Raw genomic sequence first — 115343 nt, forward strand, 5'->3', positions numbered from 1 at the left:
CGGTAGTGCTTCAGCTTGCCGAACAGGCACTCGATCACGTGCCGCTCCTTGTAGAGATGCCAGTCGCAGGAGCGTTGCTCGATGCGGTTCCGCCTGGCGGGAATGACGGCCTGGATCTGGCGCTCCTTCAGCCAGGCCAGAAGCGGGTTGGCGTCATAGCCCTTGTCGGCCAGCAGTGCCGACGTGGCGATCCCCGCCATGAGTGGGATCGCCTGGCTGATATCGGCCGCTTGGCCTTCCGTCAGGATGAAGCGAATCGGTAACCCCAGCGCATCGGTCAACACATGGATTTTGCTGCTGAAGCCTCCTCGCGAACGCCCCAGTGCCTCCTGGGCCGCAGTACTGCTGGCCGCCCCGGCTGCACAGGCATGGGCACGCACGACGGAGCTGTCGATGCAGACGTGCTGAAGGTCGGCGTCCCGAGCCAGTACCGAGTGAAGCCGGTCCCAGATGCCGAGCCGGCACCAGCGGGTGAAGCGTTTGAAAACGCTGTTCCAGGAGCCGAGGCAACGAGGCAGCATCCGCCATTGAGCGCCGCTGCGTAGTATCCAGAGCACCGCCTCGACAAAGCGGCGACAGCCGAGAGTGCGGGTCAGCCGGATCCCCTTCGTGGCGCTCAGCAGACTTTGGATACGGGACCCGTCGGTATCGCTCAGACGGCTTCTGTCAGTCATGGCAAAAGCCCAGTTTTAGCACTGGGCTTGCGTCAACAGAACCTAGCCAAACCAGACCAAATCCAAGAAGATTTGGTCATGAAGCGATGCCCCTCTCATGTGAAGGTATCAGGCATTACCAGCCATCCGATAGCCGTCTGAAGTGTCGCGCCCGTGGCCAGCGTTTCAGTTAGACGTCGGCCAGGGATTCGGTGCGATTGCCATCGGCTACCAAGCGCCGCTTGCTGGAGTTGTTCGTACTTGGCGTGTTGTCGTATCGGCAGCGCTTTCGTAGGGATGCCAGCACCTCAGCTCGGGAGAGCTTTATCACCAGCAGAGAGCCTGCTGTGCGCAGGCCGAGCAGCTTCGCAAGCCATTCGCGGGGGCTATTGAATACGACGAAACCACCTTTGGCCGAGCCAGAAAGAGCAAGCAGGGCCAGGGCGCCGCCGGCAAGGTGATCGCGGCCGGACTGGTCAAACGTAACGCCAGGTCAAGGCCATGCCGATCCCGGCGCACGACCGGCTGTCGATCATACGCGCGATCGAAGCGCACACCCGCGAGGGCACTCTGTACTACACGGACGAATGGCAGGCCTATGCCACGCTGAAGCTGCGTGGCAAGCATGTGATGATCCGCAAGGAGAAGGGACGGCCGGTCGGGCGCGATCACATCAACGGTATTGAGAGCTCCTAGAGCCACACCAAGAACTGGCTGTATCCGCACCATGGTGTGCCCTGGCAATATTTTCATCTGTACTTGGCAGGGGTTTGCTACCGTTACAACCACCGGACTGAAGACCTTAACCCCTTGCTTTTCAAACTGTTAAAGCAGACTCCGAGCCAGGAGATCAGACCTACTTTGGTCCGAAAAGGCTAAAAATTACCCAAAGTTGTCGATAGCAAAGGGGCTCAACCTCGACGGACAGAATGTTGCCGATGGTCTCCAGGAGTCGGCGGTGGTTGAACCAGCCCACCCAAGCCAGCGTGGCCAGCTCCATTGCCTCGCGATTTTTCCACAACCGCCGGCAGATCACTCCGGCCTTGTACAGGCCATTGATGGTTTGGGCCAGGGCATTGTTATAGGAGTCGTCCAGGCTGCCTATCGCCCCCGCGATAGCTGTAATGAATGAGTCCGTTCTGACTGACGGAGCAGCGGGTGTACAACACTTACCCCAACGCACCGAGGACGAAGCCTGTCCGGGTCGGATACCCGCCAGCCGACGATCCACCGGACAAATACGGCGATAACGTAGGGCACGTAGATGAAGCCCCGCCAAGGGGAGAATAGGCGAGATACCGCCGGCGAATTGCCAAGAGCCGTTGCGCGAGAGACTCCAGCAGGCGCGCGGTGTCGAGCTTCGCTATTTGCCGCCGTATATCCGGACTACACCCCAATCAAGCAGGTGCTCGCGAAGCTGAAGGCACTGCCGCACAGAGCCGCCGCCCGCACGGTCGACTCCCCGTGGTCAGCCATCGGCACCTTGCTAGGGCGATTTCCACCCACCGAATGTGAACGTTATATCTGTCATTGCAGTTATGGTTGGTCCGGATAAAAAAGGCTTTAATAGCACTACAGTTGCATATTTAGAGCCGCTATCAAAACCTCGCTAATTGTCTGATGCAAATTACGCAACACCCCAGACATAACAAGGCCAGATGAATATCCAGCCGCCGTTCGAAGCGCGTTCGTAGCTTGCCCATGGCCGCCAGCCAGGCGTGGGTCCGCTCGACGACCCAGCGGTGCCGACCGAGCCGTTCCTTGCTCTCGATACCTTTGCGCGCAATGCGGGACTTGATGCCCCGTTGGCGCAGGTGCTCGCGACAGCGTCGGCAGTCGTAAGCCTTATCAGCATGCAGCTTGGTCGGCCGCGCTTGCCCCGGATGGCAGGCAGGGCATCGACCAGTGACTCGAACACGATGGAGTCATGGCGGTTGGCTCCGGTGACACACAGCGCCAGCGGAGTACCGCTCCTGTCAGGGATCAGGTGGCGTTTGCTGCCGAGTTTGCCTCGATCTGTCGGGTTAGGGCCTGTTTCCGACCCCCCGGGGGCTGGCGACGCAGGCACCATCAATACTGGCTCGGCTCAGGTCGAGCTTGTCCGCCTGTCGCAGCTCGTTCAGCAGCCATTGATGCAACTGCTGCCAGACGCCAGCCTCCTGCCAGTCCCGCAACCTGCGCCAGCAGGTCATGCCACTGCCACAGCCCATCTCCTGGGGCAGGTCTTCCCAGGGAATGCCCGTGCTCAGTACGAACACGATGCCGTTGAGAGCGCGCCGATCATCTAACCGTGGCCGCCCGCCCTTGGGAGATCGTTTCACTGCAGGCAGCAGTGGCTGGATGCGCGACCAGAGCTCTTCGCTGATTTGAATTCGATGCTTCATGCCCGGATTGTCTCACTCCGGGCCGGAGCTAAGGATGGTTTTGTTAGCCGCTCTTAGCTGGCGCCTGAGCCGATAGCATCCCTTTGCTTGAGAGAGACTGGATAACCGGTGCATCCATCGAGGCAGCACAGACGCTGTGGACCTCATTCCTGCAGGAGATCAAGGCCCGTATAAGTCCGCTCTTCCACCCGACAACGCGTTACCGCCCCCGACCTGAAAGGAAGCGTGACTCGGCAGGCGAAGGCGCTCACGCCCCACGCCTGTGCGAGCGGAGCAAGCCCCGCCCACAAGAGCTCGCTCACCTCTGGCCAACTCAGGTATTGCGCCCTTTGTTGGCAGCAATGCGCATACGCAACGCATTAAGCTTGATGAAACCCGCAGCGTCAGCCTGGTTGTAAGCACCACCATCTTCTTCAAAGGTCGCAATATTGGCGTCGAAAAGCGAGTCATCAGACTTGCGGCCAACCACAATAACATTACCTTTATATAGCTTCAGGCGAACTATGCCGTTCACATAAACCTGAGAAGCGTCGATCATCTGTTGCAACATCAGACGCTCCGGACTCCACCAATAGCCGTTGTAGATAAGACTGGCGTACTTGGGCATTAGCTCGTCTTTTAGATGAGCTACTTCGCGATCGAGAGTAATCGACTCGATGGCGCGATGAGCCTTAAGCATGATGGTGCCACCAGGAGTTTCGTAGCAGCCACGCGACTTCATGCCAACATAGCGATTCTCGACGATATCTAGACGACCAATACCATTTTCGCCACCAATCTGATTCAGCTTGGTTAGCACCGCAGCCGGAGCCATTTCTACATCATCGATAGCGACAATGTCTCCCTTATAGTAAGTCAACTCAATATAAGTTGGAATTTCTGGAGCAGCCTCAGGAGACCTGGTCCAACGCCACATGTCTTCTTCGTGCTCGGCCCAAGTATCCTCTAGCACACCACCTTCATAGGAAATGTGTAGCAGGTTGGCATCCATAGAATACGGCGACTTCTTCTTGCCGTGGCGCTCAATCGGAATCCCGTGCTTTTCGGCGTAATCCATCAACTTTTCACGGGACAACAGATCCCACTCACGCCAGGGGGCGATAACTTTTACGCCCGGCTTCAGCGCGTAAGCACCTAACTCAAAGCGCACCTGATCATTGCCCTTACCGGTAGCACCATGAGAGATAGCGTCAGCACCAGTGGCATTAGCGATCTCGATCAGACGCTTGGCAATCAGCGGACGAGCGATGGATGTTCCAAGCAGATACTCGCCTTCGTAGATAGTGTTAGCACGGAACATAGGAAAAACGAAGTCACGCACAAACTCCTCGCGCAGGTCGTCAATAAAAATTTCCTTGACGCCTAGCTTCTGTGCCTTGGCTCGCGCCGGTTCGACTTCTTCGCCTTGCCCCAGGTCAGCAGTAAAGGTTACCACTTCGCAATTGTAGGTATCCTGCAACCACTTAAGGATCACAGAGGTATCCAGGCCACCGGAATATGCCAGAACAACCTTTTTCACGTCCGCCATGCCATCAGCTCCACGGGGTTTACGAAAAGGTATTGATTGTAGCGGCGATACCCAACCTTTTACAGAGCCACGACCTCTTCAGCCGCAATCAGCAAGATGCTGCCTGGAGCCTTTTCCGGTAGGATGCACAACAGCCTCAACTCTTTGGAAGCTTCGATGCCCGATCGACTGACACTGCTGCGCCCCGACGACTGGCATATCCATCTTCGCGACGGTGCAGCCCTGATACGAACCGTGTCTGATGCAGCACGCGCTTTTGGTCGTGCCATCGTCATGCCCAATCTGATTCCACCCGTTCGCACTGCATCCGAAGCAGATAGCTATCGGCAGCGAATCCTGGCTGCGCGCCCTGCAACCAGTCGCTTCGAGCCATTGATGACCCTCTACCTCACGGACAAGACCACCGCGGAAGACATCCGAAAGGCCAAGGCGTGTGGCTTTGTGCATGCAGCCAAACTATACCCTGCAGGAGCTACGACTAACTCGGACGCTGGAGTCACCAGCATCGACAATATCTTTGCAGTGCTGGAAACAATGACCGAGGCAGGACTGCCGCTACTGGTGCACGGCGAGGTGACTCACAGCGAAATCGACGTATTTGACCGTGAAAAGCGTTTCATCGATGAAAATTTGATCCGCATAGTCGAGCGCTTTCCCAACCTTAAAGTGGTGTTCGAACACATTACCACTCTTGATGCCGTACAGTTTGTGGAGGCCAATAGCGATAATGTCGGCGCCACTATTACTGCTCATCACCTCTTGTATAACCGCAACCATATGCTGGCTGGCGGCATTCGTCCGCACTTTTATTGCTTGCCGATTCTCAAGCGCCGTACACACCAAGAGGCCCTGCTGAATGCAGCCACTAGCGGCAATCCGAAATTCTTCCTTGGCACCGACTCAGCGCCTCATGCCCGCCTCGCCAAGGAGACTTCCTGCGGTTGCGCTGGCTGTTATACAGCCTACGCAGCCATTGAGCTGTATGCTGAAGCCTTCGCACAGCAAAACGCTTTGGACCGTCTAGAAGCCTTTGCCAGTCACCATGGCGCTGACTTTTATGATATGCCCCGAAATACAGATCACATTACACTAATCCGCGAAGAGTGGACGGCACCGGCCAGCTTGACGCTTGGCGAACACACCTTGGTTCCGCTGCGCGCAGGAGAGAAATTGCGCTGGCGTCTGCTGGAGGAAAATACGTGACGGAAAAACGCTTCGACGAACTCCTCGAATCCTCTGGCACCATCATTGCGTCACGCCACCCTATGGCGTACCGCTTTCGCGGCTACCTGCCGGTCGTTGTGGATGTCGAAACAGGCGGCTTCAATAGCACTACTGATGCCTTGCTGGAAATCGCAGCCATTACTATTGGTATGGACGAGCAGGGTTTCCTATTTCCCGAACACAGCCACTTCTTTCGAATTGAGCCCTTTGAGGGCGCCAATATTGAAGCAGCCGCTTTGGAGTTCACTGGCATCAAACTGGACCATCCTTTGCGCATGGCAGTCAGCGAAGATCATGCACTGCAGGAAATCTTTCGCGGCGTACGCAAGGCGGTGAAATCTCACGGATGCAAGCGCGCCATTTTGGTAGGCCATAACAGCAGCTTCGATCTAGCCTTCCTTAATGCCGCTGTGGCCCGCTGTGATATCAAACGCAACCCTTTCCACCCCTTCTCCAGCTTTGATACGGCCACCCTGGCCGGTCTTGCCTACGGTCAGACTGTGCTTGCCAAGGCCTGCCAGAGTGCAGGTATAGAATTTGATGGCCGAGAGGCCCATTCAGCGCGCTACGATACAGAAAAAACCGCAGAGTTGTTCTGTGGAATCGTCAATCGCTGGAAAGAAATGGGCGGCTGGGTAGATTTAGCCTGAGCAAATAAAGCTATCGCCTCCGCGATTATAAGAACTTAATTCTTTTGCCCAGCAGCCAAGCTGATGACACTTCACCACGGAAGCTCGGATGAGACATAAGTACCCTGGAGGCAAGCAGCCCCCCCTTCCCGAGTTAGCTGAATAGAACGAGAAGTCCCCTATTGTCCACCCGAGCGCTGCCTCTGGTAGATCTCTCCATAAGCAGCGCCCGGATGCCCCCAACCACATCGAAGCCTTAGCTCCTAAGTGTTCGCTCGCCCAGTGGCCAAAGGCATATAAAATTCAAAGGGTGAGCCAATCGCGCAATGCCCCATGACCTGATTTCAACCGCGCACATCACAAGGCCTCAAGAGACAAAAGCCCCCCTGAAAGAAGGCTCCATTAGACCTAAAGAGCCTAGGCCGACCAGCGGCCAGCCAAACCTTTGACAATCATTCTCATTAAGATTAGGATCCAAATATCACGTCATTACTTGCCGAACAGAGGCGCCTATGTACGTATGTCTTTGCCAAGGTATAACCGATGGTCAAATCCGCAATGCCATCCAAGGCGGCTGCTGCTCTTATCGTGATGTGCGCATTGCTCTTGGCGTCGGCACTCAGTGTGGCAAGTGCGCCTGTGTAGCCAAGCAGATCGCGCGTGAAACTCTTGGTGAAGAAGCACAAAATACCCAGGATGCAACCTTCTGCCCGGCAGTACTGGCGGCCTCTTGATATCTGATGGAAACCGGCCATTACAGAATCCGGTTTCCTGTATTACACCTGCCTTAATCCTAGCCTGTCGACCTTTGAGCAAACAGTCGCACTAGAGACTTATTCTCTCTTAGACTTAATCACTTAGCTTTTGACATATCCAACTCAAAAGACCAAACTGCCTTATCAACATCCCAATTCAAAAGGAATGGATATGAAAGGCGATAAGATAGTCATCCAACACCTCAACAAGATCCTCGGCAATGAGTTGGTCGCGATCAATCAGTATTTTCTGCATGCTCGCATGTATGAGGACTGGGGATTAGAGAAGCTCGGCAAGCATGAATATCACGAGTCCATTGATGAGATGAAGCATGCCGATAAGCTGATCAAGCGAATTTTGTTTCTCGAAGGCCTGCCTAATCTGCAGGAGCTGGGCAAACTTCTGATCGGCGAACACACCAAGGAAATGCTCGAGTGCGATCTGAAACTCGAGCAAGCAGGATTACCCGACCTGAAAGCCGCCATTGCCTACTGCGAAAGCGTTGGAGACTATGCCAGCCGCGAACTACTGGAGGATATTCTCGAATCCGAAGAGGAACACATCGACTGGCTGGAAACCCAGCTAGATTTGATTGATAAAATTGGGCTGGAAAACTATCTGCAGTCCCAGATGGACGAGTGAACAAGGCTGTAACTGCTACACGACAGCTACCGTCGCTCTACCAATCAACACGCGCCCCGAGCCGCTCGGGGCGTCTACTTTTATAGACAAACCTTGTTAAAGGCCAGAAGAGAACAGTAAGAGCAAACCTCAAGCCCGCCCACATCTACTGCACGTCGACCGCACGGTGCAAATACGAAGGCTTAGTAAATTGCCATCTAAAATTAGGATAAGTAAACAAAACGTCCCACCTAATTTTGATTCGAATATTTACTAACAAAAAACGCCCCCATCTTTCGATAGAAGCGTTTTTCAAGTCTTCTTTGCAAGGATCCGACTTTCAATCCATTGACTGTACTAGAAAGCTTTAGCCCTCCGCTGCGTCAAACGTCCGCCTTATCGGCTGCTCCCTTTACGATCTGCTGCAACTCCCCTTTCTCGAACAACTCGAGAATAATGTCGCTACCACCGATCAACTCGCCTTTAACCCACAATTGCGGAAAGGTCGGCCAGTTAGCGTACTTGGGAAGATTGGCGCGAATTTCCGGATTCTGCAGGATGTCGACATAAGCAAAACGCTCGCCGCAGGCCATCAGTGCTTGTGCGGCCCGAGCGGAGAAGCCGCACTGCGGCGCATTCGGCGAGCCTTTCATATACAGCAATACATCGTTGCTGGCGATCTGCTCTTTGATGGTTTCGATGATATCCATTGGGGTCACCTCGGCTGGGCTTTCCGACGAAGTCGGCACGATTGGCGGCATTGTAACGGAAAACCGAGCTCTGCGCTCAGCCTTCCCGAAGCTTTCTTGGATCCAAGCCCTGCCTATCAAAACAAAGGCATGGACTTTGCTTTAATCTTTCGAGAGGGCCGTTTGCGCGATTTTACCTTTTCCCTATAAGATCGCCGTTTTCCCGTTTTCGCCACCCCTTGAGTGGCCGCTGCAGGCACAGTTATTTCTGGTGGATATCCACGCCTAACCTGCAGCTCGTACTGATATAAGAAAGGAACCGATGATGAGCGCAAGGCACTTTCTCTCACTGATGGACTGCACGCCCCAGGAGCTGGCTAACCTGATTCGTCGCGGCATTGAGCTGAAGGATCTGCGCAACAGTGGCGCTCTGTTCGAGCCCTTGAAAAACCGCGTGCTGGGCATGATTTTCGAAAAGGCTTCGACCCGCACTCGGCTGTCCTTTGAAGCAGGGATGATTCAGCTCGGTGGCCAGGCCATTTTCCTCTCGCCCCGGGACAGCCAGCTGAATCGCGGCGAGCCCATCAGCGACACAGCTATCGTCATGTCACGCATGCTCGATGCCGTGATGATCCGCACGTTTGCCCACAGTACGCTGACGACTTTCGCCGAGAATTCCCAGGTACCCATCATCAATGGCCTGTCCGACGACCTGCATCCCTGTCAGGTGCTGGCCGACATGCAGACCTTTTTCGAGCACAGAGGCTCGATCCAAGGCAAAACCGTCGCCTGGATCGGCGACGGTAACAATATGTGCAACACTTATATCGAAGCTGCCCGGCAATTCGATTTCCAGCTCAGGATCGCCTGTCCGCAGGGTTTCGAACCCAAACCAGAATTTATCGCCATTGCCCCAGAGCGCGTGCACATCGTCCGCGATCCGCACGAAGCGGTTGTCGGCGCCCATCTGGTCAGCACCGACGTGTGGACTTCTATGGGCCAGGAAACGGAAGCCGAAGACCGGCTGGCGCTCTTCAAGCCCTACCAAGTGAGCGGCGAGTTGCTTGACCTCGCAGCCGGCGATGTCCTGTTTATGCATTGCCTGCCAGCCCATCGCGGCGAGGAGATCAGCCTCGACCTGCTCGACGACCCGCGCTCGGTAGTCTGGGACCAAGCGGAAAACCGCCTACACGCGCAGAAAGCGCTGCTGGAGTTTCTCATCGAGCCGGCCTACCACCACGCATGACCCATGCCCTCCTGCTCAACCTGCGCAATCTCGTCTGTGGTTACCAAGGCCACAAGGTTGTCCAGCAAATCAACCTGCACCTCAATGCCGGCGATATCGGTTGCCTGCTCGGTCCCTCCGGTTGCGGCAAGACTACCACCCTACGCGCCATCGCCGGTTTTGAACCGGTGCAGGAAGGCGAGATCCAGCTCGCCGGCGAGGTGATCTCTCGCGCCGGTTTCACCCTGGCACCGGAAAGACGTCGCATCGGCATGGTATTTCAGGACTATGCGCTATTCCCGCACCTCACTGTGGCGGAGAATGTCGCTTTCGGCATCCGTAAGCATCCGCAACGTGAGCGCATCACCGCCGAGCTGCTGGGGCTGGTCAAGCTCGCCCCTCTGGCACAGCGCTACCCCCACGAGCTTTCCGGCGGACAGCAGCAGCGGGTGGCGCTTGCCCGCGCCCTGGCACCGGAGCCGCAACTACTGCTGCTCGACGAGCCCTTCTCCAACCTGGATGTGGAGCTGCGTCGCAAGCTCAGCCACGAGGTGCGCGATATCCTCAAAGCGCGCGGCACCAGTGCGGTACTGGTGACCCACGACCAAGAGGAAGCCTTCGCGGTCAGCGACCACGTCGGAGTATTCAGGAATGGCTACCTGGAACAGTGGGACACCCCTTACAACCTCTACCACGAACCACTTACCCCCTTCGTCGCCAGTTTCGTCGGCCAGGGCTATTTCATCCGCGGCCAGTTGCTGACCCCGGAGACGGTGCAGACCGAGCTCGGCCTGATCCAGGGCAACCGTGCCTACACCTGCCCGACCGGCAGCTCCGTGGAGGTTTTGCTGCGCCCGGATGACATCGTTTACACCCCCTACAGCGAGCTGAAGGCCACTATCACCGGCAAAACCTTCCTCGGCGCCTCGACCCTCTATCGCCTGCAGCTGCCCACCGGCAGCCCGCTGGAGGCCATCTTTCCCAGCCATATCGACCATCTACCCGGCGAGCAGGTGGGCATCAGCGTGGCAGCCGAGCATCTGGTGATCTTCCCCTCCCAAAGCGACGACACCCTTCAACCCGATCTGGCCAGCTCCGGGGTACGTCGCTACAGCGAGACGAACTGATCGCTAACCAAATGAATGGCAGCAGGTCAGCGTCCGATAGCCGCAAAACTCGCCCGGGAGTGCTCGGCCAACACCTCTGCTGCCAGCTCCACTTCCAGTCCGCGGCGGCCGGCACTGACGAAGACGCTCGGGAAAGCCCGGGCCGATTCGTCTATAAAGGTGCGCAGTCGTTTCTTCTGCCCCAACGGGCTGATCCCCCCACCAGATAGCCGGTGCTGCGCTGGGCGACCCCGGCATCGGCCATATCGACCTTCTTGACTCCAGCAGCGGCGGCCAGGGCCTTCAGATCCAGAGTGCCGGCAACCGGCACCACCGCCACCAGTAGCTCGCCCTTGTCGGTCGCGGCCAGCAGCGTCTTGTAGACTCGCTCAGGCGGCAAACCCAGCTTTTCAGCCGCCTCCAGGCCGTAGGAGGCAGATTTGGGGTCATGGACGTAACTGTGTATGCGGAACTCGGCACGGGCTTTTTTCAGCAGATCGATGGCGGGAGTCATGTTCAAAAGTGGAAAATGGGGGTCATTGAACCGTTACCTTAGCCGAAATGGACAATAACTCCCCAGCCTCTTCCACCACATCCGATGTCCCGCTCTACGATCTGGCCGTGGTCGGCGGCGGCATCAACGGCGTCGGCATCGCTGCCGATGCCGCCGGGCGCGGCCTGCGTGTCCTGCTGTGCGAGCAGCACGACCTGGCCGCACACACCTCCTCGGCCAGCAGCAAGCTGATTCACGGCGGCCTGCGCTATCTCGAACAGGGCGAGTTCCGCCTGGTGCGCGAGGCGCTAGCCGAACGTGAAGTACTGCTGGCCAAGGCACCGCATATCGTTCGACCGATGCGTTTCGTCCTTCCCCTCCGCCCTCAGTTGCGCCCGGCCTGGCTGATCCGTGCCGGCCTGTTCCTCTACGACCGCCTGAGCGGTCATGGGCAGTTGCCTGCCTCTCAGGCGGTCCGCTTCACGGCGGATAGTCCGCTCAAGCCGGAAATCCGCCGCGGCTTCGAATACGCCGACTGCCAGGTGGACGACGCCCGCTTGGTGATGCTCAACGCCATGGCCGCCCGGGAAAGAGGTGCAACCGTCTGCCCCCGGACCCGCTGCCTCTCCGCGCAACGCCGTCAAGGCCTCTGGCAGATCGAGCTGCAACGGGCCGATGGCCAGCGCTACAGTGTGCGCGCCCGAGCGCTGGTGAACGCCACCGGTCCCTGGGTGACCCGCTTCATCGAGGACGCCCTGCATCAGCATCCGCCTCATCGCATCCGCCTGGTCCAAGGCAGCCACCTGATCGCCCCCAAACTCTACGAGGGCGACGAAGCCTACATTCTGCAGAACGAGGATCGGCGCATCGTTTTCGTCATCCCTTATTTGCAGCGTTATAGCCTGATCGGCACCACCGACCGGGAATTCGCCGGCGACCCGACGCAGGCCACCATCAGCGAAACAGAGATCGACTACCTGCTGCGGGTGGTCAATGCCCACTTCAAGCGGCCACTGCAACGCAGCGACATCCGTCATACCTTCTCCGGCGTACGCCCCCTGCTCGACGACGAATCGCCCGACCCGGCCGCCATCACCCGCGACTACAGCCTCAGCCTCTCCACCGAGCAGGGGCAGGCTGCGCTGCTGTCGGTGTTCGGCGGCAAGCTGACGACCTACCGCCGGCTCGCCGAGGCGGCGCTGGAGAAGCTCGCACCGTTCCTGCCGCCGATGGGGCCGAGCTGGACCGCCGGCACGGCGCTGCCCGGCGGCGAAGAGCTGGACGATCCGGATGTTCTGGCCGGCAACCTGCTGCAGGAGTTCACCTGGCTTCCCGACGGACTTGCCCAGCGCTGGGCCCATACCTACGGCAGCCGCACCTATCGCCTCCTCGAAGGCGCCAGCCAGCCCGCCCATCTCGGCGAACACCTGGGCGGCGGACTGTACGGCCGGGAAGTGGACTACCTGTGCCGCGAGGAGTGGGCCGAGCAGGCCGACGACATCCTCTGGCGCCGCACCAAACTCGGTCTGCTGCTGCCACCGGCCGCACAGCGACGGCTCGCCGAGTATCTGAGCGAACGGCCGGCCATCAGGCAGTCCACGACTATAGCCGGGCCAGAGAGCTCTCCCGACGCAGGCTGCGCAGATACGGCAGCACCGCCGCCAGCAGCGGCTCCTTGAAGGACTCCTGGAAACGGTGGGCCAGCCCGGGGATCAGCCGCAACTCGCTGCCCCGGACATGCGCGGCGACATGCACGCCATGCATCGCCGGCAGCAGCGGATCGGCGGTCCCGTGTACCACTAGGGTCGGCAGGCGGAGGCGCTCGAGCAGCTCGACACGACTGGGCTCGGCGAGCAGAGCGAGGATCTGCCGCTTGGTGCCCTCCGGATTGAAGGCGCGGTCGTAAGCCGCTGCCGCCTGTCGCCGGAGCTGGTCGCGGTCTACATCGACCCGTGGGCTACCGAGCGCAGCGAGCAGCTCGACCTGATGCTCGATCGCCATTTCGCGGCTGTCCGCCCCACGTTGCGCCAGCAGTTTCAGCAGCGCCTCGCTGGGGCCCGGCAGGCCCAGCGCGCCGGAGCTGGTCATCACCAACGTCAGGCTTTGCACCCGCTCCGGAGCCAGATCGGCCATGTGCTGGGCAATCATGCCCCCCATGCTGACGCCCAGCACATGAAAACGCGACACCTGCAACCGGTCCATCAGCGCCAGCGTGTCGCGAGCCATATCACGCAGGGCATAAGGGGCGGATACCGGCAGCCCGAGCCGGTAACGCAGCAGTCCGTAGGTCAGGCTGGCCTGCGGCACCTCCCCTGCCCAGGTGGAAAGACCCACGTCGCGGTTGTCGAAACGAACCACCCGAAAGCCCTGCCGGCACAGGCGGAGCACTACCTCGTCGGGCCAGTCGATCAGTTGGCCGCCGAGGCCCATGATCAGCAGCAGCGTCGGGTCGGACTCGCGGCCGATGCTCTGGTAGGCCAGCCGCACCGCGCCGACATCGGCTATGGCCGCCGGCGCCTGCAGATCGCAGCGGGATGCCGCCAGACTTGGCAGGCCGCACAGCAGAACCGCCAGAAAGACGAATATACGCATCGCAAACACCCGAAAAACAGAACTCCATTCGAGCAGAAGTGTGCGGATGTTCGTTCAAGCGCGTTACCACAAAACCATGACAATTTGATGAAGCCTGCCAGACGGTAGGCTGCTGGATCGGCCCCCGGTCCGCTCAGACGCTGCGCTCGGATGCCTGGCCGCCAGACACGCGCAGCGCCTGCGCTGCCGCTACCATGTTGGCCAGTGCCGCCTCGGTTTCCTCCCAACCGCGCGTCTTCAAACCACAGTCCGGGTTCACCCACAGGCGCTCTGCGGGGATGCGCTCGGCAGCCTGGCGCAGCAGCGCGAGCATCTCCTCCGGGCTCGGCACCCGCGGCGAATGAATGTCGTAGACTCCCGGGCCGATCTCGCTGGGATAGGCGAACGCCTCGAAGGCGGCGAGCAGCTCCATCTGCGAGCGCGAAGCCTCGATGGAAAGGACGTCGGCATCCAGGGCCGCGATGGCTTCGATCAGGTCGTTGAACTCGCTGTAGCACATGTGGGTATGGATCTGCGTCTCGTCGCGCACCCCCGCGCTGCACAGGCGGAAAGCCCGTACCGCCCAGTCCAGGTAATGCCCGCGCTCGGCCTGGCGCAGCGGCAGGCCCTCGCGGAAGGCCGCTTCGTCGATTTGCACGATGCGAATGCCGGCGGCCTCCAGGTCATGTACCTCGTCGCGGATCGCCAGGGCCAGCTGCAATGCCTGCTGCTCGCCTGACAGATCCTCGCGCGGAAAGGACCACATCAGCATGGTCACGGGACCGGTGAGCATGCCCTTCATCGGCTTGTCGGTGAGGCCTTGGGCATAGTGGCTCCACTCCACCGTCATCGGCCGCAGCCGCTGGATGTCGCCGACGATCAGCGCCGGCTTGACGCAACGCGAGCCGTAGCTCTGCACCCAACCGAAACGGGTGAAGGCATAGCCGTCCAGCTGCTCGGCAAAGTATTCGACCATATCGTTGCGCTCAGCCTCGCCATGCACCAACACATCCAGCCCGAGGCGCTCCTGCACCTCGACCGCCCGACGGATCTGCTCGCGCATTGCCGTGCGATAGCCGGTCTCGTCCAGCTCTCCGCGCCGAAAGGCCTGGCGCGCCTGGCGGATGTCCGCGGTCTGCGGAAAGGAGCCGATGGTGGTGGTGGGGAACGGCGGCAGGCCGAGCCGCGCGCGCTGCTTGCCGATGCGCGCGCTGAACGCTGTCGGGCGCCGCCAGTCGCGCTCACCGATGCCCTGCAGACGGGCCTGCACGGCCGGCTTGTGGATGCGCGGCGACTGCCGGCGCGTCGCCAAGGCGTCCCGGCTCTCGGCCAGCGCCGCCTGCACCTCGAGCGCTCCGACCTCCTCGACGGCCCGCGCCAGGACGGCCACCTCCTCGCACTTCTGCACGGCGAAGGACAACCAGCCCTTCAGTTCCTCATCGAACTCGCTTTCCTGGGCCAGATCCATCGGGCTGTGCAGCAGCGAGCAGGACGGGGCCACCCACAGCCGCTCGGCGAAACGCCCGGCAGCCGACTGCAGCGGCTCCAGGGCCTGCTCCAGATCGCAACGCCAGACGTTGCGGCCGTTGACCACGCCGAGGGACAGCACCTTGTAAGGCGGCAGGCGGTCGAGAACCCCGGCCAGCTGCTGCGGGGCTCGGACCAGGTCGATGTGCAGGCCGTCGACCGGCAGGCTCGTCGCCAGAGCGAGGTTGTCGTCCAGCGCACCGAAATAGGTCGCCAGCAGTTTCCTCAGCGGTGCCTGCTGGAGCAGGTGATAGGCACGCTCGAAGGCACTCTTCCAGGCCTGCGGCAAATCCAGCACCAAGATCGGCTCGTCGATCTGCACCCATTCCACCCCCAGCGCGGCGAGTCGGCCGAGGATCTCCCCGTAGACCGGCAGGAGACGCTCGAGCAGCTCCAGCCGGTCGAATGAGCCATCCCGCACCTTGCCCAGCCAGAGATAGGTCAGCGGACCGATCAGCACCGGCTTGACCCGGCGGCCCCACTGCCGGGCCTCGGCCACTTCCTCGAACAGCTGCTCCCAGCTCAGGCGGAACTGCTGGTCGGCACTGAACTCGGGGACCAGATAGTGATAGTTGGTATCGAACCACTTGGTCATCTCCAGCGCCTGAGTGCCGCTGCCGCGCGCCATGGCGAACAGGGTATCCAGGCCGACCCGGCCGTCGGCCGGCCGAAAGCGCTTGGGTACGGCGCCGACCATCAGCGAATGGGCGAGCACCTGGTCGTACCAGGCGAAGTCGCCGACCGGCAACAGCTCGATGCCGGCATCCTGCTGCATCTGCCAGTGGGCGGCGCGCAGCGAGCGACCGACCGCCCGTAGGCCGTTTTCGTCCAGCCGGCCCTGCCAGTAGGCTTCGAGGGCCTGTTTCAATTCGCGATTGCGGCCGATGCGGGGGAATCCGAGGGTATGAGCCAGAGCCATGTGCCGTTCTCCATGTCAGTGAAGGCGGCATTGTCGACAAGGCGGCGAGCATGAGACAAACTCAGCTTATTCTTGATTAACTTTATAAAATTTCATGCGAGGTCCCTATGCTCGAACTGCGCCACCTGCGCACCTTGCACGCCCTGCGCGAAGCCGACAGCCTGGTGGAAGCCGCCGAGCGCCTGCACCTGACCCAGTCGGCACTGTCCCACCAATTCAAGGAGCTGGAGGATCGCCTAGGCCTGCAGCTCTTCGTGCGCAAGACCAAGCCGCTGCGTTTCACCAGCGCCGGGCTGCGCCTGCTGCAGCTGGCCGATGCCCTGCTGCCTCAACTGCGCAGCGCCGAGCGCGACCTCGCGCGCCTGGCCGGCGGCACCGCCGGCCGCCTGCACATGGCCATCGAGTGCCACAGCTGCTTCCAGTGGCTGATGCCGACCATCGATCAGTTCCGCGATGCCTGGCCGGAAGTCGAACTGGATCTTGCCTCCGGTTTCCCCTTTGCCCCCCTGCCGGCCCTGACCCGTGGCGATCTCGACCTGGTGGTGACCTCCGACCCACAGGAGATGCCCGGTATCGCCTACGTGCCGCTGTTCACCTACGAGGCGCTGCTCGCCGTGGCCAACCAGCACCCACTGGCCGCCAGGCCATACATCCGACCTGCTGATCTGGCCGGGGAAGTATTGATCCACTACCCTGTGGAGCGTGATCGTCTGGACATCTTCACGCGCTTTCTCGACCCGGCCGATGTCGAGCCGGCCGGCGTGCGCACCGCCGAACTGACGGTGATGATGCTGCAGCTGGTGGCCTCCGGACGCGGGGTCTGCTGCCTGCCGAACTGGGCGCTGCACGAATACAGCTCGCGCGGCTATGTCACCGCCCGGCGGCTCGGCGAGAAGGGCCTGTACGCCACGCTGCATGCGGCGATCCGCGCCGACATGCTGGATGCTCCTTTCATGCGCGACTTCCTGCTGACCGCCAAGGACACCTCCTTCGCTACCCTGGAGGGGGTCAGCGCGGCCCAGAAAGACCGCTGAACGACGGCCGTCCCCCGACAAAGCGAGACGAAGCACAAAAGGCCGGTAAAAGAGGCTCCCCGGGGCCTGCGGGCAACGGCTAAGCTAATCATCTGACGGACAAGCAGACAGGCGGGAACCGCCAGGTACAGGTCGATATGGGTGTAATTTGGCAGAGAGACGAACAACGATCCGCGCTTCCCGAGCACGACCTGCCGACCTCCGCTCCCCCTCCGCCACGCCGACTGCGCTGGCGCTTACTGTTCTGGCTGCTGGTGCTGGCCGCCGCCGCTGTGCTCGGCATGCTGCTCTATTCCGAAATGCAGACCTCGCGCCTGCAGGCCCGGGAGTTCAGCCGCTACGCCGCCACCCTCAGCTACTCGGTGGGTGATGGCCCGAGTCCGGCGATCCACTTTCCCGAAAACGGCCCCTACGACCGTCGCCTGGGCTACGCATCGCTGCCCGAATGGCTGCCGCGTCTCGAACAGCGGGGCTTCGAGATCACCCGCCAGGCGCGCTTCTCCCAGCCGCTGCTGGACTACAGCCGCCGCCGCCTGTTCCCGCCCTATGCGGAAAAACCCCAGGCCGGGCTGACCATCAGCGACTGCCGCGGCGTGCCGCTCTACAGCTACCGCCTGCCGAAGGAGTACTACGCCGCTTACGCCGGCATTCCGCCGCTGGTCGTGCACAGCCTGCTGTTCATCGAGAACCGCCATCTGCTCGACCCCACGCAGCCACTGGCCAACCCCGCGGTGGACTGGCCGCGCTTCGCCAAGGCCGCACTTTCGCAGGTCCGCGAGCTGTTCGGCTTCTCCGGCCAATCGGCTGGCGGCAGTACCCTGGCCACACAGATCGAGAAATACCGACACTCCCCCGACGGGCAGACCGACTCGGCCATGGAAAAACTGCGGCAGATGTTCTCCGCCAGCGTGCGCGCCTACCAGGACGGCCCGCAGACGATGGAGGCACGCAAGAACGTGGTGCGCGACTATCTGAACAGCGTGCCGCTCGCCGCCGCGCCCGGCTACGGCGAGGTGCACGGCCTGGCCGACGGCCTGCGGGTCTGGTACGGCGCCGACTTCGCCCAGGTCAACCGGCTGCTCGCCTCGGAGGACGCCAGCCCCGCCGAACGCGGCCTGGCGCTGCGCCAGGTGCTCTCGCTGTTGATCGCCCAGCGGCGGCCCTCCCACTACCTGATCGGCGGACGCGAAGAACTGGCTGCCCTCACCGACAGCCACATCCGCCTGCTGCGCAACGGCGGGCTGATCGATGCCAGCCTGGCCGAAGCCGCTCTGGGCCAGCGCCCCGTGTTCCGCGACTGGATGCAGGAGCCTGCGGTCCAGCCCATCGAGACCACCAAAGGCATCAGCGTCGCCCGCAGTCGTCTGGCCACTCTGCTGCAGCGCTCGCTGTACGACCTCGACCGCTTCGACCTGTCCGCCAGCACGCCCCTGCAGGGCGAACTGCAGGACGCCGTCACCCAGTATCTGAGCCAACTGGCCGATCCAGCCTTCGCCGAACGCGTCGGCCTGTTCGGCGAACGCCTGCTGTCGCCGGAGAAAACCGCCGAGGTGCGCTACAGCTTCACGCTGTTCGAGCGCAGCGGCGACAGCTTCCTGGTGCGGGTGCAGACCGACAGCACCGCGCAGCCCTTCGACATCAACGAGGGCAGCAAGCTGGAGCTGGGCTCGACCGCCAAGCTGCGGGTGCTGACCACCTACCTGGAGATCATCGCCGAGCTGCACGCACGCTTCGCCGGGCAGGACCGGGCGACGCTGCAGGCGGCGGCGAAACAGGTGGAGCCGCTGGACTTCCTGACCCAGTGGGCGCTCGAGTGGCTGACGATGAATCCGAGCGGCAGCCTGCCGGCCATGCTGGATGCCGCCCTCGAGCGGCGCTATTCGGCAAGCCCCGGCGAGAGCTTCTTCACCGGCGGCGGCCTGCACACCTTCGCCAACTTCCGCAAGGAGGACAACGGTCGCCGGCCGACCATGCGCGAAGCACTGCGCGAATCGATCAACCTGCCGTTCGTACGCCTGTTGCGCGACATCGTCCGCTACACCATCTACCAGTCGCCGAACAACAGCGTCGCCCTGCTCAAGGACGACCAGGATCCGCGCCGCCTGGAGTACCTGACCCGCTTCGCCGACCGCGAGGGCACGGTGTACCTGCGCCGCTTCTGGAACAAGTACCGCGGCAAGAGCAGCGACGAGCGCCTTGCCACCTTCCTGGAGGGCCTGCGCGTGACCCCGGTGCGGCTCGCCGCGGTGCACCGCTACCTGCTGCCGCAGAGCGACCGCGCCACCTTCGACGCCTTCCTGCGCGCTCAGCTACCGAACGACCGCACCCTCACCGAGAAGCGCCTCGACAGCCTCTACCGCACCTACGGTCCCGGTGCCTTCAGCCTGCCCGACCAAGGCTACATCGCCCGCGTCCACCCCTTGGATCTGTGGCTGCTGGGCTACCTGATCCAGCATCCGGCGGCCAGCTACCAGGAGGTGGTGGAGGCCAGCCGCGACGAGCGCCAGGAAGTCTACAGCTGGCTGTTCAAGAGCCGGCACCGCAGCGCCCGGGACAGCCGCATCCGCACCATGGTGGAGGTGGAGGCCTTCCTCGACATCCATCAGCGCTGGCAGCGGCTCGGCTACCCCTTCCCCCATCTGGTGCCCTCGCTGGCCACCGCCTTGGGCAGCTCGGGCGATCGTCCGGCGGCGCTCGCCGAGTTGATCGGCATCATCCTCAACGATGGCGTGCGCCTGCCGGTGGTGCGCATCGACAGCATGGAGTTCGCCGTTGACACGCCCTACGAGACCCGCCTCGGCCTCGCCCCGGACCGCGCCCGCCGGGTACTTGCCCCGGAGATCGCCGCGGCCCTGCGCGGCGCCCTCGCCCAGGTGGTGGAGAACGGCACCGCACGGCGCCTGCACGGCAGCTTCCTGCAAGCCGACGGCACGACGCTGACCGTCGGCGGCAAGACCGGCACCGGCGACAACCGTATCCAGCGAGTCGCCCGTGGCGGCTACGTGGTCAGCTCGCAGGCGCTGAACCGCACCGCCACCTTCGTCTTCTACCTCGGCCCGAACCACTTCGGCACCCTCACCGCCTACGTCCCCGGTCGCGCTGCGGAGAAGTTCCGCTTCACCTCGGCGCTGCCGGTGCAGGTGCTCAAGGGCATGGCGCCAATCCTCCAGCCCTACCTGCAGGGGCAGAACAGCCTCTGCCAGGCGGCTCCGGCGACTGTGCGAAACTAGCGGAAAGCTGTCTCGCTCCCCAGCGCCGGCCGGGGAGCGCAGGCGATCACGGAAAGTGCACGCTCACTCCCCGTCGGTCAGCGACAGCAGCGAGGCATTGCCGCCCACCGCGGCGGTGTTCACCGCGGTGGAGCGTTCGTGGACGAAACGCAGCAGGTAGTTCGGCCCACCGGCCTTCGGCCCGGTGCCTGACAGGCCGCAGCCGCCGAAGGGCTGCACGCCGACCACCGCGCCGATCTGGTTGCGGTTGATGTAAAGATTGCCGACCCGGGTCAGCGCCTCGATGCGTCGGGCAGTCGCCTCGTTGCGGCTGTGCACGCCGAGGGTCAGGCCGTAGCCACTGGCATTGATCGCCGCGACCACCTGATCGAGCTCCTCCGCGGCATAACGCACCACATGCAGGATGGGGCCGAAATGCTCCTTCTTGAGTTCGCCGATACCGCCGATCTCGAATGCCACCGGGGCGAGGAAATGACCGTTCAGACCGGTGGGCAGGCTTGCCTCGGCAAGCAGGCGTCCCTCCTCCTTGAGCGTATCGACGTGCTCCAGTAGCGCCTGGCGGGCCTGCGCATCGATCAACGGCCCGACATCGCTGTCGCGGCGCTGCGGCAGGCCGACCCGCAGCTCGGCCATCGCGCCCCGGAGCAGGCCGAGCACCGGCCCGGCGATCTCGTTTTGCAGGTACAGCACGCGCAGTGCCGAGCAGCGCTGCCCGGCGCTGGTGAAGGCCGAATGCAGAGCGTCCTTGACCACCTGCTCGGGCAGCGCGGTGGAGTCGACGATCATCACGTTCTGCCCGCCGGTCTCGGCGATCAGCGTGACCAGCGGCCCATCGCGCCAGGCCAGGCGGCGGTTGATCAGCCGTGCGGTCTCGGTGGAGCCGGTGAAGCAGACGCCGGCCAGGTGCGGATCGGCGCAGCAGGCGGCACCCAAGGCGGGGCCGTCGCCGGGCAGGAAGGCGATCGCTTCCTTGGGCAGGCCGGCGGCGAACAGCAGCTCCAGAGCACGCGCGGCGATCAGGCTGGTCTGCTCGGCCGGCTTGGCCAGCACGCAGTTGCCGGCGACCAGCGCGGCGGCGATCTGTCCCAGGTAGATCGCCAGGGGAAATTCCACGGACTGATGCAGACGAACAGGCCGCGTCCCTCGTAGAAGAGTTCGTTGCGCTCGCCGGTCGGCCCGCGCAGCTCCGTGCGCCCCAGGCTCAGGCGTGCCTGGCGGGCGTAGTAGCGGCAGAAATCCACCGCCTCGCGCACCTCGTCGAGACTGTCCTGGAGGGTCTTGCCGGCTTCCAGAATACACAGCGCCACCAACTCGGTGCGGTGCTCCTCAAGCAGCTCGGCGAGCCGCTCGAGAATCGTGGCACGCTGCTCCACCAGCGTGGCGTTCCAGCGCGGCCAGGCGGCGGCGAGCCGCTCCATGGCCGTGCCGACCAGCTCGGCGCCGGCGAACCATACGGTGCCGACCACCCGGTCGAGATCCTGGGGGCAACGCACCTCGCTCACCTCGCCGGCGAGGACCTGACCGTCGACCAGCGGCGCCGCCTGCCAGCGATGCTCCAGCTGCACCCGCAGGGCCCGCTCGAACGGCTCCCACTGGCTGCGCACGTTCAGGTTGATGCCTCGCGAATTCTTCCGCTCCGCGCCATGGATATCCGCCGGCAGCGGAATGCGCGGATTGGCCAGGCTGCTGCAGCGGCGCAGCAGCTCCACCGGATGCTCGATCAGCGTCTCCACCGGAATCCGCGGGTCGACCAGCCGGTGCACGAACGAGGAGTTGGCGCCGTTCTCCAGCAGGCGGCGGACCAGATAGGGCAGCAGTTCGCGGTACTCCCCCACCGGCGCGTAGATGCGCACCTTGGCCTGTTGCCGCTCGAGGAGGCAGTCGTACAGCGCATCGCCCATGCCGTGCAGGCGCTGGAACTCGAAGTCGCGCGGCGGGCGCGCCTCGCCGGCCATGGCCAGGATGCTGGCGACGGTATGCGCATTATGGGTGGCGAACTGCGGATAGAGCACTCCGCGGGTCTGGTCGCTGAGCAGATAGCGGGCGCAGGCCAGGTACGAGGTGTCGGTGCCCTCCTTGCGGGTGAATACCGGGTAGCCGTCCAGTCCCTGCATCTGGCACTGCTTGATCTCGCTGTCCCAGTAGGCGCCCTTGACCAGGCGCACCGGGATGCGTGTGTCCAGCTCGCGGCCGAGCAGGGTCAGCCAGACCAGCACCGGCAGTGCCCGCTTGGAGTAAGCCTGCACGACCAGGCCGAACTCGCCCCAGCCGCGGATCGTCGGGTCGCAAAGCAGCTTCTCGAACAACTCGAGGGACAATTCCAGACGGTCGGCCTCTTCGGCATCGATGGTGATGCCGACATTCACCGAACGGGCCAGCTCGGCCAGTTCGCGCACGTTGGCGAACAGCTCGACGAGCACCCGCTGGCGCTGGGCCGCCTCGTAGCGCGGGTGCAGCGCCGAGAGCTTGATGGAGATCGACGGCCGTGGCCCGCTCCCGACCTGCGGTTCGCGCCCGAGGGCCTCGATGGCCAGGCGGTAGTCGGTCAGGAAGCGCTCGGCGGCCCCCTCGGTCAGGGCTGCCTCGCCGAGCATGTCGAAGGAGTGGCCGTAGCCCCGCTCGCGGGCCCGGCGCGCGTTGCGCAACGCCTCGGCGATGTTGCGACCGAGGACGAACTGGTTGCCCATCAGCTTCATCGCATGGCTCAGCGCAGCGCGGATCACCGGCTCGCCGGAGCGCTGCAGCAGCCGGCCGATCACCTTCTTCGGCCGCCCGTCGGCGCTTTCCGGACTGACCAGCCGGCCGGTCATCAGCAAACCCCAGGCGGCGAAATTGACCAGCAGGTTGTCGCTGTGGCCGAGGTGCTGCGCCCACTGCGCCGCGCTCAGCTTGTCGCGGATCAGCGCCTCGGCGGTAGCCGGGTCGGGTACCCGCAGCAGCGCCTCGGCCAGGCACATGAGCATCAGTCCCTCTTGGGTGTCCAGGCTGTACTCGCGCAGCAGGGCATCCAGGGTGTCTTCGGCATTGCCGCGGCGGCGCACCGCCTCGATCAAGGTACGGGCGCTCTCGCGGATGGCGGCGATGCCGGCCTCGCCGGGATCGGCCAGCGGCAGCAGCTCATTCAGCCAGGCCGCCTCGTCGACACAGTAGTTGGCGCTGATGAGCGGAAAGAACTCCCCGGCGCTGGTGTCGAGCACATTAGCCTGCAGAACCCGACTGGCTTTGAACATCACCCACCTCCTTTTGCCTGAGTCGGATTAGACGATAGCAATTGGCAGGCTGGCCAGTCGCCTGGAGTCAGAATGTCATTCGCAGCCCCAGGGTCAGGTTGCGTCCCGGCTGCACCACGTCGTCCTTGATGAAGGAGCTGTGGTCGCGGATCTTCTGGTCCAGCAGGTTGTCGCCCTTGAGGTAGAGCTGATAGTCGGCGCGCCGGAGCGCGCCGTGGTAGGTGAGGCCGGCCCCCAGCATGCTGTAGCCGGAGGTTTCGGTCTCGAAATCGGCCAGCCGCCGCTGATGGTTCACCCGGTAGAACTCCAGCTGGCCATCGAGGCTCGCCGTGAAACCGTGCTCCAGACGCACGCCGAGACGCCCGGCGGGAATCCGCGGCAGATCGCCGCCGCCATCGAGCAGCTTGCCGCGCACCCGGTCGCCGAACAGAGTCACGGCCGTGGCGTCGCTGGCCTGGAAGCGCACCTCGCCTTCGGCGCCGGTGAACAGTGCGTCCTCCTGGCGGTACTCGATCTCCCGGTAGCCGGTGCCGATGTCGCGACCGGTGTCGGCGGCGTAGATATAGTCATCCACCTGGTTGCGGTACAGGGTCAGGCTGAAGGTGGTGCGCCCGGCGAATTTGCGCAGGGTCAGCTCGGCGTTGTGCGAGGTTTCCTCGTCCAGGTCTGGATCGCCCAGCTCGACGGTACGCGTCGCCGCGTGCGGACCGTCGGCATACAGCTCCTCGGCGCTCGGCAGGCGCTGCGAGCGGCTCAGCGAGAAGCCGAGCGAGTACTCGGGGGCGAAGGTCCACACCGCCCCGGCGGAGAACGAGGTGCCGCGGTGGTCCGTGTCCGGGCGGCCTTCGGCCTCGATATCCTGCCACTCATGGCGCAGGCCCAGCTCGTAGCGCCAGGCGCCGGCGCTGTACTCCTCGAGCAGGAACAGCGCGTGGTTGCGGGTGATGGTCGGCGGCACGTAGGCCTCCTCGCCGGTAGCCTCGAAATCGCGGCGCAAGCTCTGCCCGCCGAGCACGCCGTGCCAGCCGAACAACGATTGATGGGTCAGCTCCAGGCGGGCGTCGCTGGCGTCGTTGTCGAAGCGGGTATCGACCTGGCCGCCCTCGATTTCTTCATGCCGGTAGTCGCTGTGGGCAACGCGCAGGCGCGCCAGCTCGAAGCCGGGCAGCGGCTCGCTCAGCTCGCCGCGCAGGTCCCAGCGGTACTGGCGCAGATCGACATAGGGCATGCCCTCCCCCGTGTGCTCCTCGCCCTCTTGCTCTTCGCCTTCGTGCTCCTCGTCCTCGTGCTCGTCGCCGCAATGCCAGGCCGCCCCGTCGAGGTGGCACTCGGCATGCTGGTGGCCGAGCAGTCCATAGCGGTTGTCCTGCTCGCTGTAGGCCGCGCCGAGGTAGCCGCGCTCGCCGATGTAGCTGGCGCCCAGGCTGAAGGTGTCGGTGTCGTTGTAGGAGCCGTCCTGCTTGCTCGGCGAGCCGTGGATCTCGTAGTCGTCGGCCTGACGCTTGACTCCCTCCACGCGCACCGCGAAATTGCCGCTGCCGGCGGTGATGCCGAACACCCCCGAGCCCTCGTTGGCCACGCTGTTGGCACGCAGCTCCAGCTCGCCCTCGTAGCCGTTCTCCGGAACGTAGGTGGGCACCCTCTTGTCGATCGTATTGACCACCCCGCCGATCGCACCACCGCCGTAGAGCAGAGTCGCCGGCCCCTTGAGCACCTCGATGCGCTCGGCCAACAGCGGCTCGCTGGTCACCGCGTGGTCCGGGCTGACGCTCGAGGCATCGAGCGTGTCCACCCCGTCATTCAGCATCTTGACCCGCGCGCCCTGCTGGCCGCGGATCAACGGCCGCCCGACGCCCGCGCCGAAGCTCGCCGAACGCACCCCGGGCAGGCCTTCCAGGGTCTCGCCGAGGGTCGCCTCGCGACGTCGGATCAGCTCGTCGCCTTCCAGCACTTCGGCCGGCGTGGTCATTTCGTGGGGCTTTTTGGCCAAGGCGCTGGCGCTGACCACGGTGGACTCCAGTTCCACCGTCTCGCTCGCCCAGGCGGTCGGGACCAGGCTCAGTCCGAGGGTCCAGGCGAGGGAATGGCGCTTCATGCAGGTCTCCAGAGGACAGATGGCAACAGCTCAGGCAGAAGGCCTAGCTGTATCGGGGCGGCGAATCTATCATGTTATATCATAACAATTAAGCCCCTCTCGATGACTCCCTGAGATTGAAAATGGCATGCCCGCGCCCCATCTAAGTGCACAAAGCTGCCAGACAAGGTGAGTCATGAACGACCAGGAAATCGCGCCCGAGATCGTCGAGGAAGAAACCGCGACCAACAGTCTCGTCCTGCCCGAACAGACCCTGCCCGACCAGGTGTACGTCATTCCGATCCACAACCGCCCGTTCTTCCCCGCCCAGGTGCTACCGGTGGTGGTCAATCCCGATCCCTGGGCGGAGACCCTCAAGCGCGTGGGCAAGACGCCGCACCGCAGCTTGGCGCTGTTCTATATGGACCCACCGCCGGAGAACGCCGAAGACTTCGATCCGGACAAGCTGCCCGAGCACGGCACCCTGGTACGCGTGCACCACGCCAGCCAGGAAGGCGGCAAGCTGCAGTTCGTGGCCCAAGGCCTGGCGAGGGTGCGCATCCGCGGCTGGCTGAGCCGCAAGCCGCCGTATCTGGTCGAGGTGGACTATCCGAAGAGCGCCCAGGACCCGCGCGACGAGGTCAAGGCCTACGGCATGGCGCTGATCAATGCGATCAAGGAGCTGCTGCCGCTCAACCCGCTGTACAGCGAGGAGCTGAAGAACTACCTGAACCGCTTCAGCCCCAACGATCCTTCGCCGCTGACCGACTTCGCCGCCGCGCTGACCACCGCACCGGGCGACGAGTTGCAGGAGGTGCTGGACACCGTGCCGGTGCTCAAGCGCATGGAGAAGGTCCTGCCGCTGCTACGCAAGGAGGTGGAGGTCGCGCGTCTGCAGAACGAGCTCTCCGCCGAGGTCAACCGCAAGATCGGCGAGCGCCAGCGCGAGTTCTTCCTCAAGGAACAGCTGAAGATCATCCAGCGCGAGCTGGGCATCACCAAGGACGACAAGAGCGCCGACGCCGACGAGTTCCGCGCCCGCCTGGAAGGCAAGACGGTGCCGGCGGCAGTGCAGAAACGCATCGACGAGGAACTCAACAAGCTGTCGATCCTCGAGACCGGCTCGCCGGAATATGCAGTCACCCGCAACTACCTGGACTGGGCGACCAGCATCCCGTGGGGCGTCTACGGCGAGGACCGACTCGATCTGGGCCGTGCCCGCAAGGTGCTCGACAAGCACCACGCCGGGATGGACGACATCAAGGCACGGATCCTCGAGTTTCTCGCCGTCGGTGCCTTCAAGGGCGAAATCGCCGGCTCCATCGTGCTGCTGGTCGGCCCGCCCGGCGTCGGCAAGACCAGCATCGGCAAGTCCATCGCCGAATCCCTCGGCCGGCCGTTCTACCGCTTTTCGGTCGGCGGCATGCGCGACGAGGCGGAGATCAAGGGCCACCGCCGCACCTACATCGGTGCCCTGCCGGGCAAGCTGGTGCAGGCGCTGAAGGAGGTCGAGGTGATGAACCCGGTGATCATGCTCGACGAAATCGACAAGCTCGGCGCCAGCCATCATGGCGATCCAGCCTCGGCACTGCTGGAAACCCTCGATCCCGAGCAGAACGTGGCCTTCCTCGACCACTATCTGGACCTGCGCCTGGACCTCTCCAAGGTGCTGTTCGTCTGTACGGCGAACACCCTGGATTCGATCCCCGGCCCCTGCTCGACCGCATGGAGGTGATCCGCCTGTCCGGCTACATCGCCGAGGAGAAGTTCGCCATCGCCAAGCGCCACCTGTGGCCGCGCCAGCTGGAGAGGGCCGGCGTACCGAAGAACCGCCTGTCGATCAGCGACACGGCACTGAAAACGGTGATCGAGGGCTATGCCCGCGAGGCCGGCGTGCGCCAGTTGGAGAAGCAGCTCGGCAAGATCGTGCGCAAGGCGGTGGTCAAGCTGCTGGAGGCCCCCGAGTCCAAGGTGAAGGTCGGCCCCAAGGACCTCGAGGACTACCTGGGCATGCCGCTGTTTCGCAAGGAACGCCACCTGGAAGGCGTCGGCATCGTCACCGGCCTGGCCTGGACCAGCTTAGGCGGCGCCACCCTGCCGATCGAGGCGACACGTATCCACACGCTGAATCGCGGCTTCAAGCTGACCGGCAAGCTTGGCGAGGTGATGAAGGAGTCGGCGGAGATCGCCTACAGCTATGTCAGCTCGCACCTCAAGCAGTACAAAGGCGACCCGACCTTCTTCGACCAGGCCTTCGTCCACCTGCACGTGCCGGAGGGCGCCACGCCCAAGGACGGCCCCAGCGCCGGCATCAGCATGGCCAGCGCTCTGCTATCGCTGGCCCGCAACCAGGCGCCGAAGCAGGACGTGGCGATGACCGGCGAGCTGACCCTCACCGGCCAGGTGCTGGCCATCGGCGGAGTCCGCGAGAAGGTGATCGCCGCCCGCCGGCAGAAGCTCTTCGAACTGATCCTGCCGGAAGCTAACCGCGGCGATTTCGAGGAGCTGCCGGACTACCTCAAGGAAGGTCTGACCGTGCACTTCGCCAAACGCTTCGCCGATGTCGCCAGGGTACTGTTCCCCGACAAGTCCTGATCCCTAGCGGGCGGCCGACCCGCCCGCCCCCTTCTCCCGAGCCGGACGACCGGCAGGCCGCCAGACCTCCAGCTATCCTCCCTCCATCATCCCCGCCAGGAGTCCCCGCATGCGCCTCGCCCTACCCTATCTGCTGCCCCTCGGCCTCGCCTGGCTGGCGGGCTGCGTGCATAACGACGGCCCCTCCACCGTCACACTCGAGGAGGGAGACGACTGCCCGCTGCAACTGGAAAGCCGCCAGTACCTGGTACTGACCCTGCCCAGCAACCCCTCCACGGGCTACCGCTGGCAGGTCCGCGAGTCCGCCTCGCGGGTGCTGCGCGGCCTGGGCCCGGAGGTCTACAGCGAAGCCAAGGACTCCGGAGTGGTCGGCAGCGCCGGGCAGTCGACCTGGCGTTTCCAGGCCGTACAAGCCGGTCAGGACAGCCTGCTGCTGGTCTACCAGCGCCCCTGGGAGGCCGGCCGGGCGCCGGAGAAGGTCTTCGACTGCGCCATCAGCGTCGACTGACCGCCCGACGCACGCTATGCGGCAGCGCTGTATGGAGCGATCGCTCTTGGCTAAAATGCCGCGCCCTATCCTCAGTTGCCGCGGAAACCACGTGAAACACGCCCCCGACCGCCTCTTCGCCCAGCCTCTCGCCGAAGTGCCGGACTTCACCTTCAACGAGGACGTGGCCCAGGTGTTTCCGGACATGATCAAGCGCTCGGTGCCGGGCTACCCGACCATCGTCGAGAACATCGGCGTGCTCGCCGCGCAGTTCGCCCAGCCCGGCACCCGCCTCTACGACCTCGGCTGTTCCCTCGGTGCCGTCAGCCAAGCGCTGCGCCGTCACGTGAGGAGCGAGGGCTGCCGGGTGATCGCGGTGGACAACTCACTGGCCATGCTCGAACGCTGCCGCGAATACCTGCACGCCCAGGACGCCATGTTCCAGGAACTGCTGCCGGTGGAAACCGTCGAGGCAGACATTCTCGCCCTGGAACTCGATCCCGCGTCCCTGGTGGCGATGAACTTCACCCTACAATTCATTCCGCCCGAACTACGCCAGGAACTGCTCGGCCGCATTCGCCAGGCCCTGCTGCCGGGCGGGGCGCTGATCCTCTCGGAGAAGTTGCGCTTTAACGATGTCGAAGAGCAGGCACTGCTCGGCGACTTGCACGTCGCCTTCAAGCGAGCCAACGGCTACAGCGAGCTGGAGATCGCCCAAAAACGCAGTGCCATTGAGAACGTGATGAAGCCGGACAGCCTCGAAGAGCACCGCGAGCGCCTGCAGGCTGCCGGCTTTCGCAAGGTGCTGCCCTGGTTCCAGTGCCTCAACTTCGCCTCGTTGATTGCCCTGCCATGATCGATTTGACACCCCTTGTTCGCCGCCTCGCCGGCACCCCCTGGCCACGTGGGCCGAGAGCCTTCCGGCGCAGCTGGATGAACGCCTGACCCGCAGCCATGGCGACCTGCAACGCTGGCAGAAGGCCCTGCAGGCCCTGCCCGCGCTGACCGCCGAACACATCGAGCTGGCCGCGCAGGTGCAGCTTGCCGGTGCCTGCGACGACGCCACCCGCACCGCCCTGCGCCAAGCCCTGCTCGGCCTGTCGCCCTGGCGCAAGGGCCCCTTCGACGTGTTCGGCGTGCATGTCGACACCGAATGGCGTTCGGACTGGAAATGGCAACGAATCGCCCCGCACCTGGAGCTGAAGGGTCGACGCATCCTCGACGTCGGTTGCGGCAACGGCTACTACATGTGGCGTATGCTCGGCGCCGGCGCCGACTGCGTGGTCGGCATCGATCCGAACTGGCTGTTCTTCTGCCAGTTCCTTGCGCTCCGGCACTATCTGCCGGAACTACCCGCCTGGCACCTTCCCCTCGCCCTTGAGGATCTGCCGGAGAAGTTAGAAGGCTTCGATACGGTGTTCTCCATGGGCGTGCTCTATCACCGCCGCTCGCCCATCGATCACCTGCTGGCGCTCAAGGATTGCCTGCGCCGGGGCGGCGAGCTGCTGCTGGAAACCCTGGTGGTCGACGGCGATGCCACGACCGTGCTGGTGCCGGAGGATCGCTATGCGCAGATGCGCAACGTCTGGTTCCTCCCCTCGGTGGCGGCCCTGGAGCTATGGCTGCGCCGCGCCGGCTTCGTCGAGGTGCGCTGCGTGGATGTCGCCGTCACCTCCGTCGAGGAGCAACGAGCCACCGAGTGGATGACCTTCCAGTCTCTACCGGATTTTCTCGATCCGAGCGACTACGGAAGAACCATCGAAGGCCTGCCCGTGCCGACCCGTGCGGCGCTGCTGGCCCGCAAGCCCTGAGCTCGGCTCTCGCACCACAGAAGGTGGCAGGATGGCCCGCTGGCTGATGATCCTCGGAGCGGCCTTGCTGCTGCTCGGCATCGCCCTGCACTACACGCCCTGGCTATTCGGCTGGTTCGGCCGCCTGCCGGGCGATATCCACATCGAGACGGCGCACGGCAAGCTCTTCATCCCCGTCACCTCGATGCTGCTGGTCAGCCTGGTGGCGAGTCTGCTGTTGAACCTGTTCCGTCGTTAGCGGCGCGACGCAGCGCCTACCATCAGCGCCTTCATCTCCCGTACCGCCTCCCTGAAACCGACGAACAAGGCATGCGCGACGATGGCATGGCCGATGTTCAACTCGTGCACGCCCGGAATGGCCGCCACCGGCTCGACGTTATGGTAGTGGAGTCCATGACCGGCATTGACGATCAGCCCATGGCTCAGTCCGTATTCTACGCCGTCGCGGATGCGTGCCAGTTCGCGGGCCGCTTCTGCCGGCGTATGGGCATCGGCGTAACGCCCGGTGTGCAGCTCGATGGTCGGCGCGCCAATGCGCGCGGCGGCCTCGATCTGCTGCGGCTCGGCGTCGATGAACAGCGATACCTCACACCCCAGCCGCGCCAGACGCTCCACTGCGGCGCGGATGCGCGCCTCCTGGCCGGCGACGTCCAGCCCCCCCTCGGTGGTCAGCTCTTGCCGGGTTTCCGGGACGAAGCAGGCGTGTGCCGGGCGGATCTGCTCGGCAAAGGCAAGCATTTCTTCGGTCACCCCCATCTCGAAGTTCATCCGCGTCTGCAGCACCTCCTTGAGCAGCTGCACATCGCGCTCCTGGATGTGCCGACGGTCCTCGCGCAGGTGCACGGTGATGCCGTCGGCGCCGGCCTCCTCGGCATCCAGCGCCGCCTTGACCGGGTCCGGATAGCGGGTGCCGCGAGCTTGGCGCAGGGTCGCCACATGGTCGATGTTCACACCGAGCAGAATGCGGTTGGCTTCAGTCACGGGAGGGCTCCTTGAGATTCATGAAGAGTTCGCGGCTGACTAGAGGCCGACCGCCAAGATGAGGCGCCAAGGCCTGACGCATCAGACGCTTGGCTGCAGCCAGGGCCCCTGGAAACTGCCAGTCGGCTTCAGCCATAGCCAACAGCTCCCCGCCTTGGAACAGACCCGGCTGCAGTTGCTCGATCAGCTCCAGGCCCGCATCGGGCAGCAGCCGATAGAGGCCGTCGGGGAGTATCGGCTGGCCGTGCAGATCGCGATCCAGAGAAAAACCATAGCCCAACTCCACCAGCAGGCACCATTCGAAGGCACGCAGCAACGGCTCAAGCGGGCGTCCGCCAGCCAGGGCATCGAGACTCCAAGCGTAATGGTCGAACAACTGCGGATGGGGGGCCTCGGCAGGTAGCAGACGGACCAGCAGCTCGTTCAGGTAAAGCGCTGCAAACAGGCTAGCACCGGTCAGCCAGTACGGAATACCGCAGCTTTCCAGACGGGCAACTGTCCTCAGCTCGCCACGCCCACGCATCTCCAACTCCAGCGGCACGAAGGGTCGCGCCGGACTGCCGGCCTTGCCGCGTGCCGCGCGTAGTACGGCGCGCAGCCGGCCCCCCGGGGTGAAAAAATCCACCAGCGCGCTGCGTTCCTTGTAGGGGCGGCTATGCAGGATGAAAGCAGCTTCACTGGTCATGACATGCATACGCTTGGCGATCTATCGCAGGATAAAGCCCGCCAGCCCCTGTGCAGCTCAGCTTTCCCGGTAACCGAGCGAATGCAGAGCTCGCTCGTCGTCGGACCAGCCACCCTTCACCTTGACCCATAGATTGAGCATGACCTTGGAGTCGAACAGCACCTCCATGTCCTGACGCGCCTCTTGGCCGATACGTTTGATACGCTCACCCTTCTCGCCGATGATGATCTTCTTCTGTCCCTCACGCTCGACCAGAATCAGCCCGTGAATGTGCAGAATGCGTCCTTCCTGCTTGAAGTCCTCGATCTCCACGGTGACCTGATAGGGTAGTTCAGCCCCCAACTGACGCATGATCTTTTCCCGCACCAGTTCGGCAGCAAGGAAGCGGCTGGAACGATCGGTGATCTGGTCTTCCGGGAAAAAATGCTCGCTCTCCGGCAGGTGCTCGGCGACCAGCCGCTCCAGGACATCCAAATTCTGTCCATGCAGGGCAGAGATAGGCACGATCTCGGCACTGGGCAGTTGCTGCGCCAGCCATTCCAGATGCGGCAGCAATTCGGCCTTGTCTTCGAGGCGGTCGGCTTTGTTCACTGCGACCAGCAGCGGCCCCTGCACGTACTGGAGGCGCTCGAGTACCAACTGATCCTCTTCGGTCCAGCGCGTGCGGTCGACTACAAAGACCACCACATCGACATCCTTCAGCGCTGCCGAGGCAGTCTTGTTCATGTAGCGGTTGAGCGCCTTGTCGTTCTGCTTATGCAGGCCGGGCGTATCGACATAGATCGCCTGCACATTACCTTCGGTTTTAATCCCCAACATATTGTGCCGGGTAGTCTGCGGCTTGCGCGAGGTGATCGCCAGCTTCTGCCCGAGAATGTGATTGAGCAGCGTGGACTTGCCCACATTAGGCCGGCCAACGATAGCCACATATCCACAACGCAACGGGCTTGCCTCAGTCATTGCCATTCTCCACCCCGAGGGCCACCAGTGCCGCCGCCGCTGCCACCTGCTCGGCAATCCGGCGACTGGCACCCTGGCCATAGGTCTTGTCATTCAAAAGGGCAACCCGGCACTCGACGAAAAACGTCCGGCAGTGGGGTTCGCCCTGGATGTCCACCACTTCGTAGCGGGGCAGCTCACAGGCCCGGGATTGGAGGAACTCCTGCAGACGCGTCTTGGGGTCTTTGTTAGTGTCAACTAGGGTCAGACTTTCCAGCTCACCGGCGAGCCAGTCGAGCACGCGCTCGCGCACCGTCTCCATGCCCGCATCGAGATAAATGGCGCCGATCAGCGCTTCGAGAGCATCGGCGAGTATGGACTCGCGACGGAAACCGCCACTCTTCAACTCGCCGGAACCCAGGCGCAGGTGATCGCCCAACTCGAAGCCACGCGCTAGCACGGCCAGAGTCTCACCCTTGACCAGTCGCGCCCGCAGGCGAGACAGTTGGCCTTCACGGGCTTGGGGAAAGCGCTCGAATAGTGCTTCACCGGCGACGAAGTTGAGAATGGCATCGCCGAGAAACTCCAGCCGCTCGTTATTGCGACTGGCAAAGCTTCGATGAGTCAACGCCAGGAGCATCAGGTCCTGGTTCTGGAAAGTATGACCGAGCTTGCGCTCGAGGCGATTCAGAGATGAGCTCACGGCATAGGTACACGGAATTCTTTGTCGAAATTCACCACCAGATCGAGGTTCTCGATTAGGGGCTCGCGCTTTTCATATTTTAGATGAGCGCGAAATTCGTTATTTTCCAAGGTCACTTTCAGCACCTCTTGCAGATCCAGATCCCTAAGGTTGTTGACCTGCATGCCCTTGCTGACATGAGCATAGAAATCTCCAATGCTTCGGATATCCGCAGCACGCTCCGTTTCGATGGAGGTAATAATCTTCTCCATGGACATATAGTCGAAATAATGCGGCATCACCTTGAATGCCGTACTGGCAAAAAATGCGACCACAGCCAATACAACCAGCCAACTCAGTATTGATAGGCCTTTTTGCGATTGCGAGAACTTCATGCTCAGTCTCTTTCATCCAGCCATTGACGGCGGACAAAGCCTATAGAGGGTTGCCCCACCGTGTTGGCAAGTACCGCACATTTGTCGAGGGCTCAATGGATCAGACCGACACGGGAGAAAGTCGGCAGATTCTGTAGCTTGGGTTCCGGCCAACTCATCCAGACGGCGAAGGCCTTCCCGACGATATTCTTGTCCGGAACCATACCTTGCATCGCGTCCGCAAGCTGGGGGTCATTCCAGTAGCGGCTGTCGTTGGAGTTGTCGCGATTGTCGCCCATCATGAAATAATGGCCTTCTGGCACAACCCATTCGCGTGAGGGCTCGGCATGGCGTCGTGTTTCCTTGCGGATCAGATGCTCGACCTCCCCCAACTGCTCCTTGTAAAGCGTAGCCCCCCCCAGAATTCCCGACGTTTGACCCAGCAAGTGCTCAGTAACCGGTACTCCATTGACCAATAGGCGCTTATCGCTGCCATAACGGATATGGTCACCTGGCAAGCCAATTACACGCTTGATGTAGTTGATGCTCGGATCGCTTGGGTAGCGAAATACCATGACGTCGCCACGCCGTGGCTCGCCCATCTCGATTATCTTGGTATCTAGCACAGGCAAGCGGATGCCATAAGCAAATTTGTTTACCAGAATGAAATCACCCACCTCCAAGGTGGGCTTCATCGAGCCCGAAGGAATCTGAAAAGGCTCTACCAAGAAGGAGCGCAGCACCAGCACTATGGCCAAGACAGGGAAAAACGACTTGCCATACTCGACCAGCAGCGGTTCCTTATTCAGGCGATCAACCACGCTCTGGTCAAGTTGACCAACATTGTTCTCATATGCAGCAATCGCCGCCCGTCGCCGCGGTGCCAGCACTAGAAGATCCAATAGGACCAATACACCGCTGATCAGTACCGCCAGCACCAGCAACAGGGGAAAATTGATCGACATAGGGCTAACTATCTACCTTGAGCACAGCGAGGAAGGCCTCTTGAGGGATCTCCACACTGCCAACCTGCTTCATCCGCTTCTTGCCAGCCTTTTGCTTTTCCAGCAACTTCCGCTTGCGAGTCACGTCACCACCATAGCACTTTGCCAATACGTTCTTTCTCAGCGCCTTCACCGTGGTTCGTGCCACGATCTGGCCACCGATAGCGGCTTGGATGGCCACATCAAACATCTGCCGAGGAATTAACTCCTTCATCTTCTCAGTAAGGGCTCGCCCCTTTTGATGAGCTTTGTCTCGATGCACAATGAGCGCCAAGGCATCTACCTTATCGCCATTGATCAATACATCCAGCTTGACTAGGTTGGCAGGCTGGAAGCGATCAAAACTGTAATCCAACGAAGCATAGCCCCGACTGACCGACTTCAGCCTATCGAAAAAGTCCAGTACCACCTCGTTCATCGGCAGGTCATAACTGATCTGAACCTGACTACTAAGGAACTGCATATCACGCTGGACGCCACGCTTTTCGATGCAAAGATTGATAACGTTGCCCAGATGCTCCTGCGGCACCAAGATATTGGCGCGTACAATGGGCTCGCGCATTTCAGCAATGGCAGACAAATCCGGCAGCTTTGATGGATTGTCTACATATACCGTATCGCCATTTTTGAGTATGACCTCATAAACTACCGTCGGTGCTGTGGTGATCAGATCGAGGTCATATTCGCGCTCCAAGCGCTCCTGAATGATCTCCATGTGCAGCATGCCGAGGAAGCCGATGCGGAACCCGAAACCGAGCGCATCCGAACTTTCTGGCTCGTATTGCAACGCAGCATCGTTTAGGGTCAGCTTCTGCAGTGCCTCGCGGAAATCCTCGAAATCATCCGAACTAACGGGGAATAAACCAGCATATACCTGAGGCTTGATCCGTTGGAAGCCAGGCAGCATATCCACGTCGGGAGTAGTAGAAAGCGTCAGGGTATCGCCTACCGGTGCGCCGTGGATGTCCTTGATACCGGCAATGATGAAGCCTACCTCGCCAGCCTTGAGATCAGGCATCTCGGTGTGCTTTGGGGTAAAAACTCCTACGCTATCCACTTGATGGATCTTGCCAGTGGACTTCACCAGGATTTTATCGCCTTTCTTCACCCGACCGTGCTTGACCCGCACAAGCGAGACCACGCCCAGATAATTGTCGAACCAGGAGTCGATGATCAGTGCCTGCAACGGCGCCTCAATTTCGCCCTCGGGAGCAGGGATAACCCGAACCAAATGCTCTAGGACATCGAGGACTCCCATGCCGCTTTTGGCACTGCACGGAACAGCATCAGTAGCATCAATGCCAATAATATGTTCGATTTCGTCCTTGACTCGCTCTGGCTCAGCCTGAGGCAGATCCATCTTGTTCAACACCGGCATCACTTCCAGGCCCTGTTCAATAGCGGTATAGCAATTGGCAACCGATTGAGCCTCTACACCCTGGCCAGCATCCACTACCAGCAAAGCACCTTCACAGGCGGCCAAGGAACGACTGACTTCATAGGTAAAGTCGACATGGCCGGGAGTATCAATGAAGTTCAGCTGGTAGATTTTACCATCCTGAGCGTTGTAGTGCAGGGTCACACTGTGCGCTTTGATCGTAATGCCACGCTCACGCTCAAGATCCATGGAGTCCAAAACCTGCGCTTCCATTTCACGCTCGGAAAGACCACCACAAATTTGGATGAATCGATCCGCCAGTGTCGACTTGCCGTGATCGATATGGGCGATGATGGAAAAATTGCGGATATGACTGAGGTCACTCACGATTTAGCACTCGAAAAGGCTCAGCCGGGCTGGCTGTCAAAAATAGCGGGGAAGTTTAACTGATCAACATTGCCAACGTCACGCGCTACCCTGCTTTGACAACCATGAAAAGGGCAGCTTCATCGCCCTTTTTATCTCCACAAGGCCTTATTCGGCTAGCTTGAAAGTAATGAAACTAGCCCGTCCCTGGCGCAGCACTCGCATGGACACCGAGCGCCGCTCCGGCAATGCGCCAGCCACCTCGGCAAAAGCTTTCACCGAGTCGATCGCCTGATTGTTCAAATGAGTAATCACATCGCCAGGCCGCAAACCGACCAAGGCCGCCGGACCGTTCAGCACCTCACGAATAACCACCCCCCCTTGATATCAAGGGACTTTTTCTGCTCGGGGGTCAGTTCAGTCACCGTCACTCCCAAGCGGTTGCTGCTCTGCTCTACCCCTGCGACACTCGGCTGAACTTCGCTTTCTTCCTCTGGCAATGCACCTACTGTGATAGCAATATTCTTCCGCTGGCCATCACGCACAATCTCAAGATTAGCTTTAGTGCCAGGCTTCAATCCACCAACCATGTGCGGAAGATCAGCCGACATCACAATCGGATGTCCATCCAAACTGAGAATGACATCGCCAACCTGCAAGCCACCTTTGGCTGCCGGCCCTTCTTCCAATATTTGAGCAACCAGTGCCCCAGCCGGCTTGTCCAGTCCGAAGGACTCGGCTAAGTCCTTGTTGACCTCTTGAATAACCACACCCAGCCAGCCTCGGGTGACCTTGCCACTCGCCTTAAGTTGATCTGCAACCCCCATGGCAACCTCGATGGGAATAGCAAACGACAACCCCATGAAGCCACCCGACCGAGTAAAGATCTGCGAATTGATGCCAATCACCCGACCATCCAAGTCAAAGAGAGGCCCACCGGAGTTGCCGGGATTAATAGCTACATCAGTTTGAATAAAGGGAACATAACTCTCGTTCGGCAGACTTCTTCCCGTGGCACTAATGATGCCAGCAGTCACCGAATGGTCGAAACCAAAAGGCGAACCGATGGCCAGAACCCACTCGCCCACCTTCAACTCATCGGTACGCCCCAGCTTGACACTGGGAAGGTTGTTGCCCTTGACTTTCAGCAGGGCTACATCGGTAAGCGGATCGGCCCCGACCAACTCGGCCTCGAGTTCGCTACGATCGGACAGTCGAACAATGATTTCGTCGGCGTCCGCAACCACATGATTGTTGGTCAATATGTAACCATCAGCCGAGATGATAAACCCTGACCCCAAGGAATGAGCTTCGCGCTGCTGCCCATTATTTGGCGTACGGGGAACCTGCGGGATACTACGCTCCAAGAACTCTCTGAAGAGCGGCGGAAGATCATCAAGATCTGGCATACCCTGTGTCAGGGTACGATCAGGAAGCTTCTGCCGAGTACTGATATTGACTACTGCCGGAGAGGCTGCCTCCACCAACGCAGTAAATTCCGGCAATTGCGCCTGTACGAACAACGACTGCCCAAACAACAAGGCGCCAGCCAAAAAAGGGGCGAAGGACTTAAAACCCAGCCTCAACATACTGCTCCTCCACTCAAAAAGCTACACACCTGACATACTCCTTAAGGAACGTCAAGCAAGACACGCACCACTACTGGTTGCAATGCCGGATCGCTCATCTGGCACCGACTTGCAATGCACACCACACTCCAAATAGAGATAAACCCAAGAAGGCAGAGGAAATTACTAATAGCTCTCTAAAAGCAAGCAATTGAGCGACAATGCCGAAACCAAGCAGGCCCAGCAAGGGAAATAAATAGACCGCAAGAGCGCTGCTCAACAGGAGGTTTTCTCGAATGCCAACTATTACCAAGTCGCCAACTTTAAGCGGCATGACCGACAAAGCACGAATGCGCCTGCGACGACCCGCCTCCCCCAAGCCCTCAAGCATCCGCTGGCCACAACCAAAATTTGTCTCACAACGAGAGCAGGGCGCTTTACCTTGAATCTCAACCCATACCCCTCTAGGCTCGACTGCCATCACCCGGCCCGATTCTTCAATCATCTCGATCAGCCGGCGCCTCACCTGGACGCATCGACAGCGCTATGCGCTCGGCTGTTCCCAGAGGAATCTCGCCAATCACCGTAACCATCATATCGCCATCTATCGTTGTCATACGCTTGGATACTGCAACAGTTGGCCCCAGCTGGCTGCGCGCATCTTCAACAAACTCATCATGCAAGGGCTCGATAAACACTGAAAAACGCGCCAAGCCATCACCGTACATCAAATAGGTAATAGTTTCACCCGAAACAGAGCTGGGCCGAATATGCATATCACGCACAATGAAGCCCGGAGGCAGCCACTCGGAACGCCATGCCGCCTGCTTAATTTCGGAGGCTTGTTGGATTTCAACCGGCCGGCAGGACGGCCCCGGCTCTAGCTTATCCTTGGCAAGTGCTGTGGACGTATCTAGTTGGGCAAACTGGAAACGCTCAAGTAACTGGCCTTTCTCATTCAGCAGGAGGGACTTGAGGGGAAGCGAGGTTTCGCGATCAAGATACAACTCGAAACCATAGCGATACTGATCACGCGGCAGGATAGTCAGCACTACTGCAGCGCGGCCAGCGACCCTAGACTCGCCAGCCATTCGAATATCATACCATTCGACCAATTTCTGTGGATCTAACGGCCGAGCTGGCCAAGATTCTCCTTCGAATAACTGATCGACCAATGCATTGCTGCTGCACTGCAGGCGCCCATTGACACGCATTATCTCGACAGGCGCCCCATCCAACTTCAAAAGGCGCTCTCTGGACTCTCCATTCTGACCGGCTTGGTGCCAGATCGCATGCGTGGAAAAAGTACCATTACGTTCATAGACAAAAATGCCTTGAAAACTTTGCTGCCTCTCTGCCTTTAGTAGACGGGTCAGCCAGTTTTGTGCGTCGGCAGCATGTACAGGCATCACCAAACTACTGCCAAGCACAAGCAGAGAAAAAAAACGCATGCGTCCTCTTAGCGATTATCTAAGCTGGCCGCACGGGCATAGGGCAACGCAGTCTCAGCGCCATTCACAGCCGACTGCTGCACATGCTGACGAAGATAGACCGGAAGCCTTTTCTCATGCCACTCTGAGGTCTTATCCGCTTCTTTCGACAAGGACTCTTGGGGCTGTGCAGCTCCCTCGATATATCCCGCCAAAACCGGCGCCCCCTGCACCTGCGGAACCGAGAGAGAGGGCTGCGAGGCCTGCAGAGCCACTTCGGCACTATTCATTTCGCCTTGGTTGTATAGGCGAACCCCGCCAACACTGCAACAGTCACTGAGGCCGCTACTGCTACACGGCCAACAATTCCCCAAGAGGAGAATCTAATCCTTGGAGCTGCCTCAGCATCCAGTGCGGCTGACACCCCTGCAGCAATATTCAAACGCGGCTCCAGCAATTCCCTATGCATAGCCGCCCGTGCCAGTTGATAACGAGACCACGCAGCCCGAAGTTCGGCATCATCCTTGCTAGCAGCAAGCACTCGATGCAACTCCACCTCGTCCGCCTCGTCATCCATCACTGCGGACAGCGACTCATACAGGGCTTCACGACTCATGACGATACCTCTCTCGGCTGACGGCCGCAGTCTCAGGTTTCCTGCAGTAATGGCTGCAGCGCTTTATCAATTGCTTCACGCGCCCGAAAGATGCGTGAACGCACAGTGCCAACCGGACATTGCATGACACTGGCAATATCTTCATAACTCAGTCCATCAAACTCACGCAGCGTCAACGCCGTACGCAAATCTTCTGGCAATTGTTGAATGGTACGATGCACAGTGGCCTCGATTTCATCTCGCAGCAACGAGCGCTCCGGCGACTCGATATCCTTGAGAGCATGGTCGCCCTCATAAAATTCGGCATCACCTGCACTCACATCGCTATCTGGAGGGCGTCGCCCTCTGGCCACCAGATGATTTTTCGCAGTATTGATAGCGATACGGTACAACCACGTATAGAAAGCGCTGTCGCCTCGAAAGTTGCCAAGCGCACGATAGGCCTTAATAAAAGCCTCCTGAGCCACATCCTGAGCCTCATGGGCATCATGCACAAAACGCACAATCAAACCGAGAATTTTGTGCTGATATTTCAGCACTAGCAGATCGAAGGCTCGTCTGTCACCACGCTGCACCCGCTCGACCAATTGCTGATCTTGCTCCTGGTTTAACATGAAAACTCCTCGTTAAACCCTCGGGGACGCAGCATCAGACACCGGATCACCTTATCTCTATTGACACGGGCATTAAGCAAAAGTTCTCCCCCCAAGCGAGGCTTCCCGTAAAAAGTGAAAAACTCCGAACGGATCAAGCAACCTGAACTACCCGCCATGGGAATAGTCACTCACTAGGCTAACCCAGCCCTTCTCTGAGCTTTCACTACCGCCAACCGGTGTGCCATCCTGTTGCAGCCGGTTTTTGACGTCTAAAAAGATACAGAGTTCCCCCACCGCTCTGCAGCCAAGTCGGCGCCTGCGCCAAGCCCGACCTCTCCTACTAGCCTTTGTTTTTTCCGGATTTTTCGACATGAGCCAACATTTTCAGCATGATATTCTGATCATTGGCAGCGGCGCGGCCGGCCTGACCCTGGCACTCAATCTACCGCCTCACCTGCGCATTGCAATTCTGAGCAAGGGAGAACTATCCAATGGCTCCACCTTCTGGGCTCAAGGAGGGGTTGCCGCCGTGCTAGATGATACTGATACCGTCGAGTCTCATGTCGAAGATACTTTAATCGCCGGTGCAGGTCTCTGCAGGCAGGAGGCGGTTCGCTTTACAGTGGAGCATAGCCGGGAAGCCATCCAATGGCTGATTGAACAAGGCGTACCCTTCACTCGCGAAGATCCGACGCTTCGTGATGATGGTGGCTTTGCATTCCACCTGACCCGCGAAGGTGGCCATAGCCATCGGCGCATCATCCATGCCGCCGACGCCACCGGTGCAGCCATCTTCAAAACCCTACTGGCCCAAGTACAGAAGCGGCCGAATATTGAACTGCTCGAACAGCACGTTGCCATCGACCTGATTACCGAAGGCAAGCTCGGCTTGCCGGGCAGGCGATGCCTGGGAGCCTACGTGCTCAATCGCCAGAGCGGCGAAGTCGATACTTATAGCGCGCGCTTTACCACCCTGGCCTGCGGCGGGGCAGCTAAGGTCTACCTCTACACCAGTAACCCCGATAGCGCCTGTGGCGATGGCATTGCCATGGCTTGGCGTGCCGGCTGCCGGGTGGGCAACCTGGAATTCAACCAGTTCCATCCCACCTGCCTATACCACCCGCAAGCCAAGAACTTCCTGATCACCGAAGCCCTACGCGGTGAAGGCGGGTTGCTCAAGCTACCGAGTGGCGAGCGCTTCATGCCACGCTTCGATTTCCGGGCCGAACTGGCTCCCCGGGATGTCGTGGCCCGAGCCATCGACCATGAAATGAAGCGCCTCGGAGTCGACTGCGTGTATCTGGACATCAGCCACAAACCAGCGGACTTCGTCCGCTCGCACTTCCCGACCGTTTATGAACGCTGCCTAGATTTCGGCATCGATATTACCCGCGAACCGATTCCCGTGGTGCCTGCTGCCCACTATACCTGCGGCGGCGTCGTCGTTGATAACCATGGCCGAACGGACATCCCCGGCCTTTATGCTGTCGGCGAAACCAGCTTTACCGGTCTGCACGGTGCCAACCGCATGGCCAGCAATTCTCTGCTCGAGTGCTTCGTTTATGCCCGCTCCGCAGCACTCGATATGGAGGAACAAATGGCTGACATCAAACTACCCCACAATCTACCGAGCTGGGATGCCAGCCAAGTTACCGACTCCGACGAAGATGTGATCATTGCACACAACTGGGACGAGCTGCGGCGCTTCATGTGGGACTATGTCGGCATCGTGCGCACCAGCAAACGCCTGCAGCGAGCCCAACACCGCGTCAGGCTGCTGCTCGGCGAAATCGACGAGTTCTATAGCAACTACAAAGTCAGCCGCGACCTGATCGAATTGCGCAACCTGGCCCAGGTTGCCGACCTGATGATTCGCTCGGCCATGCAACGCCATGAAAGCCGCGGACTGCACTACACCTTGGACTATCCGGATATGCTGCCCGAGGCCCGCGACACTATTCTGGTGCCATCCACCTACGCCGACTGAACTTAAGCCGTACCCGCAACTGACGATGAACATCCCGCGCCAGTGCATCACGCGGGATGCATACCTCCCTCACCCACCGACTCTCCGGCAGGCGGAAGCGCAAGATAACAGCCAACGGTAAAGCCAGACTGTCCGGCCGCAACTGCACTGATTGCCAGCCATCACGTACACTCCACAACTGCCAACCATCGGCAGTGCTGCGTACTCCACGGAAAGCCGCAACGTGGGACAGCAGGATCTGCCTGGGCAGACACCAGACCGCATGCGCCAGGCACCACGAGATACCAAGCAGGCGCCCCCAAGAAGGAATATCGGCTAGTGCAACGGATGTCACGGCAAGCGCCTGAATAATCAGATAGGCCGCCAACAACTGCCACGAAGGGTGCCAGCGGCACTCAAAGACATCACTTGGGTTGGACACGATCCAGAATCATGTTCACCATGCGGCGCAAGTCAGGATCTGTTGGATCTTCCCGACGCATAAACCAGCCAAACATGTCCTGATCCTCGCAGGTCAGCAGCTTGCGGAAACGGGCCTGATCCTCGGCATCCAGAGCAGAGTAGGCCTCCTTCACGAAAGGTACCAGCAGCACGTCCAGCTCCAGCATGCCGCGCCGGCTGTGCCAGAAAAGTCGGTTGAGTTCGATATCATCGGCCATGGAGTGGGCTCCTTGAAAGAGGACCGCATTATAGCGGTGTCGTAGCGCGACGACACCGCTGACAAGGCATGGACCGGTCTCTATGATGACAGCTACCCATTATCAACTGCAGTGATGCTCATGGCCGATTCCGCTTTCTTCTGTCCATTGACCCACGAAGGCGTGCTTGCCGTTCGCGGTCCAGATGCCGATAAATTTCTTCAGGGGCAACTGACCTGCAACCTCAACTACCTGAAGGACGGCAGTTCCAGCCTTGGCGCCCGCTGCACACCCAAGGGACGCATGGTGTCGAGCTTTCGTCTCCTCCCCGAACGGGACGGCTTTCTCTTGGCCATGGCCAGCGAATTGATCGAGCCACAACAGATAGAACTAAAGAAATTTGCGGCCTTCTCCAAATCTCAGCTCAGCAATGAAAGCGGTACCTGGGGCCGCTTCGGCCTCGTAAACGGCGATGTTGCTCTCGCCGACTTGGGGCTGGATCTCCCTCAGGAAACCGGCCAGGTCGTGCGCAATGGCGAAATCATCGCTATCCGCCTGGAGGACGGGCGCGCTGAGATCTGGGCACCAGCCAAGCAGACTGAGGCGCTGCATGCCCGGCTGGCCAGCCACTTGCCCGAGGCCCCGCTGGAGCGCTGGTTGCTGGCACAGATCCGCGCCGGAATCGGCCAGGTTTTCGGCGCAACCCGCGAGCTTTTCATCCCGCAAATGATCAACCTACAGGCGGTCGGCGGAGTGAGCTTCAAGAAGGGCTGTTATAGCGGTCAGGAAATCGTCGCGCGCATGCAGTATTTGGGCAAGCTCAAGCGCCGCCTCTATCGTCTGGCGCTGGAGGGCGGAGATACGCCGGCGCCAGCCACCGAGCTATTCTCTCCGGTACATCGCACCAGTGTCGGCGAAGTGGCTCTGGCCGCCCCAACAGAGAACGGAGTCGAACTACTCGCTGTACTGCAGGAAGATGCTGTCGAAGATGGCCGCATCACCCTGGGCACTCTCGAAGGTCCCGCCCTCCATCTACTCGATCTCCCCTATGAACTGAACCATGAGTTGGAAACCCAGCGCTAAGCAACTCTGCACTCAAGGTTCTTCAGGCAGGCGCCAATCAATCGGCGTCTCGCCATGCTGCTCGAGAAATTGGTTGGCACGGCTGAAATGGCCATTGCCAATGAAGCCGCGATGGGCTGACAGAGGCGAGGGATGCGCCGAACAGAGGATCAGGTGCTTGCTCGCATCAATTAGACGCCGCTTGCTCTGCGCATGAGAACCCCAGAGCATGAACACCACATGCTCCCGCCGCTGGCTGACTACCTCGATTACCCGATCAGTGAATTGCTGCCAGCCCCTGCCGGCATGCGACCCCGCAGTACCCCGCTCCACCGTCAGCGAGGTATTGAGCAACAGCACGCCCTGCTCGGCCCAGCGCTGCAGATAACCGTGCTTCGGTATGTCGACGTTCAGATCGCGCTTGAGCTCCTTGAAGATGTTCTGCAGCGACGGCGGTACTGGTACACCCGGCTGCACAGAGAAGCACAAGCCATGGGCCTGACCAGGGCCATGGTAAGGATCCTGGCCGATGATCACTACTTTGACCTGATTCAAGGGCGTCGAATCCAGTGCATTGAAGATGAGTGCCCCCGGCGGATAGATTTCCTTGCCAGCCGCCTTCTCCTGCCGCAGGAAATCACCCAACTCCTGCATATAAGGCTTTTCGAACTCGTCTTGGAGCACCTCCTTCCAAGAAGCCTCTAGCTTGATACGGCCCTCAGCACTACCCATATCTTTCCCTCTTGCAGATGACCGCGGCACGCTAGAGAAGCCCCGTAACCAAGTCAAGGCACAGCTTCTTGCCATGATCCCTCCAAATGTCGCCATAACAACATGAGACGCCCATTCATCTCTGCAGCGGAAGACCTGTTTGGCTGCCATGAATACGATGTTCAGCCTCGCGATAACGCTATATGACCACTCTCCATGAATGAGTACCAGTTAACTTGAACTCACCGAAGAACCCTACTGATTGATAATGCTTTGACCATTTCTAGGCGCGGACTACCAATCAAGGCGGCAAATATTGCTTTTAACCGACGGCACTCCATCCGACCGGCCGAAATAGCTACTTGGGCCTTGCATACCAACGCAACGGGCTGACGAACAACAGTCTTGGCCGCCGCCCAACAGCTGCTCTCACCTGCTGGCGATATCCATTGCTCTGCATGGTCAACAAATACCTCGTCTCTGCCACCGTCAGTACCGATGCACTGACTGTTATTGCCCATACCGGGAAAAATGGGCTAATGCGCCAAGAGTGCCCAATCATCGCTTTCGAAGAAGTGTGCAGCCCTGTGAATGAGAGCATCCTCCCGACGGGCCTGTTGGTTACAAATTGGCTGGACCACGACGATCCGCAGGCTAGCCTTTAGGATGAAATGGCCAAGCGCTTGGCCACTGACCAGCGCGCAGAGTTCTGCAACGAAGCCCTGCAACTCCACGGCAGTTATGGCTATCCGAACAACTAGCCGCTAGGTCACCGAGCGCATGACAACCATGTGCAACAGCCCCTCGGAGGCAACAGCGAAATCATGCGGGCAATCATCGCCCGCCATCTGTAAGAGAAGGGCGACACACAGGAGCGACTGTAGCACTGCAGCCGAAGCCGTCAGCTTGCCCCAAGGAAACCACCATGAGTCATGCTGTAGAAACCTATCATCCCGGCCTGTTCGATCTGACCCATAAGTTGACTGTGGAAAAACACGGACATACCGCGTTGATCACCATCAACCACCCGCCAGCCAATACCTGGGATCGCGATTCGCTGATCGGCCTGCGGCTGCTGCTTGAGCATCTCAACCGCGACAACGATATCTATGCCTTGGTGATGACCGGCCAAGGAGAAAAATTCTTCAGCGCCGGCGCCGATCTCAAGCTGTTTGCCGATGGCGACAAAGCACGCGCCCGTGAGATGGCTCGTCGCTTTGGCGAAGCCTTCGAGGCTCTGCGCGACTTTCGAGGCGTCTCTATCGCTGCGATCAACGGCTATGCCATGGGTGGCGGCTTGGAATGCGCACTGGCCTGTGACATTCGCATCGCCGAGCGCCAAGCCTTGCTGGCCCTGCCAGAGGCCACTGTGGGTCTGCTCCCTTGTGCAGGAGGCACCCAACTGCTGTCCTGGTTGGTCGGCGAAGGCTGGGCTAAACGCATGATCCTCTGCGGCGAACGGGTGAACGCTGAGACAGCCCGACATATCGGACTTATTGAGGAGGTCGTTGAACCTGGAGAATCCCGTGGCCACGCTCTACTGCTGGCAGCTAAGGTGGCGCAACAGAGCCCGGTCGCGATCCGTACCATCAAGCCACTGATCCAGGCTGCTCGCGAACGAGGACCAAACGCCTGGCTGGCGACAGAGCGCGAGCGCTTCGTCGATCTCTTCGAGGCCGAAGACACCCGCGAAGGCGTCAATGCCTTTCTCGAAAAGCGTACGCCACAATGGCGTAACAGATAGAGAGGCCTCCGCCAGGCTGCCGGATACGGGCAGCCCAAGCTTCAGTCACGCCAGTTGTCCCAGTCATCCTTCTCATGCTGGCGGCCCCGGTCGTGCCAGCGTTCCTGATCTGAGGAACGCCGGGAACGATCCTTGTCCCAATCATCGCCCCAGTGCCAGTCGGAATGCCTATCCTGCTTGCGGGGCGCACCGCGCCACTCTTGGCGCCGCTCATGACGATCCTCCCAACGTCCGTTGTAGCGCGGAGTCTCCTTTTGCTCCGTGCGCCAGTCGCGACTGGGAGAAGCAGATCGGTAGACCTTGTCCGAAAGATGCCGGTGATCATCGTGTTGGGAAGGGTATCGATAGGCATCGTTACGATAATGATAATGATAATGGTATGCTCCATCATCGCGAGAATCATAATGATGGTCATCATGGCCATAATCGTCGTAATCATAGTCGTATACGGCACATGCGCTTAGAAATAAACCTAGCAGGGCAACCAGCAGAGATCGATATAACATGGTGGATGCACTCCTAACACAACAAAGGCCAGCATAAGCTGGCCTTTACTAGACGACATCCTTTTGACATTGACTGGGCACGTCCGTTCAACAATTACCCTTCTTGGCTTGCCCCGGCGGACAGAAATTTCCGCCATGACCTCCATGATCACCACCGCCTAGATCAAGGTGAACACCATCTCCGAGTTCAGCACGAACCCCCGGCGCACTAAAACTGCAACCGCTCAATAGTAGAACTGCACCTAAAAGGCACATAGACAAGCCACGCATTGAACACTCCTCGCATCATCTATAATGCATAAAACCAAAGAAAAACAATAAATTAAAGCGAGTCAGCAGATAAAATCTGCAAATTTTATGAGGTCATTCTACGCATGGATGCTTATTCTTTGCCATTACCCTTCGGCGGACTTGTGCACTGGTTCGGTGAAGAAAAATATTTTTGCACCATATAAGTGCAATTTTGATATGAGCTTGCATACAAACTTCAAGCGCTGCCTCGGATTCGGCAACGGCAACACGTGTAGCTTGGGAAGCTCGCCACCGAGCCAAAATACATACTGCTGTTTTTCCAAACCGATCAGTCCCGACTTCATACGTCAGTCTGGAAACCTTCGCGACCAAGGCTGCCTCTGTTCCCGCTACCTGCAGCAACTGCACAACGAGGTCGCCGCCGATGCGCCTTGATCGCTTTCTTGGCAATCAGCCCCGCTTCAACCGTCGGGATGCCCGCCTGCTGCTGGCCAGCGGACGGGTGCGCATTGATGGCCAAGTGGTTCGCGATGGGCGCTTTGAAATTCGCGAATTCAACCGAATCGAACTGGACGACAAGCTTCTGCAGCCTGGAAGAGCAGCGCGCTATTTCATGCTGCATAAGCCAGCAGGAGTGGTCAGCGCCACCAGCCATGAGCGGCACCGCACCGTACTCGACTTGCTGAGTGCGTCGGACAGACAAGAACTACATCTGGCTGGACGACTCGACCTCGGCACCACCGGCTTGCTGCTGCTCACCAATGATGGGCACTGGTCCCGCCGCATTACCCATCCGCAGCACAAGTTGGCCAAGGTGTATTATGTGGAAACTGCCGAGCCGATAGGCGAGGAATATATCGAGACATTTGCCCGTGGCCTCTATTTCGCCTTCGAGGATCTAGTCACCCAGCCTGCTCGTCTGGAGATTCTCGGCAACTGCAGTGCACGACTGACACTGTTTGAAGGGCGATACCATCAGGTCAAGCGTATGTTTGGACACTTTCGCAACCGCGTGCTGCGCCTGCACCGAGAAAGCATGGGGCCATTGAAGTTGGATCCGTACTTGGAGCCCGGTCATTACCGTACTCTGACACAGGAAGAAATCGGCCTGGTTTGAAGAGAAATGCTCAAGGCTGAGTCGAGCCTGCGCCTCTTCTTCCAGCGCCACGGTGCCAGTTTCCTGCCTCGCTCGAGCAAGCCGGGCCAGGAGAAAAAGCCCTTCAAGCGTTAGCTATCTGCACATGGATATCCCTTAGACGCGGACCGCCGAGGGTAAGGCCTGTCGATCGACCGCACCACCCAGTTCGTCCAGGCCGAGCTGTACGCGCAGGCCACCCGAAAGACTGCCGTCGACCTCCTGCAATCCACCCTGAAGGCTTTGCCGTATCGCGTCCACACGATCCTGACCGACAACGGCATCCAGTTCGCCCAAAAAGACTGGAATCGAGGCTTACCGGACGCATCCGCTCGATGCGCTCTGCCAGCGCATGGTATTGAACATCGCCTGACTAAACCCTTCTATCCGTGGATCAAGGGTAAGCGGCCGGGCATCACACCTTGCAGGAAGGTTTCCAGTTGTGTGGCAGCAGCTGGGTGATCTCGCTGGCCTTCTGCGTCGGCAGCCGGGTCAGCACATCTTTCAGATAGGCATACGGATCATGCCCGTTCAGGCGTGCCGATTGAATCAGCGTCATCAGGGCGGCCGCACGCTTGCCGCTGCGCAGTGAGCCGGCGAACAGCCAATTTGCGCGGCCGATGGCCCACGGGCGTATCTGGTTTTCGCACCAGTTGTTATCTATCGCCACCATCCCGTCATCGAGATAGCGCACGAGGGCCGTCCAGCGCTTGAGGCAGTAGTCGAGTGCCTTGGCGATGGCCGTGCCTTCATGCACCAACCGGCGCTGGGTGAGCATCCAGCCGTGCAGGGCATCGGCGATGGGCTTGGCTTTTTCCTGGCGTATTCGCCATCGCTCGTCGGGCGGCAGGTCGCGCACCTCGCGCTCGATGTCGTACAGCTGACCGATGTAACGCAGAGCCTGCTCGGCCAGTTGACTCTGGTTGGCGACATGCAGGTCGTAGAACTTGCGCCGGGCATGGGCCAGGCAGCCGATCTCGGTCACGCCCCGCTCGAAGCAGGCCTTGTAACCGGCGAAGTCGTCGCAGACCAGCTTGCCTTTCCAGTCGCCCAGGAAGGTGCGGGCATGCTCGCCGGCACGGCTGGGGCTGAAGTCGTAGACCGTCGCACGCAGCCCGGCGAACGGGCTGGGAACGTAGGCCCAGACGTAGGCGCGCTGGGTCTTCTTCATGCCCGGCGCGAGCATCTGCACCGGGCTCTCGTCGGCATGGACGACGTTCTGCTCCAGGACTATGTCCCGCAGCGCATCGACCAGTGGTTGCAGTTGCACGCCGCAACGGCCGACCCACTGCGCCAGGGTCGAGCGCGGGAGGGCGAAACCGGCCCGGCCGAAGATCTTTTCCTGCCGGTACAGGGGCAGATGGTCGGCGAACTTGGCCACCATGACCTGGGCCAGCAGCCCGGCAGTCGGGATGCCCTTGTCGATCACCTGGGCCGGAACCGGCGCCTGGATCAGCGTTTCGCATCGTTCGCAGACCCATTTGCCGCGGATATGTTGCTCCACCGTGAAGACGCCCGGGGTGTAGTCGAGCTTTTCGCTGACATCTTCACCGATGCGTTTGAGCTGGCAGCCGCAGGAGCACTGCGTGGTGTCCGGCTCGTGATGGATCAGCGTGCGGGGGAACTGCGGCGGCAAGGCCGTGCGCTTGGGCTGCCGGCGTGGCTCGGTAGCGGCGGGAGCTGGAGCCAGTTCCTCGAGCTCGGCTTCGATGGCCGCGATATCGGTATCGAGCAGATCGTCCAGCAGGCTGAGCTGGGCAGCCTTGAGCTGCTCGCTGCGCCGGGCAAACCGATGCCGCTTGAGGACGGCAATTTCGTGAGCCAGCTGCTCGCCGCGGGTTTTGTAGTAATGGACCTGCTGCGTCAACTGCGCCGCCAGTTCGCGCAGTTGCTCGGGAGTCAGATGGTCGAAGCAAGCAGAAGTCATGGCGCCGAGTGTGCCTGCCTTGATCGCCATCGACGATAGACCGTTCGGTCAATTGCGCGGCATGGGGCACCTGACGGCCAACTATAAAAGGCGGATTTCGGCCCCCGATCCGACCCGCTGCCAAGGCAGCCCGACCACCAGTGCCTGAAGCTGCTCGGCGCTCAGTTCAAACTGGGCACCCTGCCAGCTGCCCGGCCAGACGAAGCGACCTCGGTTCAGCTGGCGCGAGGCCAGCCAGACACCGAAACCATCGTGAACCAGTACTTTCATGCGGTTGGCCCGCTTGTTGGCGAACAGGTAGGCGTTGTGTGGCTTCGCCGCACCGAAGACCTCCACCACCCTGGCCAGCGCCGTTTCCGTTCCGGCCCGCATATCCAGCGGTTCGGTGGCGAGCCAGATGGCATCGATACGGATCATTGCAGGATCTCGCGCACGAACCGGGCACAGCCCTGCGCATCGCCCGCAGGCCAGTGAACGGTCAAGGTCGTACGGCGATGAGGAATTTCGATACGGATGTCCGCGCTGGATGAGCACTCCGCTCGCGCCGGCGATTCAAGCGCAAGCGGGATGAACGCCGGCAGGGTTTCAACCGCCTGGCTGCGAGCCGTGCGTATCCATTTATGGACAACGTTGCTGTTGATGCCATGGCTCAGCGCCACGCTGGCGACGGAGGCGCCGGGCTGGCCACACTCCTGCACGATTTGAGCCTTGAAGGCCGTGGAATAGGAACGACGCTGCATGATTTCCCGCTTGAAAGCCTGGAGATGGTGTCCACGATAAATAGGTGGACACCATCTCTTAGCCTGGCGGGCTCAAACCAGATGACTTGGCCGGACGCTTACGATCAAGGGCCAGGTCGAGCGGATGAAACGAACGATCAAGGACACCACGACCAAGACGTTTCACTGCGCCTCGCTCAAGGATTTCCGATCGCCTCTTAGGGACTACCTCTGGGCGTATAACAGCGCTCGCCCACCTCATGGGACTACATTGTCAGGACGCTTCGCACCCCGCCGTTACCGGCGACGCACTGCCCCTAGGCTACTTTCTGGCTGAACAGAAGGTCTCGTGCCCCGACCACCTTGCGGTTTTCGGGTGAGACAATGACAGCTATGGCTTGCGCCCTACGGATAGGAGCAGCCAGCTTTTGGACACGATCTCCCATACCTCCCCTGTACTCAAAATACGAAATACAGGCTCAGTACGAATATCATTTTATGGTCCCCACGGTGGAAGACCGGATATTTAGGCAACGAATTGCCGAATCCTTAGCGCCTTGACGGCACCCTAGATCCGGGCTTTGTCGCCCGGATCTAGGGTTTTTAGAGCTGTTTTGCGGGAAAAGCGATCACCAACCATGTGGTGACCGCCTAGGATGTAGCCCGCTAGGTACTCCTACCTATACGACTCTCGTCGCACTACATCATACCGCCCATACCACCCATGCCACCCATATCCGGCATGGCCGGAGCAGGCTTGTCTTCGACGATGTCGGCGACCATGGCTTCGGTGGTGATCATCAGACCGCCGATGGAGGAGGCAGCCTGCAGGGCGGAACGGGTGACCTTGGCTGGGTCGAGAATACCCATCTCGATCATGTCGCCGTATACGCCGCTGGCCGCGTTGAAGCCAAAGTTGCCAGAGCCCTGCTTGACCTTGTCGACCACCACGCTCGGCTCGTCACCGGCGTTGGCGACGATCTGGCGCAGCGGCGCTTCGACAGCGCGACGCAACAGAGCGATACCGACGTTTTGATCTTCATTGTCGCCCTTCAGGCTTTCGATTGCCTGCAGTGCACGCACCAGCGCCACGCCGCCGCCGGGAACCACGCCCTCTTCCACCGCAGCACGGGTTGCGTGCAGGGCGTCTTCGACGCGGGCTTTCTTCTCTTTCATCTCGACTTCGGTAGCAGCACCGACCTTGATCACGGCCACGCCACCGGCCAGCTTGGCCAGACGCTCCTGCAGCTTCTCGCGATCATAATCGGAGGAAGTTTCCTCGATCTGCTTACGGATCTGAGCCACGCGAGCTTCGATGTCGACCTGTGCGCCGGCACCATCGATGATGGTGGTGTTTTCCTTGTTCAGCACGACACGCTTAGCGTTGCCCAGGTGCTCCAGGGTGGCGCCTTCAAGGCTCAGGCCGACTTCTTCGGAAATCACAGTGGCACCGGTCAGGATGGCGATGTCCTGCAGCATGGCCTTGCGGCGGTCGCCGAAGCCCGGAGCCTTGACCGCAGCGACTTTGACGATGCCGCGCATGTTATTGACCACCAGGGTGGCTAGGGCTTCGCCTTCCACGTCCTCGGCGACGATTAGCAGCGGGCGACCGGACTTGGCCACAGCCTCCAATACCGGCAGCAGTTCGCGGATGTTGGAGATTTTCTTGTCGACCAGCAGCAGCAGCGGGTTGTCCAGCTCCGCGACCATGGTGTCCGGCTTGTTGATGAAATACGGCGACAGGTAGCCACGATCGAACTGCATGCCTTCGACGACGGACAGCTCGTTCTCCAGACCCGAACCCTCTTCGACGGTGATCACGCCTTCTTTGCCGACCTTGTTCATGGCTTCAGCGATGATGTTGCCGATGGATTCGTCGGAGTTTGCGGAGATGGTCCCCACCTGGGCGATCGCCTTGGAGTCGGCACACGGCTTGGCCAGCGACTTCAGCTCGGCGACGATGGCCACGGTAGCCTTGTCGATACCGCGCTTCAGATCCATGGGGTTCATGCCGGCGGCAACGGCTTTCAGGCCTTCGTTGACGATGGCCTGGGCCAGCACGGTGGCAGTGGTGGTACCGTCGCCGGCTTCGTCGTTGGCTTTGGAGGCAACATCCTTCACCAACTGGGCGCCCATGTTCTCGAACTTGTCTTTGAGTTCGATTTCCTTGGCTACGGACACACCGTCCTTGGTAATGGTCGGTGCGCCGAAGCTCTTGTCGAGGACCACGTTGCGGCCTTTCGGGCCGAGAGTAGCCTTGACGGCATCAGCCAGAACATTCACGCCTACCAGCATTTTCTTGCGGGCGGAATCACCGAACTTGACTTCTTTTGCAGCCATTTTGATCGTTCCTCAATCTTGGATTTTCTACGGAGACTCGCGGGAATCAGGCTTCGATGACAGCGAGGATTTCGTTCTCGCCCATCACCAGCAGATCTTCGCCATCGACCTTGATGGTGTTGCTGCCGGAATAAGGTCCGAACACCACCTTGTCACCGACCTTCACGGCCAGCGGACGGACTTCGCCGTTGTCCAGCACGCGACCAGTGCCGACAGCGACGACTTCGCCACGGTTCGGTTTTTCGGCAGCGGAGCCCGGCAGCACGATACCGCCAGCAGTCTTGGTTTCTTCTTCGCTACGACGAATCACGACGCGGTCATGCAGAGGACGAAGCTTCATTGTCGATCTCTCCTAGTTTTTCTATCGTTTCGGCAACCGATGCCTTCATCGGCCCGTTAGTAAAAGCCGGCATTGCCGGTTGCGGCCCGCAGCGCGGGACCACGGAAGATAGCCCGCCTTCCGGCAGGAACCTTGCGGTGACCGCTAGATGTGGGCGTCCAAGAGCATTTCAAGAGTGGTCGAGAAAAAAATTCCATCCATCGATCGGCCGGACCGCTCAGGACAAAAAGAGGCGACCCCTGAAAAAACGGCGCCGTAGTGGAATAGATTCCGCATCCAGTCAAGCCGGAACCAGGAGACATGGAAGCAGCCTGTATGTTCAGGCCAGACCAGCGCGGTAGAGTCTGCGCGCCGTTGAGGCGGCCAGACCGGCTAGCGCAGTTTGTAGCAGCTGGGATGTGGAGCCCGTGAGTAGAGAGCGCACGGCTGTCGCGCTGATCCACGCTGACTGCCAGTCGCAGTCGCCGCAATTCGGTTACCAAGGCCTCTACGAATGACTTTCGGCTGCAGGCAAGCTACCAAAAGTCGCCTTGGCAACCTGCATGCGTAAGCTGCTGACCACGCTTAACGCCATGCTCAGGACTCAAAGCCTCGGGACCACCCGCTCCATGGCGCGTGACTTCGAAGACGATTACTCAGTCATCCCGACGCTCGTATTCACCCTCGATCACGTTGGGACGAGCAGCCTCGGGGCCGGATGGCCTGGAGCGGGCAGCCAGATCGTCGAAAAAGGCCCGCTGACGCAGCGCCTGCTCTTCGGCACGTCGACGCAGACGATCCAGCAATAGGCGACGCGTGAAAGGCAACAGGCAGGGCACAGCCAGCAAGTCGCTGAGGAAGCCCGGTAGCAGCAGCAAGCCGCCGCCAATGGCGACCAGCAGCCCCTCGAGCATTTCCTGCTCCGGCAATTCGCCGCGGGCCAAGCGCTCGCGAGCCCGCCACGCAGTTGCCACACCGGCCAGGCGCAGGACCGAGCCCCCTACCAAGACACCGAGAACGATCAACAGCAGGGTCGGCAACACACCGATCGCGGAGCCAACCTTGATCATCACCGCCAGCTCAAGCAGGGGGAAAAGCAGGAACAACAGTAGAAAAGCACGCATCAATGGTTTTCCTGGGCGGAAGGACACCTTCCTTTCTGAAACTAAATGGGGCCGGACACCGTCAATTCAAGCGTCATCTACCTCGGCGCTCGGCCAAGTCTCGGCGCGAGCCAGCTCTACCAAGGCCTGACGCACCATGACGGGATTGTTACAGGGTGTTGGAAAGGACAACCAGTACAGCGCCTGACCGATGCGCAGATGGAAGCCTTCGCTGTCGATACCGACCATTTCTGCCGGCTCATCGGCCGGCAGCCCCGCCAGTCTGAGGTAATGCGCGATGGCTTCGCCATGGTCGCGGTTCATATGCTCGATCATAGAGGCCTCAGCCTCTCCAGCGAAGGGGTTGGTCAGTTCCACACCATCCAACCAATGGATCGAGCCGAAACCACCGATAAAACGCCAGCGCACCGGCTCCAGCACCCAAAAATCGAAATCGTGGGCCCGATGATAATTTCGTGCGGCCGGGAAATAACGGTAGTAACGCGCAGCAGCAGCCTCGATCAGCGACTCGTCCAGCAACTGCCGGGCTTCGGCCATGAGCGTCAGGCGCCCGGAGGCCTGCACGTCGAGTGCGCCGCGCTCGCCGACCAGCAATGAACACCTGCCATCGGCCTGCAGGTTGCGGGTGTGCTGGGCGATCCGACTGATCAGGAGCAACGGTCGCCCCCCTGCATCCAGGCAATAAGGGACCGCCGATCCGAAAGGGAAGCCAGGCAGGCTCTGGGACAGGGTTGCTAGCGCTCCGCGGTACTCTTTAAGTAATAATAGTCGGGCATCCTTTAAGTCCTTTACCTTCACGCTCACCTTATGACTCCTCGTCGAAGATCCGCTGCAGCGGACAAGTGTCCAGCATAACGAGTAACGGCACCGGCAAGGCAACAGTGGATCCATCCCAATGAGGGATATCAGATGCAACTGAACGATAAGGTCATCATCATCACTGGAGGTTGCCAAGGGCTGGGGCGGTCCATGGCCGAGTATCTGGCAGCCAGGGGCGCAAGGCTCGCGCTGGTCGACCTCAACGCGGACAAGCTCAACGCAGCCGTCACGGCCTGTCGGGAGGCCGGCGGCGAGGCGCGTGCCTACCTGTGCAACGTCGCCGAGGAAGAAGAAGTCATACGGATGGTCGGCCAGGTGGCGAAGGACTTCGGGGCGATCAACGGTCTGGTGAACAACGCCGGCATCCTCCGCGACGGCCTCACCGTCAAGCTCAAAGATGGCGAATTGAGCACCCTGAGTCTGGCCCAGTGGCAGGCGGTGATCGACGTCAATCTGACTGGCGTGTTCCTCTGCACACGGGAAGTCGCGGCGAGAATGATCGAGTTGGGCAACCAGGGCGTGATCGTCAACATTTCTTCCATCTCGCGCGCCGGCAACATGGGTCAGGCCAACTATTCGGCGGCCAAGGCCGGGGTGGCAGCCGATACTGTGGTCTGGGCCAAGGAGTTAGCCCGCTACGGCATTCGCGTGGCAGCCATCGCGCCCGGATTTATCGAGACCGAGATGACCGCCAGCATGCGCGCCGAAGCGCTGGAAAAGATGACCGCCGGCATCCCGCTCAAACGCATGGGCAAACCTGCGGAAATCGCCCATGCCGCCGCCTTCATCTTCGAGAACGACTATTTCACCGGTCGCGTCATCGAAATGGATGGCGGTCTACGCTTATAGAAAAGGTGGGCTCCGGGCAAAGATCCGGAGCCGTTTCCCCCATGCCTTCTGCAGATATCCTCCCCCCTTACAAGCACACAGTGGAAGACGCCGCTAGCCGCCGGCAGGCCCTGTACCAGACCCTGGCGCAAGTGCCACCCGGCCAAGTGGTCAGCTACGGACGCCTTGCCGAGCTGGCCGGCCTCGGTCGAGCTGCCCGCTGGGTCGGTCGCATCCTGGCGCAACTGCCGGAAGACACCCACCTGCCCTGGCACCGTGTGATTGCCGCCGACGGCCGACTCAGCCTGGCGCCGGGCACCCTCGCCGGCGACGAGCAACGTGCCCGCCTGCGAGCGGAGGGGCTGGCCATACGCGACAATCGGGTGGATATTCGCCGGCACGGCTGGAATCCGGATGACGCTGCGGTTAGAGTGCGCCCTTTGCCCGTCACCATGAAGTCCCATGCCCCATAAATCCTGGCGCGATGCCCTCGCCGCCTATGCCAGCCCCGCCGCCTTGGCCTTGCTGCTGCTTGGCTTCGTCGCCGGCTTACCGTACATGCTGGTGTTTTCCACGCTGTCGGTCTGGCTGCGTGAGGCCGGGATCGCTCGCCAAACCATCGGCTATGCCAGCCTGATCGGCTTGGCCTATGCCTTCAAGTGGATATGGGCCCCCCTGCTGGATCAGTGGCGCCTGCCGCTACTCGGCCGTTTGGGCCGGCGGCGCTCCTGGCTGTTGCTGTCACAGACACTGATCGCCCTGGGGCTGGCCGGGATGGCGCTGTGCGACCCGCAGAATACCCTGCCATGGCTGATAGCCCTGGCCGTGTTGGTCGCCTTCGCCTCAGCCACCCAGGACATCGCGGTGGATGCCTATCGCCTGGAGATTGCCGAAGGCAGCCGCCAAGCCGCTCTGGCTGCTAGCTACATGGCCGGCTACCGGGTCTCGGCCCTGCTGGCCACTGCCGGCGCCCTGTATTTTGCCGACTGGTTCGGCTCCACTCACGAGATCTACAAGCTTTCCGCCTGGGGCTCCACCTACCTGGTGTTCGCCCTGCTGATGTTGCCCGGTCTGACCACCACCCTGCTGATGCGCGAGCCTGCGGTCCCCCTGCAGACCCAGCAGGAGGCAGCGCGCTACGGCTTCAACCACCAGATGCTGTCGATTCTGGTGCTGATCGTGCTGATGGTCTCGGTGCCGGCCACCTTCACCCAGCTCTACAACAGCGACATCCTGCTGGTGCTGCAGGGCCGTATGGGCGTGGTCGAACTGATCGGCGAGGACCGCGCCTTCCTGCGCTTCCTGCTCTACCTCATCCTCACCACCCTGTGTCTGTCGGCCATGGGGCGTCGCAGCCTGGCGCCGGTGCTAACCCCCATCAGCGACTTCATCCACCGCTATCGCTGGCAGGCCCTGCTGCTCCTCGGCCTGATCGCCACCTATCGTCTGTCGGATACGGTGCTCGGTGTGATGGCCAACGTGTTCTATATCGACCAGGGCTTCACCAAGGAGCAGATCGCCAGTGTCAGCAAGCTGTTCGGCCTGATCATGACCCTGCTCGGCGCCGGCTTCGGCGGCCTGCTGATCGTCCGCTTCGGCATCCTGCCGATCCTCTTCATCGGTGGTGCGGCCTCCGCCGCCACCAACCTGCTGTTCCTCATGCTCACCAGCATGGGCGCCAACCTGGAGATGCTGATAGTGACCATCTCCTGCGACAACTTCAGCTCCGGCCTGGCCACTTCGGCCTTCGTCGCTTATCTGTCGAGCCTGACCAGCCTGAAGTTCTCCGCCACCCAGTACGCCCTGCTGAGCTCGATCATGCTGCTGCTGCCGCGGCTGATCGGCGGCTATTCCGGTGTGCTGGTGGAAAAGCACGGCTACGCCCAGTTCTTCCTGTTCACCGCCCTGCTCGGCGTACCGACCCTGCTGCTGATCCTCTGGCAGTCGCGGCAACAACCTCTCGCTCCCGAATCCTCCGAAGACGGCAATCCCCTTACCGAAAGATCCTGAGCCACGGCTCGCCCCGTGTCGCAATCGTCCTGGCCTGACAGCGACGATTGCGTTTCCGGACACATAGGCGCCCGGCACTCGGAGTCTGAAGCAGGTCAGTCGCGAAAGTTATTGAACTGCAGCGGCATCCCCAACTCTTGGGTACGCAGCAAGGCGATGGCCTCTTGAAGGTCGTCGCGCTTCTTGCCGGTGACGCGCACCTGCTCGCCCTGGATCGCCGCCTGTACCTTGAGTTTGGCGTCCTTGATCAGGGCGACGATCTTCTTCGCCAGTTCCTTGTCGATGCCTTCGCGCAGAGTGATCTCCTGCTTGACCACCTTACCCGAGGCGTAGGGATCCTTGTATTCGAGACACTGGATATCGATCTTGCGCTTGATCAGCGCCAGCTTGAGGATCTCGATCATCTGCTCGAGCATGAAGTCGGCCTCGGCGGTCAGGGTGACCGTCTTCTCCTTGAACTCGAAGCTGCCTTTGCCACGCAGGTCATAGCGCCGGTCGAGCTCTTTGACCGCATTGTCGATGGCATTGGTGACTTCGTGCTTGTCCAGTTCGGACACCACGTCGAACGAGGGCATGGAATTCCTCCAGTTGGGGCGCGGCCGGAATCGCGGCAGGCGCCGGGCTTGACGGTTGAAATGACCCCTCATTATAACGGCTCGGCCAAGGGGCACTGCACACAGACTATTGCCCTTGCCCGCCCCAGAGCTTACCAGCGAGTCTAGCTATGCCCCTGTCCCCGTTCGATGCATCCCAGCCTCCTGCCAGCAAGACGATCTGGCACGTGCTCGGCGCCGGCAGCCTGGGCAGCCTCTGGGCCGTGCGCCTGGCCCGCGCCGGCCTACCGGTGCGGCTGATCCTGCGCAGCCCGCAGCGGCTAGCCGCCTACCGGGCAGCAGGCGGCCTGCGCCTGGTGGAGGACGGCACAGAGCATTTGTATCCGATTCCGGCCGAAAGCCTCGGCGCCGATATCCCCATCCACCGCCTGCTGCTGGCCTGCAAAGCCTATGACGCAGCACCGGCGGCCGAGAGCCTGGCGTCCCGCTTAGGGCCAGGCGCCGAGCTCGTCCTGCTGCAGAACGGCCTCGGCAGCCAGGAAGCGGTCGCCACCCGGTTGCCCGGACGCCGCTGCCTACCAGCCTCGACCACCGAGGGTGCTTTCCGCGATGGCGACTTCCGGGTGGTATTCGCCGGCCAGGGCCATACCTGGCTGGGCGACTCGAGACAAGCGCCGGCCTGGCTAGACGAACTGTCCGCAGCGGGTATTCCTCACACCTGGAGCGAGGAAATCCACACCCGGCTGTGGCGCAAGCTCGCCCTCAACTGCGCGATCAACCCGCTCACCGTCCTGCACGACTGCCGCAACGGCGGTCTGCAAGCGCATGCCGAGGAAGTCGCTGCGCTTTGTGCCGAGCTGACCGAACTGCTGCGCCGCTGCGATCAGCCGGTCGCCGCCGAGGGCCTGCAGGACGAGGTCGAACGGGTAATCCGGGCCACCGCGGCGAACTATTCGTCGATGCATCAGGACGTGGCCTGCGGCCGACGCAGCGAGATCGCCTACCTGCTCGGCCATGCCTGTCGCGAGGCCGGGCGCCGGGAGCTGCACCTGCCGAATCTGGAGGCACTACAACAACGGCTGCAGCGGCATCTGGCCGCACGCGGATTGCCGGTCGACTGAGGCCCGCGCTAACCTGCCCTCACATCCACCGCCACGTGATGCTCTATGGTTCTGCGCCAGCGCCTTGAAAATCTGCCAGTCGGCCAAAAACTCCTGGCGGCCTTGGTGGTTCTGCTCGCCACCGTGCTGCTGCTGGCCAACCTGGCCTTCATCAGCGCCGCCTACTGGATCTCCCAGCAGAGCATGACTCCTCAGGCGTTAAGCACGCTGGGTCAGTTGATCGCCAGTCCGCAGCTCGCCGAACAAGCCCTTGCCTCGCCGGAAGCGGCCCGGGAAGTGCTGCTGCGCCTGGAGGCCTATACGCCGCTGCGCAGCGCCGCCCTCTATGGCCGCGACGGACGGCTGCTCGCCCAACTGCAGCGGGGCGAGACGCTGCATCTGCCGGCGCAGGTCGACAAGTTGCCGGCCTGGCGGCTGCTCGAATTCCGGGTCACCCAACTGGTCGAGCTGCCACAGCCGGGACAGCCCCCCGGCCATCTGCTGCTGGTCGCCTCCAGCGAGCTGCCCGGGGCTTCTACACCGGAACCCTCAGCGCCAGCCTGCTGATCCTCGCCGTCAGCGTACTGCTGTGGATGCTGGTCGCCCGGCAGATTCGCCGGCTGATCACCCGGCCGATCCGCAGGCTGGAAGAGCTTTCACGCCGGGTCACCCTTGAAGAGAACTATTCGCTGCGCGCCAAACGCGGCAACGAGGACGAGATCGGCAGCCTGGCCGACGCCTTCAATACCATGCTGTCGCGCATCGAGGCTCGCGAACAGCAGCTCAAGCGCGCCCGCGACGAGGCACAAAGCGCCTTCGATCAGGCCCAGAACCTGACCGAGGAAACCCGCCGCTTCAATCGCAAGCTGGAGCTGGAAGTCCAAGTACGTAGCAAGATCGAGAAGAAGCTCACCGGCTTTCAGAACTATCTCAACAGCATCATCGACTCGATGCCTTCGGCCCTGATCGCCCTCGACGAACAGCTCTACGTCACCCAGTGGAACCAGGAAGCCAGCAGCCTGTCCGGAACCCCTCTGCAGGAGGCCTTGAACCAACCGATCTTCCTCGCCTTTCCGCCGTTGCAGCCGTTCCTCGACCAGCTCCGGCACACCGCCGAGCGGCACCGGGTAGAGAAGATCGAGCGTGTCACCTGGATGCGCAACGACGAGCCACGCCACTACGCGCTGACCTTCTATCCGCTGATGGGCGGAGGTGGACGCGGAGTGGTGATTCGCATCGACGACATCACCCAACGTCTGTCCATGGAGGAGCTGATGGTGCAGTCGGAGAAGATGCTGTCGGTCGGCGGTCTCGCCGCCGGCATGGCCCACGAGATCAATAACCCGCTGGGAGCCATCCTGCACAATGTGCAGAACATCCGCCGGCGCCTGTCGCCAGAGCTACCGAAGAACCTGGAGCAGGCGGAGGAATGCGGCGTCTCGCTGAGTGCGGTGAACGACTATCTGACCCTGCGCGAGATACCGCAACTGCTTGACGGTATCCAGCAGGCCGGAGCCCGTGCGGCAAAGATCGTCAGCCACATGCTCAGTTTCAGCCGACGCAGCGACCGGCAACTAAGCCCCACTCTGCTCCCGCCGCTGATCGACCAAGCCCTGGAAATCGCCGGCAACGACTTCGCCCCGGCGGATAGCTTCGACTTCAGGAACATTCGCATCCAGCGCAACTTCGACCCCAATCTCGGCCGGTACTGGTCATCGCCAACGAACTGGAACAGGTACTGCTCAACCTGCTGAAGAACGCCGCCCAGTCCATCCATCAGCGCCATAACGGCATGCCAGGGCTCATCACTTTACGTACCCGCCTCAACCCGCCATGGGCGGAACTCAGCGTCGAGGACAACGGTGTCGGTATTCCGGAGAATGTCCGCAAGCGCATCTTCGAGCCGTTCTTCACCACCAAGGAAGTCGGTCAGGGCACCGGCCTCGGCCTGTCGGTGTCCTATTTCATCATCACCAACAATCACAAGGGGCAGATGGAGGTGCAGTCACGGCCCGGCCAGGGCAGCAGCTTTACCCTGCGCCTGCAACTGGCCGAGACACCGGAAGGCGCCGAACTCTAACCCCGCCGGGCAAAGACAGCGATGGGCAACCGACTCTCGAAGATTTATACGCGCACTGGCGACGCTGGCGAAACCGGCCTGGGCGATGGCCGACGAGTATCCAAGGACCATCCCGGGTGGAGGCCATAGGCGAAGTCGACAGCCTGAACAGCCAGCTTGGCCTGCTGCTCGCCGGGCTGGACGAAGAACAGGCACTCTGGCCGGACCTCGGAGAGCTAAGCGAAATCCTAGCGCCTTGCCAGCATCGCCTGTTCGATCTCGGCGGCGAACTGGCAATGCCCGCCTACCAGGCGCTCGGAAAATATGAGATCGCTCGTCTGGAAGTAGCCATCGACCGCTGGAACGCCGAACTGGGTCCCCTGCGGGACTTCATCCTGCCCGGCGGCTCGCGACTGATCGCCCAGGCCCACGTCTGCCGCAGCCAGGCGCGCAGCGCCGAACGGCGCTGCCAGCAGTTGAATGCCGTCGAGGCGCTGCGCCCGGAACTCCTCGCCTACCTCAACCGGCTCTCCGACCTGCTGTTCGTCGCCGCGCGCCTGATCGCACGTCGCCAAGGCCGGACGGAAATCCTCTGGCGGGCAGCCACTCCACCCGCCTGATCACTCCGGCCAGAACCCACGGATACCAGCGACCCCCTGGGCACCGGCGTGCCAGGCACGCGTCAAATGCTGGCTGTCGAGTCCACCAAGCAGGAAAGCCGGCCGGTCGAAGCCCTGCAGCAGCTCGGCCGCCTGCTCCCAGCCTAGCGGATTGACTTCGGGATGGCTGCGGGTCGCCTCGACGGGTGACAGAGTAACGAAGTCCACGCCCATCTGCGCTGCGAGGGCCAGCTCCTCGGCATCGTGGCAGGAGGCAGCCAGCCAGCGCTCGGCCGGAAAAGGCCGGCCGTTGGCGGCATAGTCGCGCAATTGACGGGCGGTCAGGTGCCAACCGGCGGCCGGGAAGTCGCCGAGCCACTCTAGCGGCCCCTTGAGCATCAGCTGCGCTCGCCCGGCGCAGAGCCCCTGCACATCGACCGCCACGTCCCGGTATTCGGGATCGAACATATTCGGCGCACGCAGCTGGACCAAGCGAATACCACCCTTCAGAGCAGTCCGCAGCCCCTGCAGCAGCGCCTGTGAGGAGAGATTGTCCGGTGTGATCAGGTAGCGCTCGGGCAACCGCGCCGCAGCGACGATCGGATAGTTGGCGGCAGGAAACCGATACTCCGGCAGCTGCTGCGGGGCCACCCAGGCCAGCGCCTGCCCCTCGGCACCGTGGGGCTCGCCGGTGAAGGCGCCGACCTCCCAGACATCCAGCAGCACCCGCTGATCCGGGTAGTCGTGACGCACTTGAATCAATGGTCTGGCCGCCGTCACGCAAATGCCCAACTCCTCCTCCAACTCGCGGGCCAGGGCTGCCTCGATCGCCTCGCCTTCCTCGACCTTGCCGCCGGGAAATTCCCAGAGGCCGCCTTGATGCTTCTCCTCGGGACGCCTGGCGATCAGTACCCGGCCGTCGGTGCCGCGGATCACTGCCGCCGCGACATGTACTCGCTTCATTCGATTATCTCCGTTTCCTGCAAGGCTGCCTGATACCAGCGCTGGAAGGCCGGCCACTGGTAGATGGTTTCCACATAGGCCGCTGCCGGCTCGGGCAGGGATACCGCATAGCTGCGCAGGCGGGCCGCCACCGGTGCATAGAAGGCATCGGGAATGCCGGCATGACCGAACAGGAAAGCGCCATCTGCGCCAAAACGCTGCCGGCAATCGGCCCAGAGCGTGCAGATCCGGCCGATATCCTCCTGCACGGCAGTCGGCAACGGCTGTGCCAATGGTCTCGGCCGGCGCCGAAGATCCATCGGCAAATGGCTGCGCAGGGCAGCAAAACCGCTATGCATCTCGGCACATATCGAGCGCGCCACCGCCCGCGCGTACTCGCCACGCGGCCAGAGATGGCACTCCCCGTAGGTTTCGGCCAGGTACTCGGCGATCGCCAGTGAGTCCCAAACAGGGCCCTCTTCGGTCAGCAGAACCGGGACCTTGCCGGTAGGCGAATGGCTCAGCAGACGGGCGCGACTCGCCTGCTGATACAGGGGAATCCGAACTTCCGTATAGGGCTCCTCGGTCAACTCGAGCACCAGAGCGGCACGCATCGACCAGGAGGAGTAGTTCTTGTTGCCGATGATCAGAGTCAGGGACATGACAGTCTCCTTGGCTGCGGACAGTCCACGACACACGAGTACCGTTCCGTCTCGCAGCCTGCCGCTCGGGCAGCCTTTACGTCCGGTATTCGGCGTTGATCTTCACGTACTCGTGAGACAGGTCGGTGGTCCAGATGGTTTCGCTGCAGGCTCCCCGCCCCAGCTCGATGCGAATGCCGATTTCCGCTTCGGCCATCACCGCGGCCCCCTGCTCCTCGGTATAGGTCGGTGCACGGCCGCCCTGCCTGGCGATACAGACATCGCCGAGAAAGACGTCGATCCGGCTCACGTCAAGCTGCGGCACGCCGGCACGGCCGACGGCGGCGAGAATGCGCCCCCAGTTCGGGTCGGAGGCGAACAGCGCCGTCTTGATGAGCGGCGAATGGGCAACGGCATAACCGACGTCCAGACACTCTTGGTGGGTGGCGCCGCCGTTGACCTGCACGGTGACGAACTTGGTCGCGCCTTCGCCGTCGCGGACGATGGCTTGGGCCAGCTCCATGCTCACTTCGAACAGCGCCTGCCTGAACTTGGCGAACAACTCGCCCTCGGCAGTACGGATCTCCGGCACGTTGGCCTGACCGGTGGCAATCAGCATGCAACAGTCGTTGGTGGAAGTATCGCCGTCGATGGTGATGCGGTTGAATGACTTGTTCGCTGCATCGCGCAGCAGGTCCTGCAGCACCGGCTGGGCGATCCTGGCGTCGGTGGCGATGTAGCCGAGCATGGTGGCCATGTTCGGACGGATCATTCCGGCCCCCTTGGAAATGCCGGTGATCGTGACGGTCGCCCCATCATGCACGAATTGACGGCTGGCGCCCTTGGGCAGGGTATCCGTAGTCATGATGCCTGCGGCGGCAGCCGCCCAGTTGTCGACCTTGAGATCGGCCAGGGCAGCCGGAAGCGCGGCCTCGATCTTCTCCACCGGCAGTGGCTCGCCGATAACGCCGGTGGAGAACGGCAGTACCGCCGCTTCGTCGATCCCAGTCAACTCGGCCAGGCGGGCACAGGTACGCGCTGCGGCCTGCAGGCCCGACTCGCCGGTACCGGCATTGGCATTGCCGGTATTGGTCAGCAAATAGCGCACGGCGCCCTGCACACGCTGCCTGGCGAGAATCACCGGCGCCGCGCAGAAGGCGTTGAGGGTAAACACACCGGCGACCGTAGAGCCTTCGGCACAGCGCATCACCACCACATCTTTGCGCCCAAGGCGCTTGATGCCGGCAGAAGCGATGCCGAGTTCGAAACCGGGGACCGGGTGCAGGGTGGGCAGAGGGCCAAGACCGACAGCCATGAAGGGCTCCTTCGTATAGGTTCTATTGAGTGAGCGTACCGGAGGTACGGAGAGCGGGCGGAAAAACGCCGCGGCCGGTCGGACCGGGCGCGGCGTTGCGGATGATGCGGTTTTGCGCATCCATACCAGACCAGCTGCGCCGAAACGCAGCCCAGATGACTCTAGTTGAGCTGCCCGTGACAGTGCTTGTACTTCTTGCCAGAGCCACAGGGGCAAGGCTCGTTGCGTCCGATCTTCGGCTCGGGACGTGTCGGCACATCCGCTGGCTGAGGCTCCTCGATGACCTCGAGATCGCCAGCCTCGATCTGCGGCGCCAAAGCCGAAGCGGCGGCATGCTGGAACTGCATGCGGCGGGCCAGGGCCTCGGCCTCACGACGCAGACGCTCTTCCTCTTCGGCCGGATCCTCGCGACGGACCTGAACATGGGAAAGTACGCGGATGGCATCGCGCTTGATCGACTCGAGCAGGGTCTGGAACAGCTCGAAAGATTCGCGCTTGTATTCCTGCTTGGGATTCTTCTGTGCATAACCGCGCAGATGAATACCGTGACGCAGATGATCCATAGTCGACAGGTGGTCCTTCCACAAGTCATCCAGGACACGCAGCAGGATCTGCTTCTCGAAGGTGCGCAGGGCTTCGGCCCCGGCGATCTCTTCTTTCTCCCGATAAGCGGTCAGTAGCGCCTCGAGAATACGCTCGCGCAGCGCCTCCTCGTGCAGCCTGTCGTCTTCCTCAAGCCACTGTTGCAGAGGCAGAGTCCCCCGAAATCGCTCTGCAGCGTGGCCTCTAGGCCCGCGACATCCCACTGCTCGGGCAGCGACTGTGGCGGGATATGCTGGTCGATGGCCGAACCCAGCACATCTCGACGGAACTCGGCAATGGTTTCACCGATATCCTCGGCCATCAGCAGACTGTTGCGCATGTGATAGATCACCTTGCGCTGCTCATTCGCCACATCGTCGAATTCGAGCAATTGCTTGCGCATATCGAAGTTACGACCCTCGACTTTGCGCTGGGCCTTCTCGATGGCATTGGTCACCATGCGATGCTCAATGGCCTCGCCAGTCTGCATGCCGAGCGCCTTCATGAAGTTCTTCACCCGGTCGGAGGCGAAGATACGCATCAGGTTATCTTCCAGGGACAGGTAGAAGCGGCTGGAGCCCGGGTCACCCTGACGGCCGGCCCGACCGCGCAGCTGGTTGTCGATACGACGGGACTCATGGCGCTCCGAGGCAATCACGTGCAGACCGCCGGCCTCGATCACCTGCTGATGGCGCTTCTGCCAGTCGGCCTTGATCTGCGCGATCTGCTCTTCGGTCGGATTGTCGAGCGCGCTGATCTCGACCTCCCAGTTGCCGCCGAGGAGGATGTCAGTACCCCGGCCAGCCATATTGGTGGCAATGGTCACCGCACCGGGACGACCGGCCTGGGCGATGATCTCGGCCTCTTTTTCGTGGTACTTGGCATTCAGCACCTGATGCGCGATGCCTTCCCTCTTCAGCAGTTGGGAAACGTACTCGGAACTTTCGATCGAAGCAGTGCCCACCAGAACCGGACGCCCCAGGGCCTGGCACTCCTTGATGTCGGCGATGATCGCCGTGTATTTCTCTTCCTGGGTCAGGTAGACCAGATCGTTGAAGTCCTTGCGCGCGATCGGCCGGTGAGTCGGGATCACCACCACATCGAGACCGTAGATCTGGCGGAACTCGAAGGCCTCGGTGTCGGCGGTACCGGTCATGCCGGCCAGCTTGCGGTAGAGGCGGAAATAATTCTGGAAAGTGGTAGAGGCAAGGGTCTGGCTTTCCGCCTGGATTGGCATTCCCTCCTTGGCCTCGATGGCCTGGTGCAAGCCTTCGGAGAGACGGCGGCCGGGCATGGTCCGGCCGGTGTGCTCGTCGATCAGCAGCACCTGGTTACCCTGCACGATGTACTCGACGTTGCGATGGAACAGGACGTGCGCACGCAGCCCCGCATAGACATGGGTGAGCAGCGGCAGGTTGTGGGCGGAGTAGAGGTTTTCGCCCTCGGGCAGCAGGCCGGCGCGGGTCAGCAGCTCCTCGATGAACTGGTGACCCTGCTCGGTCAGCTCGATCTGCCGGGTCTTCTCGTCGACAGAGTAGTGCCCTTCCTGGGTCACCACGCCCTCCTCTTCCTCGATATGACGCTTCAATTGCGGAATCAAGGCATTGATCTGCAGGTACAGGTGTGAGCTGTCTTCGGCCTGGCCGGAAATGATCAGAGGAGTTCGTGCCTCATCGATCAGGATGGAGTCGACCTCGTCGATCACCGCATAGTTGAGTTCGCGCTGAAACTTATCCTCCAGACTGAAGGCCATGTTGTCGCGCAGGTAGTCGAAGCCGAACTCGTTGTTGGTGCCATAGGTGATATCGGCAGCATAGGCGGCACGCTTCTCCTCCGGTGGCTGGAAAGGCGTAACCACACCGACGGAGAGGCCGAGGGACTCATACAGCGGGCGCATCCAGTTGGCATCGCGACGGGCCAGATAGTCGTTCACCGTCACCACGTGCACGCCCTTGCCGGCCAAGGCATTGAGATAGACGGCGAGAGTCGCTACCAAGGTCTTGCCTTCACCAGTGCGCATCTCGGCGATCTTGCCCTCATGCAGGACCATGGCACCGATCAGCTGTACGTCGAAGTGGCGCATGCCCATCACCCGCTTGCCCGCCTCGCGGGCGGCAGCGAAGGCTTCCGGCAACAATTGATCGAGGGTTTCTCCCTTGCCGAGACGCCCCTTGAACTCCTCAGTCTTGGCGCGCAACTGCTCGTCCGTCAGCGCCACCATCTGCTCTTCGAGGGCATTGATCGCCCGCACGGCTCGACGCATGCGCTTGACTTCACGATCGTTCTTGCTTCCAAAGAGCACTCTTAACAAAGGCGCAAACATATCGACAGGTTCTTCCTCACATATGAATGGAGGGTGGGCACGAAGCCGACCCGGCAGCCGGGGACGGCCGCGATGGGAAAAAGGCATTCTACCCGCAAATCCGTCCGGCAAGAAAAGCGACATCGTGCGGCCGCGCCAAAAGTGCCAAAAGCCGCATGGTTGGCGCAGACACGGCTACCATCGGCCAACGCGTGAAGCCAGTTTAGGCGCAGGTTGGGTTCTGCTAGCATAAGCATCCTCCCCATCAGGCCCCCCCATAATGACCTTCCGCCCCCTGCCGGCCAAAGCCCCTGCCGCGCTGCTGCGTGAGGCCAAACCTCTCAAGTCGCTGTTCAGCCACACTCAACAGCTGATCCAATTGCAGGAACTGCTGGACAGCCAGTTGCAACCGGCGGCGCGCGGGCATTGCTATGTAGCCTCTTGGCGTGAAGGTTGCCTGCTGCTGATCGTCACGGACAGCCAATGGGCTACTCGACTGCGTTACCAGCAACGCCGCCTCCAGCGTCAGCTACTGGCCTTGGAGGCGTTCCGAGGGCTGACCAAGATCCTCTTCAAGGTACAGCCGCCTATACAGGCGGGTCCCTCATACAGCCGCACGACCAGGCTATCTCCGGCTGCCGCCGAAAGCATCCAGACGGCTGCCGAGGGCATTGATGATCCCAAGCTCCGAGCCGCTCTGGAACGGCTGGCACGGCATGCCCAATCCGACTAGCCAAAAGAAAGGCTGCCTACAGGCAGCCTTGAGGAAGGAAAAGGAAAAAGGGAAAACGTCTGGGTCAGACTGCTGCCACAGGGCGCATATAGGAGATGGGAGCACTCGAGGCATCCTCGAAGGTAACCACTTCCCAGGCATCCTTCTGTTCGAGCAGGGCGCGCAGAAGGCGATTGTTCAGGGCATGTCCCGATTTGTAGCCCCGGAATTCGCCGATCAGGCTGTTGCCCAACAGGTAGAGATCGCCAATCGCGTCGAGGATCTTATGCTTGACGAACTCGTCCTCGTACCGCAGGCCGTCCTCATTCAGCACACGATGCTCGTCGACCACAATGGCATTATCCACGCTGCCGCCGAGTGCCAGGTTGTGCGAGCGCAGGAACTCAATATCACGCATGAAGCCGAAGGTTCGTGCGCGACTGACCTCCTTAACGAATGAGGTGCTGGAAAAATCGATACTTGCCGTCTGGGTGCGCCCACGGAACACCGGATGATCGAAATCGATTTCGAAGCTCACCTTAAAACCATCGAATGGTAGGAAGACGGCACGCTTGTCGTCTTCCTCTACTGCCACTTCCTGCTTGATGCGAATGAACCTCTTGCAAGCCTCCTGCTCCTGCAAGCCCGCCGACTGAATCAGAAAGACGAAGGGACCAGCACTGCCATCCATGATCGGCACTTCGGGCGCGGAGAGTTCGACGTAGGCATTATCGATCCCCAGACCGGCCATGGCCGATAGCAGATGCTCCACGGTATCTACCTTGATCTCACCCTTGACCAACGTGGTGGACATAGTGGTTTCACCGACGTTTTCAGCCCTTGCAGGGATGTCTACCGCCGGATCGAGATCGATACGCCGGAACACGATCCCCGTGTCTACGGGAGCGGGCTTCAGGGTCAAGTAAACCTTTTCCCCCGAATGCAAACCCACTCCTGTGGCACGGATAATGTTCTTCAGGGTGCGTTGTTTGATCATGGTTTGGCCGCTAGCAGTTGCGAATCTTTTTCAATAAACGGCAAAGATAATAGCAGAACCGACCTTTGCTGGACACCAATCAAAACACCACAAAAGATAGACAAAATCAATCAGCCTGACGACGCAAGAAGGCCGGGATGTCCAGATAATCCAGATCGTCCTGCGGGTTGAGCTTGGCAGCCGTGGCGCTGGCAGCATGGCTTTGACGCTGCACGGTGGGACGCTCGTAGTCCTTGTAGTTGACCGCTTGGTCGCCGCGCGGTACGGCAGGAGTGGTAGTGGCGTTGGTCGGCTGCAAGGTGTTGTCCACTACCTTCATCGGCTTGTCAGTGCGCGCACCTAGGCCAGTGGCGACTACGGTCACATGCAGTTCGTCGCGCATCTCCGGATCGATCACGGTACCCACCTTCACCATGGCCTGGTCGGATGCGAACTGTTCGATGATATTGCCGACATCGGAGTACTCGCCCAGGGATAGATCAGGGCCCGCGGTGATGTTCACCAGAATGCCACGGGCTCCCTGCAGGTGGACGTCTTCCAGCAGCGGGTTGCGGATAGCTGCCTCGGTGGCCTCACGGGCACGGTTCGGACCGCTAGCACAACCGGTCCCCATCATGGCCATGCCCATCTCGCTCATCACGGTCTTCACGTCGGCGAAGTCGACGTTGATCATGCCGGGGCGCTTGATGATGTCGGAAATGCCGCGGACTGCGCCAGCCAACACGTCGTCGGCCTTGGCGAAGGCTGACAGCAGGCTGGCATCCTTACCAAGAATGGTCAGCAGCTTCTCATTGGGAATGGTGATCAGCGAGTCGACATGCTCGGCCAACAGGCGGATGCCCTCCTCGGCGACCTGCATGCGCTTGCGTCCTTCGAACGGGAACGGGCGGGTCACCACGGCCACGGTCAGGATACCCAACCCTTTCGCCACCTCGGCGATGACCGGCGCCGCACCAGTACCGGTACCGCCGCCCATGCCAGTGGTGATGAATACCATGTCGGTACCCTGCAGCACCTCGGCGATACGGTCGCGGTCCTCCATGGCGGCTTCGCGGCCGACCTCAGGATTGGCGCCAGCGCCCAAGCCCTTGGTCACCCCCGATCCCAGTTGCAGTACAGTCCGTGCAGTAATGTTCTTCAGTGCTTGGGCATCAGTGTTGGCACAGATGAACTCGACCCCTTCGATGTTGGTGGCTGCCATGTGATTCACCGCATTGCCACCACCACCGCCGACGCCGATCACCTTGATCACTGCGCTTTGCGGAACGTTATCTACGAGTTCGAACATAAACCCTCTCCTTTCCTTTTCTTTTTACTGCCTACTGCCGTTGTCAGAAGTTGCCCTGGAACCAGCGTTTGAGCCGCTCCAAGACAGATAGCTTGGTGTCTTCGCTGAAACTGCCAGAACTGGACGGGGATACGCCATCAGCCTGCTTCTGCAGCCCGTAGAGCAGGAGCCCCACCCCCGTGGAATAGATCGGATTGCTGATCACGTCATCCATTCCCTTGACGCTGTGCGGCACGCCTAGGCGGACCGGCATATGAAAGATCTCCTCGGCCAGCTCGACCGCCCCCTCCATCTTCGCCGAGCCCCCGGTGAGGACAACGCCGGCGGGGATCAAGTCCTCGTAGCCACTGCGCTGCAGTTCGGCATGGATCAGGCTGAACAGCTCGTCGTAGCGAGGCTCGACCACCTCGGCCAGCGCTTGGCGGGAGAGCTCCCGCGTGGGCCGCTCGCCAACGCTGGGAACATTGATGGTTTCGCCAGCGCCGGCCAGCTTTGCCAGAGCGCAGGCATAACGGATCTTGATTTCCTCGGCATATTGGGTCGGCGTGCGCAATGCCATAGCGATGTCATTGGTGACCTGATCGCCGGCGATCGGAATCACTGCGGTATGGCGAATCGCCCCCTCGGTAAAGATGGCGATATCGGTAGTACCGCCACCGATGTCCACCAGGCATACGCCCAACTCTTTCTCGTCCTCAGTGAGCACCGCATGGGCCGAAGCCAGCTGCTCGAGGATGATGTCGTCGACCTCCAGGTCGCAGCGGCGCACGCACTTCTCGACGTTCTGCGCCGCATTCACCGCGCAAGTCACCACATGCACCTTGGCCTCCAAGCGTACGCCGGACATGCCCAACGGTTCGCGCACACCCTCCTGGTTGTCGATCACATAGTCCTGCGGCAGGGTGTGCAGCACCCGCTGATCCGAAGGAATCGCCACTGCTTGGGCCGCATCCAGAACGCGCTCCAAGTCGGCCTGACTGACCTCTCGGTCACGAATGGCGACAATCCCGTGGGAGTTCAAGCTGCGGATATGGTTTCCAGCCAAACCGACGAAAGCCGAGTGGATCTGGCAGCCTGCCATCAACTGGGCCTCCTCCACCGCCCTCTGGATGGACTGCACGGTGGATTCGATATTTACCACCACACCCTTCTTCAAGCCCCGCGAAGGGTGGGAGCCGATGCCGACGATTTCCAACTGGCCATCGGCTGCCACCTCGCCCACCAGGGCCACTACCTTGGAGGTACCAATGTCAAGACCAACGATCATCTTGCCGCTCTGCGCGCTTGCCATATTGTCTACTTGCTCCTCAACTCAGTGCACAGCGGCGGGTTCGGCCGCCGTGGGCGCGACCGGCTCGCGCCAAGCCACGGCGAGGCCATTGGCATAACGCAGATCGATGCGCGCGATATTCGCGTTCTGTTCTTTCAAGGCCCGCTCATAAATGGCGCTGAAGCGACGCATCTTGGCGAGCAGATGGTCACGCCCGAGCAACAGCTCGATGCCCTGGGTGGTGGTGACATACCAACTGCCCCGCTCGCGCAACTCCAGGCGGGCAATGGAAAAACCCAGCGGCCTGAGCATCTGGTTGAGCACATGGTATTGCTGCATCACCTTTTCCTGGGCGTGCAAGGGGCCAGCCAGCTGCGGCAGATGCTCGTAGTGAGATACTTCGCTCGGAGCAAAGGCTTCGCCCTGGTTGTTCAGCAATGCTTCGTCTCCCCAGCGCGCGATCGGCAACTGCTCCTCCAGATGGACCACCAGTTGATCCGGCCATACACGCCTCACTTCGGCTTTGGCGATCCAGGTCATGCTCTCAAGGTCGTTGCGGATGCCGGCTAGGTCGACACTGAAAAAGCTGGCCTGACGGAAGGGCGCGATACGATCGAGGACCGCCTGGCTGCTGACGTAACTCAGATGCCCCTCGAGTTTGACATCGGCAATCGGCTGGTCGGCATAAGGCATCAGACGCAGCCCCAAGAAGTAGCTGCCAGCCCCAAGGGCTGCCAGCAGCAACAAACCGCCCAGCTTCTTCAGCAGGCTCATGCCTAGCTTCGACAGACGCGCCGACACGGGCGGCTTGGCCACCATGCGGCTGGCCCCCCGACGCGCCGACTTGCGCGCCGGAATGCGACCTGCTCCCGGCTGTCGATGACGAAGCATGGTGCCGTACATGGCTTACCCCCTTGCCTCGACGCTGTCGGCCAAGACCGCCAACACCAGTTGCTGAAAATCCAGCCCGGCGGCACGCGCCGCCATCGGCACCAGGCTATGATCGGTCATGCCCGGCACCGTATTGACCTCGAGCAGCCAGAAGCGACCCTCGGCATCCTGCATCACGTCAACCCGGGCCCATCCCTGTACCCCCACGGCCTCGCAGGCACGCGCGCACAACCCCTTCAGCTCCTCCTCCTTGCTGGCGTCGAGCCCGCAGGGAATCCGGTACTGGGTATCCGAAGCCAAGTACTTGGCGTCGTAATCGTAAAAGCTGTGCGGCGTACCCAAGCCGATCGGTGGCAATACCTGGCCACGCAGCAATGCCACAGTGAATTCCGGCCCCTGGATCCACTGTTCCACCAGCACCTGGGAATCGTAGGTGCGGGCGGCCTGCCAGGCGGCAATCAGCTCGTCGACGTCGTTTACCTTGGCCATCCCGATGCTGGACCCCTCGTGGGCCGGCTTGACGATCAGCGGAAAGCCGAGGGTCTGCGCGGCCGCCCGACAATCAGGCTCGCTGACCAACACCGCGTGACGCGGGGTCGGCAATCCCAGGCTCTGCCAGACCTGCTTGGTGCGCAACTTGTCCATCGCCAGTGCCGAGGCGAGAACGCCACTACCGGTGTAGGGAATGCCGGCGCACTCGAGCAATCCCTGCATGCTGCCATCCTCACCGCCGCGGCCATGCAGGACGATGAAGGCGCGATCGATCCGCTCGCGACTCAGCCGCTCGAGCAGAGCGTCGCCGACGTCGATGCCGAAAGCATCTACGCCAGCACTTTGCAACGCCTCCAGCACAGCCTGGCCGGACCGCAGGGAAACTGTGCGCTCGGAGCTCTTGCCGCCGAACAGTACGGCAACACGGCCGAAGGCTTGCGGAGCCAATGTGGATTGCAGGGCGTGAGTCATGACATGTCCCTCTGGGCGACCGCCTCGGGCTGGCCACCGAACAACGAATTCTGGAGCAGTTGCGGAGCGAGGCCGCCGATATCGCCAGCCCCTTGGCAGAGCAGGATGTCGCCGGGGCGCAGTAGCGGTTTGAGCAGCGGTGCAATATCCGTACTCCGCTCGACATAGATCGGGTCCAGCTGGCCACGCTGGCGGATGCTGCGGCACAGGGTGCGACTGTCGGCACCGGGGATCGGCTCCTCGCCAGCCGGATAGACCTCCATCAGCAGCAGCACATTGGCATCGGACAGAACTTGGACAAAATCCTCATAGAGATCGCGCGTCCGCGTGAAGCGATGCGGCTGATAGACCATCACCAAACGTCGCTCCGGCCAACCGCCACGAACCGCCTTTATGACCGCAGCAACCTCACGCGGATGATGGCCATAGTCGTCGACCAGCATCACACTGCCGCCTTCGACTTGCAGCTCGCCATACACCTGAAAACGCCGACCGACTCCCTGGAAGCCCGATAGTCCCTGGACGATAGCGGCATCCTCGATGCCTTCGTCACAAGCGATAGCGATAGTTGCCAGGGCATTCAGCACGTTGTGCACCCCCGGCATATTGACCGACACTTCGAGTGGAGCGCGCCCTTGGCGCAACACAGTGAAGTAAGTGCGCATGCCTGCCTGGCGAATGTCAATAGCGCGCACGTCGGCATCTTCGCTGAGGCCGTAGGTGATCGTCGGACGGGCGACCAGGGACAGGATTTCGCGCACCACCGGATCATCCACACAGAGCACCGCCAGGCCATAGAACGGCAGGTTGTGCAAGAAGTCCACAAAGGTCTTCTTCAACCGACTGAAGTCGCCCGCGTAGGTGTCCATGTGGTCGGCATCAATGTTGGTGACCACCGCCACCAGAGGCTGCAGATGCAGAAAGCTGGCATCGCTCTCGTCAGCCTCGGCGATCAGATAGCGGCTGCTGCCGAGCTGAGCATTGGTGCCGGCGGCATTCAGCCGGCCGCCGATGACGAAAGTCGGGTCAAGACCGCCAGCGGCGAACACCGAGGCGATCAGGCTAGTGGTGGTGGTCTTGCCATGGGTGCCGGCCACGGCGATGCCATGCCGGTAGCGCATCAACTCGGCGAGCATTTCCGCCCGCGGCACTACCGGAATGCGCCGCTCCAAGGCAGTCGCCACCTCCGGGTTGGCACTGCTCACCGCGCTGGAAACCACCAGTACGTCGGCGCTGGCGGCATTCTCGGCGCGATGACCGATATAGATTTTCGCGCCGAAGCTTTCTAGGCGCGCAGTCACTGGCGAAGCCTTTAGATCGGAGCCGGAAACCTCGTAACCAAGATTCAGCAGCACCTCGGCAATACCGCACATGCCGACCCCGCCGATGCCGACGAAATGAATACGTCCGATGCGGCGCATTCGACGGATTTCAGCCTGGATCGCCTCCTTGGACTTAACCACGCGCCACCTCCAGGCAGACGTCCACGACCGTGCGGGTCGCATCGGGTTTAGCCAGGCGGCGGGCACTGGCGGCCATGTTTTCGAGTTGCTCGGGGTACATCGTTATCTCGGTCAGACGTGCGGCTAGATTGGCAGCCGTCGTGGTCACTTGCGGCAACAAGAAAGCCGCGCCCTCCTGCGCCAAATAATCGGCGTTACGGGTCTGATGATCGTCGATGGCATGGGGTAGCGGCACCAACAGGGCTGGCAGCCCGGCGGCGGCCAACTCGCTCACGGTCAAGGCACCGGCACGACAGACCACCAGGTCGGCCCAGGCATAGATACGGGCCATGTCCTCGATGAAGGGCACAACCACTGCCTCGACTCCAGCCTCGCGATAACGCTCGGCAGTGATCTCATGGTGCTGGCGGCCGGCCTGGTGGAGAATCTCCGGCCGTTGACCAGCCGGCATCAGTGCCAGAGCCGCAGGCAACAGCTTATTTAAAGGTTCGGCGCCTAGACTGCCGCCCAAGATCAGCAGATGCGGCCGACGCCCTTCCAAAGGCTGACGCGCTGTGCTCAGAAACAGCTCTGTGCGCACCGGATTGCCGGTGGTACGCCGCTTGTCGGTGACACTGAAGGTATCCGGAAAGGCCTCACAGACCCGACTGGCGAGCGGCGCCAGTGCCCGGTTGGAGGTGCCGGCCACGGCATTCTGTTCGTGGATGATCAGAGGCACACCGGCCAGCTTTGCCGCCACACCACCGGGACCGGTGACAAAGCCCCCCATGCCCAGCACGCATACCGGGCGCAACTCGTGCATGATCCGACGAGCCTGGAACAGCGATCTGAGCAGCTGGAAAGGTGCCTTGAGCAGTGTTGTCAGCTCCTTACCACGCAACCCGCCGATCTGGATCCGATGCAACGGCAGTCCCGTCGGCGGCACCAGATCGTTCTCGATTCCGCGCGGCGTGCCCAGCCAGTGCACAGCGTAGCCGCGCGCCTGGAATTCGCGGGCACAGGCGAGCGCCGGGAACACATGCCCCCCGGTACCACCGGCCATGATCAGTACGTTAGCGCTCATCGGCTTGCTCCCCATAGTCTTCGGCAAAATCCTCCTCGCTGAACCGCGCATTCTCGTTGCCCAGTTGGGTACGGCGTTCCCAGTCAAGGCGCAGCAACAGGCCCAGGCTGACGCAACAAATCACCAGCGAACTGCCGCCATAGCTGAGAAAGGGCAAGGTCAGTCCCTTGGTTGGCAGCAGACCGACATTCACCCCAATATTGATGAGAACCTGACCGATCCACAAAAAGGCCAGTCCATAGGACACGTAAGCCGAGAAGTAGAGCTTCGCCTTCTCTGCCCACAGACCGAGATAAAGGGCCCGCACACAGACGAAGGTGAACAGGCCGAGCGTGGCTAGCGCGCCGAACATGCCCAGCTCCTCGGCCAGCACGGAGAAGACAAAGTCGGTGTGCGCTTCCGGCAGATAGAACTGTTTCTGAACACTATTGCCAAGCCCGACGCCCAGCCATTCGCCACGTCCGAAGGCAATCAGCGCCTGAGTCAGCTGGTAGCCGGCACCAAACTGATCGGCCCAGGGATCGGTGAAGGTGATCAGCCGCTGCAAGCGGTATTCCTGTGTCTGTACCAGAACGAACACCGCACCGATGGCGGCGGCGGCCAGCAGGGTAAAACGGAACAGGCCAACCCCACCGAGGAACAACATGGCCGCAGCGGAGCCCAGCATCACCACGGTGGCACCGAAGTCCGGCTCAAGCAGCAGCAGCCCGGCCAGTGGAATCAGCACGATGATCGGCTTGATGAAACCGATCCAGCGCTGGCGCACCTCGTCCTCGCGGCGCACCAGATAGCCCGCCAGGTAGATCACCACGAACAGCTTGGCAATCTCCGACGGCTGGACGTTGAAGGCACCGAAGCCGATCCAGCGCATCGAGCCATTCACCTCACGGCCGATGCCCGGGACCAGCACAAGAATCAGCACACCGAAGGCAGCCAACAGCAGCTTGCCACCCATGCTCTGCCAGGTTTCCAGCGGCACCAGCATCACCACACCGCCGGCAACGAGGCCGATCACCAGATACACCAGGTGCCGGACCATGTAATAAAAAGTGTTGCCAGCCTGTACCGCCGCCACCTCGGAAGAAGCCGAGGTGATCATCACCAGTCCCAAGCCGAGCAGGGCCAGACAACCTGCCAGCATCGGGAAATCGACATCGAAGCCGCGCCGATTGAACAGCGGCGATGGATAGGGACGCAGCAGGGCCCGTATCAAGAGAGCTCCTCCACTGCCAAGGCGAACAACTGCCCGCGCTCCTCGAAGCTCCGGAACATATCCAGACTGGCGCAGGCCGGCGATAACAACACGGCATCACCCGTCTCGGCCAAGGCAGCCGCGCGCTCGACCGCCTCACCCAGCGTCTTGACCCGGATCAGCGCTACGGCGTCCTCCAGCACTGCGGCAATGCGCTCAGCATCGCGGCCGAGCAGGATCACGGCGCGGCAGTGTTCGGCAATTGGCTGGCGCAGGGTGGAAAAATCCGCGCCCTTGCCGTCACCGCCGGCAATCAATACCAGCTTGCCGGCGATATCCACACCCAGCCCTTTGATTGCAGCCAACGCGGCGCCGACATTGGTAGCCTTAGAGTCATCGTAATAACCGACCCCGCGCAATTCACGCAGCCACTGGCAGCGGTGCGGCAGCCCGGCAAAGCCCCTCAGGGTGTCCAGCATCGGCGCGAACGGCAAGCCAGCCGCATGGCCCAGTGCCAGTGCCGCCAAGGCATTAGCCTGGTTGTGGGCGCCACGAATTTTCAGCTCGCGGACCGGCAGCAGTGCCTCGAACTGGAAGGCCAAGTACTTCTCGCTGCCTTCCTCAAGCAAGCCGAAGCCCTTGAAGTCCGGCTTACCGAGGCCGAAGGTCCAGCACGGTAGCTGGTCGGCGACCAGCGGGCGGGACAGCACATCGTCGCGGTTTACCACCACCTGCTTGGCCCCGCGGAAGATGCGGTGCTTAGCCAGGTGATAGGCCTGCAAATCGGCATAGCGATCCATGTGGTCTTCGCTGACATTAAGACAGGTGGCTACCTCCGCATTCAACCGCTCGGTGGTCTCGAGTTGGAAGCTGGAGAGCTCCAGCACGTACAACTCAACGCTGTCATCCAGCAGGTCGAGGGCTGGCATACCCAGATTGCCGCCCACCGCCACCCGTCGACCGGCCGCGCGGGCCATCTCGCCAACCAAGGTGGTCACGGTACTCTTCGCATTGGAGCCGGTGATGGCGACGATCGGCGCCTTGGCATGCCGGGCGAACAGCTCGATGTCGCCAGACAGCCTCACGCCACGCGCTGCTGCAGCCTGCAGGGCCGGTGTGACCAACGCCAATCCCGGGCTGACGTACAGCTCGCTGGCGCGACAGAGGAAGTCGACATCCAGCGCACCGCAACGCACCTCGACCTGCGGGAACTGCTCCCTGAGCGTGGCCAGCTCCGGAGGATTGGCGCGAGTATCGACTACGGCGAAGTGCGCTCCCTGGCGAGCCAGGAAACGCACCAGGGACATGCCGCTCTTGCCGAGGCCGACAACGATGCGGAATTGGTCGGAAGCGATCAGGCTCATTCCCTTGTCCTCAGCGCAGCTTTAGCGTGGCCAGGCCGATCAGCACTAGGATCACGGTGATGATCCAGAAGCGCACGATCACCCGCGGCTCTGGCCAGCCCTTCAGTTCGAAGTGGTGGTGGATCGGCGCCATGCGGAACACGCGCTTGCCGGTCAGCTTGAAGGAGGCAACTTGGATCATCACTGACAGAGTTTCCATGACAAACACGCCGCCCATGATGAACAGCACCACCTCCTGGCGGACGATCACCGCGATGGTGCCCAGCGCTGCGCCCAGCGCCAAGGCTCCAACGTCGCCCATGAAGACCTGGGCCGGATAGGTGTTGAACCAGAGGAAGCCGAGGCCTGCGCCGATCAGCGCGCCGCAGAACACGATCAGTTCGCCGGCGCCTGCCACGTTGGGAATCAGCAGGTATTCGGCAAACTTGGCATTGCCGGACAGGTAGCAGAAGATGCCCAGGGCGCCGCCAACCATCACCGTCGGCATGATCGCCAAGCCATCGAGGCCGTCGGTCAGGTTTACCGCGTTGCTCGAGCCGACAATGACGAAATAGGTCAGTACGATGAATGCGGCACCGAGGGGAATTTCGATGGTCTTGATCAGTGGCAGGATCAGGGTGGTCTCGACGGGCGTTTGCGCAGTCATATAGAGGATGAGCGCAGCACCAAGGCCGAACACCGATTGCCAGAAGTACTTCCAGCGGCTCGGCAGACCTCGAGAATTTTTCTCGATCACCTTGCGATAATCATCAACCCAGCCGATGGCGCCGAATAGCAAGGTCACGGCCAACACGACCCAAACGTAGCGGTTGGACAGGTCAGCCCAGAGTAGGGTGCTGATGGTGATCGCAGACAGAATCAGCGCGCCGCCCATGGTCGGCGTGCCTTTCTTCGACAGGTGCGATTGCGGGCCGTCGTCCCGCACCGCCTGACCGATCTGGCGGATCTGCAGGGTCCTGATCATCCAGGGGCCCAGACACAGGGCCAGGATCAAGGCCGTCAGAACCCCGAGAATCCCGCGCAGGGTCAGGTACTGGACGACCGCGAAACCGGTATGGAACTGTTGCAGATACTCTGCCAGCAGCAGCAGCATTTAGGGAGTCTCCTCGCTGGAACCGCAGAGAGTCGAGACGATCTTGTCCATCGCCGCACTTCGCGAACCCTTGATCAGAATGGTGGTATTGGAATGCTGCTCGCCGTGCAAAGCCTCGAGCAGACTGGATTGGTCGGCGAAGTGCCGGCCGTTGCCTCCGAACGCCTCGACCGCATGGGCCATCAACGGCCCCACGGCGTACAAGGCATCGACCTTGCCGGCAGCATAGGCGCCCACTTGACGATGCCCCTCTTCCGCCCAGGCACCCAGCTCCCCCATGTCGCCGAGGGCCAGGACAGTGCGCCCCGAAAAGCCGGCGAGTATATCGATCGCCGCACACATTGACGCGGGGTTCGCGTTGTAGCTGTCGTCGATTACCCGCATGCCACTCGGCGTAAGCTGAGCCACGGCGCGGCCCTTGACCGGCTGCAGGCTCTCCAGCCCTTTCTGGATTCCGACCAATGGCATTCCCAAGGCGTGAGCCGCAGCCGCGGCCGCCAGCGCATTGGCCACATTGTGCCGGCCAAGCAGATTGAGCTGGATGTGCGCCTCACCAGCAGGGCCTTGCAGCGTGAAAGCCGGGCAGCCACGAATATCGGGACGGATATCCCGCGCCTGAAAGTCAGCGCCGACATCATCCAATGCAAAACTCAACACACGCCGCCCGGCGGCACGCTGCTGCCAGACGGCAAAGGCCAAATCGTCCCGGTTTAGCACGGCGATGCCGTCAGCCGGCAGCCCTTCGAGTATTTCGCCCTTGGCTTCGACGATCTTTTCCGGCCCGCCGAACTCGCCGACGTGGGCTGTGCCGGCATTAGTGATGATCGCCACCTGCGGACGGGTAAGGCCAACGGTATAGGCGATCTCGCCGATCCGCGAAGCGCCCAGCTCAATCACCGCACCGAAATGCTCGGGCGCCAACTCCAACAAGGTTAGCGGCACACCCAAGTCATTATTCAGGTTGCCACGGGTAGCCAGTACCGGACCGCGGGTACGCAGGATGCTGGCGAGCATTTCCTTGACCGTGGTCTTGCCACTGGAACCGGTCACGGCAGCCAATGGACCACTGTAGGCCTGGCGATTGAAGCCTCCCAGTAGACCAAGGGCAAGCCGGGTATCGTCCACCTGCAGTTGCGGCAGTTCGACCCCCGGCACCGTGCGTTGAACCAAGGCGGCCACGGCCCCCTTGGCGGCCACCTCGACAAGGAAAGCATGGCCGTCGAAGCGCGGCCCGACCAGCGCGACGAACAGTTGCCCTGGACGGATCGCCCGGCTGTCGCTGCCTACCGAGCCGAACGCCACATCAACCCCAACTAGGCTTCCTTGCAGCAAACCAGCAACTTCGCTTAGATATAAAGCCTTAAGCATGAGCAGCCCCCCAGGCGTGCAAGGCCTTTGCGGCCTCCTCGGTGTCGGAAAAAGGCTGGCGCACGCCATTAATCTCTTGATAATCCTCGTGTCCCTTGCCGGCCAGCAACAGCACATCGCTCGCTTCGGCCTCAGCAATCAGACGGGCGATGGCCTGGCCACGCCCGTGCAGGTAGACGACCTTTTCCGGTGCGGCAATACCGCTGCGGATATCGGCGAAAATCTGCTCCGGAGATTCACTGCGCGGATTATCGTCGGTGACCAACACTGCGTCGGCCAAGCGCTCGGCAACCGACGCCATCAGCGGACGCTTGCCACGGTCGCGATCGCCACCGCAGCCGAACAAACACAACAGACGTCCACGGGCATGAGAACGCAGCGCCTCCAGCACCTTCTCCAGTGCATCCGGGGTGTGGGCGTAATCCACCACGACCAGCGGTCTGTCGCCGCCACCCAGCCGTTGCATGCGGCCGGCCGGCGCCTGCAATAGCGGCATAACGCGGAGAATTTCGTCCAGGGCAAAATCCAGCCCCAGCAGCGCACCGATTACCGCCAGTAGGTTGCTCAGGTTGAAGCGCCCCAGCAATGGACTGTGCAGTAGCCCTTCACCCTGCGATGTCACCACTTCGGCCCGCACTCCCCGTTCGTCAAAATGTATTCGGCGACAGTGCAAGTGGGCAGAACGATCCTCCAGGCTATAGCCAATCAACCGAGAGGCATGTGCCTCGCGCGCTAGCCGGCGACCAAAGGCGTCATCCAGATTGAGCACCCGACAACGCAGGCCAGGCCAGACGAAAAGTTGGGCCTTTGCCGCGCCATAAGCCTCCATGGTGCCGTGATAATCCAGATGGTCACGTGACAGGTTGGTGAAGATCGCCACATCGAAATTCAGCGCTGCTACTCGTCCCTGCTCGAGACCATGGGAGGAAACCTCCATGGATACGGCACGAGCACCAGCCTGCTTCAGCCTGGCCAGAGTTGCCTGTACACCAAGCGGGTCAGGAGTGGTATGCCGGCCACTCTGCAGGTCGCCGTGAAAACCATGCCCCAGGGTGCCAATCACACCGCAGCGCTCGCCAAGCAGATCCAGCGCCTGAGCTAACAGTTGGCTGACACTGGTTTTGCCATTGGTGCCGGTCACACCGATCAAACACAAGGCACGGCTCGGCTCGCCATAGAAACGCCCGGCAATCGCCGACAATTGCCTACTCAGTCCCCGGATCGGCACTAGCGGCACGCCGCTGCCGGCGAGCAGCGGAGCCCCCTCGGCTTCGTAAGCCACGGCAGCCGCCCCCCTGGCGAGCGCATCGCCGATATGGCTGCGACCATCCTGCCGCCCGCCTGGGACTGCGAGGAATAGATCGCCCGGACGCACGTGACGACTGTCCAAGGTCAACTCACGGATCAGCACTGCGCTCTCGCCCTGAGGCAACAGTTGATTAAGGGGCATAGGCATCAGATACGCTCTCCCTGGCCGGCTACTTCCCTGTCAGCCGTCTTTGTCTCGACCGGCGGTGGCAGGTTATCCGGAGCCACGTTCATCAAACGCAGCGCTCCTGCCATGACCCTGCCAAATACCGGAGCTGAAATCAGACCACCGAAATAAGTGCCGTTGCTCGGCTCGTCGATCACCACGGCCATGGCAATGCGGGGGTTGCTGGTTGGAGCGAAACCAGCAAATAAAGAACGATACGATTTTTCCTTGTAACCCTTAGCGCCTACGCTGGTCTTGCGCGCGGTACCGCTCTTGCCTGCGACGTGGTATCCAGGCACCTTGGCGCGAAACACGCCGCCCGGTGCTTCGACGACCTGTTGCAGCATCCCCTGTATGGTTTTGGCGACGCTGGGCGAAATGACCTGGACGCCCTCCGGCGGGAGTTCTTGCCGGGCCAGCGCTAAGGGTACCGAGCGTCCATCATTGGCCAAGGTGGCATAGGCATGGGCCAGTTGGACGGCGGTCACGGAAAGGCCGTAGCCATAGGACAAGGTCGCAGTCTCTGCCTTGCGCCACTCACGATGGTTGGGCAAGTTGCCGACCCGCTCGCCGGGAAACCCCAAGCCGGTATCCTGGCCAAGGCCAACGCGCTGCATCAGCGAGTAAATGGACTCACCGCCAATATCGAAGGCAACCTTGCTCATGCCGACGTTGCTCGACTTGATCAGGATACCTGTCAAATCGAGCACGCCACCTTCGGCATGAGAGACATCACGAATGGTATAACGCCCGATCTGCAGCCTGCCCGGGGCTACTTCCACCTTGTCTTCCGGCTTCCAACGTCCGGTTTCCAGCGCAGCACTCATGGACAGCGGCTTCATCGTAGAGCCAGGCTCAAACACATCGACCAATGCTCGATTGCGCATGGCTGCCGGATTGAGGTTGCGCTTATTATTCGGGTTGTAGGTCGGCTGGTTAACCATCGCCAGCACTTCGCCAGTCTTCACGTCGAGCATCACCAAAGTACCAGCCTTGGCACCGACCTCGGTGATAGCATTGCGTAACTCGCGGTGCGCCAGATACTGCAGGCGAAGGTCGATGGACAGTTCCAGCGTCTTACCGGCCTTGGCGTTTTGCACCACCTGCACATCCCTGATCAGGCGGCCACGGCGATCCTTGAGCACTTGCCGCTTACCGGGCACACCAGCCAGCCACTCGTCGAAGGCTAGTTCCATACCCTCGCGGCCGTGATCGTCGATGTCAGTGAAACCAAGTACATGGGCAGTGACCTCACCCGCCGGGTAGAAACGTCGAAACTCCTCCAGGGCATAGACACCAGGGATCTTTAGATCGAGTACGGCTTGCCCCTGTTCGGGGTCAACCCCCGGGCCAGATAAGTGAACTCGCGCCCGGCTAGCGATTCCAGCCGCTCGGCAAGTGCTTTTGCGTCCTGTCCTAGAGCCTTGGCCAGAGAACTCCACTGATCGCGCGCACCGATTAACTCCTTTGGATTGCCCCACAGAGTGGTGACCGGAGTACTGACTGCCAGCGGTTCGCCGTTGCGATCAGTGATCAACCCTCGATGGGCGGGAATGGGGATGTGCCGCATGCTGCGTGCATCGCCCTGCCCCTTGAGAAAATCATGATCGAAAATATGCAGGTCGATGATGCGCCAACCGATGGCGGCCACCATCAGCGCCAAAAGAATCAGTACCAGACGGAAACGCCACGGATAGAGTGCCCCCTCGAGCTTCATCATGGCGTCACCAGCCGTACTTCTGCAGGATCTGGAACGCGCATTTTCAGAGTTTCGCTGGCCAAACTCTCGACCCGGCTATGTGCGGTCCAGGTGCTTTGCTCGAGAATCAGCCGCCCCCACTCGGCCTGCAGCTTATCGCGCTCGCTCAACTCGCCGTACAGAGCATTGAGCAATTGACGATTCCAGTAGGCGCTATAGGACACTGCGATTGCGGAAAACAGCGCGGCGGTGAAAAGCACCAACATCAGCAGACTGCCGGTTGGCATGGCCCTGTCCTGTATGAGACGCCTCATCGCAACTTCTCCGCCACACGCATGACCGCGCTGCGGGCACGCGAATTGGCCTTGACTTCGGATTCGGAAGCATATTGAGGCTTGCCAATCAATTTGAGGCGCGGCTCGAAGGCAGCCGGGCGAATCGGCAAGTCGCGCGGCAGTTTGTCCACCTCACCCTTGGCCTGCCGGCGCATGAACTGCTTGACGATACGGTCCTCCAGCGAATGAAAGCTGATCACCACCAAACGACCACCGACTTCGAGCGCCCCAAGCGCTGCGTCGAGCCCCCGCTCGAGATCGCCAAGCTCGTTGTTGATATGAATACGCAAGCCTTGGAAAGCGCGGGTTGCCGGATTCTTGCCCTTCTCCCAAGCTGGGTTCGCCGCCGCTAACACCTGTGCCAGATCGGCAGTACGCTCAAACGGCCTTTCTTGACGGCGCTGCACCACAGCCTGCGCCATACGTCTAGCGAAGCGCTCTTCGCCGTAATCCTTGAACACCCGGGCAATTTCTTCGACAGAGGCCTGAGCCAGCCATTCGGCTGCACTCAGGCCACGGTTCGGATTCATGCGCATGTCCAGAGGGCCATCATTGAGGAAGCTGAAACCACGTTCAGGGTCGTCCAGCTGCGGCGAGGACACGCCCAGATCGAACAGTACACCGCTGACCTTGCCGAGCAGCCCACGCCCCGTCAACTCGTCCGCCAATTCGGCGAAACTGCGCTGTGCAATGGCAAAACGCCCATCTGCGGCAGAAAGCGCTTGTCCTGTTGCGATCGCCTGGGGATCTTTATCTAACCCCAGCAGAACACCTTTCGGACCAAGGCGCCCGAGAATCATTCGGCTATGCCCGCCTCGCCCGAAAGTGCCATCTAGGTAGCAGCCGTCTGCTCGCACGGACAGGGCATCGACCGCTTCTTCGAGCAGTACAGTGATATGGCTGAAGCCGCTATTTATAGTCACAGGATTAAATCGCGCAATTCTCCCGGCAGATCGCCGGGTTGTTGTTTGATAGCTGCCAGATCTGCATCCGCAATCGCGATCCAGGCTTCCTCGTTCCACAGCTGAAACTTATTCAGTTGGCCGACCAGCATTGCGTGCTTGTCCAGATTCGCATGCGCTCGCAGACGCGGCGGGATCACAAAACGCCCACCGCCATCCAGCTCAAGATCTACGGCATTACCAATCAAAAGACGCTGCAAACGACGAGTTTCCTCGTGCAGCGAAGGAAGCTCGCGCAATTTCGCCTCGATGAGCTCCCACTCGGACAGGGGATATATGCACAGACAAGGATCCATCGCATCGATGGTGACAATAAGCTGACCCGCCGAGCGCGCAATGAGTTCGTCACGATACCGAGCCGGTATCGAGATACGCCCTTTGGCGTCGAGACTGACGGCATTTGCCCCGCGAAACACGGTCGCGCTTCCCCTGACTGCAAGCTTCCCTGCCCACTAAAATCCACTTTATGCCACTTCGCACCACCTTATGCACACTATAGGAACGCCCCACCCCACCGTCAAGGCAGAGCAAAATGAAAAAATCCTTATAGAACGGCAATTTAGCTGAATATGAGAGAGACAAATCGCAAGTAATGAGAAACAAGTTCAGCAAAATCAATAAGCTGAATTACGCTCTTAAAGCTGATCATGAGATGAAGGCTTTTTGCCACTCTTTGAGCGACATGCCGGAGGGTGACAGAAGGGTATAGAGAGGAGAGTCGATCTGTAAGCCGGGTTCTGTCGAGGACAGTCATTCCTCTACGACGACCATCACTGATCGCCTCTAGCAACCTACCCGGATCCAGCGCGGGCCACGCCAAAGGATCCCTATTTGGTCTTGCTCCGAGTGGGGTTTACCTAGCCACGAACTGTTGCCAGTCATGCGGTGCGCTCTTACCGCACCTTTTCACCCTTACCGGCGCTTGCGCGCTTAGGCGGTTATTTTCTGTGGCACTTTCCGTAGGCTCGCGCCTCCCAGGCGTTACCTGGCACTCTGCCCTATGGAGCCCGGACTTTCCTCCCTTCCATATTATGGGGAACAATATGAAACAGCGACTGTCCGATCGACTCTCCACCAGTAAGATTAATGGCCACGGAAGCTATCCGCAAGCACCCGTGCCGATAAGCACTAGAAGAGCCTTAGCTTTGGCGATCCAAGGCCGCCTGATAAAGTAAATTCTTGCGCACCCCGGTGATTTCGGCCGCCAGAGCGACAGCCCGCTTCAACGGCATCTCCTTGAGTAAGAGCCCGAGAACTCGAAGCGCAGCCGTCGGCACCAACTCCTCAGAGGGAGCCAACCAACCAGCCACCAGCAATACGCATTCGCCACGCTGCTGATTACTGTCCGCAGCAACCCAGGCGCGCAACTCGCCGAGCGGCAACCCTTGGAAGGTTTCGAACGTCTTGGTCAACTCGCGCGCAAGAACCACCAAACGATCACTCCCCATTACCTGCTCGAGATCCTCTAGGCAATCCAGCAATCGATGCGGTGCCTCATAGAAAATCAACGTGCGAGGCTCCTCCTTCAACTGCTCCAAACGCGCCAGGCGCCCAGCCGTTTTGGCCGGCAGAAAGCCTTCGAAGACGAAGCGGTCGGAAGGCAGCCCTGCGGCAGACAAGGCGGCAATCAAGGCACAAGGACCAGGCACCGGCACCACTCTTATGCCGGCAACGCGCGCCTGGCGTACCAGATGAAAGCCAGGATCAGAAATCAGCGGCGTACCCGCATCGGAAATCAGCGCAACATCATCGCCTGCCCGCAAATGCATCAGAAAACGCCCCCCCTGATCGCGCTCGTTATGCTCATGGCAAGCAGCCAAAGGGGTCGCAATACCAAAGTGATGCAAGAGACGCGCCGAATGACGCGTATCCTCAGCCGCGATCAAGGTCACCTCTCGCAACACTTGTAGAGCCCGCACTGTAATGTCATCGAGATTGCCAATAGGAGTAGCGACGACATAAAGAATGCCCGACATTGGATTTAGAGCAGAGGACGCAACCACGGCAATCTCCCAGCGCAATCGAAACGCGCATTGTAGCCGGTTTCCCAAGCACGACATCGCGCCCAAGCCAAGGCTTGGGTACAATTCTCGACTTATCTTGAGCATCAGGAACGCCTCAATGATCGCCTGCCTGCGTCCCCTTCCCGCCCTTTTCCTTGCCGGTCTTCTGGCGGCCTGCGCCAGCTCGCCGTCATCCAAGCTGGGAGATCTGCCCACACCTACGGAAGCCAGTATCGAACAACTGCTGCAAGAGGCCGATGAAAGCAAGCCGGAAAAGGCCGCACTCCTGCGCCTGACGGCCGCCGACCAAGCCTACAGAAAGAAGGATCTTGGCCAGGCCGTGCGTATCCTTGAGCAACTGCCCCTAGACAGCCTCAAACCCGCCCAGCAGGTTTTTGCCAGCACCCTCAACGCAGAAATTGCTTTGGCACGCAGCAACGCCAAAGCGGCACTCAAGGCCCTTAACCATCCGAGTATGCAGCACCTGGGCGAGTTGCCTGTACAGCAACAAGCCCGCACCCAGCTTACGCGCGCCCGCGCACTGGAAGCAGATGGCCAGTACCTGAGTGCCGCCCGCGAGCGAGTATTCATTGCCCCCCTGCTGAGCGAGTCAGCCACCAAGGAGAATCATGAAAGCATCTGGCGCCTGATCCAGACTCTGCCGCCGGAGACCCTGAACGTACCCGGAGAGGAAACCAGCGAACTGGGCGGCTGGTTGGCCTTGGCTCGCGCAACGAAAAGCGCCGGCACTCTGGAATTGCAGCAAGCGGCCATTGATCAATGGCGCGCGGCGAACCCACAGCACCCAGCAGCCCTGCAATTACCGGCGTCGCTACGAAAGCTACGAGAGCTGGCCAGCCAGCCCCTTTACAAGATCGCTCTGCTGCTGCCGGAGGAGGGCCAACTCGCCTCAGTATCCCGCGCGCTGCGAAACGGATTCATGGCAGCCCACTACCAAGCACAGCAAAGTGGCCAGCAACCACCTAGCATCGAAGTCTATGACAGCAGCCGACTGGCCTCCCTAGATGAATTCTATCGCCAAGCCCAGGCCGCCGGGATACAACTGGTCGTCGGCCCCCTGGAAAAGCCACTGGTCAAGCAGCTTGGTGACCGCGAGCAATTACCGATCACAACCCTTGCCCTGAACTACGGGAATGCAGGCCAAGAAGCACCGCCACAACTCTTCCAATTCGGCCTGGCAGCTGAGGACGAAGCCCGCGAAGCCGCACGTCGCGCCTGGGCTGACGGCATGCGTCGAGGCGTGGTTATGGTTCCTTCCGGCGAATGGGGCGATCGTGTGCTTCAAGCCTTCCAGCAGAACTGGCAAGCCGCCGGCGGCAGCCTGATCGCCGTCGTGCGCATTGACCAACCCGCCCGCCTAGCCCAGCAGATTGCCGAGCTGTTCCAACTCCGCCAGAGCGAGTCTCGTGGTAAGCGCTTGCAAAGCGTGCTTGGCGGCGAAGTGGTAGCACAACCTTCTCGACGCAAAGACATCGACTTTATTTTCCTCGCCGCCACTCCGCAGCAGGCTCAGCAAATCAAGCCGACCCTCGCCTTCCAATATGCCGGCGACGTACCTGTCTATGCCACTTCGCACCTCTATAGTCCGAAAGAAGAACAGAACTATTACCTCGACCTCGAAGGCATTCAGTTCTGCGAAACTCCTTGGCTGCTGAATGCCACCCCATCCGACAACCTGCCGCAGCTGGTTGGTGCTCAATGGCCCCAGGCTAGTGGCAGCCTGGGACGCCTCTATGCCATGGGAGTAGATGCCTATCGACTCGCCCCACGTCTAGCACAACTAAAGATAATGCCTGAAACCCATATCGATGGCCTTTCTGGCAGTCTGAGTTTGAGCCCCGACCAGCGTATCCAGCGCCAACTGCCTTGGGCTGCGTTTCATGACGGCCAGATACAGCGCCTGCCGACCAACAGCCACTGACATGGACAGCCAACGCAATGGGCGCGATGCAGAAGCCCTAGCCCAACGCCATCTCATGGCGCAAGGAATGCGCCTCCTAGCGCAGAATTGGCACTGTCGATGCGGTGAGCTTGATCTGGTCATGCTCGACGGCGATACAGTAGTATTCATCGAAGTACGCTATCGGCGGTATCTTGCTTGGGGAGGCGCACTCGAGAGCATCGATGTGCGCAAGCGCATGAAGCTCGTTCGTACCGCTCAGTATTTCCTACAGAAAGAGCCACGCTGGGCCAGACATCCCTGCCGCTTCGATGTTATTGCCATTAATGCTAGCGAAGGCGCATCGAGCCAACTGAACTGGATTCGCAACGCCTTTGATGCCTGACCCGCAATCGCACCTGATTCGCTCCGGCAAGAGTTTGGATGCCCCACAGCTGCCTGACTGCCGCCACAGGCCAGAGCTTTCCTCTGGCTGCAGCGAACACCCGACTTTAAAGGTTATCGCCAATGGACATGCACTCTCGCATTAGCCAGCTCTTCCAAGCCAGCATCGAAACCAAACAGCAGGCTATGGAGGTTGTCCTTCCCCATATCGCCCAGGCCAGCGAACTCATGGTCCAAGCCCTACTTAACGAGGGCAAGATCCTTTCCTGTGGTAATGGCGGCTCAGCTGGCGATGCTCAGCATTTTTCCTCAGAATTGCTTAATCGCTTCGAGCGCGAACGCCCCAGTCTGCCAGCCATGGCACTGACTACCGATAGTTCTACTCTTACGTCGATTGCTAACGATTACAGCTACAATGAAGTTTTTTCCAAGCAGATCCGTGCGCTGGGTCAGCCTGGCGATGTTCTGCTGGCCATCTCTACCAGCGGCAACTCTGCCAATGTAATTCAAGCCATTCAAGCCGCCCATGATAGGGAAATGTTGGTGGTTGCCTTGACTGGCCGCGATGGCGGCGGGATGGCAGCACTTCTGCTCCCCGAGGACGTTGAAATACGAGTACCGGCCAAGGTCACAGCCCGTATTCAAGAGGTACATCTGCTGATTATTCATTGCCTATGCGATCTGATCGACAACCAATTGTTTGGAAGCGAAGAATGAAATACTCACTTCTAATCACTGCCGCTTTGGCGACAAGCCTCCTCCTAGGAGGCTGCAGCAATCGCAGCATTGGCAACACGATTGACGATCAATTCATCGAGCCCAAAGTCACTGAAAAAATTCATCAGGCCCATGCTGACCTCGGTAGCGACAGCTCGCATATCGTAGTCACTACTTATAATGGCGTTACCCTGCTTGCCGGTCAGGCCCCCCGCGCGAACTCAAACAGCTTGCCGAACAAGCTGCTCGCTCGGTCGCAGGAGTGACGAAGGTGCATAATGAAATACAGATTCTTTCACCCACCTCGCTCTTAGCCCGCAGCAACGACTCCCTGCTGACTACCAAGATCAAGACCCAAATGCTAGCTGACAACACCATACCCGGCTCGAGAATCAAAGTGGTTACCGAGAACGGTATTGTCTATCTACTGGGCTTGATCACCCGCCAAGAGGCAAATCGAGCCGCTAATCTGGTTCAGAGTGTTTCTGGCGTACAAAAGGTCGTCAAGCTTTTTCAGTACACCGACTGAGAAAATCAGCAGAATTAATAAAAAGACGACGCAAAATCGCCTTTTTATTGAGCCCCCTCTCCTACTTGATTACCTTCAAGCTAGGGCGTCCAGTCGGCCGCGGCGGCTCACCACCGGCTGGGCCATCATCCGGACCAGCGTCTTCCCCTGCAGCAGGCGGCTCGACTTCAAAGACCATGCCTTGCCCATTCTCCCGCGCATAAATAGCCATGACAGCTTCGGAAGGTATGTACAGACTATGGGCGACGCCTCCGAAACGCCCTTCGAAACTTATCCCCTGATTGTCCATATGCAGATGCCGTACAGCACTAGGGGAAACATTAAGGACAATCTGTCCATCATTCACGTAGCCTGTTGGAACCTGAACGCTGGGTACTTCAGCATTGACCAGCAGATGCGGTGTGCAATCATTATCGACAATCCACTCGTAAAGCGCTCGTAGCAAATAAGGACGACTGGAGTTCATATCAATCTCCTTCATATTGGGCGCATATCGCGTTCGATAGCAGATAGGCTGGTTTGAAAGGCTTGGCGAGCAAAGTGGCGCTCCATATATTCGAGCAGCGGCCTTGCACTACGCGACAGTTCTATACCCAGTAACGGTAGCCGCCAGAGAAGCGGCAAGAGACAGCAATCCACCAGACTTGGTTCATCACTGAGAAAATAAGGCTTTTCGGCGAATAAAGGTGACACATCGAGCAAACTCTCTCTTAGCTCCCTGCGCAGTCGGTTGCAAACACTTTCATCGACTCGCCTATCTAGCATTCGATCAACTAGAAGAGCCCAGTCGCTCTGAATACGATGCATCAGCAAACGACTATTGGCGCGAGCCACAGGATACACCGGTAGCAATGAAGGATGCGGATAACGCTCCTCAAGGTATTCCATGATCACTCCGGACTCGTACAGCAACAGATCACGGTCCATTAGTGTAGGCAGCACGCCATAGGGATTAATCTCTGTGAGCTTTTCTGCGTTCCGCTCCGGGTCAATATCGAGAATCTGAACGGTAATTCCTTTTTCGGCAAGTACCATTCGCACACGATGGGAATAATGGTCGGCCGGGTTGGAATAACAAATCAACCGATTGGTCATGCCCATGGCGAGCTCCTCGCTCGGAGGTCTTATTTTCAGAATAAAAAAACACACGCGCCCTACGGACGCGTGTGTTTGCAGGTGAAAGCAATAGCTCAGTGCACGTCTTTCCAGTATTCGCGCTTAAGCAGATAAGCGAACACAAAGAAAACAGCCAAGAACAGAAGCACATAGCTACCGACACGCTGGCTTTCCAACTTGACCGGATTGGCCGAGTAAGCCAAGAAACTCACCAAGTTTTTGATCTTCTCATCGAACTGATCATCACTCAACGTACCGGTCTTCGGCAGGACGGTCAGCTGATCACAAGCTTCGTGGGTAATCTCTGCCCCTGTGAGGGGGTCATATTGCTTCTTGCCATTCTCAACTACTTGCACCTGCTTGCAACCAAAGACCTGACGCCCCTGCAGGCCAGCCAGCACGTTAGGCATGCCCACGTTAGGGAACACAATGTTGTTCACCCCCAACGGGCGAGATGGATCTTCATAGAAGCTGCGCAAATAGCTGTATAGCCAATCATTGCCCCGCACTCGGGCAACCAGCGTCAGATCCGGCGGCGCCGCACCAAACCAGACCTTGGCATCCTGGGGACGCATTCCGATCTTCATGTGCTCGCCGATCTTGGCACCAGTGAAGATAACATTTCCTATCATGACCTCTTCCGGAATACCAAGATCCTTGGCCACCCGCTCATAGCGCTGGAACTGGGCACTATGACAGCCCATGCAATAGTTAGCGAAGGTTCGCAGACCATCCTGCATAGCTGACTTGTCGCCAAGATTTATATCAACCGTGTCCAATTCCGGCTCAACCCCTGCGGCAAATGAAAAAGCCGGCAGAATCGTGAAAATCAATGCAGCAAATTGCTTTTTCATCAGCCAGTCACCCTTTCCGGAACCGCTTTGGTCTTTTCCATCCTGGTGTAAAACGGCATTAGGATGAAGAACGCGAAGTACAGCGCTGTGCACACCTGCGAGAGCAGCGTGCGACCGGGAGTCGGCGAGAGCACGCCAAGCACACCAAGGGTTAGAAAGGCGACGCAGAACAGCAGCAGCCACAGTTTGCTCAGCCAGCCTTTATAGCGCATCGACTTGACTGGACTGCGATCCAGCCAGGGCAGGACAAACAGCACGGCGATGGCTGCCCCCATGGCAATGACTCCGAGCAGCTTGTCCGGCACAGCCCGCAGAATTGCGTAGAACGGCGTGAAGTACCACACCGGCGCAATGTGTGCTGGGGTCTTGAAGGCATTGGCCTGTTCGAAGTTCGGCTTCTCGAGGAAATAACCTCCCATTTCCGGGAAGAAGAACACCACGGCACAGAAGACGAAAAGGAACACCACCACGCCAACGATGTCTTTTACGGTGTAGTAGGGATGGAAGGGGATGCCATCCAGCGGCTTGCCGTTGGCGTCTTTGTTCTTCTTGATCTCGATACCGTCCGGGTTGTTCGAGCCAACTTCGTGCAACGCTAGGATGTGCAGCACGACCAGGCCAAGCAGGACGATCGGCAACGCAATGACATGCAGGGCGAAGAAACGGTTCAGGGTGATGCCGGAGATCAGGTAGTCACCACGAATCCACTGGGTCAGGTCCTCGCCGACTACCGGGATGGCGCCGAACAGGGAGATGATCACCTGGGCACCCCAGTAGGACATCTGTCCCCAGGGCAGCAGATAGCCCATGAAGGCCTCGGCCATCAGGCACAGATAGATCAGCATGCCGAAGATCCACACCAGCTCGCGCGGCTTCTGGTAGGAACCATAAAGCAGGCCGCGGAACATGTGCAGATAGACCACGACGAAGAATGCCGAAGCGCCGGTGGAGTGCAGATAGCGAATGATCCAGCCGTATTCGACATCACGCATGATGTATTCGACGGAGGCAAAGGCCTCCTCGGCGGACGGGGTGAAACTCATGGTCAGCCAGATGCCGGTGAGAATCTGGTTGACCAGCACCAGCAACGCCAGAGAGCCGAAAAAGTAGAAGAAGTTGAAGTTCTTCGGTGCGTAGTATTTGGAGAGATGGTCTTCCCACATCGAGGTGGCGGGGAAGCGGGCATCGATCCAGTCCATGAACTTGCTCATCAGGCCTTCTCCTGGTCCACGCCGACAATGATCACATCATCCGATTCATAGGTATGTGGAGGTACCGGCAGGTTCAAGGGAGCAGGTTGTGCCTTGTAGACGCGACCGGCCAAATCGTACTTGGAACCATGGCAGGGACAGAAGTAGCCCCCCATCCAGTCGGCTCCCAGATCCGCAGGAGCGAGCTCTGGCCGGAAGGAAGGGGCACACCCCAGATGGGTACAGAGGCCGACCAGAACCAGGATTTCCGGCTTGATCGAGCGCAGCTTCCGGTCAACATAGGCTGGCTGAACCGAGACGGCCGAGTCGGGGTCCGCTACCGCAGATTCGACCTTCTTCAGGTTGGCGAGCGTCTCCTCGGTACGGCGGACGATAAACACCGGCTGGCCACGCCATTCAGCCACTATCTGTTGCCCCGGCCCGATTTTACTGACATTCACCTTTACCGGTGCACCTGCGGCCTTGGCCTTGGCACTTGGGAACCAGGATCCCACGAACGGGACCGCAGCCCCCACCGCTCCTGCCGCACCCACCACTGAGGTGGCTGCAACCAGAAAGCGACGCCGGCCGACATTCACGCCGTCATTGCTCATTCAGTTGTCTCCCATCAACTTTGCGGCCCGTTATCCGGACCTGTAATAAAAAAACGAGGCGCGCGAAAAAATCGGCAAAATGTTAAAGAAAACCCTCAAGCCTGACAAGGTAATAGCCGGATACAATAATGCCGAAGCGCCCAGAAAGGACGGCACTAAACTTGCGACAAGCTGTCGCAGAGATAATCTCCAAGCATAAAAAACGCCCGGCATTCTTGCGAATGCCGGGCGCTCCTTGAAAACGCCGAGATTAGCGCTTCGAGTATTGCGGACGCTTGCGCGCCTTGCGCAGACCAACCTTCTTACGCTCGACTTCGCGAGCATCGCGAGTCACGTAGCCAGCACGGCGCAGCGGACTACGGAAAGTCTCGTCGTACTCGATCAAAGCACGGGTGATGCCATGACGAATGGCACCAGCCTGACCACTGACACCACCACCGATAACGGTGACATAGACGTCGAACTTTTCCCCGGTTTCGGTCAGTTCGAGCGGCTGACGCACAACCATGCGAGCAGTTTCACGACCGAAGAACTGCTCGAGAGAGCGATTGTTGATGGAAATCTTGCCAGTACCCGGTCGCAGAAAGACGCGAGCGGTAGCAGTCTTACGACGGCCGGTGCCGTAGTTTTGAGTCGCCGACATGATGAGCTATCCCCTTAAATCTTCAGTTCTTGAGGCTGCTGAGCGGTGTGCGGGTGAACGGCACCCTTGTACACCTTCAGCTTGCGGTACATGTCACGACCCAGCGGGTTCTTCGGCAGCATGCCCTTGACCGCGGTCTCGATCACACGCTCGGGAGCCCTTGCGATCAGCTTTTCGAAACTGATGGACTTGATACCGCCCGGGAAGCCGGAGTGGGAGTAGTACATCTTGTCGCTGCTCTTGGCACCGGTAACCCGCACCTGCTCGGCATTGATCACAACGATGTAATCGCCGGTATCCACATGCGGAGTATATTCGGGCTTGTGCTTGCCACGCAGACGGCTGGCGATTTCAGTAGCCAGACGACCCAGAGTCTGGCCGGCAGCGTCGACGACATACCAGTCGCGCTTAACGGTTTCCGGTTTCGCAGTAAAAGTTTTCATTCGTTATAGCCTCAGGGGCCACCCTGAAAATAAGGCGGCAAATCTTACTGAATAGTGCTTGCCTTGACAAGGTCGAGGCGGCCGGAAACAGACGCTATCGGGGGCTCGGGTCAGCGCGTCCGCAACGGCAGGGTCGGTAGGCTAGGCATCCCCTACCTGATTTCCAGCGAGCTAGGCATCCTCACCAGAAAATCCTTAAAATCATACCGACTGCAGGAAAAATAGCAACCGTCTATCTGCCAGGACAGAGAACAGAAGCCACGCCTAACAAGAAGCACCCTCCCGGAGGGCATCGAAAGCCACCCCAGCCAACCAGGCCTCACCTCAGGCAGGCGGTGAATATCCTGCCCTTCGCGAGGCGAGCCGATCGGCCAGCCGCGTCGGCTCGGGCAAGCGATAGCGCGTGACGCAGGCCATGACCAGCCCTGGCGCACTGGCCAAACTGACCCGATGCCCTGGCGAAACGATCAGCGGTCGCACCCCGTCCTTGCTCCGCAGCACCGTCCCCAGCACATCGCCCCGATACATCAAGGGGACCTGGTCGCCGCGCCTGGACCCCAGCTCGGCATGGGTACCGACGAGAATCTTTTTGGCCACGCCAATGGTCGGCAGGCCGCTGGCCACACCCAGGTGGGCCGCAATTCCCAACCTGCGCGGATGGGCGATCCCTTGTCCGTCGCAGAAGACCAGATCCGGAACCCGAGGCAGCTCCGCCAGGGCGCACAAGACGGCCGGAAGCTCGCGAAAGGACAGCAGACCCGGGATGTAGGGCATGGAGGTCGGAATGCGCACCAGTCGCTCGGCAAGCAGCTCCAGGGTATCAGCATCGAGCAATACCGCCGCCGCTCGGGTAATGCTCCCGCCTTCTTCGAAGCCGACATCCACACCGGCAATCAGGCGCAGGACTGGAAAATCGTCCTGCAGCACGACCCGCCCGGCCAACTCCTGCTGCAGAAGACGGGCTCCGGCAGGCGTACCGTCCCAATCACCGAAAGGCGAGTCGGACGCAACCAAGGGTGCAGACATGTCTTCAATACCCTCCAGCACGGCCTGACCGGCAAGCAGAAAGCTCCAGACGACACCTTACAACGGCAAGGGCCGCCTCAGTGGCGGCCCTATCGATCACGGCTTATGCGGCCGCGCGAGGAACTCGTGGGACTGCATCTCCAGCAGACGGCTCAGGGTGCGCTGGAATTCGAACTCCAGACGACCGCCAGCATAGAGATCTTTGAGCTCGACCTCGGCAGAAATGATCAACTTGACATTGCGGTCGTAGAACTCGTCGACCAAGTTGATGAAACGCCGCGCCATGTCGTCCTTGGAAGCATTCATCCGTTCAACATTCGACAGCAAGACTGCCTCGAAGATCTTGCCCAGCTCGATGTAGTCGTTCTGGCTGCGCGGACCGTCGCACAACTCGCGGAACTCGAACCAGGCCACGTCGTTGGCGGTTTTACGTGCGCGAATCTCGCGACTCTCGATCAGCAGGACATCGCTGTCCTTCACCGCACAGTGCTCGGTGAGCAGGCTATTGAAGCTGCGCTCCAGGCTCCTCTCCGCTTCGGCATCCAGCGGCCAGTGGTACAACTCGGCCTGCTCCAGGGCGCGCAGGCGGTAATCGATGCCACTGTCGACGTTGACGATCTCCGTGTGCTCCTTGAGCAGGGCGATCGCCGGCAGGAAACGGGCACGCTGCAAGCCGTCCTTGTAGAGGCCGTCCGGCACGATGTTGGAGGTGGCCACCAGGCTCACGCCGTTCTTGAACAGCTCCTCCAGGAGGGTGGCGAGAATCATCGCATCAGTGATATCGGACACGAAGAATTCGTCGAAGCAAATGACCCGAGCCTCACTGGCAAAGCGCTGGGCAATGATGGTCAGCGGGTTCTTCTCACCCTTGAGGGTCTTCATTTCCTCATGCACCCGCTTCATGAAGCGATGGAAATGGGTGCGCATCTTCTGCTCGAAGGGCAGAGCATCGTAGAAGGTGTCGACCAGATAGGTCTTGCCGCGCCCCACGCCCCCCCAGAAGTAGATGCCCTTGACTGGGCCCTTCTGCAAACTCTGCGGCTTCTTGCCGAGCAGCCTGTCGAACAATCCAAGCTTGCTGCCCGCAGCCGGCCCCTGCGGACCGGCGCTGATCAACTCGTCGTAGAGGCGTTGCAGGTGACGCACAGCGTTTTCCTGAGCAGCATCGTGGAAGAAATCCGGGCGTTTCAGATCGGCTTGATAGCGCTCAAGGGGAGTCATGGCAGAATCGGCATCGAGTCGTGGGGAGGCCGCCTTGGCGGCGCCCTCGGCTGTTGGGAATGTCGTCAAGTCGTTCAAAACGGGCCACCCTCATCAAGAGTTCAAAGGTTCGCGACCATCCGAGCCAAAGGCTGAAAATCCGGCACAGGGTCGCACGGCAATCAGTCGGCAAGCCCTGCAATCGCCTCTCGCAGGCGCAGCATGGCTGCCTCCAAGGCATCTGGATCGGCATACACCGGACTGTCGGCCATGCATTCGCCGTCCAGCCAGAGACTGAACTGGGCCCCTTCATCGGCACGCAATTCGAGTGCATCCGGCCCCAGAGCAATCAACCGCTGGCTGATCCGCCCCACCGCCTTGGGATCGTCAAACGGCCGCGACAGCAGCAATTCCTCGCCATCGGCAGCCAGAAAACGGAAACGAAACCTTCCATCGAATTCGCGGAAACTGATGAAGCGCGCGGCCTTTGCCGCTTTCTTCTTACCGCTGGCAGCCTGACTACGCACGTCGCTACGGAACGAGCGCAATCCAACCGCTTCGCGCAGCTCGCCGAGGAAGGGGGTGGCGACCCTGCGCGCTTTGGCCGCACCAGCCTGGAGAATGTCCTCCAAGTCAAGCGGTCTCGCAATCAGCGTTTGGTAGCGCTCGCGAGCTTCACCCAATTCGTTTTCCAGCAACTGGAGCAGGCGCTGTTTGGCCTCCCCCAGGCCAGACCGGCAAGCAGATCGGCACGGAATCCGGCGAGCTGCTCGGGCGTGGCGAACGCCTGGTAGAGCGTGAACAGATGCGAGCTGTCCGGATCCTTGGGCTCACCCGGCTCTCGCGAATCGGTGATGATGCGAGCGATGGCATCCTTCAGCTGACGGGCCGAGCCGAACAGGGGAATGGTATTGTCATAGCTCTTCGACATCTTACGGCCGTCGAGCCCCGGCAGGGTGGCGACCTCCGCCTCGACCACCGCTTCCGGAAGGGTGAAGAACTCACTACCCCGGCCAAACAGATGATTGAAGCGCTGCCCGATATCACGCGCCATCTCCACGTGCTGGATCTGGTCGCGACCGACCGGCACCTTGTTCGCGTTGAACATCAGGATATCTGCCGCCATCAGCACCGGATAGCTGAACAGCCCCATGGTCACCCCGGCATCGGGGTCCTCGCCGACCTCAAGATTCTTGTCCACCGAGGCCTTGTAGGCATGCGCACGGTTGAGCAGGCCCTTGGCCGTCACGCAGGTGAGCAGCCAGGTCAGCTCGGTTATCTCGGGAATGTCCGACTGGCGGTAGAAGGTCGTCTTCTCCGCGTCCAGCCCGCAGGCCAGCCAGGTGGCGGCGATTTCCAGACGCGAGCGCTGAATGCGCTCCGGGTCGTCGCACTTGATCAGCGCATGGTAGTCGGCGAGGAAATAGAACGAGTCGGCATGGGGGTCGCGACTGGCAATGATCGCCGGGCGGATGGCGCCAGCATAGTTGCCAAGATGCGGAGTGCCGGTGGTGGTGATACCGGTGAGGATTCGAGTGGTCATGGTGTGCGCTTGTCTATGCTCAAAGGCGTGAACTGACCAAGTCCTTCAACTCGCCCAGCTTGCCATGGAAGAAATGCCCGCATTCTGCCACTTTCAGCAACTCATGGGGACGCTGCAGGGCTGCCGACCAGTCGTAGACCAGTTGCGGACTGACCACCTCGTCCTGCTCCGGCTGGATGACTGTCAGACTGCCACCCTGTGGCGGCACCATTGTCTCGCTCTCCAGGCGCATCACCGCCGGCGCGACCAGGAATATCCGCTCCGGCACCTGCCCCTGTGCAGCCAGGCGCTCCGCGAGATTGAGCGCGACATAGCCACCGAAGGAAAAGCCGAACAGACTCAAGGGCAGCTGCGGCAACTGCTCGCGTACCCACTGAACAACGGCTTCGGCATCATCCACCTCGCCGCTACCCATATCGTGACTGCCTGCGCTGGCGCCAACGCCACGATAGTTGAAGCGCAGCGTGCTGTAACCGGCATCCCGGGCGGTGCGCTGCAGGGTGGAGACGACCTTGTTCAGCATGGTCCCACCCTTCACCGGATTGGGATGACAGAGCAGAGCCAGGCCACGGGCCTGCGGCAGTTCGAGGTAGAGCGCTTCGAGCGGACCGCAGGGCCCATCGATGAACAGGGAACTTTCACGATTCGACAAACTGTATCTCCGTGAGCCCGCCTAGGCCGGCTCGTCTTGGATGGTTGGATCGCCATGCCCGCGGAAAACCGTCCAGCACAAAGATGTGCTGCAGCAGCATTCGCGCCGGACCATGACTAGGCTTGCGCAATGACGGCATACAGCCATAGCTGCGATCAAGCCCGGCTCCGTCTGCCGGCACGAATCGCTGCATGCGTCTAGACCGGCTATACAGGGCAGACTGGAGCCGCTAACGTAAAACAAAGAAGCCTATAGAGGAAGGATCGTGGAACAGACGCTCATGGCCTGGTTGCTACCGGCCCTCACCCTGCTTGTCGGCATCACCATCGGCTTCGTTGCCGCTCGTCTATTGCCCAATGCGGCACCCGGCCGGACACAACGCCAGCTAGACGAGCTGCAGGAGCGCTTCGATACCTATCAAAATGAGGTGATTACCCACTTCAACACCACCGCCAGCCTGGTGAAGAAGCTCACCCAGAGCTATGCGGAAATTCAGGAACACCTGTCCGAGGGTGCCAGCCGTCTCGCACTCGACGAGTTGACCCGCCAGCGCCTGCTCGCCACGCTGCAGAACCAAGAGAGCCTCGGCGATCATGAGCGCCTGTCCGGCGCAACGGCACCCGAAGCGCCCAAGGATTATGCCCCCAAGATCGCCAACGCCCCCGGCATGCTGGACGAGCAATTCGGCCTGAAAGGCAAGCACTGAAGCCTGGCCGACGAGCGGCGCTGACGAACCTGGCTATGCATGCCCGGGGAGTGCTTGTGTCCGCGCCCGAATGCACGCCAGCCTGCCAGAGGGAGCGAACTACCTCCTGAACACCAAGACAGCCTTCTTCTAGAAGATGATGCACTGAGCCCCCAAACTCTCGCAGCCAGGGCTGCAAGGGTTTGGTCGAGACGGCAGGTCGTCTTAGAGGGAGCCGCGGCTGCGCAGCAGTTCAAGCACCTGCCTCACTCCCTCCTCCACCGAGTGATGCTGGGTATCGATCACCAGATCGGCATCCAGCGGTATGTCGTAGGGGAAGGACTCGCCGGGAATGTTGTCGCTGCCGGAAGCATACAGCCCTTGCGGATCGCGCTCGCGGCAGGCCAACGGCGAGGCCTGTACATAGACGGTGATCAGCCGCTCGGCGCCGATCAGCGCCTGGGCCTGGGCGCGCCCCTCGGCATCCGGAGCGACGAAGGCGGCCAAGGTCAAGAGGCCAGCCTCGTTGAACTGCCGGGCCACCTGAGCGGCACGCCGCCAGTTCTCGGCACGCCCGACGCGATCCAGCGGCAGGCCCTTGTTCAGGTCGTGGCGCAGGTTCTGCCCATCCAGCACATAGACCGCTCGGCCCATGTCGAACAGCTTGCGCTCCAAGGCATAGGCCAGGGTGCTCTTGCCGGCACCGGACAGGCCGGTGAACAGCACCGTGGCCGGCTGCTGGCCGAAGCGCGCGGCACGCTCCCCGGCGCTGACATGGGCAAGCCGTCCGTGGTGATTCCCGGCGTTCTGCCCGGACAGCGGCTCGGCGACGATCATGCCGGCACCGACGGTGCCGTTGGTCAGGCGGTCGATGACGATGAAGGCGCCGCTGGTGCGGTTGTACTCATAGCCGTCGAGGGCGATGGGCGCGTCCAGACTGATCCGCACGCGGGCTATCTCGTTGAGCTTCAGCTCGCTGGCCGGCGCGTGCTCGAGGGTGTTGACGTCAATACGGTGCTCGATGCCGACGATGTTGCCCGGCACGTAGCTGGTGGCACGCTTGATGTCGTACTTCTTGCCTGGCAGCATCGGCTCCTCGGCCATCCACACCAGCATGGCCTCGAAGCCGTCGGTGACCTGCGGGCGGTTGTCGGCATGCACCAGCATGTCGCCGCGCGACACATCGATCTCGTCCTCCAGGGTCAGGGTGATCGCCTGGCCGGGAATCGCCTGCTCCAACTCGCCGTCGTAGGTGACGATGGAGCGCACCCGACTGGTCTTGCCCGAGGGCAGCACGGCGACTTCGTCGCCCTTGTGCACGATGCCGCTGGCCAGGGTACCGGCGAAGCCACGGAAGTTCAGGTTCGGCCGATTGACGTACTGCACCGGAAAGCGCATGTCCGCCAGGTTGCGGTCGGCGGCGATTTCGACGGTCTCGAGGATTTCCATCAGCGACGGGCCCTGATACCAGGGCGCGCGCTCACTCCGGTTGACCACATTGTCGCCCTTGAGGGCGGACATCGGCACGAAGTGCAGCGAGCTTGGCTTGAGGCCGAGACGCTCGGCAAACTGCAGGTAGTCGGCCTGGATGCGCTCGAAGACGCCCTGATCGAAACCCATCAGGTCCATCTTGTTGATGGCGACCACGATGTGCCGGATGCCCAGCAGCGAGGCGATGAAGCTGTGCCGGCGGGTCTGGGTCTGTACGCCGTAGCGGGCGTCGATCAGGATGATCGCCAGGTCGCAGGTGGACGCCCCGGTGGCCATGTTGCGGGTGTACTGCTCGTGTCCGGGCGTGTCGGCGATGATGAACTTGCGCTTGGCGGTCGAGAAATAACGGTAGGCCACGTCGATGGTGATGCCCTGCTCGCGCTCGGCCTGCAGGCCGTCGACCAGCAGCGCCAGGTCGACCTCGTCACCAGTGGTGCCGACCTTCTTGGAGTCGCGGGTGATGGCTTCTAGGTGATCCTCGTAGATCATCTTGGAGTCGTGCAGCAGGCGGCCGATCAGGGTGCTCTTGCCGTCGTCGACATTGCCGCAGGTGAGAAAGCGCAGCAGCTCCTTGCGTTCGTGCTGGGCCAGGTAGGCGAGGATGTCCTCGCTGATCAGTTCGGATTGATGCGACATGAGGCGAAGACCTTAGAAGTAGCCCTGACGTTTCTTTTCTTCCATCGAACCGGCACCATCATGGTCGATGACCCGGCCCTGGCGTTCGGAGGTGCGGGTCAGGAGCATCTCCTGGATGATGTCCGGCAGGGTGGCGGCGGTGGACTCCACGGCGCCGGTCAGCGGGTAGCAGCCGAGGGTGCGGAAGCGCACCATCTTCTTCTGGATGCGCGCCTTCTCCTCGTCGGAGAGATGCTCGAGAATGCGCTCGTCGTCGATCATGATCAGGGTGCCGTTCTTCTCGATGACCTCGCGCTCGGCGGCGAAATACAGTGGCACGATGGGAATCTGCTCCAGGTAGATGTACTGCCAGATGTCCAGCTCGGTCCAGTTGGACAGCGGGAACACGCGGATCGACTCGCCCTTCTTCACCTTGCCGTTGTAGACGTTCCACAGCTCGGGACGCTGGTTCTTCGGGTCCCAGCGGTGCTTGCTGTCGCGGAAGGAGTAGACGCGCTCCTTGGCGCGGGACTTCTCCTCGTCGCGCCGGGCACCACCAAAAGCAGCGTCGAAGCCGTACTTGTCGAGGGCCTGCTTGAGACCTTCGGTCTTCATGATATCGGTGTGCTTGGCACTGCCATGGGTAAAGGGGTTGATACCCTGCGCCACCCCTTCTGGATTGACATGGGTGATCAGCTCCAGGCCCATCTCCGCGACCATCTTGTCGCGAAACTTGTACATTTCCTGGAACTTCCACTGGGTATCGACATGCATCACCGGGAATGGCAGCTTGCCCGGAAAAAAGGCCTTGCGCGCCAGATGCAGCATGACGGCAGAATCCTTGCCGATGGAATACAGCATCACCGGGTTGTCGAACTCGGCGGCCACCTCACGGATGATGTGGATGCTTTCCGCCTCCAGCTGTTTCAGATGCGTCAGTTTGTCGACCATGGCTACTCACGGATTGCAAATGGGTTACGGCCTGCGGGCCGTGGGACGTTGGCGCACTCTAGCACAGTCCCTTCTTCTAATAGGAACACTACTTAGATCAAAACCATCTAGAGATATAGCTACCGTTCAGACCGGATTGGGACAATCGACGAACAGGTGTTCGATGTCGAAGGTCCGTGCCAGGTATTCGCCAAGGGCCTGCACACCGTAGCGCTCGGTGGCATGGTGCCCTGCCGCCAGGAAGCTGATGCCGCTCTCCCTCGCACTGTGCACGGTGGCTTCGGAAACCTCGCCAGTCAGGTAGGCGTCCACGCCGGCGGCGATCGCCTGCTCGATATAGCCCTGCGCCGCCCCGGTGCACCAGGCGATGCGCCGGATCGGCCGGTCGGCCTCGATCAACAGGGGCTGGCGATCCAGCGCCTGCCGCACTCGGCGGGCGAACTCCTGTGGCGCGAGTGGCTCGGGCAGATGGCCGACCAGACCGACCGAACGAGGATTGCCCGGCTCCAGCGGCCCTCCACGTGCAGCCCGAGGCGCTCGCCCAGTTGCACGTTGTTGCCCACCTCGGGGTGCACGTCCAGTGGCAGATGATAGGCCAGCAGGCTGATGTCGTTGCTCAGCAGGGTCTGCAGCCGACGGCGCTTGCTGCCGACGACGCAGGGGTTCTCGTTGCGCCAGAAATAGCCATGATGCACCAGCACCAGATCCGCCTCTGCCTCGACCGCGGCATCCAGCAGCGCCTGGCTGGCCGTCACGCCGCTGACGATTCTGGCGACCCAAGGCTGGCCCTCGACCTGCAAGCCGTTCGGGCAGTAATCAGATATGCCAGACGCTCCCAGATAGCGATCAGCTTCTTTCACCAGTTCGGACAGAGCAATGGCCATCGATATCTCCATGAGACGCTTGCGAGCCGCTAGCTAGTTAGCGGCTCCCTCGTATAATGGCGCACCTTACGCCCCCCTTAGCCCCTGCAACCCCAAGGACTCCCGCTCCATGCTCAAGGCCCTGCGTTTTCTTGGCTGGCCCCTGGCGGTCGGAGTACTGCTGGCCCTGTTGATAATCCAGCGCCATCCGGAATGGGTTGGCCTACCACAACGTAGCAGCGATGAACAACAGCTCCCACGGGCCATCCTTTCACCACAGAGTCCCGCTTCGTACGCAAACGCAGTCAGCAGTGCCGCACCAGCAGTGGCCAACTTATATACCACCAAGGTCGTCAAAAAACCTAGCCAACCACTGTTTGACGATCCGCTGCTACAGCAGTACTTCGGCAACTCTCTGCCGAGTCAGCGGCGCCTGGAGTCCAGCCTCGGCTCCGCAGTGATCATGCGCCAAGATGGCTACCTGCTGACCAACAACCATGTCACCGCCGGTGCCGACCAGATCGTCGTCGCACTGAGAGATGGTCGGGAAGTCCTCGCCCGGGTCATCGGCAACGATTCGGAAACCGACCTGGCTGTGCTCAAGATCGATCTTGAGCAGTTGCCGGTCATGCATATGGGAAGATCTGACAGCATCCGCATCGGCGATGTCGCCTTGGCCATCGGCAACCCCTTCGGTGTAGGACAGACAGTAACCATGGGTATCATCAGTGCTACCGGACGCAACCAGCTGGGCCTGAACACCTATGAGGACTTTATTCAGACTGATGCAGCTATCAATCCGGGCAACTCGGGCGGCGCGCTGATTGATGCCAACGGCAACCTGATCGGCATCAATACCGCCATTTTTTCCAAGTCGGGTGGTTCCCAAGGTATCGGTTTCGCGATTCCAGCAAAGCTGGCACTAGAGGTGATGGAGGAAATCATCAAGCATGGCCAAGTCATTCGCGGCTGGCTCGGTCTCGAAGTGCAACCACTGACCAAGGAACTGGCCGAGTCCTTCGGACTGGAGGGCCGGCCAGGCATCGTTGTTGCCGGCATCTACCGCGACGGTCCCGCGCAGCGGGCTGGCCTGCAGCCAGGCGACCTGATCGTCAGCATCGATGGCGAACCGGCCACCGACGGACGCCATGCCATGAATCAAGTCGCCCGGACCCGGCCGGGCGAAACCATCGATATCGAGATCCTGCGCAACGGCCAGGCCTTGACCGTGGCCGCTGAGATCGGTTTACGCCCGCCGCCCACAGCTGTGCAGCCGTAAGCGTACCGCTCCCGAGGGCCAAGGTGTCCATCCCTACGGATCAGCAGAGAGTCGACAGCACGTCGATCAATGCCTGATTCTGCTCCGAGGTACCGATAGTGATGCGCAGGAATTGACGAATCCGTTCCTGCCTAAAGTGGCGAACAATCACTCCCTGTTCGCGCAACCCCGCGGCAAGCTCCTCGGCATCGCGTTCGGGATGCTGGGCAAAGACAAAGTTGGCGGCCGACGGTAGCACCTCGAAACCCAGGCGCTGCAGCTCGCCGACCAACTGCTCCCGACTGGCGATCACCTGACGGCAGGTCTGCTTGAAGTAAATGTGATCTTCGAAAGCCGCAGCCGCTCCGACGATGGCTAACCGGTCCAGCGGGTAGGAATTGAAACTGTTCTTGATCCGCTCCAACGCCTCGATTAGCTCAGGGTGACCGACTGCCAGACCGACTCGTAGCCCAGCCAAAGAGCGCGACTTAGATAAGGTCTGGGTGACCAGCAAGTTGGCATGACGATTGACAAGAGGGATCGCCGTCTCGCCACCAAAATCCACGTAGGCTTCGTCCACCACCACCACCGAGTCTGGATTGGTCTCAAGCAGGCGCTCGATTGCCTCAAGCGGCAACAGACGACCAGTTGGCGCATTCGGGTTGGGGAAGATGATTCCACCATTGGGCCGCGCATAGTCCTCGATATGGATGCAGAACTGCTCATCGAGCGCTACGGTTTCGAAGGGAATTCCGTATAGACCACAGTACACCGGATAGAAGCTGTAGGTCACATCGGGGAACAGCAGCGGCCGACCATGCTGAAATAACCCATGAAAGATATGCGCCAGCACTTCGTCGGAGCCATTGCCAACAAATACCTGATTGCTCTGCACGCCGTAGTAGCCGGCAATCGCCTGCTTTAAGCGCTCGCCGTTGGGGTCTGGGTATAGACGTAGGCTGTCGTTCAGCTCGGCCTGCATGGCGGCAATCGCCCGAGGTGAAGGTCCGTAGGGATTCTCGTTGGTATTGAGCTTGACCAGCTTGCTCAGCTTTGGCTGTTCGCCTGGCACATAGGGGACCAAGCTCTTGATGAAGGGACTCCAAAATTTGCTCATGCCCTTCTCTCCTCGAATGCGGGTTCGATCTGCTTTGCGTAGGAGCGCTCGCTGGCGAACTTCTCAGATACGGACGCCAGCAAGCCTACTTCTACAGGTCTGGGGCTGCCTTTCAGCCCTTGATCCGGTACTCGGCGCTGCGCGCATGGGCGGTCAACGATTCGCCACGCGCGAGTACCGAGGCGCTTCTACCCAAGGCGGAGGCTCCCTCCGCCGAACAGAAAATGATCGACGAGCGCTTCTGAAAATCGTACACACCTAAAGGCGAAGAGAAGCGCGCGGTGCCCGAAGTTGGCAGCACATGATTGGGACCGGCGCAATAGTCACCCAACGCCTCGGCAGTGTAGCGACCCATGAAGATGGCACCAGCATGGCGGATCTTCGGCAACCATTGCTGTGGCTCGGCCACCGAGAGCTCAAGGTGTTCGGGTGCGATACGGTTGGCCACAGCGATGGCCTGCGCCATATCGGCTACCTGGATCAGCGCTCCGCGCCTCTCCAGCGAGGTGCGAATGATCTCAGCACGCTCCATGGTCGGCAGCAGTTTGGCCATGCTCGCAGCCACACGATCAAGGAAAGCAGGATCCGGGCTGACCAAGATCGACTGGGCGTCTTCATCATGCTCAGCCTGGGAGAATAGGTCCATGGCGATCCAGTCCGGGTCGGTCTGACCGTCACAGACCACTAGAATCTCCGAGGGGCCGGCAATCATGTCGATACCGACTTGGCCAAACACGTGGCGTTTGGCCGTAGCCACATAGATATTGCCGGGACCGACGATCTTGTCTACTTGGGGCACGCTTTCAGTGCCATAAGCCAACGCAGCGACGGCTTGAGCGCCGCCGATGGTGAACACGCGGTCGACACCAGCAACACAGGCTGCGGCCAGCACCAGCTCGTTGAGCTCACCGCGCGGCGTCGGTACAACCATCACCACTTCGGACACGCCGGCGACCTTGGCCGGAATGGCGTTCATCAGCACCGAGGACGGATAAGCCGCCTTCCCGCCAGGCACATACAGCCCCGCACGGTCCAATGGTGTGACCTGCTGACCGAGTACGCTACCGTCAGCCTCGGTATAAGTCCAGGAGTCCTGCTTCTGCCTTTCGTGATAGAGGCGTACGCGCTCCGCAGCCTTTTCCAGCGCTTCGCGCTGCGCCGGAGAAATGCGCGTCAAGGCCAGCTCCAATCGCTCGCGCGGCAGGATCAAGTCAGCCATGGACTTGGCTTCGACAGCATCGAAGCGCTGGGTGAACTCAACTACGGCTACGTCGCCGTGCTCGCGTACAGCTTGGAGGATGTCCAGCACACGCTGGTTGACGGCCTCATCGGATACGCTTTCCCAGCTCAGCAAATGATCCAGATAGCACGCAAAATCCGGATCGGCAGCGTTGAGTCGGCGAAGAGCGATGGGGGCGGTCATAACGGGCCTCTTGAATGGCTGGAGCTTGGGCGCCGCTAACCTAGCAAGCCTTCCGCGCGGGCGCCCGAGAATTTTGCTATGACACGGAAGGCGTTGGCGAGATAGGAGTCAAGCGGGATGCCGATTCTCGACGGCTTCGCGCAGAGTATCAATCAAGGCCTGGATGCGTGCATGCTTCATCTTCATCGAGGCCTTATTGACGATCAGCCGGGAGCTAATGGTGGCGATCAGCTCCTGAGGCTCCAGGCCGTTGGCACGCAAGGTGTTGCCAGTATCGACTACGTCGATGATCTTGTCGGCCAGCCCTACCAAGGGGGCCAGCTCCATGGAGCCATAGAGCTTGATGATGTCCACTTGGCGGCCCTGCTCGGCATAGTAACGCTTGGCTACATTAACGAACTTGGTTGCCACCCGCAGACGCCCCCTAGGTGCCTCGGCACCGACCTTGCCGGCCGTCATAAGCTTGCAATTGGCGATCCTCAAGTCAAGCGGCTCGTATAGCCCCTGACCGTCATACTCCATCAGCACATCCTTGCCAGCCACTCCCAAGTCGGCAGCACCGTTCTCGACATAGGTCGGTACATCGGTGGCACGAACGATCAGCAGGCGCACGTCTTCCTGGCTAGTCGGAATGATGAGTTTGCGACTCTTGTCCGGATCCTCAATCGGCACGATGCCAGCTTCGGCAAGCAAAGGCAGGGTATCGTCAAGAATTCGGCCTTTGGACAGGGCGATGGTGAGCATGAAAACGAATGTCCTTGGATATTGCCCCTTCAGAGGCTGAAGCCGGTGCCATCTAAGTCCCAGAGCTACCCCGGAATACGGCGGATCTTGGCACCGAGCAACTGCAACTTTTCCTCGATGCACTCATAGCCGCGATCAATATGGTAAATGCGATCGATCAAGGTGTCCCCTTCGGCCACCAGACCGGCAATCACCAGACTGGCGGAAGCACGCAGGTCGGTAGCCATTACCGGAGCGCCTTTCAGACATGGCACGCCAGTGACGATTGCAGTATTACCCTCCACCAGAATACGTGCTCCCATGCGGTTCATCTCATAGACATGCATGAAGCGATTCTCGAACACGGTTTCGATGACCGTTCCGGTGCCCTCGGCGATGGCATTCAATGAAATGAACTGGGCCTGCATATCAGTGGGAAACGCTGGATACGGTGCAGTGCGCACGTTCACCGCCTTGGGCCGGTTACCCTTCATATCCAGCGAAATCCAGTTGTTGCCGGTGTCAATGTGCGCACCTGCCTCCTCCAGCTTGAGCAATACCGCTTCAAGAATGGTGGGATCGGTATCCTTGAGTTTGACCCTCCCACGAGTGGCGGCCGCAGCCACTAAATAGGTGCCAGTCTCGATGCGATCAGGCATTACGCTGTAACGACCGCCACCCAAGCGCTTTACACCCTCGATAACAATGGTGTCGGTGCCAGCCCCCTTGATCTGTGCACCCATGCCGTTCAGGAAATTGGCCAAATCAACCACTTCCGGCTCGCGCGCGGCATTCTCCAGCACCGTACGCCCATTGGCTAACGATGCGGCCATCATGATGTTCTCAGTGCCTGTCACGCTGACAATATCGAAAAAGAAGTGGCCGCCACGCAAACCACCGACAGGAGCCTTGGCCTTGATATAACCGCTTTCCATTTCGATCTGCGCGCCCAGAGCCTCCAGACCGCGAATATGCAAGTCGACTGGCCGTGAGCCGATGGCACATCCCCCTGGCAGGGCGACTTCGGCCTCGCCAAAACGGGCAAGCATCGGACCGAGCACCAGGATAGAGGCGCGCATCGTCTTGACCAGTTCATAGGGCGCCACCAAGGTCTTGATGCTGCTGGCATCCACTTCCACACTAAGTTTTTCGTCGATCACCGGCTGCACACCCATGCGTCCGAACAGCTCGATCATCGTGGTGATATCATGCAAGTGCGGCAGATTACAGACGGTGACCGGCGTATCGGCCAGCAGAGTCGCCGCCAAGATCGGCAGCGCTGCGTTTTTAGCTCCAGAAATACGGATCTCGCCATCAAGGCGCTGGCCGCCGGTAATAATCAGTTTGTCCATGTTCTCTCGCGCAGGCAGACTCAGGAACGCTCGGCCCAAGCGGCGCAACTGAAGAATTTCATGGTAATGGCATGAATGCGTCCGTCAACGATCCAATCGTTCAACTGGGCATAGACCAATTGCTGACGCTTCACCGGACTCATCGCGGCCAGTTCGTCGCTGATCAGGTTGAGCTGAAAATCGCAGCCCTGCCCCTGCACCTCGACCCGGGTATCAACCAACTTGCTTTCAAGAAAGCGCTTAACTTCAGCGGGCTGCATGCATATCTCGGAAGCTGTCATGAATTACTCCTACGGTGGATGTCGGCGCAAAGCAAACGGGATCGTGAGACTACCGGCTTCCCAGACATCAGGAAAGCCGCTCATCTTATAAAAAACCCCAGCGACTGCGAAGCCTGCGCCAGCAGCGACTCCGACGGAAGGCCATAAGGCCATCAGGCCTCCAGCGGCAGCAACTCGAGCAGACCGCAGACTTGAGCTATCTCGCGCATGTCCTCAGGAAGCGCATGAATCCGCAAGCGCTTGCCGACAGCCTTGGCATCACGCAGATAGGCCAGCAGCAAGGACGGCCCGACACTGCTGGACTTTTCCACGCCTGCACAATCGAGAACCAAGTCCTTGGCCTCAGCAGTGCCGATCAGCGCCCGCCCCTGCTGACGCAGAGCCGGGCCAGTACTGTAGTCGAGCACGCCGACAAGAGCGAGCACTCCAGGCTCGGTCTGGCGAATCGAGGCTTCGCTCATTGCCCTGCAGCCTTCTTGCCCTCTTCACTATCCTTGGCCTTGGCTACTACATCAGCCCAACCATCGATAGTTTTGTCCAAATTCTGGCCGTTGCGCTGCATGCTCTCGGCGAACTGATCGCGGAATAGCTTGCCGATATTGATGCCATTGATGATGACATTGCGCAGCATCCATTGGCCCTGCTTATTCACCATGGTATAGGAAACCGGATAGACGGTGCCCTGAGTATCCCGAACCTCCATGCCAACACTCGCGCGGTCGCCTTCTATTGGCGCAGCAGAGGGCAATACGCGGATATCCTGATTGTTGTACTCAAGAAGCGCATTGCCGTAGAACTGCATCAGACTACGTTTGAAGCTCTCCTGAAAACGGGTCATCTGCTCGGGAGTCGCCTTGCGAGAATACTTGACGGTCATAATGCTACGGGAAATTCCATCGGCATCTACTACAGGACCGAGGATCCGATCCAACGCATCGTAGAAAGCTTGAGGATTGCTTTTATAAGTAGCTTTGTTCTTTTTCAGGTCGCCCAGCAGAGAGTCGGTGGTCTGCTGTACCACCTGATGGGGAGTGCTCGATGCAGCCGCAAACAGCGGCAAAAGCGTCAGCAGTACCAGAAAGCCACGACGCAATACAGTAATCATGGGAATATCCTCTGTGACCTATTCTTCTTGGCCCTTGTTGACTTCTTCTTTGTCTTTGTTGACGGAGTTCATCAGGAACTTGCCGATCAGATCCTCAAGCACTAATGCCGACTGAGTGTCTTGGATGGAGTCCCCATCCTTCAGCAACTCTTCCTCTCCCCCAACGCTGATACCGACATACTTCTCGCCCAGCAGACCGGCAGTCAGAATGGAAGCCGTGGAGTCACTCGGTAGATTGTCGACACGCTTTTCCAATTCCATGGTCACACGACCGGTGTAGCTATTGCGGTCCAAGTCAATAGCCGTGACCTTGCCGATAGCGACACCAGCCATCGTCACCTTTGCCCGGACCGTCAGACCGGCGATATTATCGAAATATGCATAGAGCTTGTAGGTATCGCCATTGGTACTGACCGTCAGGCCGCTGACACGCAGTGCCAGCAACAGGAGGGCCAGCATACCTGCCAGGATGAACAGGCCGACACCGGTTTCCAAGGTGCGGGTTTGCATCAGTTATCTCCAAACATCAAGGCTGTCAGAATGAAGTCCAGTCCTAGCACGGCCAGCGAGGCATAGACCACTGTTCTTGTAGTAGCGCGACCGATCCCTTCCGAGGTCGGCTCACAGTCGTAACCTTGGAATACTGCGATCCAGGTCACCACAAAGGCGAAGACAATGCTCTTGATCGCGCCATTAATTACGTCTTCGTGCAGATCCACACTGCTCTGCATGCTGGCCCAGAACGAACCGTCGTAGACCCCCAGCCAGTCCACCGCGACCATGGCACTCCCCCAGATGCCGACCACGTTGAAGATTGCGGCCAGCAGTGGCATGGAAAGGAAACCAGCCCACAGGCGCGGCGCGATAATGTACTTCAGCGGATCGACACC

Annotated in this window: 95 protein-coding genes, 1 other RNA gene and 15 pseudogenes (2 of these 111 running past the window's edge); 32 read left to right on the top strand and 79 right to left on the bottom strand. The window is 60.6% G+C overall.

Going from position 1 to position 115343, the window contains the following annotated elements:
• Window positions 1-674: the 5' portion of an IS5 family transposase gene (locus tag Atro_RS07205; RefSeq protein WP_497924510.1), read on the bottom strand. It extends 85 nt beyond the left edge of the window; 674 of the gene's 759 nt are visible here — the first part of the coding sequence; it begins with the start codon at window positions 672-674; the stop codon falls past the left edge of the window.
• Between the two features lie 480 nt (window positions 675-1154).
• Here Atro_RS07205 and Atro_RS07210 point away from each other — a divergent pair, with 480 nt between their 5' ends.
• Window positions 1155-1349, top strand: coding sequence for a hypothetical protein (locus tag Atro_RS07210; RefSeq protein WP_497927038.1), 195 nt, complete (start codon window positions 1155-1157; stop codon window positions 1347-1349).
• 160 nt (window positions 1350-1509) lie between these two features.
• Here Atro_RS07210 and Atro_RS07215 read toward each other — a convergent pair.
• From Atro_RS07215 to Atro_RS07225, 3 genes and pseudogenes are all read right to left on the bottom strand, one after another.
• Window positions 1510-1937: pseudogene (locus Atro_RS07215) on the bottom strand (transposase domain-containing protein); the annotation flags it as partial.
• Window positions 1938-2251: 314 nt separating this feature from the next.
• A pseudogene (locus Atro_RS07220) lies at window positions 2252-3037 on the bottom strand (IS5 family transposase).
• A gap of 313 nt (window positions 3038-3350) precedes the next feature.
• A complete protein-coding gene (locus tag Atro_RS07225; protein WP_497927039.1) occupies window positions 3351-4565 on the bottom strand; it encodes an argininosuccinate synthase in 1215 nt (404 codons plus the stop codon).
• Window positions 4566-4721: 156 nt separating this feature from the next.
• Between Atro_RS07225 and pyrC the strand changes: the two genes are divergently transcribed.
• The 4 genes from pyrC to bfr all read left to right on the top strand — a co-directional run bounded on the left by pyrC (window position 4722) and on the right by bfr (window position 7816).
• Window positions 4722-5768, top strand: coding sequence for a dihydroorotase (gene pyrC / locus Atro_RS07230; protein ID WP_497927040.1), 1047 nt, complete (start codon window positions 4722-4724; stop codon window positions 5766-5768).
• Between the two features lie 62 nt (window positions 5769-5830).
• Window positions 5831-6439 carry a ribonuclease T gene (rnt, locus tag Atro_RS07235; RefSeq protein ID WP_497927631.1) on the top strand — a complete coding sequence of 203 codons (609 nt, stop codon included), beginning with the start codon at window positions 5831-5833 and terminating at the stop codon, window positions 6437-6439.
• A 491-nt stretch (window positions 6440-6930) separates the two neighbouring features.
• Window positions 6931-7152, top strand: coding sequence for a bacterioferritin-associated ferredoxin (locus tag Atro_RS07240; RefSeq protein ID WP_497927041.1), 222 nt, complete (start codon window positions 6931-6933; stop codon window positions 7150-7152).
• Window positions 7153-7345: 193 nt separating this feature from the next.
• Window positions 7346-7816: a bacterioferritin gene (bfr, locus tag Atro_RS07245; protein WP_497927042.1), complete on the top strand. Its 471-nt coding sequence runs from the start codon at window positions 7346-7348 to the stop codon at window positions 7814-7816.
• Between the two features lie 362 nt (window positions 7817-8178).
• Here the strand turns inward: bfr and grxD are convergent, their stop codons facing one another.
• Complete coding sequence (grxD, locus tag Atro_RS07250) at window positions 8179-8505, bottom strand: Grx4 family monothiol glutaredoxin (protein ID WP_497927043.1); 327 nt, start codon at window positions 8503-8505, stop codon at window positions 8179-8181.
• Window positions 8506-8809: 304 nt separating this feature from the next.
• On the opposite strand from grxD, the gene argF reads away from it, so the two are divergent.
• Window positions 8810-9730 carry an ornithine carbamoyltransferase gene (gene argF, locus Atro_RS07255; RefSeq protein WP_497927044.1) on the top strand — a complete coding sequence of 307 codons (921 nt, stop codon included), beginning with the start codon at window positions 8810-8812 and terminating at the stop codon, window positions 9728-9730.
• Complete coding sequence (locus tag Atro_RS07260; RefSeq protein WP_497927045.1) at window positions 9727-10836, top strand: ABC transporter ATP-binding protein; 1110 nt, start codon at window positions 9727-9729, stop codon at window positions 10834-10836. The genes argF and Atro_RS07260 overlap by 4 nt, the downstream gene beginning before the upstream one ends.
• A gap of 26 nt (window positions 10837-10862) precedes the next feature.
• On the opposite strand, the pseudogene ybaK reads toward Atro_RS07260, so the two are convergent.
• Window positions 10863-11329 (bottom strand): annotated as a pseudogene (gene ybaK, locus Atro_RS07265) (Cys-tRNA(Pro) deacylase).
• A gap of 47 nt (window positions 11330-11376) precedes the next feature.
• On the opposite strand from ybaK, the gene glpD reads away from it, so the two are divergent.
• Window positions 11377-12987: a glycerol-3-phosphate dehydrogenase gene (glpD, locus tag Atro_RS07270; RefSeq protein ID WP_497927046.1), complete on the top strand. Its 1611-nt coding sequence runs from the start codon at window positions 11377-11379 to the stop codon at window positions 12985-12987.
• Here the strand turns inward: glpD and Atro_RS07275 are convergent.
• Together Atro_RS07275 and metE are read right to left on the bottom strand one after the other, a co-directional pair.
• Window positions 12911-13900, bottom strand: a complete 990-nt coding sequence (locus tag Atro_RS07275; protein ID WP_497927047.1) for an alpha/beta fold hydrolase — start codon at window positions 13898-13900, stop codon at window positions 12911-12913. The genes glpD and Atro_RS07275 overlap by 77 nt on opposite strands.
• A gap of 133 nt (window positions 13901-14033) precedes the next feature.
• Window positions 14034-16325, bottom strand: a complete 2292-nt coding sequence (gene metE, locus Atro_RS07280; protein ID WP_497927048.1) for a 5-methyltetrahydropteroyltriglutamate--homocysteine S-methyltransferase — start codon at window positions 16323-16325, stop codon at window positions 14034-14036.
• 107 nt (window positions 16326-16432) lie between these two features.
• Here metE and metR point away from each other — a divergent pair, with 107 nt between their 5' ends.
• The gene (gene metR / locus Atro_RS07285; protein WP_497927049.1) at window positions 16433-17359 is read left to right on the top strand and encodes a transcriptional regulator MetR; all 927 of its coding nucleotides are present in this window, start codon (window positions 16433-16435) and stop codon (window positions 17357-17359) included.
• 137 nt (window positions 17360-17496) lie between these two features.
• Window positions 17497-20589, top strand: coding sequence for a transglycosylase domain-containing protein (locus Atro_RS07290; protein ID WP_497927050.1), 3093 nt, complete (start codon window positions 17497-17499; stop codon window positions 20587-20589).
• A gap of 63 nt (window positions 20590-20652) precedes the next feature.
• On the opposite strand, the pseudogene putA reads toward Atro_RS07290, so the two are convergent.
• Both putA and Atro_RS07300 read right to left on the bottom strand, forming a co-directional pair.
• Window positions 20653-23819, bottom strand: a pseudogene (gene putA / locus Atro_RS07295) (bifunctional proline dehydrogenase/L-glutamate gamma-semialdehyde dehydrogenase PutA).
• A gap of 67 nt (window positions 23820-23886) precedes the next feature.
• Window positions 23887-25914 (bottom strand): TonB-dependent receptor, encoded by a 2028-nt coding sequence (locus Atro_RS07300; RefSeq protein WP_497927051.1) that lies wholly within the window; start codon window positions 25912-25914, stop codon window positions 23887-23889.
• A 175-nt stretch (window positions 25915-26089) separates the two neighbouring features.
• Here Atro_RS07300 and lon point away from each other — a divergent pair.
• The 5 genes and pseudogenes from lon (at window position 26090) to Atro_RS07325 (ending at window position 31024) form a co-directional block, all read left to right on the top strand.
• Window positions 26090-28488 (top strand): annotated as a pseudogene (lon, locus tag Atro_RS07305) (endopeptidase La).
• A gap of 109 nt (window positions 28489-28597) precedes the next feature.
• A complete protein-coding gene (locus Atro_RS07310) occupies window positions 28598-28996 on the top strand; it encodes a protease inhibitor I42 family protein (protein ID WP_497927052.1) in 399 nt (132 codons plus the stop codon).
• Between the two features lie 91 nt (window positions 28997-29087).
• Window positions 29088-29831, top strand: a complete 744-nt coding sequence (gene cmoA / locus Atro_RS07315; RefSeq protein ID WP_497927053.1) for a carboxy-S-adenosyl-L-methionine synthase CmoA — start codon at window positions 29088-29090, stop codon at window positions 29829-29831.
• Window positions 29828-30786, top strand: a pseudogene (cmoB, locus tag Atro_RS07320) (tRNA 5-methoxyuridine(34)/uridine 5-oxyacetic acid(34) synthase CmoB). Before cmoA ends, cmoB begins: the two are co-directional and overlap by 4 nt.
• A 31-nt stretch (window positions 30787-30817) precedes the next feature.
• Entirely contained in the window at window positions 30818-31024 is a 207-nt protein-coding gene (locus Atro_RS07325; RefSeq protein WP_497927054.1) for a DUF2905 family protein, read from the top strand.
• On the opposite strand, the gene pdxJ is transcribed toward Atro_RS07325, so the two are convergent.
• The 12 genes and pseudogenes from pdxJ to rpoE form a co-directional block, all read right to left on the bottom strand.
• Window positions 31021-31767 (bottom strand): pyridoxine 5'-phosphate synthase, encoded by a 747-nt coding sequence (gene pdxJ / locus Atro_RS07330; protein ID WP_497927055.1) that lies wholly within the window; start codon window positions 31765-31767, stop codon window positions 31021-31023. The two genes, Atro_RS07325 and pdxJ, sit on opposite strands and share 4 nt — an antisense overlap.
• Window positions 31760-32452, bottom strand: a complete 693-nt coding sequence (gene recO, locus Atro_RS07335; RefSeq protein WP_497927056.1) for a DNA repair protein RecO — start codon at window positions 32450-32452, stop codon at window positions 31760-31762. The genes pdxJ and recO overlap by 8 nt, the downstream gene beginning before the upstream one ends.
• A gap of 57 nt (window positions 32453-32509) precedes the next feature.
• Window positions 32510-33412: a GTPase Era gene (gene era / locus Atro_RS07340; protein ID WP_497927057.1), complete on the bottom strand. Its 903-nt coding sequence runs from the start codon at window positions 33410-33412 to the stop codon at window positions 32510-32512.
• Window positions 33405-34094: a ribonuclease III gene (gene rnc, locus Atro_RS07345; RefSeq protein ID WP_497927058.1), complete on the bottom strand. Its 690-nt coding sequence runs from the start codon at window positions 34092-34094 to the stop codon at window positions 33405-33407. Before rnc ends, era begins: the two co-directional genes overlap by 8 nt.
• Window positions 34091-34468: a DUF4845 domain-containing protein gene (locus Atro_RS07350; RefSeq protein WP_497927059.1), complete on the bottom strand. Its 378-nt coding sequence runs from the start codon at window positions 34466-34468 to the stop codon at window positions 34091-34093. Before Atro_RS07350 ends, rnc begins: the two co-directional genes overlap by 4 nt.
• 92 nt (window positions 34469-34560) lie before the next feature.
• Window positions 34561-35412: a signal peptidase I gene (gene lepB, locus Atro_RS07355; RefSeq protein ID WP_497927060.1), complete on the bottom strand. Its 852-nt coding sequence runs from the start codon at window positions 35410-35412 to the stop codon at window positions 34561-34563.
• Between the two features lie 4 nt (window positions 35413-35416).
• Window positions 35417-37216, bottom strand: coding sequence for a translation elongation factor 4 (gene lepA / locus Atro_RS07360; protein ID WP_497927061.1), 1800 nt, complete (start codon window positions 37214-37216; stop codon window positions 35417-35419).
• Between the two features lie 147 nt (window positions 37217-37363).
• A pseudogene (locus Atro_RS07365) lies at window positions 37364-38784 on the bottom strand (DegQ family serine endoprotease).
• A 94-nt stretch (window positions 38785-38878) separates the two neighbouring features.
• Window positions 38879-39268: a SoxR reducing system RseC family protein gene (locus tag Atro_RS07370; protein ID WP_497927062.1), complete on the bottom strand. Its 390-nt coding sequence runs from the start codon at window positions 39266-39268 to the stop codon at window positions 38879-38881.
• Window positions 39261-40214: a MucB/RseB C-terminal domain-containing protein gene (locus Atro_RS07375; protein WP_497927063.1), complete on the bottom strand. Its 954-nt coding sequence runs from the start codon at window positions 40212-40214 to the stop codon at window positions 39261-39263. The genes Atro_RS07370 and Atro_RS07375 overlap by 8 nt, the downstream gene beginning before the upstream one ends.
• A gap of 8 nt (window positions 40215-40222) precedes the next feature.
• Window positions 40223-40809: pseudogene (locus Atro_RS07380) on the bottom strand (sigma-E factor negative regulatory protein).
• A 32-nt stretch (window positions 40810-40841) separates the two neighbouring features.
• Window positions 40842-41423, bottom strand: a complete 582-nt coding sequence (gene rpoE, locus Atro_RS07385) for an RNA polymerase sigma factor RpoE/AlgU (protein WP_061289897.1) — start codon at window positions 41421-41423, stop codon at window positions 40842-40844.
• Between the two features lie 352 nt (window positions 41424-41775).
• Between rpoE and nadB the strand changes: the two genes are divergently transcribed.
• Window positions 41776-43392, top strand: a complete 1617-nt coding sequence (gene nadB, locus Atro_RS07390; protein ID WP_497927064.1) for an L-aspartate oxidase — start codon at window positions 41776-41778, stop codon at window positions 43390-43392.
• Here nadB and Atro_RS07395 read toward each other — a convergent pair.
• Window positions 43361-43813: a protein YgfX gene (locus Atro_RS07395; protein WP_497927065.1), complete on the bottom strand. Its 453-nt coding sequence runs from the start codon at window positions 43811-43813 to the stop codon at window positions 43361-43363. The genes nadB and Atro_RS07395 overlap by 32 nt on opposite strands.
• Window positions 43797-44051 carry an FAD assembly factor SdhE gene (locus Atro_RS07400; RefSeq protein ID WP_497927066.1) on the bottom strand — a complete coding sequence of 85 codons (255 nt, stop codon included), beginning with the start codon at window positions 44049-44051 and terminating at the stop codon, window positions 43797-43799. The genes Atro_RS07395 and Atro_RS07400 overlap by 17 nt, the downstream gene beginning before the upstream one ends.
• 120 nt (window positions 44052-44171) lie before the next feature.
• Here Atro_RS07400 and ygfZ point away from each other — a divergent pair, with 120 nt between their 5' ends.
• Entirely contained in the window at window positions 44172-45113 is a 942-nt protein-coding gene (gene ygfZ / locus Atro_RS07405) for a CAF17-like 4Fe-4S cluster assembly/insertion protein YgfZ (protein ID WP_497927067.1), read from the top strand.
• A gap of 12 nt (window positions 45114-45125) precedes the next feature.
• On the opposite strand, the gene ung is transcribed toward ygfZ, so the two are convergent.
• On the bottom strand, window positions 45126-45824 hold the full coding sequence (ung, locus tag Atro_RS07410) for a uracil-DNA glycosylase (protein ID WP_497927068.1): 699 nt from the start codon (window positions 45822-45824) through the stop codon (window positions 45126-45128).
• Between the two features lie 904 nt (window positions 45825-46728).
• Here ung and Atro_RS07415 point away from each other — a divergent pair.
• Window positions 46729-47547 carry an enoyl-CoA hydratase gene (locus tag Atro_RS07415; protein ID WP_497927069.1) on the top strand — a complete coding sequence of 273 codons (819 nt, stop codon included), beginning with the start codon at window positions 46729-46731 and terminating at the stop codon, window positions 47545-47547.
• 41 nt (window positions 47548-47588) lie between these two features.
• Here the strand turns inward: Atro_RS07415 and Atro_RS07420 are convergent, their stop codons facing one another.
• Complete coding sequence (locus Atro_RS07420) at window positions 47589-48053, bottom strand: hypothetical protein (RefSeq protein ID WP_497927070.1); 465 nt, start codon at window positions 48051-48053, stop codon at window positions 47589-47591.
• 676 nt (window positions 48054-48729) lie between these two features.
• Here Atro_RS07420 and Atro_RS07425 point away from each other — a divergent pair.
• On the top strand, window positions 48730-49422 hold the full coding sequence (locus Atro_RS07425) for a pseudouridine synthase (RefSeq protein ID WP_497927071.1): 693 nt from the start codon (window positions 48730-48732) through the stop codon (window positions 49420-49422).
• 433 nt (window positions 49423-49855) lie between these two features.
• Here the strand turns inward: Atro_RS07425 and tnpC are convergent, their stop codons facing one another.
• The 7 genes from tnpC to Atro_RS07460 form a co-directional block, all read right to left on the bottom strand.
• Window positions 49856-51367, bottom strand: coding sequence for an IS66 family transposase (gene tnpC, locus Atro_RS07430; protein ID WP_497927609.1), 1512 nt, complete (start codon window positions 51365-51367; stop codon window positions 49856-49858).
• Between the two features lie 81 nt (window positions 51368-51448).
• Entirely contained in the window at window positions 51449-51784 is a 336-nt protein-coding gene (tnpB, locus tag Atro_RS07435) for an IS66 family insertion sequence element accessory protein TnpB (RefSeq protein ID WP_497923359.1), read from the bottom strand.
• On the bottom strand, window positions 51781-52107 hold the full coding sequence (gene tnpA / locus Atro_RS07440) for an IS66-like element accessory protein TnpA (protein ID WP_497923361.1): 327 nt from the start codon (window positions 52105-52107) through the stop codon (window positions 51781-51783). Before tnpA ends, tnpB begins: the two co-directional genes overlap by 4 nt.
• 678 nt (window positions 52108-52785) lie before the next feature.
• On the bottom strand, window positions 52786-54426 hold the full coding sequence (gene groL, locus Atro_RS07445; RefSeq protein ID WP_497927072.1) for a chaperonin GroEL: 1641 nt from the start codon (window positions 54424-54426) through the stop codon (window positions 52786-52788).
• Window positions 54427-54472: 46 nt separating this feature from the next.
• Window positions 54473-54766 carry a co-chaperone GroES gene (locus Atro_RS07450; RefSeq protein ID WP_349572128.1) on the bottom strand — a complete coding sequence of 98 codons (294 nt, stop codon included), beginning with the start codon at window positions 54764-54766 and terminating at the stop codon, window positions 54473-54475.
• A 635-nt stretch (window positions 54767-55401) separates the two neighbouring features.
• Window positions 55402-55869, bottom strand: coding sequence for an FxsA family protein (locus Atro_RS07455; protein ID WP_497927073.1), 468 nt, complete (start codon window positions 55867-55869; stop codon window positions 55402-55404).
• Window positions 55870-55935: 66 nt separating this feature from the next.
• Window positions 55936-56667 carry a HugZ family pyridoxamine 5'-phosphate oxidase gene (locus tag Atro_RS07460; protein ID WP_497927632.1) on the bottom strand — a complete coding sequence of 244 codons (732 nt, stop codon included), beginning with the start codon at window positions 56665-56667 and terminating at the stop codon, window positions 55936-55938.
• Between the two features lie 111 nt (window positions 56668-56778).
• Between Atro_RS07460 and Atro_RS07465 the strand changes: the two genes are divergently transcribed.
• Genes Atro_RS07465 through Atro_RS07475 form a run of 3 tightly spaced genes read left to right on the top strand, consistent with a single transcriptional unit; the run spans window position 56779 to window position 59526 of the window.
• A complete protein-coding gene (locus Atro_RS07465; protein ID WP_497927074.1) occupies window positions 56779-57537 on the top strand; it encodes an SDR family oxidoreductase in 759 nt (252 codons plus the stop codon).
• 41 nt (window positions 57538-57578) lie between these two features.
• The gene (locus Atro_RS07470; RefSeq protein ID WP_497927075.1) at window positions 57579-57989 is read left to right on the top strand and encodes an MGMT family protein; all 411 of its coding nucleotides are present in this window, start codon (window positions 57579-57581) and stop codon (window positions 57987-57989) included.
• Window positions 57979-59526 carry an AmpG family muropeptide MFS transporter gene (locus Atro_RS07475; RefSeq protein ID WP_497927076.1) on the top strand — a complete coding sequence of 516 codons (1548 nt, stop codon included), beginning with the start codon at window positions 57979-57981 and terminating at the stop codon, window positions 59524-59526. The genes Atro_RS07470 and Atro_RS07475 overlap by 11 nt, the downstream gene beginning before the upstream one ends.
• A 95-nt stretch (window positions 59527-59621) precedes the next feature.
• Here the strand turns inward: Atro_RS07475 and Atro_RS07480 are convergent, their stop codons facing one another.
• Entirely contained in the window at window positions 59622-60101 is a 480-nt protein-coding gene (locus Atro_RS07480; protein WP_497927077.1) for a YajQ family cyclic di-GMP-binding protein, read from the bottom strand.
• Window positions 60102-60250: 149 nt separating this feature from the next.
• On the opposite strand from Atro_RS07480, the gene Atro_RS07485 reads away from it, so the two are divergent.
• From Atro_RS07485 to Atro_RS07495, 3 genes and pseudogenes are all read left to right on the top strand, one after another.
• Window positions 60251-61201 (top strand): putative 2-dehydropantoate 2-reductase, encoded by a 951-nt coding sequence (locus Atro_RS07485; RefSeq protein ID WP_497927078.1) that lies wholly within the window; start codon window positions 60251-60253, stop codon window positions 61199-61201.
• 45 nt (window positions 61202-61246) lie between these two features.
• Window positions 61247-63260, top strand: a pseudogene (locus tag Atro_RS07490) (sensor histidine kinase).
• Window positions 63261-63281: 21 nt separating this feature from the next.
• Window positions 63282-63859 (top strand): annotated as a pseudogene (locus Atro_RS07495) (cob(I)yrinic acid a,c-diamide adenosyltransferase).
• Here the strand turns inward: Atro_RS07495 and Atro_RS07500 are convergent.
• From Atro_RS07500 to secA, 4 genes and pseudogenes are all read right to left on the bottom strand, one after another.
• A complete protein-coding gene (locus Atro_RS07500; RefSeq protein WP_497927079.1) occupies window positions 63860-64801 on the bottom strand; it encodes a Nudix family hydrolase in 942 nt (313 codons plus the stop codon).
• Window positions 64798-65442: a glutathione S-transferase family protein gene (locus Atro_RS07505; protein WP_497927080.1), complete on the bottom strand. Its 645-nt coding sequence runs from the start codon at window positions 65440-65442 to the stop codon at window positions 64798-64800. The genes Atro_RS07500 and Atro_RS07505 overlap by 4 nt, the downstream gene beginning before the upstream one ends.
• A gap of 76 nt (window positions 65443-65518) precedes the next feature.
• A complete protein-coding gene (gene argJ / locus Atro_RS07510; RefSeq protein ID WP_497927081.1) occupies window positions 65519-66736 on the bottom strand; it encodes a bifunctional glutamate N-acetyltransferase/amino-acid acetyltransferase ArgJ in 1218 nt (405 codons plus the stop codon).
• Window positions 66737-66897: 161 nt separating this feature from the next.
• Window positions 66898-69641: pseudogene (gene secA, locus Atro_RS07515) on the bottom strand (preprotein translocase subunit SecA).
• Window positions 69642-69900: 259 nt separating this feature from the next.
• Between secA and Atro_RS07520 the strand changes: the two are divergent.
• Window positions 69901-70353, top strand: coding sequence for a DciA family protein (locus Atro_RS07520; protein WP_497927082.1), 453 nt, complete (start codon window positions 69901-69903; stop codon window positions 70351-70353).
• Between the two features lie 64 nt (window positions 70354-70417).
• On the opposite strand, the gene lpxC is transcribed toward Atro_RS07520, so the two are convergent.
• From lpxC to rsmI, 18 genes and pseudogenes are all read right to left on the bottom strand, one after another.
• Window positions 70418-71329 (bottom strand): UDP-3-O-acyl-N-acetylglucosamine deacetylase, encoded by a 912-nt coding sequence (gene lpxC / locus Atro_RS07525; protein WP_497927083.1) that lies wholly within the window; start codon window positions 71327-71329, stop codon window positions 70418-70420.
• Window positions 71330-71435: 106 nt separating this feature from the next.
• On the bottom strand, window positions 71436-72617 hold the full coding sequence (gene ftsZ / locus Atro_RS07530; RefSeq protein WP_497927084.1) for a cell division protein FtsZ: 1182 nt from the start codon (window positions 72615-72617) through the stop codon (window positions 71436-71438).
• A gap of 43 nt (window positions 72618-72660) precedes the next feature.
• Window positions 72661-73908 (bottom strand): cell division protein FtsA, encoded by a 1248-nt coding sequence (gene ftsA / locus Atro_RS07535; protein ID WP_497927085.1) that lies wholly within the window; start codon window positions 73906-73908, stop codon window positions 72661-72663.
• 21 nt (window positions 73909-73929) lie between these two features.
• A complete protein-coding gene (locus Atro_RS07540) occupies window positions 73930-74790 on the bottom strand; it encodes a cell division protein FtsQ/DivIB (RefSeq protein WP_497927086.1) in 861 nt (286 codons plus the stop codon).
• A gap of 3 nt (window positions 74791-74793) precedes the next feature.
• Window positions 74794-75741 carry a D-alanine--D-alanine ligase gene (locus tag Atro_RS07545; RefSeq protein ID WP_497927087.1) on the bottom strand — a complete coding sequence of 316 codons (948 nt, stop codon included), beginning with the start codon at window positions 75739-75741 and terminating at the stop codon, window positions 74794-74796.
• Window positions 75738-77204, bottom strand: a complete 1467-nt coding sequence (gene murC / locus Atro_RS07550; RefSeq protein ID WP_497927633.1) for a UDP-N-acetylmuramate--L-alanine ligase — start codon at window positions 77202-77204, stop codon at window positions 75738-75740. The genes Atro_RS07545 and murC overlap by 4 nt, the downstream gene beginning before the upstream one ends.
• Entirely contained in the window at window positions 77197-78267 is a 1071-nt protein-coding gene (murG, locus tag Atro_RS07555; RefSeq protein ID WP_497927088.1) for an undecaprenyldiphospho-muramoylpentapeptide beta-N-acetylglucosaminyltransferase, read from the bottom strand. Before murG ends, murC begins: the two co-directional genes overlap by 8 nt.
• A complete protein-coding gene (ftsW, locus tag Atro_RS07560) occupies window positions 78257-79477 on the bottom strand; it encodes a putative lipid II flippase FtsW (RefSeq protein ID WP_497927634.1) in 1221 nt (406 codons plus the stop codon). Before ftsW ends, murG begins: the two co-directional genes overlap by 11 nt.
• A complete protein-coding gene (gene murD / locus Atro_RS07565) occupies window positions 79477-80823 on the bottom strand; it encodes a UDP-N-acetylmuramoyl-L-alanine--D-glutamate ligase (protein WP_497927089.1) in 1347 nt (448 codons plus the stop codon). The genes ftsW and murD overlap by 1 nt, the downstream gene beginning before the upstream one ends.
• Window positions 80824-80833: 10 nt before the next feature.
• The gene (gene mraY, locus Atro_RS07570; protein ID WP_497927090.1) at window positions 80834-81916 is read right to left on the bottom strand and encodes a phospho-N-acetylmuramoyl-pentapeptide-transferase; all 1083 of its coding nucleotides are present in this window, start codon (window positions 81914-81916) and stop codon (window positions 80834-80836) included.
• Complete coding sequence (locus tag Atro_RS07575; protein ID WP_497927091.1) at window positions 81917-83284, bottom strand: UDP-N-acetylmuramoyl-tripeptide--D-alanyl-D-alanine ligase; 1368 nt, start codon at window positions 83282-83284, stop codon at window positions 81917-81919.
• Window positions 83277-84740, bottom strand: a complete 1464-nt coding sequence (locus tag Atro_RS07580) for a UDP-N-acetylmuramoyl-L-alanyl-D-glutamate--2,6-diaminopimelate ligase (protein ID WP_497927092.1) — start codon at window positions 84738-84740, stop codon at window positions 83277-83279. Before Atro_RS07580 ends, Atro_RS07575 begins: the two co-directional genes overlap by 8 nt.
• Window positions 84740-86478: pseudogene (locus Atro_RS07585) on the bottom strand (peptidoglycan D,D-transpeptidase FtsI family protein). Before Atro_RS07585 ends, Atro_RS07580 begins: the two are co-directional and overlap by 1 nt.
• Window positions 86475-86744, bottom strand: coding sequence for a cell division protein FtsL (gene ftsL, locus Atro_RS07590; RefSeq protein WP_497927093.1), 270 nt, complete (start codon window positions 86742-86744; stop codon window positions 86475-86477). The pseudogene Atro_RS07585 and the gene ftsL overlap by 4 nt, the downstream one beginning before the upstream one ends.
• A 23-nt stretch (window positions 86745-86767) precedes the next feature.
• Entirely contained in the window at window positions 86768-87709 is a 942-nt protein-coding gene (gene rsmH / locus Atro_RS07595; RefSeq protein ID WP_497927635.1) for a 16S rRNA (cytosine(1402)-N(4))-methyltransferase RsmH, read from the bottom strand.
• Between the two features lie 2 nt (window positions 87710-87711).
• Entirely contained in the window at window positions 87712-88170 is a 459-nt protein-coding gene (gene mraZ / locus Atro_RS07600) for a division/cell wall cluster transcriptional repressor MraZ (RefSeq protein WP_497927094.1), read from the bottom strand.
• 294 nt (window positions 88171-88464) lie between these two features.
• Window positions 88465-88825: RNase P RNA component class A (gene rnpB, locus Atro_RS07605), an RNA gene on the bottom strand.
• Window positions 88826-88893: 68 nt separating this feature from the next.
• Window positions 88894-89730: a 16S rRNA (cytidine(1402)-2'-O)-methyltransferase gene (rsmI, locus tag Atro_RS07610; protein ID WP_497927636.1), complete on the bottom strand. Its 837-nt coding sequence runs from the start codon at window positions 89728-89730 to the stop codon at window positions 88894-88896.
• A 145-nt stretch (window positions 89731-89875) separates the two neighbouring features.
• On the opposite strand from rsmI, the gene Atro_RS07615 reads away from it, so the two are divergent.
• The 4 genes and pseudogenes from Atro_RS07615 (at window position 89876) to Atro_RS07630 (ending at window position 93308) form a co-directional block, all read left to right on the top strand.
• Complete coding sequence (locus Atro_RS07615) at window positions 89876-91699, top strand: penicillin-binding protein activator (RefSeq protein ID WP_497927095.1); 1824 nt, start codon at window positions 89876-89878, stop codon at window positions 91697-91699.
• A 1-nt stretch (window position 91700) separates the two neighbouring features.
• Window positions 91701-92063, top strand: a complete 363-nt coding sequence (locus Atro_RS07620; protein WP_497927096.1) for a YraN family protein — start codon at window positions 91701-91703, stop codon at window positions 92061-92063.
• A gap of 122 nt (window positions 92064-92185) precedes the next feature.
• Window positions 92186-92779 (top strand): phosphoheptose isomerase, encoded by a 594-nt coding sequence (locus Atro_RS07625; protein ID WP_497927097.1) that lies wholly within the window; start codon window positions 92186-92188, stop codon window positions 92777-92779.
• Window positions 92776-93308 (top strand): annotated as a pseudogene (locus Atro_RS07630) (BON domain-containing protein). Before Atro_RS07625 ends, Atro_RS07630 begins: the two are co-directional and overlap by 4 nt.
• 61 nt (window positions 93309-93369) lie before the next feature.
• Here Atro_RS07630 and Atro_RS07635 read toward each other — a convergent pair.
• The 11 genes and pseudogenes from Atro_RS07635 to Atro_RS07685 all read right to left on the bottom strand — a co-directional run bounded on the left by Atro_RS07635 (window position 93370) and on the right by Atro_RS07685 (window position 102589).
• Window positions 93370-93774 (bottom strand): ClpXP protease specificity-enhancing factor, encoded by a 405-nt coding sequence (locus tag Atro_RS07635; RefSeq protein WP_497927098.1) that lies wholly within the window; start codon window positions 93772-93774, stop codon window positions 93370-93372.
• A gap of 11 nt (window positions 93775-93785) precedes the next feature.
• On the bottom strand, window positions 93786-94409 hold the full coding sequence (locus Atro_RS07640; protein ID WP_497927099.1) for a glutathione S-transferase N-terminal domain-containing protein: 624 nt from the start codon (window positions 94407-94409) through the stop codon (window positions 93786-93788).
• An 89-nt stretch (window positions 94410-94498) separates the two neighbouring features.
• Window positions 94499-95278: a cytochrome c1 gene (locus Atro_RS07645; protein ID WP_497927100.1), complete on the bottom strand. Its 780-nt coding sequence runs from the start codon at window positions 95276-95278 to the stop codon at window positions 94499-94501.
• A complete protein-coding gene (locus tag Atro_RS07650) occupies window positions 95278-96489 on the bottom strand; it encodes a cytochrome b (protein WP_497927101.1) in 1212 nt (403 codons plus the stop codon). Before Atro_RS07650 ends, Atro_RS07645 begins: the two co-directional genes overlap by 1 nt.
• Window positions 96489-97082, bottom strand: a complete 594-nt coding sequence (gene petA / locus Atro_RS07655) for a ubiquinol-cytochrome c reductase iron-sulfur subunit (RefSeq protein WP_131340886.1) — start codon at window positions 97080-97082, stop codon at window positions 96489-96491. The genes Atro_RS07650 and petA overlap by 1 nt, the downstream gene beginning before the upstream one ends.
• A 250-nt stretch (window positions 97083-97332) precedes the next feature.
• Window positions 97333-97725, bottom strand: coding sequence for a 30S ribosomal protein S9 (rpsI, locus tag Atro_RS07660; RefSeq protein ID WP_131340884.1), 393 nt, complete (start codon window positions 97723-97725; stop codon window positions 97333-97335).
• 14 nt (window positions 97726-97739) lie between these two features.
• Window positions 97740-98168: a 50S ribosomal protein L13 gene (rplM, locus tag Atro_RS07665; RefSeq protein WP_039805602.1), complete on the bottom strand. Its 429-nt coding sequence runs from the start codon at window positions 98166-98168 to the stop codon at window positions 97740-97742.
• A gap of 324 nt (window positions 98169-98492) precedes the next feature.
• Window positions 98493-99194 carry a deoxyribonuclease V gene (gene nfi, locus Atro_RS07670; RefSeq protein WP_497927102.1) on the bottom strand — a complete coding sequence of 234 codons (702 nt, stop codon included), beginning with the start codon at window positions 99192-99194 and terminating at the stop codon, window positions 98493-98495.
• A 96-nt stretch (window positions 99195-99290) separates the two neighbouring features.
• Entirely contained in the window at window positions 99291-100415 is a 1125-nt protein-coding gene (gene zapE / locus Atro_RS07675; RefSeq protein ID WP_165892992.1) for a cell division protein ZapE, read from the bottom strand.
• A gap of 161 nt (window positions 100416-100576) precedes the next feature.
• Window positions 100577-101937: pseudogene (locus Atro_RS07680) on the bottom strand (tryptophan--tRNA ligase).
• 19 nt (window positions 101938-101956) lie between these two features.
• Window positions 101957-102589 (bottom strand): alpha/beta hydrolase, encoded by a 633-nt coding sequence (locus Atro_RS07685; protein ID WP_165892994.1) that lies wholly within the window; start codon window positions 102587-102589, stop codon window positions 101957-101959.
• A gap of 265 nt (window positions 102590-102854) precedes the next feature.
• Here Atro_RS07685 and Atro_RS07690 point away from each other — a divergent pair, with 265 nt between their 5' ends.
• Complete coding sequence (locus Atro_RS07690; protein WP_089167420.1) at window positions 102855-103295, top strand: Z-ring associated ZapG family protein; 441 nt, start codon at window positions 102855-102857, stop codon at window positions 103293-103295.
• Window positions 103296-103499: 204 nt separating this feature from the next.
• Here the strand turns inward: Atro_RS07690 and cysN are convergent, their stop codons facing one another.
• From cysN to Atro_RS07705, 3 genes and pseudogenes are all read right to left on the bottom strand, one after another.
• Window positions 103500-105401, bottom strand: a complete 1902-nt coding sequence (cysN, locus tag Atro_RS07695) for a sulfate adenylyltransferase subunit CysN (RefSeq protein ID WP_497927103.1) — start codon at window positions 105399-105401, stop codon at window positions 103500-103502.
• A gap of 12 nt (window positions 105402-105413) precedes the next feature.
• Entirely contained in the window at window positions 105414-106331 is a 918-nt protein-coding gene (gene cysD / locus Atro_RS07700; protein WP_039805609.1) for a sulfate adenylyltransferase subunit CysD, read from the bottom strand.
• 126 nt (window positions 106332-106457) lie between these two features.
• A pseudogene (locus Atro_RS07705) lies at window positions 106458-107215 on the bottom strand (Nif3-like dinuclear metal center hexameric protein).
• A gap of 109 nt (window positions 107216-107324) precedes the next feature.
• On the opposite strand from Atro_RS07705, the gene algW reads away from it, so the two are divergent.
• Window positions 107325-108473: a Do family serine endopeptidase AlgW gene (algW, locus tag Atro_RS07710; protein ID WP_497927104.1), complete on the top strand. Its 1149-nt coding sequence runs from the start codon at window positions 107325-107327 to the stop codon at window positions 108471-108473.
• Window positions 108474-108513: 40 nt separating this feature from the next.
• Here algW and hisC read toward each other — a convergent pair whose 3' ends face one another.
• The 9 genes from hisC to mlaE form a co-directional block, all read right to left on the bottom strand.
• On the bottom strand, window positions 108514-109569 hold the full coding sequence (gene hisC / locus Atro_RS07715; RefSeq protein ID WP_497927105.1) for a histidinol-phosphate transaminase: 1056 nt from the start codon (window positions 109567-109569) through the stop codon (window positions 108514-108516).
• A 112-nt stretch (window positions 109570-109681) separates the two neighbouring features.
• On the bottom strand, window positions 109682-110992 hold the full coding sequence (hisD, locus tag Atro_RS07720) for a histidinol dehydrogenase (protein WP_497927106.1): 1311 nt from the start codon (window positions 110990-110992) through the stop codon (window positions 109682-109684).
• A gap of 108 nt (window positions 110993-111100) precedes the next feature.
• Window positions 111101-111736 (bottom strand): ATP phosphoribosyltransferase, encoded by a 636-nt coding sequence (gene hisG, locus Atro_RS07725; RefSeq protein ID WP_497927107.1) that lies wholly within the window; start codon window positions 111734-111736, stop codon window positions 111101-111103.
• 65 nt (window positions 111737-111801) lie between these two features.
• On the bottom strand, window positions 111802-113067 hold the full coding sequence (gene murA / locus Atro_RS07730) for a UDP-N-acetylglucosamine 1-carboxyvinyltransferase (protein WP_497927108.1): 1266 nt from the start codon (window positions 113065-113067) through the stop codon (window positions 111802-111804).
• Between the two features lie 20 nt (window positions 113068-113087).
• Window positions 113088-113327, bottom strand: coding sequence for a BolA family protein (locus Atro_RS07735; RefSeq protein ID WP_497927637.1), 240 nt, complete (start codon window positions 113325-113327; stop codon window positions 113088-113090).
• A gap of 173 nt (window positions 113328-113500) precedes the next feature.
• On the bottom strand, window positions 113501-113809 hold the full coding sequence (locus Atro_RS07740; RefSeq protein WP_497927109.1) for an STAS domain-containing protein: 309 nt from the start codon (window positions 113807-113809) through the stop codon (window positions 113501-113503).
• On the bottom strand, window positions 113806-114453 hold the full coding sequence (locus Atro_RS07745; RefSeq protein WP_497927110.1) for an MlaC/ttg2D family ABC transporter substrate-binding protein: 648 nt from the start codon (window positions 114451-114453) through the stop codon (window positions 113806-113808). The genes Atro_RS07740 and Atro_RS07745 overlap by 4 nt, the downstream gene beginning before the upstream one ends.
• A gap of 18 nt (window positions 114454-114471) precedes the next feature.
• The gene (gene mlaD, locus Atro_RS07750; RefSeq protein ID WP_497927111.1) at window positions 114472-114963 is read right to left on the bottom strand and encodes an outer membrane lipid asymmetry maintenance protein MlaD; all 492 of its coding nucleotides are present in this window, start codon (window positions 114961-114963) and stop codon (window positions 114472-114474) included.
• Window positions 114963-115343, bottom strand: partial view of a lipid asymmetry maintenance ABC transporter permease subunit MlaE gene (mlaE, locus tag Atro_RS07755; RefSeq protein ID WP_497927112.1) — the final stretch only. Its footprint extends 417 nt past the window's final position; only the last 381 of its 798 coding nucleotides appear in the window; the start codon falls outside the window, past its right edge — the gene reads right to left on this strand; its stop codon occupies window positions 114963-114965. The genes mlaD and mlaE overlap by 1 nt, the downstream gene beginning before the upstream one ends.

The organism is Azotobacter tropicalis, from assembly GCF_059739045.1.

Bases quoted from the DNA above. Each gene is read 5' to 3' on its own strand.
- recO (WP_497927056.1), bottom strand. From the start codon at position 32,452: ATGACCAGTGAAGCTGCTTTCATCCTGCATAGCCGCCCCTACAAGGAA.
- Atro_RS07640 (WP_497927099.1), bottom strand. From the start codon at position 94,409: ATGGGCATGACCAATCGGTTGATTTGTTATTCCAACCCGGCCGACCAT.
- Atro_RS07735 (WP_497927637.1), bottom strand. From the start codon at position 113,327: ATGCAGCCCGCTGAAGTTAAGCGCTTTCTTGAAAGCAAGTTGGTTGAT.
- Atro_RS07400 (WP_497927066.1), bottom strand. From the start codon at position 44,051: ATGGCCGATGATATCGAACTCAACCGACTTTTCTGGCACAGCCGGCGC.
- Atro_RS07505 (WP_497927080.1), bottom strand. From the start codon at position 65,442: ATGTCCCTGACTCTGATCATCGGCAACAAGAACTACTCCTCCTGGTCG.
- Atro_RS07635 (WP_497927098.1), bottom strand. From the start codon at position 93,774: ATGAACTCCAGTCGTCCTTATTTGCTACGAGCGCTTTACGAGTGGATT.
- Atro_RS07485 (WP_497927078.1), top strand. From the start codon at position 60,251: ATGCCCCTGTCCCCGTTCGATGCATCCCAGCCTCCTGCCAGCAAGACG.
- era (WP_497927057.1), bottom strand. From the start codon at position 33,412: ATGACTGAGGCAAGCCCGTTGCGTTGTGGATATGTGGCTATCGTTGGC.
- Atro_RS07620 (WP_497927096.1), top strand. From the start codon at position 91,701: ATGGACAGCCAACGCAATGGGCGCGATGCAGAAGCCCTAGCCCAACGC.
- Atro_RS07370 (WP_497927062.1), bottom strand. From the start codon at position 39,268: ATGATTGAAGAATCGGGCCGGGTGATGGCAGTCGAGCCTAGAGGGGTA.
- metE (WP_497927048.1), bottom strand. From the start codon at position 16,325: ATGGCTCTGGCTCATACCCTCGGATTCCCCCGCATCGGCCGCAATCGC.
- hisC (WP_497927105.1), bottom strand. From the start codon at position 109,569: ATGAGCAAATTTTGGAGTCCCTTCATCAAGAGCTTGGTCCCCTATGTG.
- mlaD (WP_497927111.1), bottom strand. From the start codon at position 114,963: ATGCAAACCCGCACCTTGGAAACCGGTGTCGGCCTGTTCATCCTGGCA.
- Atro_RS07210 (WP_497927038.1), top strand. From the start codon at position 1,155: ATGCCGATCCCGGCGCACGACCGGCTGTCGATCATACGCGCGATCGAA.
- rplM (WP_039805602.1), bottom strand. From the start codon at position 98,168: ATGAAAACTTTTACTGCGAAACCGGAAACCGTTAAGCGCGACTGGTAT.
- mraY (WP_497927090.1), bottom strand. From the start codon at position 81,916: ATGCTGCTGCTGCTGGCAGAGTATCTGCAACAGTTCCATACCGGTTTC.
- tnpA (WP_497923361.1), bottom strand. From the start codon at position 52,107: ATGCAGCGTCGTTCCTATTCCACGGCCTTCAAGGCTCAAATCGTGCAG.
- nfi (WP_497927102.1), bottom strand. From the start codon at position 99,194: ATGTCTGCACCCTTGGTTGCGTCCGACTCGCCTTTCGGTGATTGGGAC.
- Atro_RS07540 (WP_497927086.1), bottom strand. From the start codon at position 74,790: ATGTACGGCACCATGCTTCGTCATCGACAGCCGGGAGCAGGTCGCATT.
- rsmI (WP_497927636.1), bottom strand. From the start codon at position 89,730: ATGTCGGGCATTCTTTATGTCGTCGCTACTCCTATTGGCAATCTCGAT.
- Atro_RS07415 (WP_497927069.1), top strand. From the start codon at position 46,729: ATGAGTCATGCTGTAGAAACCTATCATCCCGGCCTGTTCGATCTGACC.
- rpsI (WP_131340884.1), bottom strand. From the start codon at position 97,725: ATGTCGGCGACTCAAAACTACGGCACCGGCCGTCGTAAGACTGCTACC.
- Atro_RS07475 (WP_497927076.1), top strand. From the start codon at position 57,979: ATGCCCCATAAATCCTGGCGCGATGCCCTCGCCGCCTATGCCAGCCCC.
- grxD (WP_497927043.1), bottom strand. From the start codon at position 8,505: ATGGATATCATCGAAACCATCAAAGAGCAGATCGCCAGCAACGATGTA.
- Atro_RS07375 (WP_497927063.1), bottom strand. From the start codon at position 40,214: ATGCGTTTTTTTTCTCTGCTTGTGCTTGGCAGTAGTTTGGTGATGCCT.
- argJ (WP_497927081.1), bottom strand. From the start codon at position 66,736: ATGGCTGTCGGTCTTGGCCCTCTGCCCACCCTGCACCCGGTCCCCGGT.
- ftsZ (WP_497927084.1), bottom strand. From the start codon at position 72,617: ATGTTCGAACTCGTAGATAACGTTCCGCAAAGCGCAGTGATCAAGGTG.
- pyrC (WP_497927040.1), top strand. From the start codon at position 4,722: ATGCCCGATCGACTGACACTGCTGCGCCCCGACGACTGGCATATCCAT.
- ung (WP_497927068.1), bottom strand. From the start codon at position 45,824: ATGGGTAGTGCTGAGGGCCGTATCAAGCTAGAGGCTTCTTGGAAGGAG.
- zapE (WP_165892992.1), bottom strand. From the start codon at position 100,415: ATGACTCCCCTTGAGCGCTATCAAGCCGATCTGAAACGCCCGGATTTC.
- Atro_RS07455 (WP_497927073.1), bottom strand. From the start codon at position 55,869: ATGCGTGCTTTTCTACTGTTGTTCCTGCTTTTCCCCCTGCTTGAGCTG.
- lepB (WP_497927060.1), bottom strand. From the start codon at position 35,412: ATGTCGATCAATTTTCCCCTGTTGCTGGTGCTGGCGGTACTGATCAGC.
- Atro_RS07645 (WP_497927100.1), bottom strand. From the start codon at position 95,278: ATGAAAAAGCAATTTGCTGCATTGATTTTCACGATTCTGCCGGCTTTT.
- Atro_RS07480 (WP_497927077.1), bottom strand. From the start codon at position 60,101: ATGCCCTCGTTCGACGTGGTGTCCGAACTGGACAAGCACGAAGTCACC.
- Atro_RS07580 (WP_497927092.1), bottom strand. From the start codon at position 84,740: ATGCCTATGCCCCTTAATCAACTGTTGCCTCAGGGCGAGAGCGCAGTG.
- Atro_RS07350 (WP_497927059.1), bottom strand. From the start codon at position 34,468: ATGAAGTTCTCGCAATCGCAAAAAGGCCTATCAATACTGAGTTGGCTG.
- Atro_RS07225 (WP_497927039.1), bottom strand. From the start codon at position 4,565: ATGGCGGACGTGAAAAAGGTTGTTCTGGCATATTCCGGTGGCCTGGAT.
- Atro_RS07300 (WP_497927051.1), bottom strand. From the start codon at position 25,914: ATGAAGCGCCATTCCCTCGCCTGGACCCTCGGACTGAGCCTGGTCCCG.
- Atro_RS07420 (WP_497927070.1), bottom strand. From the start codon at position 48,053: ATGTTATATCGATCTCTGCTGGTTGCCCTGCTAGGTTTATTTCTAAGC.
- murG (WP_497927088.1), bottom strand. From the start codon at position 78,267: ATGAGCGCTAACGTACTGATCATGGCCGGTGGTACCGGGGGGCATGTG.
- ftsA (WP_497927085.1), bottom strand. From the start codon at position 73,908: ATGGCAAGCGCGCAGAGCGGCAAGATGATCGTTGGTCTTGACATTGGT.
- hisD (WP_497927106.1), bottom strand. From the start codon at position 110,992: ATGACCGCCCCCATCGCTCTTCGCCGACTCAACGCTGCCGATCCGGAT.
- glpD (WP_497927046.1), top strand. From the start codon at position 11,377: ATGGACAATAACTCCCCAGCCTCTTCCACCACATCCGATGTCCCGCTC.
- rpoE (WP_061289897.1), bottom strand. From the start codon at position 41,423: ATGTTAAACCAGGAGCAAGATCAGCAATTGGTCGAGCGGGTGCAGCGT.
- Atro_RS07615 (WP_497927095.1), top strand. From the start codon at position 89,876: ATGATCGCCTGCCTGCGTCCCCTTCCCGCCCTTTTCCTTGCCGGTCTT.
- cysD (WP_039805609.1), bottom strand. From the start codon at position 106,331: ATGGTCGACAAACTGACGCATCTGAAACAGCTGGAGGCGGAAAGCATC.
- groL (WP_497927072.1), bottom strand. From the start codon at position 54,426: ATGGCTGCAAAAGAAGTCAAGTTCGGTGATTCCGCCCGCAAGAAAATG.
- murA (WP_497927108.1), bottom strand. From the start codon at position 113,067: ATGGACAAACTGATTATTACCGGCGGCCAGCGCCTTGATGGCGAGATC.
- petA (WP_131340886.1), bottom strand. From the start codon at position 97,082: ATGAGCAATGACGGCGTGAATGTCGGCCGGCGTCGCTTTCTGGTTGCA.
- Atro_RS07650 (WP_497927101.1), bottom strand. From the start codon at position 96,489: ATGAGCAAGTTCATGGACTGGATCGATGCCCGCTTCCCCGCCACCTCG.
- Atro_RS07450 (WP_349572128.1), bottom strand. From the start codon at position 54,766: ATGAAGCTTCGTCCTCTGCATGACCGCGTCGTGATTCGTCGTAGCGAA.
- tnpC (WP_497927609.1), bottom strand. From the start codon at position 51,367: ATGACTTCTGCTTGCTTCGACCATCTGACTCCCGAGCAACTGCGCGAA.
- ftsL (WP_497927093.1), bottom strand. From the start codon at position 86,744: ATGCCAACCGGCAGTCTGCTGATGTTGGTGCTTTTCACCGCCGCGCTG.
- Atro_RS07425 (WP_497927071.1), top strand. From the start codon at position 48,730: ATGCGCCTTGATCGCTTTCTTGGCAATCAGCCCCGCTTCAACCGTCGG.
- Atro_RS07260 (WP_497927045.1), top strand. From the start codon at position 9,727: ATGACCCATGCCCTCCTGCTCAACCTGCGCAATCTCGTCTGTGGTTAC.
- ygfZ (WP_497927067.1), top strand. From the start codon at position 44,172: ATGGCCGATTCCGCTTTCTTCTGTCCATTGACCCACGAAGGCGTGCTT.
- Atro_RS07625 (WP_497927097.1), top strand. From the start codon at position 92,186: ATGGACATGCACTCTCGCATTAGCCAGCTCTTCCAAGCCAGCATCGAA.
- murD (WP_497927089.1), bottom strand. From the start codon at position 80,823: ATGAGCCTGATCGCTTCCGACCAATTCCGCATCGTTGTCGGCCTCGGC.
- cysN (WP_497927103.1), bottom strand. From the start codon at position 105,401: ATGTCGCATCAATCCGAACTGATCAGCGAGGACATCCTCGCCTACCTG.
- Atro_RS07575 (WP_497927091.1), bottom strand. From the start codon at position 83,284: ATGCTTAAGGCTTTATATCTAAGCGAAGTTGCTGGTTTGCTGCAAGGA.
- Atro_RS07745 (WP_497927110.1), bottom strand. From the start codon at position 114,453: ATGATTACTGTATTGCGTCGTGGCTTTCTGGTACTGCTGACGCTTTTG.
- Atro_RS07740 (WP_497927109.1), bottom strand. From the start codon at position 113,809: ATGAGCGAAGCCTCGATTCGCCAGACCGAGCCTGGAGTGCTCGCTCTT.
- Atro_RS07500 (WP_497927079.1), bottom strand. From the start codon at position 64,801: ATGAAGCGAGTACATGTCGCGGCGGCAGTGATCCGCGGCACCGACGGC.
- Atro_RS07240 (WP_497927041.1), top strand. From the start codon at position 6,931: ATGTACGTATGTCTTTGCCAAGGTATAACCGATGGTCAAATCCGCAAT.
- argF (WP_497927044.1), top strand. From the start codon at position 8,810: ATGAGCGCAAGGCACTTTCTCTCACTGATGGACTGCACGCCCCAGGAG.
- Atro_RS07545 (WP_497927087.1), bottom strand. From the start codon at position 75,741: ATGACTCACGCCCTGCAATCCACATTGGCTCCGCAAGCCTTCGGCCGT.
- lpxC (WP_497927083.1), bottom strand. From the start codon at position 71,329: ATGATCAAACAACGCACCCTGAAGAACATTATCCGTGCCACAGGAGTG.
- Atro_RS07520 (WP_497927082.1), top strand. From the start codon at position 69,901: ATGACCTTCCGCCCCCTGCCGGCCAAAGCCCCTGCCGCGCTGCTGCGT.
- Atro_RS07290 (WP_497927050.1), top strand. From the start codon at position 17,497: ATGGGTGTAATTTGGCAGAGAGACGAACAACGATCCGCGCTTCCCGAG.
- metR (WP_497927049.1), top strand. From the start codon at position 16,433: ATGCTCGAACTGCGCCACCTGCGCACCTTGCACGCCCTGCGCGAAGCC.
- bfr (WP_497927042.1), top strand. From the start codon at position 7,346: ATGAAAGGCGATAAGATAGTCATCCAACACCTCAACAAGATCCTCGGC.
- Atro_RS07275 (WP_497927047.1), bottom strand. From the start codon at position 13,900: ATGCGTATATTCGTCTTTCTGGCGGTTCTGCTGTGCGGCCTGCCAAGT.
- Atro_RS07470 (WP_497927075.1), top strand. From the start codon at position 57,579: ATGCCTTCTGCAGATATCCTCCCCCCTTACAAGCACACAGTGGAAGAC.
- hisG (WP_497927107.1), bottom strand. From the start codon at position 111,736: ATGCTCACCATCGCCCTGTCCAAAGGCCGAATTCTTGACGATACCCTG.
- Atro_RS07325 (WP_497927054.1), top strand. From the start codon at position 30,818: ATGGCCCGCTGGCTGATGATCCTCGGAGCGGCCTTGCTGCTGCTCGGC.
- nadB (WP_497927064.1), top strand. From the start codon at position 41,776: ATGAGCCAACATTTTCAGCATGATATTCTGATCATTGGCAGCGGCGCG.
- Atro_RS07465 (WP_497927074.1), top strand. From the start codon at position 56,779: ATGCAACTGAACGATAAGGTCATCATCATCACTGGAGGTTGCCAAGGG.
- Atro_RS07310 (WP_497927052.1), top strand. From the start codon at position 28,598: ATGCGCCTCGCCCTACCCTATCTGCTGCCCCTCGGCCTCGCCTGGCTG.
- tnpB (WP_497923359.1), bottom strand. From the start codon at position 51,784: ATGATCCGTATCGATGCCATCTGGCTCGCCACCGAACCGCTGGATATG.
- algW (WP_497927104.1), top strand. From the start codon at position 107,325: ATGCTCAAGGCCCTGCGTTTTCTTGGCTGGCCCCTGGCGGTCGGAGTA.
- rnt (WP_497927631.1), top strand. From the start codon at position 5,831: ATGGCGTACCGCTTTCGCGGCTACCTGCCGGTCGTTGTGGATGTCGAA.